Genomic DNA, 113828 nt, shown 5'->3' with positions numbered 1-113828 from the left:
CGAGGAGGAACTGGGCGACCTCGCCGAACGCGGCCTGGTCCTGCCGTCCACCAACGAGGGCAATGAGCACGTGTACTACGTCTACGTCGTTCGCCACCCCCGGCGCGAGGCGGTCATCGAGGCGATGAAGCGCTACGACATCCACCTCAACATCAGTTACCCCTGGCCGGTGCACACCATGACCGGATTCGCGCACCTCGGCTACCAGGAGGGGGCGCTGCCGGTGACCGAGCGGCTGGCCGACGAGATCTTCTCGCTGCCGATGTACCCGTCCTTGTCCGTCGGTCTCCAGGACAAGGTCATCTCCGCGCTGCGCGAGGTGCTGCGCACGCTCTGACGCACCAACGAAAAAGGCCGGAGCGAGGGCCGCCCGGGGGAATCGACGGCCCTCGCTCCGGGGTTCTGGGAGTTCAGACCAGCTTCTCCAGCCGCTCCACGACCCGTGCCGGCGACGGCATCGCGGCGATCTGCCGGGAGAGTTCACCGGCCCGCTCACGGTAGGACGGCTCGTTCAGCAGTGTCGTCATCGCCGCGGCGACCGCGTCTCCGGACTCGGTGGCCGAGTCCATCGTCAGGGATGCTCCGAACGCGTCGACCCGGCGCATCGGGATCGCCGAGGCTGGAATCTCCGGCAGCACCAGCTGCGGCACACCCGCGTTGAGCACCGTCATCACGGTCACGCCGCCGCCGTGGTGCACCACCAGGTCCGTCGTCGGCGCCAGCACGTCCAGCGGAACGTACCCGGCCCGGATGTCCGGCCATGTCTCCTTCAACTGCCCGGCGACCGAGGGCGAGGTGGCGACGACGATCTCGAAGTCGCCCTTGCGCAGCGCCGGGTTGTCCAGCAGCGGTCGGAAGAACTCCACGCCGAGGGTCGGTACGAACATGCTGCGCGAGCCCGAGGTGATCACTACGCGTGGCCGGTCGCCCCGCTCGCACATCCACGGCTCCAGCGGCATCTGCTGGTTGCCCGGTGTCCAGCGCATCGGTTCCGCCGGCACGGCCTCCTCCGGCCGCACGGAGGGCGGGGTGATGTCGAGGAACACCGTCGGTTCCGGGAGGGCGTCCAGACCCATCGCCGACAGCTCCGGCTCGAGTTCCGCGGTCGCGCCCTGCCAGTCGACGTCCGTACGGTCGTAGATCGCCCAGGTGTGACTGACCAGCGGGATCCCGAGTCGGTGCGCCACCAGGTGGGCGGCGTGGTTGTACTCGCCGCCGACGATCACGTCCGGCTGCCAGGACTCCGCCAGCCGCAGGGTGCCCTCCAGACAGCCGGCCGACAGCCGGGCGAAGCCGCGCCCGGCGAAGTCCATCTGCTCCTCCTCGCTGCCGGTCGGCAGTGGCAGCCAGTTGCCCTCGCGGTCCTTGAGGATGGCGTCGGCCATGCCCAGTTCCGTCACCGCGTAGGCGGGCAGGCCGAGGCCGGCGACCAGCTCGGTGTTCTCACGGGGGCATGCCACGAGCACGTCGTGCCCGGCGCTGCGCGCCGCCCACACCAGGGGGACCCCGGCATGTACGGGGGCCGAACCGCCGCCGGTGACGAACAGGAAACGCATGGTTCCTCCTCAGATGACCGAAGTGATGTGCGGATCGCCGGGCACGGAGCCGACCGTGCCCGGCGGTACGCGGATTTACTGGCTCACCGCGCGCTGGTAGCGGCGGATGGCCAACGGCACGAAGATCAGCAGGATGACCGCCACCCACAGGAAGGACGCGGCGACCGGGTGCTGGAGCGGCCAGGCGTCCGGCTCGGGCCAGCCGGGCGGGATGTTGCCGAACAACTCGCGGCACGCGCCGACCACGGTGGACACCGGGTTCCACTCGGCGATCACCCGCATCGGACCCGGCAGTTCGTCCGCCGGCACGAAGGCGTTGGACACGAACGTCAGCGGCAGCAGTGCCATCAGCAGGACGTTGCCCAGCACCTCGGGGGAGCGCACGCTCAGTCCGATGGTCGCCGCGATCCAGCTGGCCGCGTAGGCGAACAGGAACAGCAGCAGGTAGGCCAGCGCCGCGTCGGCGAAGGAGCCGCGGATCCGCCAGCCCATCAGCAGACCGGTGACCGACAGCAGCGCCATCACCACGACGTTGTTGAGCGCGTCGCCGTTGGTGCGGCCGAAGAGCACCGCGGACTGGGAGATGGGCAGCGACCGGAACCGGTCGACGAGCCCCTGCTTCATGTCGTACGCGATGCCCGTACCGGTGTTGGAGGCGGTCAGCAGCATCGTCTGGGTGAGGATGCCGACCACCATGAACTCGCGGTAGTTGGCGCCGCCGCCCAGATCGATCGCGCTGCCGAAGACGTAGCCGAACAACAGCGCGAAGGCGATGGGTGCGGCGCTGGAGAAGACGACGATGTCAGGGTTTCGCAGGTTCTTGATCAGGCTGCGCCGACTGAGGGTGAGGGCGTCGCTCACCGTGGTGGACAGGGGGTTCATCGCAGGCCCTCCTTGCCGGCCGTGCCGACGCGTTCGCCGGTGGTGTCCACGGGTTCCGGTGGGGCGGCGGTGCCGGATCCCTCGGTGAGGATGAGGAACGCCTCGTCCAGTGTCGGCCGGCGCAGGCCCGCGCCGACCGGTCCGACGTCCTCGGCGTCGAGCGCGCGGATCGCGGTGACGAGTGCCTCGGGGCCGTCCTCGACGGGGATGACGAGCTGCTTCTCCTCCTCGTCGGTCACCACCTCGCCCTGGGCCAGCCGGTCCAGCAGCCGGCGGGCGGCGTGCAGGTCCTCGACGCTCGCCAGGGTCAGTTCGAGTCGCTCGCTGCCCACGCGGGCCTTGAGCTGGTCCGGGGTGCCCTCGGCGATGATCCGGCCGTGGTCGACGACGGTGATCCGGTCGGAGAGCTTGTCGGCCTCCTCAAGGTACTGCGTGGTCAGCAGTAGTGTGCTGCCCTCGCCCACCAGCTCGACGATCACGTCCCACAGTGCCTGTCGGCTGCGGACGTCGAGACCGGTGGTGGGCTCGTCGAGGAACAGCACCTCGGGCCGGGCGATCACCGCGCACGCGAGGTCCACCCGGCGCCGCATGCCGCCGGAGTAGCCCTTGACCGGGCGGTCCGCCTCCGAGCCGAGCCCGAACCTCTCGAGCAGTTCGTCGGAGCGGCGGTTCGCCTCCGGGGTCCCCAAGTGGTACAGCTTTCCGACCATGCGCAGGTTCTCCCGCGCGGTGAGGTCCTCGTCCACGGCGGCGTACTGACCGGACAGGCCGATCTTGCGGCGCAGTTTCACCATGTCCTTGAGCACGTCCAGGCCGGCCACGAACGCGCGCCCGCTGTCGGGGCGCAGCAGGGTGGAGAGCACCCGCACGGTCGTGGTCTTGCCGGAGCCATTGGGCCCCAGGAGGCCCATCACCGACCCCTCGGGGACGGCCAGGTCCAGGCCGTCCAGCGCTTGCGTGGAGCCGAATCGCCGTGTGAGGCCCTCGGCGATGATTGCGTTTGTCATTACTCCTCCATCACCGGCGGAACAGGGGTTTCCGCAGGTGGACGGTTTGTGATCGCTTCGGTCCTGGCACCGTACGAGGGGTCGAGGTCAGCTTCGGTCCGCCGGAGGGCGAGGTGCGGCGACTGGTCGGCGAGTCGTTCCGAAACCGGTCTGTCGGAGCCTGGAGGAGGGTGCTGGACGCCCGGTCGAGATCGGGCAGAGCCCGGCGATCGTGGCAGGTTCAGAGGGCCGGGTCGTGGGTCGAGGGGAGTTCGAGCCTCCCCCGAGCGGGAAGGGCGACACTGTCGGGCGCCCGGACCGAGGTGGTGGCTCCGGGGATCGGCCGAAATGCGCCGGTAACACACGTATTGATGGGGGTGTCCCTATATGGGGAGAAATGCATGGCGGGGCGCGAGACCGGCCACGAGCGCGTCGGGCAGCCGGCGCCGCTGGTCACGCGCCCTGGGCGTCGCCTTGGGCGTCGTCCTGACGGTGGCCGTGCCCGGCACGGCCACCGCGGGTGCGGCGGGGGACCAGCAGACCCGCGGGGCCGCCCCTGTCGGGCTGTGGTCCGGCACCATCAACTTCACGGGCGCGGAGGTGGAGGCCACCATGTCGTTCCGAGCGGACGGCACGATGTGCGCCCTCCAGCCGCCGGGCCCGGACGGCGGGGCCGACGGCTCGGGGCGCTGGTGGCGGACCGGCCCGTCGGCCTTCGCCTTCCGGGGATTGGAACGTTTCTTCAACGCATCCGGCACCACCACCGGCTATCTGCGGTTCAGTCACCAGGCCGTGCTCGTCGGCCCCGCCGAGTTCACCTCCACCGGGCAGGGCACGTACTACGACGCCGACGGCATGGAACTGGGCACTACGCCGGCCACCGCCCACCTGCGGAAGGTGAGTGGGCAGTCGCAGCCCTGCTGAGCCGGCGCATGTACTCTGAGCCGGCGCGGTCCGGCCGCGGCGATCCGGTCACGCGGCGGCGGGCCGGTCGCGCACGATCGTCCGGGACCGGGTGAACAACCGGCCCTCCTGCCGCACCAACTCGTCCGTCACGGCGAAGGTCGACTCGAACCGGACGCGTCCTTCGGCGTCGGTCAGCGTCACCAGCGACGTGTATCCGACGTGGAGGACGCCGTCCGGCGCCACGTCCACCAGATAGTGGTCGTTCCAGTGCCGGGCGGTCACGTCCCGGTAGCGCGGGAGCGCCTTGCGGGCGTGCTCGAGCAGGGCCTCGCGGCCCTCCAGCTTGGTGCCGTGGTGCACGTGGTGCGTCACCCCGTCCGGTGTGAACGTATCGGCGTAGCCGTCGAGATCGAGGCGGTCGAGCTGGTTCATCTGCCGGGCGTAGAAGCGCAGGACCTCGACGTACTCCGCGGCGTTCGCTTCCCTCATGTGTTCCTCTCCTCGGGGATCTCTGGGGTCGTGCGGCGGACTGCGACAGGTGGTCAGGCGTGGCTGAACTGCGGGCGGTCGGAGGCGGGTTCGAGGAGCTCCTCAAGACGGGGGTCCGACCGCAGCACGGCCTGCTGCAACTTACGCAGTCTCAGGGAGGGCTCGACACCCAGCTCCTTGTTCAGCGTGTTGCGCAGTGTCTTGTACGCGTGCAGCGCCTGCCACTGCCGCCCGGAGCGGTAGAGGCTCACCATGTAATGCGCGCACAGGTTCTCGTGCATGGGCTGCTGGGCTGTGAGCACGGTCAGTTCGCTGAGGACGGCCTGGTGGCGTCCGAGCTTGATGTCCGCGCCGATCCGGTTCTCCAGCACGTTGAGCCGGCTCTCTTCCAGGCGGGCCACCTCGATCGACAGCAGCGTGCCGATGCGGACGTCGACCAGTGCCCTGCTCTGCCACTTGCTCAGCGCCATGCCGAACAGCTGCGACACCGACTCGTGGTCGCCTCTGGTCATGGCCTGCTGGCCGGCCTTCGCGAGCTCTTCGTAGCTGCACACGTCCACGTTCTCCGGGGGGATGTCCAGGAGATAGCCGTCGAATCGGGTCACGAGGATGTCCTTGGCCGTGCGCGTCGAGCCCTTCGGGAGTGCCGAGTCGATCAGTTTGCGGAGTTGGAGGATGTATGTCTGAAGCGTCGTGCGGACGCTGGGCGGCGGGTGGTGGCCCCACAGCTCCTCGACGAGGTTCTGCACGGACACGATTCGCCCCGAATTAAGCGCCATAAGCGCCAGTACTTGGCGGGGTTTAGCCGCTGTTGGTGTGATCGACGTATCGTTCAGAACCGTTTCTAGCTCTCCCAGAAGTCGTATGTGCATGTCTTCCCCCAGGTCGATACCTCATGTGGATGTACCCGTGGTTCGGGCATCCTGGGTGGTGCCTTGAGCCAGTTCTGGAGCAGAGTCCGCAGATGAGCGGTGTGATTTGGCGATTACTTTGCTCACGCCCCAAGTGAGCCTCAAGGACGGCGCTTGAGTCTGGCTCAATCCCGTCATCAGGACCGGTAATCAGCGCATTACCGTTTCGTTATCGGACGTGGTCTCCATCCGATGTGGATTGCCGGGCTGCGGCTGGTGAAAGTGCGGCTTTCCGGCTGCCCTGGCCCCGATCGGCCTCCTATTGTCCGGTCGTTTGAAACTCGATGTCGTACGACCCCGCCTTCGGCGCGGCGAACCGCAGCAGCGCCATGCCCTCCTCGCCGACGTCGCCGAGTGCCGTGCGGGGCAGCGGCTCGAAGGGCTTGATCACCAGTACCGCCCGCTCGTCCCGTTCATGCCGGATCCGCCAGAGGGCGTGCACGAAACCGTCCACCGTCAGGGCGGGTTCCACACTGACAGGGACCCGGCGCTCGTCGCTGAGCATCCGGCTGCGATCGGCCCAGGCCAGCACCACGTTGTCCAGCAGGGCGAGAAAGCGGACGGGCGCGGGGCGGTCCGGCTCGGGGCGCGGGGCGTCCGGCAGGTCGAACAGCTCCTGGCCCGACTCGCCCCGCAGCACCAGCAGTTCGGGACGCAGCCGGTCCATGACCTCCCGAAGCCGCGTCATACCGCTCCACGCCTGCACGTCCCGCACGGTGGCCGGACCGAAGGCCGCCAGGTAGCGCAGGACCAGCCGCTCCGGCGCCGGCGCGGCGTCCAGCGGCCGGCCGAGCCACTCCTCGGCCAGCATGAAGGGCGTGGTACCCCGCCGCCCCCAGGTGCCGTCCGGCGGCGGATGCACGATCGCCAACAGGGCCTGCGCCGAACGCGCCAGCCCGACAGGATCGCGATCGGGCCACCGTTCCCGGAGCTCCGCCGCCAGCTCCGGCCGCGACAACTGCCCCGTGCCGAGCAGTTTCGCGACCGTCCCGGCGAGTTCCGTCAGGTCCAGGCCGGCGGTCACCTTGCCCCAGGCTCCCCTCTGCCAGCGGTCCAGCATGGGTTGCAGGGCCGGCCGGAGCCAGAGGTAGTCCTCGGCGGTGACCAGGTGCTGCGTCCCCCGGTACAGCGTGGAACGCACCACACGCCGATTCCGGAGCAGGGTGGTCAAGTCGTCCTGGCGAAACCCGGTGATGCGGTTCCACAACCCGATGTACGGCGGCTCGGGGTCCTGGGCCTGCAGGCCGACCAGTAGTTCCATGACGTCGAGAGGTGTCCGGTCGACCCGGTCCAACAGCAACTGCCTGGACAGGACCGCACGGTTGAGGGCGCGGAGCGAAAGAGCAACCGTCATGAGGTAAAGACTATCCATATCGCGGTCAATTACTGACCGCGATGGTGGCAGGTTGCCTCCTCCTTCCCTCCTCCACTGGCCTCCACTGGCCGTCCACCCGGCTTCGAGCCCGCGCCCGGAGGCTGGTCGCCGTTGCCTGGCACCGGGTGGAAGGACGAGGGAGCGGCCATGCAGACGCGTTCACTGAAAGTGGCCGGGGCCGTGGAGTTCACGCCCCCCGTGTTCCGCGACCCCCGCGGTCTGTTCGTATCGCCGTTCCAGGAGAGCACCCTCGCGGCGGCGACCGGGCACGAGCTGTTCCCCGTCGCCCAGATGAGTTTCAGCAGCTCCCGGGAGGGCGTCGTACGCGGCATCCACTACACGACCGTGCCGCCGGGCACCGCCAAGTACGTGTACTGCCCACGCGGCCGGGCCCTGGACTTCGTCGTCGACCTGAGGGTCGGCTCACCCACCTTCGGGCAGTGGGACAGTGTGCTCCTCGACACCGAGGACTTCCGCGCGCTCTACCTTCCCGTCGGCGTGGGGCACGCCTTCACCGCGCTCAGCGACGACACCGTCATGGCCTACACCCTGTCCACCGAGTACGTGGCGGAGAACGAACTGGCCGTGTCCGTCCTTGACCCCGAACTGCGGCTCCCGCTGCCCGAAACCGCCGCGTCACTGCTGTCCGAGCGCGACCGGACCGCCCCGACGCTCGCCCGGGCGCAGGCCCGCGGCCTGCTGCCCGACTACCGCCGCTGCCTGGCGGCGGAAGCAGCCCTGGCGCCGGCCCTCGACCGGGAGGACTCCTGACGTGCGGTCCCCTCCCCGCGCGGCCTCCCTCCCGCACGCTCCGCGCGGCACTCCCGGTGCCGCGTCGTCCCGGCCGTCCCGGTGTCCGACTCCCACCGTCAAGCGAGGTACTGGCATGAAGATCCTGGTCAACACAGGCCCCGCCCACCCGTTGTTCTTCCCGGTCGTGCCCCTCGCCTGGGCGCTCCACGCGGCCGGCCACCAGGTGCTGGTCGCGGCCCCGGACAGCTTCGAACCGGTGATCCGGGGCGCCGGGCTGCGGATGGCCCCGGTTTCCGGTCCCCTCGACATGGGCGACGTCATGGGCCGCGACCGGAACGGCAACCCGCTCAAGGTTCCCGACACCGACGAGGAGATGGCCGACGGCGTCGGCTCCGGCTTCGCCCGCCTCGCCACCCGCACCCTGGAAGGAACCCGCGATCTCGTGGGCGCATGGCGGCCGGACCTCGTGGTCACCGAGTCGTACTCCTTCGGTGCCGCGGCCCTCGCCGCCGCCGCGCACGGCGTGCCCTGGGCCAAGCACACCGTCGGTCCCGGTGATCTGCCGATCGTGCCGGCCGTGGCCCGCGAACTCGCCCCCGAGATCAAGGAGTCCGGTCTGGACGAGCTGCCCGCCCCGGACCTCGTACTCGACAACTGCCCGCCCTTGATGGGCGGCCCGGCCGACGGCAACGTCCCCATCCGGTACGTCCCCTACGGCGAGCCCGGACTGGTGCCCGGCTGGAGCCTGCGCCCGCGCTCCACGCCGCGCGTGCTGGTGACCCTCGGCTCGGTCCAGCCGCAGATCGGCGGACTGCCCGCCCTCGGGGAGATGCTGCGAGCGGTCGCCGAACTCCCCGTCGAACTCGTCGTCGCCGTCGCCGACCATCTGCTGCCCCAGCTCGGCGGGCTGCCCACCAACGTCGTCGCGGCCGGCTGGCAGTCCCTCACCGCCGTTCTGCCCGGTTGTGACCTCGCCGTGCACCACGGCGGCCCCGGCACCATGATGGCCTGCTCCTCCCACGGGCTGCCCCAGGTCGTCGTACCCGGCCGGGGCAAGCCGCTCGCCGAGATCCGCCGGCTGACCGAGCACGGCGGCGCCGTCGAGGTGCCGCCCGCCGACCTCACACCGGAGGCGCTGCGCGAGGCGTGCCGCACGCTCCTCGACGACCCCGAGCGGCGCGAGCGCGCCCTCGCGGTACGCGACGACATCGCCGCGCAGCCCTCACCGCTGCGTGCCGTGTCCGTGCTCGAAGACCTCGTGACGGCGTGAGGCGCACGTGGCCGAGCAAGCCGAGATGACCGGGCACGGCCCGCGGGAGACCCCGCGCGTCGCCGTGCTCGGAGGCACCGGCTGGGTGGGCAGGCACGTGTGCGCGGAACTCGCCCGCGCCGGCGCAGAGGTGCTGGTCGTCGCTCGGCACCAGGTGCCCTGTCCCGCCCGGCACTCCTTCGTCCCGCTCGACCTGGCCACCGCCCCGACCGGCACGCTGCGCCGACTGCTGGCGGAATTCGGCGTCCACGCCATCGTCAACGCCACCGACGCCGCCAACGCCACCGACGGCTGGACCGTCGGCGAACCCGCACTGACCCGGCTCAACGTCGACCTCGTCGAACGCCTCGTCGCCGCCGCGGCCGACCTGCCCCGGCGGATCCGCATGGTGCACCTGGGCACCATCCTCGAATACGGCGAGACTCCCTGGGGCACCGTCGTCGCCGAGACGCACCCACCGCGCCCCGCCACCGACTACACCCGCAGCAAGCTCGCCGGGTCCACCGCGGTGCTGGAGGCGGCACGGGCCGACGCCATCGACGCGCTGGTGCTCCGCGTGACGAACGTGTGCGGCCCGCACCCCTCGCCGGTCAGCCTGTCGGGGAAACTCGTGCGGCAGCTCACCGAGGCGCTGCGGGCGGGGGAGCCCATGACGGTCGACGTGGCCGACGCCCGGCGGGACTTCGTCGACGTCCGCGACGTCGCCGAAGCCGTCGTGCTCGCCGTCACCTCCCCGGTGACGGGCCGGGCGCTGAACATCGGCAGCGGCACGGCCACCGACATCGCGTCCGTGGCCCGGCTGTTCGTCGAGGCCGCGGGGCTCCCGTCGCGGATGCTGCGCGAGCGGCGCCGGGCGACCACCAGTCTCGGGGGGTCCTGGACATGCGCCGACATCCGCCTCGCCGCTGACCTGCTGGACTGGCGGCCACGGCGCGACCTGCGGTCCTCGATGGGCGACATGTGGCGCCTGGCCGCCCCGGCATGACGGCGAAAAGGGGGCGCCGACCACCATGGCCGGCGCCCCCTTCCCGCCCGTCACGCCGGCGGGTCGTCCTTCCGGATCCCGACGAACAGCCCGCAGCGGAACGGTCCCCCCTCGACGTACTCCACCGAGCAGCCGGCCCGCTCGAACGCCGCACGGTACTGCTCCCTGGTGAACAGCGACATCCGGTGCACATCGGTGAAGTGCCGGATCCCGCGCCCCTTCAGAGCGTCGATGTAGTGCACCGTGATCGGTACCTGGTCGCCCTCCCGGACCGAGTACGACACCCGTACCGCGACCCGGTCCTCCGTGCGGACCAGGTCGTCCGCGATGTACTCCGGCGTGAACGCCTCCGGGAAGTACCAGGGCTCCAGCAGCACCACGCCCCCGGGATCCAGATGCCGGGCGACGCTGCGCAGCGTGGCGTCGAGGTTCTCCGCCGAGCCGACATACCCGACGGAGCTGAACATGCAGATCACCGCGTCATACGTGCGGCCGAGGCGGAAATCCCGTATGTCGCCGTGGTGGACGGTCGTCCCCGGCACCGCCGCCCGCGCCTTGGCGAGCATCGGCTCGGACAGTTCGAGCCCCTCCACCGTCTCGAACTCCTCCCGCAGCAGCGCGAGATGGGCGCCCGTCCCGCACGCGAGGTCCAGCAGCGAGGAGGCGTCCGGACGGCGCGCCCGAACCTGCCGGACCACTTCGGCGCACTCGGTGGCGTAGTCCTTGCCCCGCGCCGCGTAGACCAGGTCGTAGATCTCGGCGAACTCCGCTCCGTACACAGCCGTCACCGCCCCGTCCTCGCGCTCGCCACCTCGCGCGTGTCCCAGTCGATGTGGTGCCCGAGCATCCACACCGGTGTGTTGTCCGGGCCCTTGGCCGCGATGTCGCGGAAGGCGCGCCGGATGAAGAAGTCCCGCACCATCCGGCCCAACGGCCCCGAGAGATTGCCGTCCACATTGCGCTTGCCCTGCGCGACGATGCCCTCCACCCGTGTCCGCCGCACCTCCTCGTACCTCGCGAGCCCAGCGGCGATCGTCGGCGCGTCCCGCACGCACTTGGCGAGGATCACCGCGTCCTCGATGGCCACCGACCCGCCCTGCCCCGCCGTGGGGGAGATGGCGTGCGCGGCGTCCCCGACCAGGACCATGCCGGCGCGATGCCAGTGGGGCACCGTCGGCAGGTCGTAGTTGGCCGACGGCACCGAGAACTGTGTCGACGCCCGCACCACGTCCAGCGCGGGCATCCCGTCCCGGCGGAACAGCTCCACGATCTCGTCGCGCCAGTCCATGCCGGGACGGCGCATCTCTGCCGCGTCCGGCTCGGACGGCCGCGGCGGGTTCGCGAACCACCACACGTCGCCGTCCGGATGCTGCGCCGACATGAAGAAGCTCTTGCGCCCGAAGTACATCCGCAGCACCCCGGGCGTGCCTTCGACCCGCCGCTTCGGCGCCACCCCGAACGCGTTCACCGTGCCCAGGTACCGGGGCTCCGGCGCCGCCGGGTCGATGATCCTGCGCACCCGCGAGCGGATGCCGTCCGCACCGACCAGCAGGTCCCCGTCGGCGTGTGTGCCGTCCTCGAACCGGGCGCGGACCCGGCCGTCGGCGGATTCCACGTCCGTCAACCGCTTGCCGTACTGGATGGGTATGCCGCGCCGCTCCACCTCCTCACGCAGCGTGCGGTACAGGTCCGCACGACGCAGCGTCTGGATGACGGCACCGGGCCCGGCCTGCACCTCGGTGGAGATGTCGGGGGTGAGCCGGTGCCCGTCGGAGCGGTAGAACGCGATGGCCGGGGTGACGAAGCCGAGCCTGCGCACCGGCGCGGCCAGATCGACGCAGGCGAGCGCGTCCAGGCCGTTGGGCGCGATGTTCATGAAGTTGCCCGCTTGGTCGGCCGTGCGGTCGAACGCCTCGTGGACGACCGGGTCGAAGCCGGCCTTCTGGAGGGCGATCGCGGCCACCGGGCCCGCGATTCCCCCGCCGATGACGAGAACGCGTGTCATGCGTGCCTTCCTTCGCGATGAGAGTCGGAACCCGCGGGGGACGCCGCCCCGCCGGGGGACGCACTCCGCTCGCCGCGGTCGTCGGCCGGTACGTCCGGCCGGGACACGGTGTTCGGGCAGACCAGGTGGTGCTCCGGAAGGACGCCGTCGATCAGATAGGCCTCGACGACCGCGTCGACGTGCGGGTTGCGGGAGAAGGCGTAGATCTCATGCCCGCCGCAGTCCCTGACCGTCACCAGTCGGTGACCCAGCCGCTCGGCGAGCGCCGCGCCGCCCGGATAGTGGTCGATGGGGTCGCCGTCGGCGTGCACGACGAGTCCGGCCGGATAGCCGTCGCGCACCAACTCCGTGGGCGGCTCCGGCGGTGTGAACGTGCGGAACGCGCCGGGCAGCGGCTGCGCCCGGGTCACCCCGCAGCCGTACGGGTACTGCGCACGGAAGCGGCGCATGTCCGCGTAGTAGGTCTCGAGTTCGAGGGGCCAGTCCTTCTCCAGGATGACCGCGTCCAACACCCCGCAGCGCACCTCACCGGTCTCCTCCGGCGGCCAGATCCGCTCGTCGGCCAGCGCCTTCTCGGCCGCCGGCTCGTCCGCCGCGCGCAGTTCGCCCACCAGGCGGCCCAGGTTCTCCCAGCCGGCCCGGTCCGCCGAGCGTGAGCCGAGCGCCGAGTCCAGCAGGGTCCGCAGCCGCACCCCGTCGCCCAGCGCGCCGACGTGGGTGACGGCCTCCTCCACCGCCTCCAGTACCGCCACCCGCGAGGTGCCCAGTCCGAAGTGCCGGTCGCGCAGGGCCGTCCAGTCCGCCCACGCCTCCACGTTTTCCCGTTGCGCGGGGCCCTGCGCCATCAGCTGCTCTCGCCATGTCCAGTCCGGGTGCACGCACGAGTCCAGCACGCTGCGGTCCAGCCGCTCCGGGAACATCGCCCCGAACACCGCGCCCGCATAGGTGCCGTACGTGTAGCCCAGGTAATTGATGACGTCCTCGCCGAGCGCCGCCCGGATCACGTCCATGTCCCGGGCCACGTTGCGGGTGCTGAAGTGCGGTCGCCGCGTGCCTCCGCCGCGCCGGTTGCCCTCCTCGCGCTCCCGCGCCTCCTCGGCGATCTCGGGGAAGACCGAGTCCGGCGGACGGGAGTCCACCGGCATTCGGCGCGGGACGATGTGCGACTCCAGCGGCGTCGACCCGCCGGTGCCGCGCGGGTCGAAGCCGATCAGGTCGTACACCTCGGCGAGCGGAGTGGCCGCCAGGGCGGCCGGGAAGCGCCGGCCCAGCCCGAAGTAGCCGCCGGGCCCGCCGTTGAGGGCCAGCAGGACTCCGCGGCGTCGGCCCGGATCGCTCGCCGGGCGCCTGCTCAGCGCGATCGTCAGACGTTCGCCGGCGGGGACGGAGTAGTCGAGGGGCACCTCCACCACGGCGTGCTCCAGCCCGTCCGCCGACGAGGCGGACCAGTCCGGGCTCTGCTGGTGGAACAAGCTCAGCGCATGGGGCCGGTCGTCACGGGTCATGCCGCCGACCCTGCCCCCGCCTCCTCGAACAGGCGTGGAGCAGGACTCGACTCCCGGATGCCGAGAGCGCCGCTCCAACCGTCCTCATGCGCGGCTCGACACCGCTCCCGCAGGCTGCCTGCCGGTGGATCCCTCACGGGGGACGAGACACGCGAGGCAGTGAGAGGGAGGTGGAATCCGGCCATGGCCGTGCGATCCCCGAAGGATGTGGCCCTGCTCCTGCCGGGCCAGGGCGCCCAGCATCCGCGGATGGCCGCGGGACTCTACGGGCACGAGGAGGCGTTCACCCACTGGATGGACGAGGCGTTCCGGCTCCTCGGACCCGACGGCGGACGGTTGCGCCGCGAATGGCTCGCCGAGCAGCCGTCACCGGCGTACGACGACGTCACCGTCGCCCAGCCGCTGCTGTACGCCGTGGACCACGCGCTCGGCCGGATGCTGCTGGAGTGGGGCGTGCGGCCGGTCGCCCTGCTCGGGCACAGCGTCGGCGAGTTCGCCGCCGCCACCCTCGCCGGAGTGGTCGACCTCGCCGACGGGATGCGCGTGATGCGTGAGCGCGTCGACCTGTTCGCGCGGACTCCGCCCGGCGGGATGCTCGCCGTCTCCGCCTCCCTCGACGAGGTCGCCGGCCTCCTGCGCGCCGGTGTGTACCTCGCCGCGGTCAACGCCCCCCGCCAACTGCTGCTGGCCGGTGAGCGGGAGCCGCTGCGCGCGGCGGCCCGGACCCTGCACGAACGCGGTTCCGTCTGCCGCGAGGTGCCGGCCCGGCAGGCGTTCCACACCCCTGTCGTCGAGTACGCCGTCAAGGCGTCCCTGCCCGGCTGGCGCTCGGTCCGCTTCCACCTCCCGAGCATGCCCCTGTACTCCGCCTACACCCAGGGCGTGCTGACGGAGGAACAGGCTCTCGATCCGGAGTTCTGGGCCGGACAGGCCTCCGCCACCGTGTACTTCGCACCCACCCTGACAGCGCTGCTCGCCGCGCACGACTGCCTGTTGGTCGAGGCGGGCCCCGGCAACAGCCTCACCATGCTCGCCCGTCGCCGCACCGCCGTCACCGAGGGCCGCAGCGAGGCCCTTCCGCTGCTCCCCGACCGGCGCCGGGGCGACGACGCCGACCGGCACGCGGTCCGCGCCGCGCGCACCGCTCTGCTGCCCACCGCTCACCTGCCGCAAGAGGAGGCGTCGTGACCCTCACGAAGGTCACCCACCGCATCGGCGTGCCGTCGGACGTGGAGTCCGTCTACCGGATCGTCGCCGACGTCAGCCTGTGGCCGCTGTACTTCCCGCCCACCGTCCGGGCCGAACGCCAGTCCTGGGACGGGCGCGAGGAGCACATCCGCATCTGGGCACTGGCCGACGGGGAGCTGCGCACCTGGCAGTCGCGCCGGCTGCTCGACCCCGGTCGGCACCGCGTCGAGTTCCACCAGAGCCACCCGAGCCCACCGGTCGCCGAGATGGGCGGCGCCTGGACCGTCGAGGAGCACGACGACGGCTGCACTGTCGTCCTCGACCACCACTACCGCGCCGTCGACGACGACCCGGCCCACCTGGCCCGCATCGAGCGGGCCGTCGACCACAACAGCACCGCCGAACTGGAGAACCTGCGGCGTGCGGTCCTCCGCGCCGGCCAGGAGGCCGGACTACTGCTGGAGTTCACCGATACCGAGACCGTCAAGGGCCCGCTCGGCGAGGTGTACGCGTTCCTGTACGACGCCGCCAAATGGCCCGAGCGCCTGGACCACGTCGCCGCCCTCGACCTGCGCGAGGACACCGAGGGCCTGCAGTACATGCGGATGGACACCAAGGCGCCGGACGGCTCCGTGCACACCACCGTCTCCGGCCGCGTGTGCGAGCGGGACCGGCGGATCGTCTACAAGCAGGCCGTGCTGCCGCCCGTCCTCCAGGCCCACAACGGCGAGTGGCTGTTCGAGGAGACCGCGCCCGGCACCGTGACGGTGACCGCCCGCCACCAGGTCATCCTCAGCCCTGAGGGCATCGCCGCCCTGCCCGAACCGCCCTCCTCGCTCGACGCGGCCCGCGCCGCCGTACGACAGGCCCTCGGCGGCAACAGCCGCGCGACCATGGCCCGCGCCCGCGCGTTCGTCGAAGCCGGTTCCTCCGCGGCCCCCGCCCCGCCGGCGTCATGACCGCCCACCGACCCGAGCCCCACCGCCCCACCGCCCCACTCACGAAAGGGATCCCCGTCATGGCCCAACTGACCCTCGATGAACTGAAGGACTTCCTGCTGCGCGCGGCGGGCGAGGACGAGAGCGTCGACCTCACGGGCGACATCCTGGGCACCCGCCTGGTCGACCTCGGCTTCGACTCGCTCGCCGTCATCGACACGCTCAGCCGCCTCGAACGGCACTACGGCGTCAAACTTCCCGAGGAGGCGACCACGGACGTGGAGACGCCGGCCGATCTGCTGGCGATCGTCAACCGTCAGGTCGCCGAGGCCGCCTGATACCGCTCCGGCCGACCGGCACGCGAGGCCGGAGCACGGCGGCGGGGGCCCGGCGACCACTGGCGCCGTGCCCCCGCCGCGCCGTTACGGTCGGGTCAGCACCAGGGCCGACGCGAAACCGCCGTGTCCCCGCGCCAGTACCAGCGCGCAGTCCACCCGCTCCGCCCGCGGTTCTCCGACCACCAGCTCCACCCGGGGATCGACGTCCTCCCGGTCGACGCCCGGCACCGCCGGAATCAGGCCGTCGCGCAAGGTCAGCAGCGCTGCCGCCACATCGAGCGCGGACCCGCCCGACAACATCCGGCCCACCAGTGTCTTCGGCGCGCTCACCGGCACCCGCCTCGGCCCGAACAGCCGCGTCAGCACCGCCGCCTCCGCCCGGTCCAGTGGCGCGCTGCCCACCGCGTCCGCGAACACCACGCCGACGTCGTCCGGCGTCAGCCCCGCGTCCCTGAGCGCTGTGCGCGCCGCCCGGAGCAAGCCGCTGCGCGAGGAGCCCACCGAACCCGCCGGGTCCGGGTCGAACGCCGCCCCGTGCCCCGCGATCACCCCGTAGAGCTGCGGAGCGCCCCGCTCCATCGCGGCGTCGCGGGACTCCACGATCAGCACGGCCCCGCCCTCACCCGGCACGTAGCCGGTCGTCGACGGGCAAAACGCGAGCCCCGCCCGCGCCGGGTCGTCGTCACGGCACACCCCGTCGGCCACCGACAGCACGGACACTCCGTACGGGCACAGCAAGCTGTCGAAACCGCCCGCCGTCATCACCGGCGTACCCGTGCGCACCCGGCGACGCGCGTAGGACAGTGAGTCCACGCCGCCGGCCTGCTCGGAGACCACGACCCCGCCCGGCCCGCGCATCCCGTGCCGGATCGACACCTGGCCGGTGTGCACGGCGTAGTACCAGGCGAACGACATGTACGGGCTGACCGACTCCCAGCCCGTACCCCACTGGAGCTGGAGCTGCCGCTGGCCGAACTCCAGCCCGCCGGTGACCCCGGTGACGGCTGTACCCATCGCCTCGCCCGGCAGCTCGGCAGGGATGACGGCCGCGTCCGCGAGCGCCTCGTCGGAGGAGAGCAGCGCGAGTCGGGTCAGCCGGTCCGTCTGCGGATGCAGCCGCTTGGGCACGGCCTCCTCCGCATCGGACGGCGGCACCTCCGCGGACAGCCGCACCGGATAGCCCGAAGCGTCGAACCGTGCCGTCGGCCGGATCGCTGAGACTCCCTTGAGGGTGGCCGCCCAGTAGTTCTCCGTACTGATTCCGTTCGGCGCGGCCACACCGATGCCGGTGATCACCGCGTCACGTGTCGTCTCACTCATAGGGACCGCCCCGAGGTCGTGAGCACCATCGCGCTCTGGAATCCGCCGAATCCGCTGCCGACGGTCAGTACCGCGTCCAGTCGCCGCTCGCGCGCCGAGAGCGGGACGTAGTCCAGATCGCACTCCGGGTCCGGCTCGTGCAGGTTGGCCGTCGGCACCACCACGTCGTGGCGCAGCGACAGTGCGCACGCCGCGATCTCGATCGACCCGATCGCGCCCAGCGAGTGCCCCACGATCGCCTTGATGCCACTTATCGGCGTCCGGTAGGCGTGCTCGCCCAGGCTGCGCTTGACCGCGGCCGTCTCGTGCCGGTCGTTCTGCTTGGTACCCGAACCGTGCGCGTTGACGTAGTCGATGTCCGTCGGGTCCGTCCGGGCCTCGTCGAGCGCCGCGTCGATGGCCTCGGACATCTCCAGCCCGTCCGTCTTCAGCCCCGTCATGTGGTACGCGTTGCAGCGCGAGGCATACCCGGCGACCTCCCCGTAGATCGTCGCCCCGCGCCGCCGCGCGTGCTCGAACTCCTCCAGGATCAGCACGCTCGCCCCCTCGCCCAGTACCAACCCGTTCCTGGTGCGGTCGAAGGGCCTGCACGCGGACTCCGGATCGTCGTTGCGCGTCGACGTCGCCTTGATGACGTCGAAGCAGGTCAGCGTGATCGGGGAGATCGGCGCGTCGGAGGCGCCGGTGACCATGACGTCCGCCGTGCCCTCCCGGATCAGCTCGGCGGCGTAGCCGACCGCATCGATGCCGGAGGTACAGCCGGTGGAGATCACCGACGCCGGGCCCAGCGCCCCGCCGAGCAGCGCCACCTCGGCGGCGAGTGAGGTCGGCACGAAGTAGTCGTACAGATGCGGCCCGGCATAGCGGGAGTCGACCAACCACGTGCGGCCCTCGGCGGACTGCACCGCGTACTCCTGCTCCATCGTGGTCGTGCCACCGACCGCGCTGCCCATCGCCACCCCGGCGCGCTCCGCCAGGGCGCCGTCGAGGGTGAGGCCGCTGTCCAGCAGGGCTTCACGGGCCGAGGCCAGCGCGAGCTGCACCACGCGGTCGGTGCGCCGCACCTGCTGCCGGGACAGCCCGTGCTCCAGCGGATCGAAGTCGCACTCGGCGGCGACCTGGCACCGATGACCGCTCGCGTCGAACCGGCTGATCGTCCGGGTCGCGGGTTCGCCGCTGACCAGGCGCTGCCAGAACGCGTCGGTCCCGATTCCTCCCGGTGCCGTCACGCCGATGCCGGTGATCACGGCCCTTCGTGGCGTGTCTCGGACCATGGGACCTCCTTCAGAGTTCGTTGAGCGCAGGGTGCGCCCGCCCTCTCGACTCACGCTCCAGGCACGTCGGAGCCGGGCCGGGGACGTCGCACAGGGGGCGCGAACTGCCGCTCCAGAGATGGCGTCACCGCCGGTGTGGGGCATCGAGCGGTGCTCGACGGGAGGTCGAGCCGCTGCGACCACGGTGTGTGAAGGTGCCCGGCACGGGCCCGCGCGAAAGGAGTCCCGATGACCTCTCAAGCGATCCCCGACGTAAGGAAGTCGACCGTCGTCCAGGCGTCACCCGCCGAATGTTTCCGGGCGTTCACCGAGCGGCTGGCGGACTGGTGGCCGCCCTCTCACGTTCTGCTGACCACGCCGCGCACCGGTCTCGCCATGGAGCCCCGCACCGGCGGGCGCTACTACGAGTGGGACGCCGACGGCCAGGAGATCGACTGGGGCCGCGTACTGGCGTGGGAGCCGCCGCACCGGCTGCACCTGACCTGGCGGGTGGACGGTGCCTTCCGCCCGCTGCCCGACGACGAGGGCGCCAGCGAGATCGAGGTCCGCTTCAGTCCTGAGCCCGGCGGCGGCACCCGGGTGGAACTGGCGCACATCCGGCTGGACCGGCTCGGCGCCGACGCAGAGCGGATCTTCAAGGCGCTGGACGGACCGAGCCCCGGCGAGACCCTGGCACGCTTCGCCGAGGTCGTCTGATGGCCGTGCCGGACACTCGCCCCGCCCCGCCGGCCGGGCCCACCCCGGTGCCCGGCGACGGCGGACTGCTGGAGGTCGCCGACGGCGTCTTCGCGTACCAGCAGTTGCCCGGTGGGTGGTGCCTGAACAACGCCGGGCTGATCGCGGACGGCGGCCGGTCGGTACTGGTCGACACCGCGGCCACCCGCAGCCGTGCCCAAAAGCTGCGCGCGGCCGTCGAGCGGGTGGCGCCGGGGGGCCCCGACGCCGTCGTCAACACCCACTTCCACGGCGACCACGTCTTCGGCAACGTCGAGTTCACCCCGCGTGCCACGGTCGTCGCCCAGGAGCAGACCCGCGCGGACATCGCCGAATCCGGCCACGGCCTGTGCCAGTTGTGGCCCGCGGTCGACTGGGGTGACATCCCTCTGGTGCTGCCGGACGTGACCTTCCAGGACGAACTCACCATCAGGACGGGCGAGCTGACGGTGCGCCTGCTGCGCATCGGACCCGCACACACGCCGGGCGACGTGGTCGCCTGGGTTCCGGAGCGCAGGGTCCTCTTCGCCGGGGACGTGATCTGGTCCGGGGTCACCCCCTTCGTGCTGATGGGCTCGGTCGAGGGCTCCCTGCGCGCCCTGGAGGTGCTGCGCGGCCTCGGTCCCGAGGTGATCGTGTCCGGGCACGGTGCGGTCGCCGGGACCGAGGCGCTCGACGCCACGGCCGCCTACCTGGAACGGGTGCGCGACCTCGCCCACGACGGCCTGCGCACCGGCCGCAGCCCCATGGCCGCCGCGCGCGGCGCCGGCCTCGGGCCGTTCGCGGGGCTCCAGGACCCGGAGCGGCTGGTGGCCAACCTGCACCGCGCGTACGCCGAGGCCGAGGGACTCGAGCCCGGCGCCCGTATCGACGTGGCCACCGCCTTTCGGGAGATGGTCGCCTTTCACGGTGGTCTGCCGCCCTGCGCCGCGTGACCGGCCACCCGCCCCCCAACGAATCGACCGGAGGAACACCATGCCCTCTCGCAAGACCGCGTTCGTCACGGGCGCCAGCAGCGGCATCGGCCTCGCCGTCGCCCGCACCCTCGCCGAACAGGGCATCGCCGTCTACGGATGCGCCCGCGACGCCAAGAACATCGCCGCCGTCGTCGACGGGCTGCGGGCAGAGGGCCACGAGGCCGACGGCACCTCCTGCGACGTCACATCGGCCACCGACGTCACCGCCGCCGTGTCCGCCGCCGTCGACCGCTTCGGCTCCATCGACATCCTCGTGAACAGCGCCGGGCGCAACGGAGGCGGCGAGACGGCGAACATCGACGACGACCTGTGGGAGAACGTCCTCGCCACCAACCTGACCGGCGTCTTCCGGGTCACGCGCGAGGTGCTGCGCAGCGGCGGGATGCGGGAGGCGGGCTGGGGCCGCATCATCAACATCGCCTCCACCGGCGGCAAACAAGGAGTGATGTACGCCGCTCCTTACACCGCGTCCAAGCACGGGGTGGTCGGCTTCACCAAGTCCGTCGGCTTCGAACTCGCCAAGACCGGCATCACCGTCAACGCCGTGTGTCCCGGCTATGTCGAGACCCCCATGGCCGTCCGAGTCCGCGAGGGCTACGCCCGCCACTGGGACATCACCGAGCAGGACGTTCACGACCGCTTCAACGCGAAGATACCGTTGGGGCGTTACTCCACCCCGGAGGAAGTGGCGGGCCTGGTGAGCTACCTGTTGACGGACACGGCGTCGTCGATCACGGCACAGGCGCTGAACGTGTGCGGGGGGCTGGGGAACTACTGACCCCGGATCCGGACCCGCCGGTCCGGGCGCGATCCGATGTCGGGGGCGGGGCGGCGGGACGGCCGCCCCGGCGGTCCCTGACCATGCTCGAGGCGGGGGAGTCCGTGGTGTCGTCGGCGCGAGGGCTCGGGGACTCCTCCCCGGCCGTCACACTTGGTTACTATGCTCACTTCATGCCGGATGCCGAAGGTAAGGGCCGCACCGCGATTGACGAACGTGTTGGGGAGACAGGGAGACGAGCACGCCAGGCGAAACTCTCGAACTCTGCGCGAGGGAGCCGGCTGTGAAATGTGAGGCAAAAGGGCTGTGGGGCCTCGGAAAATGTTGAGAGAGGTCACTGCAACCCGCTACGTCGCACCCCTGCGCTCCGGCGGCTCCGTCCCCGGAGTCGTCGAGGCCGACGACCTCGGCACGTACGTCGTCAAGTTCACAGGCTCCGCCCAGGGCCGCAAGGCGCTGGTCGCCGAGGTGATCGTCGGCGAGCTGGCCCGGGCTCTCGGGCTGCGGTTCCCGGAGCTGGTCCTCGTGCACTTCGACCCGGCGGTCGCCGACGAGGAGCCCCACCAGGAGGTCCGGGAACTCCACGAGGCGAGCGCGGGTCTGAACCTCGGCATGGACTATCTGCCGGGTGCGAAGGACTTCACTCCGGAGGTCGCCAAGGCCTTTCGCGTGGACCCGCTGGAGGCGGGCAGGATCGTCTGGCTGGACGCCCTGACCGTGAACGTCGACCGCACGGTCCACAGCTCCAACCTGATGGTCTGGCCGACCCTCGGGATCGTGCCCCCGCGCCTGTGGCTCATCGACCACGGAGCCGCCCTCGTCTTCCACCACCGCTGGGACGCCTCCGACCCCGCGAAGGCGTACGACTTCCGCCACCACGCCCTCGGCCACTACGGCCCCGACGTGCGGGCCGCCGACGCGGAGCTGGCGCCCAGGGTGACCGAGGACCTGCTCAGGTCGATCGTGGCCGAGGTGCCGGACGCCTGGCTGGCCGACGAGCCCGGCTTCGCCACGCCGGAGGAGGCCCGCGCGGCGTATGTGGACTACCTCTCCGCGCGCGTGAAGGCGTCCGCGACCTGGCTGCCCACGGACTTCCCCAGCCGCGACGAACTGGCCGCCGAGCACTCCCGCCGCGCGGCGAGGACTCAGCGAGGCCGCCCGGACTGGCTCAAGCGGGTCCCCGACCTGCACGGGAAGCCGGCGGTGGAACAGGACGGGTCGGTGCACTTCGGATGACGGACGGCACGACGGCGCCTCAGCGCGTCCAGATCGAGTACTGCACCCAGTGCCGATGGCTCCCGCGCGCGGCCTGGCTGGCGCAGGAGCTGCTCACGACCTTCGAGGCGGAGCTGACCGAGCTGTCGCTGAAGCCCGGCACGGGCGGGGTCTTCGTCGTACGCGTCAACGACGAGGTGGTGTGGGACCGCCGTGAGCAGGGCTTCCCGGAGCCGACGGCCGTGAAGAAGGCCGTACGCGACCGAGTGGCCCCGGGGAAGTCCCTGGGCCACTCGGAGAAGCCGTCAGCGAGCTGAGTCAGCCCTTGAGCTGCTCGTACGCCGGCAGCGTCAGGAAGTCCGCGTAGTCCTCGTCGAGGGAGACCTTCAGGAGCAGGTCGTGGGCCTGCTGCCAGTTGCCGGCGGCGAAGGCCTCCTCGCCGAGCTCGGCCCTGAGGTTCTCCAGTTCCTCGGCGGCGACCTTCCGGGCCAGCTCCGGGGTCGCCTTCACCGAGGTCCCGTCGATCTCGAACTCGACGCCCGCGTTGATCCACTGCCAGATCTGGGAGCGGGAGATCTCGGCGGTGGCCGCGTCCTCCATGAGGTTGAAGATCGCGACCGCGCCCAGGCCGCGCAGCCAGGCCTCGATGTAGCGGATGCCGACCTGGACGGCGTTGACGAGGCCCGGGTACGTCGGCCGGGCGTCGAGGGAGTCGACGGCGATCAGGTCGGCCGCCTTGACGTCGACGTCCTCACGCAGGCGGTCCTTCTGGTTCGGCCGGTCGCCGAGGACCTTGTCGAAGCACTCCATGGCGATGGGGACGAGGTCGGGGTGGGCGACCCAGGAGCCGTCGAAGCCGTCGTTCGCCTCGCGGTCCTTGTCGGCGCGGACCTTCTCGAAGGCGACCTTGTTGACCTCGGCGTCCCGGCGGGACGGGATGAAGGCCGCCATGCCGCCGATGGCGTGGGCGCCGCGCTTGTGGCAGGTGCGGACGAGGAGTTCGGTGTACGCCCGCATGAACGGGGCCGTCATCGTCACCGCGTTGCGGTCCGGGAGGACGAACTTGGCCCCGCCGTCACGGAAGTTCTTGACGATGGAGAAGAGGTAGTCCCAGCGGCCCGCGTTCAACCCCGAGGCGTGGTCGCGGAGTTCGTAGAGGATCTCCTCCATCTCGTACGCGGCCGTGATCGTCTCGATGAGGACGGTGGCGCGGACGGTGCCCTGCGGGATGCCCACGTGGTCCTGCGCGAAGACGAAGACGTCGTTCCAGAGGCGGGCCTCCAGGTACGACTCCGTCTTGGGGAGGTAGAAGTACGGGCCCTTGCCGAGGTCCAGCAGACGCTGGGCGTTGTGGAAGAAGTACAGGCCGAAGTCGACGAGCGCGCCCGGGACGGGGGTGCCGTCGGCGTCGACGAGGTGGCGCTCGTCCAGGTGCCAGCCGCGCGGGCGCATGACGACCGTCGCCAGCTCCTCGTCGGGCCGCAGGGCGTACGACTTGCCGGTGCGCTCGTCGGTGAAGTCGATGTTCCGGGTGTAGGCGTCGGCCATGTTCACCTGGCCGAGGACCACGTTCTCCCACGTCGGGGCCGAGGCGTCCTCGAAGTCCGCGAGCCACACCTTGGCGCCCGAGTTCAGGGCGTTGATCGTCATCTTGCGGTCGGTGGGGCCGGTGATCTCGACGCGGCGGTCGTTCAGGGCGTCCGGTGAGGGGGCCACCTTCCAGGAGTCGTCCGCGCGGATCGCGGCGGTCTCCGGGAGGAAGTCGAGCGAGGAGGTGCGGGCGATCTCGGCGCGGCGCTCCGCGCGACGGGCGAGCAGCTCGTCACGCCGGGGCGTGAACCGCCGGTGCAGCTCGGCCACGAAGGCGAGGGCCGCGGGGTTGAGGACCTCGTCCTGCCGGGGCAGGGGCTCGGCGTCGACGATGGCCAGCGGGGACGGCGCTGGTGCGGACATGAGCTGTCACTTCCTTCAGCGAGCTGACGTGAGTACTCCGCGGCACCGGGTGCCAGGGGCATGGTGAGGCGGCTGACGGGTGCCTGTAGGGCGGTCGGCCGCTTCTGGGCTTCTGGTCAGTGGATACTAGTTTCCTCATGGTGGAAGTTCAATTATCTGTTGACGTCGAGATTCTCTGAACCGAGGGGTCGTGGCGCTCGGTGCCACCCCGTTCACTCAAGGTGGACCAGGTCGCCCTCCGTGTCGATGTCGTACGGCTCCGCCACGTCCCCGCACTCGACGAGCACCACCTCGTCCTCATGCGCCTTCAGATAGGCGCGTGCTCCCCGGTCCCCGGTCGCGGTCGCGGCGATGCCCTCCCAGTGCGCGGAGCCGAACAGCACCGGGTGCCCCCTCTGCCCGTCGTACGCGGCCGCCGCGAGCGACCTCTCCGACTCGTACGCGGCGAGCACGCGGGCCACCGCCGCCGGTCCGATCCCCGGCTGGTCGACCAGGGACACCAGTACGGCACGGGCACCCGTACCGGCCAGCGACTGAAGTCCCGCCCGCAGTGACGACCCCATGCCGTGCACCCACTCCGGGTTGTCCACGAGCGTGCAGCCGGGCAGCGCGGCCCGCTCGCGCACCGTCTCCGCCTCGGCGCCGAGCACCACATGGATCCGGGAACAGCCGGCCGCGCGCAGTACTCCGGCCGCGTGTTCGACGAGTAGATGTCCCCGATGGGGCAGGAGCGCCTTGGGGCGGCCTCCGAGGCGTCGTCCGCCGCCCGCGGCCAGCAACAGCCCGGCGACCTGGTCATTGGCGTCCGTCATGCACCCTGCATACCCGACCGGGCCCACGCGTGCCCCGGATCCCCTGCGGGCGCCTCCGTTTCCGGGGGCTGAATTTCCGTCCGCATGGTGGCGCCCACGGCATGCGGTGGCGTTTACTGACCCGCATCTCTGGGCGACCGACCAACGCCGGGGGGCGTTGGGTCGTACGAGGACGTAAGGGCGAACGACGGCGTGCGAGGGGGGAGAGCTGTGTTGCGGAGCTTGGGGCAGAGACCGGTGACCGGCAGCGACGAGGACCCGCGGGTGGCGGAACTGAAGTCCGCCGTGTCCCGGCTGCGCCGTGAACTCGCCGCGCATCCCGCCGAGTTCCCCGACCGGGGGATAGCCGAGGACGAGCTCGCGGCTCTTGCCGCCATGGCGCTGAGCGGGATGCCGGAGATTCCGCGCCTGCGGCGCTCGCTGCTGCTGATCGCGGGGTCCATCGGGTCGGTCAGTGCGCTGGCGAGAGGGCTGGCGGAAGTGCGCAGTGCGGTGGAGTTGTTCGGGGAGCCGCCGCGGAGGTGAGTGGGCGGAGGGTTTGTTTCGCCCCCGCCGCCCCTACCCGTCCCATCCCCAGGGGCGCTGCCCCTTCGGCCCCGCACGGGGCTCCGCCCCGGACCCCGCTCCTCAAACTCCCCCAGCTACCGCTGGGAGGTGCCCCCAGGGGGCTGGATTTGCACCAGCCCACCCACCCCGGACACCCCACCGCCCCGGAGGGTCAGGCGCTCGACCCCGAGCTGGCCAAGGCCTCCGACAGCTCCACCGCGACCTGCTGCAGCACCGGCACGATCCGCTCGGTCGCCGAGTCCGTCACCCGCCCCGCCGGGCCCGAGATGGAGATCGCCGCGGCGGTGGGCGAGTCGGGCACGGAGACCGCCAGGCAGCGAACCCCGATCTCCTGCTCGTTGTCGTCGACGGCGTATCCGAGACCCCGCACGTCCTCCAGCGCGGCCAGGAAACCGTCAGGCGTGGTGATCGTCTTCTCGGTGGCGGCCGGCATGCCCGTACGGGCGAGCAGCGCACGCACCTCCGCGTCCGGGAAACCCGCGAGCAGCGCCTTGCCCACGCCCGTGGAGTGCGGCAGCACCCGTCGGCCCACCTCGGTGAACATGCGCATCGAGTGCTTGGACGGCACCTGCGCCACGTACACGATCTCGTCGCCGTCCAGCAGCGCCATGTTCGCCGTCTCGCCGGTCTCGTCGACCAGCCGGGCGAGGTAGGGGCGCGCCCAGGTGCCCAGCAGTCGGGAGGCGGACTCGCCGAGGCGGATCAGGCGGGGGCCGAGGGCGTACCGCCGGTTGGGCTGCTGACGGACGTAACCGCAGGCCACCAGCGTGCGCATCAGCCGGTGGATGGTGGGAAGCGGCAGTCCGCTGCTCACCGAGAGCTCGCTGAGCCCGACCTCGCCGCCGGCATCCGCCATCCGTTCCAGCAGGTCGAAGGCGCGCTCCAGGGACTGGACGCCACCGGTCGCGGCGGACGGCTTGTCAGTGGTGCTGGCGCTCGACGACGGCACGGCGCGTTCCCTTCGGCTGGCAGGCAGGGCGACAGCCTACCTGTGCGTCGCTTCCCGCCTTGTTCGGTAAAAACTCCGTTCTGCCTACTGGAATCTTAATTCCATTGTGTGGAAACGTACAGGGTGCGGGAGATGGGTGAGATCGTTGAAGGCCCTGATGCGGTAGGGCGTGAGAGAGGGGTCCCGGGTGTCCGGCGACAGAGGGTACGAAGTCGAGCTGGTGCTGCGTTCGACGCGCGTGATCACCCCCGAAGGGAGCCGTGCGGCCTCGGTCGCGGTCGCCGGGGGCAGGATCACGGCCGTGCTGCCGTACGACACTTTCGACACGGAGGTGCCGGCCGGAGTCCGGCTGGAGGACTTCGGTGACGACGTCCTGCTGCCCGGGCTCGTCGACACCCACGTCCACGTCAACGATCCCGGCCGCACCGAGTGGGAGGGCTTCTGGACCGCGACGCGCGCGGCGGCGGCCGGCGGCATCACCACCCTCGTCGACATGCCCCTCAACTCCCTCCCGCCGACCACGACGGTCGACCACCTCCGCATCAAGCGGGAGGTCGCCGAGGCCAAGGCGCACATCGACGTGGGCTTCTGGGGCGGCGCGCTCCCGGACAACGTCAAGGACCTGCGGCCGCTGCACGACGCGGGCGTCTTCGGCTTCAAGGCGTTCCTGTCGCCGTCCGGCGTCGAGGAGTTCCCGGAGCTCGACACGGAGCAACTGGACCGGTCGATGGTGGAGATCGCCGGTTTCGGCGGACTGCTGATCGTCCACGCCGAGGACCCGCACCATCTGGCCTCCGCCCCGCAGCAGGGCGGTCCGAGGTACGCCGACTTCCTCGCCTCACGCCCGCGCGGCGCCGAGGACACGGCCATCACGACCCTGATCGAGCTGGCGGGACGGCGTGACGCCCGTGTGCACGTGCTCCACCTGTCCTCGAGCGACGCGCTGCCGCTGATCGCCGAGGCCAGACGCGAAGGCGTGCGCGTCACGGTGGAGACCTGCCCGCACTACCTGACGCTGACGGCCGAGGAGGTCCCCGACGGCGCCAGCGCGTTCAAGTGCTGCCCGCCCATCCGCGAGGCGGCCAATCAGGACCTGCTCTGGCAGGCGCTGGCCGACGGCACGATCGACTGTGTGGTCACCGACCACTCCCCGTCCACGGCCGACCTCAAGACCGACGACTTCGCCACGGCCTGGGGCGGCATCTCCGGCCTCCAGCTCAGCCTGTCGGCGGTGTGGACCGAGGCGCGGAAGCGGGGCCACGAGCTGGAGGACGTGGTCCGCTGGATGTCGACGGCCACGGCGCGGCTGGTGGGCCTCGACGACCGCAAGGGCGCCATCGCGGCGGGCCGGGACGCCGACTTCGCCGTCTTCGCCCCCGACGAGACGTTCACCGTCGACCCCGAGGTCCTCCACCACCGCAACCGCGTCAGCGCGTACACGGGCAGGACCCTGTGCGGCGTGGTCAGGTCCACCTGGCTGCGCGGCGAACGCATCGTCGCGGACGGCGAGTTCACCGACCCGAAGGGCCACCTCCTCACCCGACCCTCCTGATCCCGTTCCGCACCGGCGTCCGTACCCGCGGTGGCCGACTCCGAAAGGCAGACCTGATCACAGTGACGGCGCTCCCCAGCTTCACCGGCGACGCGAACCCCTACGGAGGCGGCGACCCCTACGCGGACTACCGCACCGCCGACTTCCCCTTCACCCACCACGCCGACCTCGCCGACCGCCGGCTCGGCGCCTCGGTCGTCGCCGCCAACGACGAGTTCTTCGCCCAGCGTGAGAACCTGCTCGTACCCGAGCGCCCCGAGTTCGACCCCGAGCACTTCGGGCACAAGGGCAAGATCATGGACGGCTGGGAGACGAGGCGGCGTCGCGGCGCCTCGGCGGACCACCCGTGGCCGACGGCCGAGGACCACGACTGGGCACTGATCCGTCTCGGCGCGCCGGGTGTGATCCGGGGCATCGTGGTCGACACGGCCCACTTCCGCGGCAACTACCCGCAGGCGGTGTCGGTGGAGGGTGTGTCCCTGCCCGGCACCCCGTCGCCGGAGGAACTGCTGGCGGACGACGTGAAGTGGACGACGCTCGTCCCGCGCACACCCGTCGGCGGCCACGCGGCCAACGGTTTCGCCGTCTCCGTCGAGCAGCGCTTCACGCACCTGCGCCTGAACCAGCACCCCGACGGAGGGATAGCGCGCCTGCGGGTCCACGGCGAGGTCGTCCCGGACCCCGCGTGGCTCGCGGCCCTCGGCACCTTCGACGTCGTGTCCCTGGAGAACGGCGGCCAGGCGGAGGACGCGTCCAACCTCTTCTACTCGCCCGCCACGAACTCCATCCAGCCGGGTCGGGCGCGGGTGATGCACGAGTGCTGGGAGACCCGGCGCCGCCGCGACCAGGGACACGACTGGATCCGCTACCGCCTGGCCGCCCAGTCCGAGATCCGCGCGATCGAGATCGACACGGCGTATCTGAAGGGGAACGCGGCGGGGTGGGCGTCGGTGTCGGTACGGGACGGCGAGGACGGTGAGTGGGTGGAGACCCTTCCGCGCACCCGCCTCCAGCCCGACACGAACCACCGCTTCGTCCTCGACACCCCGGTCGTCGCCACCCACGCCCGCATCGACATCTACCCCGACGGCGGCATCGCGCGCCTGCGGCTGCACGGCTCGCTCACCGACGAGGGGGCGGCGCGACTGTCCTCCCGTCACCAGGAGCTGGGCGGCTGAAGCACGGAGCGCAACGGCGTGCAACAGCGCGCACCGGCGCGTAACAGCGCGCACCGGACCGGCCGACTCTCCGGACCGGCGACTCTCCGGTGCGCGCCGCCGCGGTCGATCTCGGCGTGGGGGCGTGCCTCAGGCCGCGAACCCTCCGTCCACCGCCAGTTCCGCTCCGGTCACGTAGCCCGCCTCGGCTCCCGCCAGGTACGCGACCAGTGACGCCACCTCGTCGGCCGTGCCGTAGCGGCCGATGGCCGTCATGGCCGCCTGGGCGGGGGCCTGCGGACCGTCGCCGGGGTTCATGTCGGTGTCTATGGGACCGGGGTGGACGATGTTCGAGGTGATCCCGCGATCGCCGAGCTCTCGCGCGAGCGCCTTCGTCAGACCGATCAGGGCTGCCTTGCCGGTCGCGTAGAGCGTGCCGCCCGGCCCGGGTACCCGCTGGGTCATGCACGAGCCGATCGTGATGATCCGGCCGCCGCGAGGCATGTGCGCCACCGCTGCCCGGGAGGTCAGCAGGACGCCGCGGACGTTCACCGCGAGGACCCGGTCGATGTCGGCGAGGGCCAGCGACTCCATGGGGCCCAGCACACCCAGGCCGGCGTTGTTGACCAGGACGTCGAGCCGGCCGAGCGCCTCCACCGTGCGGTCCACCGCCCCGGGAGCCTCCGCCGCGTCCGCGGCGTCGGCACGCAGGGCGAGCCCGCGCCGCCCCAGCGCCTCGACGCGCCGTACGACGTCCTCGGCCGCGTCCTTGCCCTGGACGTACGTGATCGCCACGTCCGCCCCCTCCTGGGCGAGCCGCAGGGCCGTCGCCGCGCCGATGCCACGGCTCCCACCCGTCACGAGGGCCACTGTGCCGTTCATGTTGTTCGTCGAAGTCGCAGTCGAAGTCGCAGTCGATGTTGATGTCATGGCTCCATCTCAGCGACCTGGCACACCGCGCGCTGGCGGCAAACGGACGACGACCTCAGGCCGATGAGTTGCCGGTGCTGCTGAGGTCTGCACTCATGACAGCAGACCCCACGCGCACGACAGTGGAACCACTCGCGGAAGGCACCTCACCATGGGCAAGCTCACTCTCACCCAGTTCGTCACCCTCGACGGCGTCTACCAGGGCCCGGGCGGCCCCGAGGAGGACCGCAGGAACGGCTTCGAGCACGGCGGCTGGACCGTCCCCTACGCGGACGAGGACTTCGGCCGGTTCGTCACCGAGGTCTTCGACCGGGTGGACGCGTTCCTGCTCGGCAGGCGGACGTACGAGATCTTCGCCGGCTACTGGCCGAAGATCACCGACCCGGCCAACCCGATCGCCTCCAAGCTCAACTCGCTTCCGAAGTACGTCGCTTCGAGCACCGTCACCCAGCCCGAATGGTCCAACACGACCGTCCTCGCGGGTGACCTCGAGAAGGAGGTCGCCGACCTCAAGGAGCGCACCGAGGGCGAGGTGCAGATCCACGGCAGCGGGGCCCTCGCCCAGTCCCTCCTCGCCCTCGAACTGATCGACACGGTGCACCTGCTGACCTTCCCCGTCGTCCTCGGCTCCGGCTTCCGCCTGTTCGCGCGGGGCCTGGTCCCGACCGCGTTCCGGCACGCCGGGGGACGGATCACCAGCCGAGGCGTCTCCATCCAGTCGTACGAGCTGGAGGGGCGCCCCACGTACGGCTCGTTCGACCTGCCCGAGAACTTGGGTTAACTCCCGGAGAACTCAGGCGACGTGACCGGAAAATCATGGAGCTTGTCATTGACATGCCACTGTCTACGCGCGTCATCATGAGCCCATGAGATTCCCCCCACGCATCACCCGCATCGGCGCCTCCGCCGCCCTCCTGTCCGCCCTGCTCGTGGGCGGCACCGTCACCGCCAACGCCGCGGGCACGTCGGCGGCCGCCGTCGGCAGCATCTGCTACGGCGACCTCCCGTCCCAGGCGTACGACACGCTCGACCTGATCGAGTCGGGCGGCCCCTTCCCCTACACCCAGGACGGGAGCGTCTTCCAGAACCGGGAAGGCGTCCTGCCCAGCCAGTCCAGCGGCTACTACCACGAGTACACGGTGAAGACCCCCGGCTCCTCGACGCGCGGCGCCCGCCGCATCGTCACCGGTCAGGAGAACCAGGAGGACTACTACACCGCGGACCACTACGAGTCGTTCGACCTGATCGACTACGGCTGCTGAACCGCCCCTCCCAGGTTCGGCTCCGTCCCGGCGGTCGGCCGGCGGCGGCGGTCAGTTCGACTTGCGGCTGTCGGCCACCGCGAACAGCGCGAGCGCCAGGACGATCAACGCGACGCTCACATAGATCTCGTAGCCGTCGAGCGCGCTCCAGCGCTGCGTGATCCCCCACTTCAGCTTGCCCGTGAGCTCGTACACCAGGCCGCCCGTGCCCTGCATCAGGGCGATGAACCCGAGAAACTCCAACAACTGCTTCATGTTCAGGATCCTCGTCCCGCGGACCCCCCATGCCATCGGCCGCGGGGCGAGGTGTGTCCGACGGAAGTCCCCGCCGCACGAGCGAGCGGGAGCCGAAAGTCTGCGGGCGTACGACTTTGGTCGTGCATCACGCGCGAGGGGCGGTGCATTGCGCCGTCGGTGCGTAGATTTGCCGACCGTGAGAGGTGACGACGCGGCCCCCGTGCTGCCGCAGGCTCAGGCGCCGGGCGAGCGGGGGGAGCCGGGGGAGCAGGAAGCGCCGTACCCGGCCGAGTCCGAGGCGCCGCTCGTGCGGGAACTGTTTGGGCGGCGCTGGCTGCTGCCGTCGGCCGTGGCCGTCGCACTCGACCCGGACCGGCCGCACCGCGTCACCCGCTCCGGCCGGCCCCGGCGCACCGCCCGCGACTGGATCGTCGACTTCGTCGCCTTCCTGGCGGCCGTCCTCATCGGCATGATCGGCGCGGACGAGGTCTCCAAGGACCCCGGAATTTCTCGAGCATTGGCCGACGCCGACCAGCTGATCGGGGCCCTCGCCTGCGCGGCGGTCTGGCTGCGCCGCCGCTGGCCGGTGGGCCTCGCCGTGGCGATGCTGCCCATCAGCTGCGTTTCGAGCACGGCGGGCGGCGCGGGCCTGGTCGCCTTCTTCACGCTCGCCGTGCACCGCCCGTTCCGGTACATCGCCTGGGTCAACGGCATCTCCCTCGTGCTCAACCTGTTCTACTACCGGTGGCGCCCCGACCCCGAACTGCCCTACGTCGTCATGGTCGTGCTCTCGTCCCTGCTCGGTCTCGCGATCGTCGGCTGGGGCATGTTCGTCCGGTCCCAGCGCCGGCTCATGCTCACCCTGCGGGACCGGACGCGGCGTGCCGAGACGGAGGCCGCGCTGCGGGCCGAACAGGCACAGCGGCTCGCGCGGGAGGCGATCGCGCGCGAGATGCACGACGTGCTGGCCCATCGCCTCACCCTGCTGAGCGTGCACGCGGGAGCGCTGGAGTTCCGGCCCGACGCGCCCCGCGAGGAGGTCGCCCGGGCGGCGGGCGTCATCCGGGAGAGCGCCCACGAGGCGCTGCAGGACCTGCGGGAGATCATCGGAGTGCTGCGCGCGGGCGACCCCGACAACGCCGGCCGCCCCCAGCCGACCCTGGCCGCGCTGGGCACGCTGGTCACCGAGTCCCGGGAGGCCGGCATGAAGGTCCTGCTGGACCACCGCGTCACCGAACCCGCGGCCGTCCCGGCCTCCGTCGGCCGCACCGCGTACCGCATCGCCCAGGAGGGCCTGACCAACGCCCGCAAGCACGCCCCCGGAGCGGAGGTCACCGTGACCGTCGCGGGCGCCCCCGGCGACGGGCTCACCCTCTGCGTACGCAACCCCGCGCCTCCCGGCGACGTCCCGTCCGTCCCCGGCTCGGGCCAGGGCCTCATCGGCCTGACCGAACGCGCCACGCTGGCCGGCGGCCGCCTGGAGCACGGCGCGGAGGAGGACGGGGGTTTCCGGTTGCGGGCCTGGCTCCCATGGGGCTGACCGTCAGGCGGGGGAGGGGCCGCCGTCCGGCCGGGAGGTGAAGCGCCCGGACGGCGTCTCAGGGCGTACGGCGTCTTAGGGCTTACGGGGCACCACGCGCTGACCGGCCGTCCCGTACACCCACGCCGACGTGTCCTCGATGAACTCGTAAGGGAACCCGGGACGGAAGTCCGTGGCCGCCTCCAGCCTGGCCACCACCTCGTCGGGCAGGACGAGGCCGGCCGCGCCGAGGTTGTCCGTGAGCTGCTCGACCCGGCGTGCGCCCAGGATGGGGTGCACGGCGGGGAAGCGGGCCGTGGTCCAGGCGATGGCCACCTGCGCCGGGGTCGCCCCCAGTTCGTCGGCGGCCTCCCGCACGGCCTCCGCCACCGCGCGCTCGCGCTCACCGATCGCGTCCTCCGACAAACGGGTCGCCGTGCCCGGCTCGACGCCGCCCGGGCGGGTGTACTTGCCGGACAGGACGCCGTTCTGCAGCGGACTCCACGCCGCGACCGACATGCCGAACGCCTCGGCCATCGGCAGCAGTTCGCGCTCCGCGTCCCGGTTGAGCAGGCTGTACGGTACCTGGAGCGCCGACAGTGGGCTCCAACCCCGCCACTCGGCCAGGGTGTTGGCACGCGAGACCACCCAGGCCGGGGCGTCCGAGATGCCGACGTACAGCACCTTCCCGGACCGTACGGCGTCGTCGAGGGCGCGCATGGTCTCCTCGACGGGCGTGTTCCGGTCCCAGATGTGCACCCAGTAGACGTCGACGTAGTCGGTGTCCAGGCGGCGCAGGCTGGTCTCCAGCGACAGGGTGAGGTTCTTGCGGTGGTTGCCGGCCGCGTTCGGGTCCGAACCGTCGCGCGAGACCGTGTACTTGGTGGACAGCACGAAGCGGTCCCGCCGCCCCTTGAGCAGCTCGCCGACGATGCGCTCGCTCTCCCCGCCGCGGTAGTTGACGGCCGTGTCGATCACGTTGCCGCCGGCCGCCGCGTACGCGTCGAGGATCCGCGCGCACTCCTCCTTGGGTGCCCCCACCCCGCCCTGCTCGCCGAACGTCATGGCACCGAGGAACAACTCGGACACGCGGAGCCCGGTCCGCCCCAGAAGCCGGTAACGCACGGAACTCCTCGGGAAGTTGACGACGACGGAGACGACTGACGATAGCCGCTGACGCGGGCGCGGACGACGACAAGGGCGCCTCCGGCCGGCCTTGCCGACCATGTATGGCCGAACGGCCATGTATGGCCGAACCCGCGCGTCCCGGGCGTACGGCCTCGCGACCCGGGCTCACTACGGTAGGCCGCATGACTGCGATCCGACTGCTCCTCGTCGACGACGACCCCCTGGTGAGAGCCGGCCTGACCTTCATGATGGGCGGTGCCGACGACATCGAGATCGTCGGTGAGGGCGCTGACGGCGGCGAGGTCGAGGCGCTCGTCGACCGCACCCGGCCGGACGTCGTCCTCATGGACATCCGGATGCCGACGGTGGACGGGCTCGCTGCCACCGAGCGGCTGCGCGCCCGCGAGGACGCCCCTCAGGTCGTCGTCCTCACCACTTTCCACGCGGACGAGCAGGTGCTGCGGGCGCTGCGCGCGGGCGCGGCCGGGTTCGTCCTGAAGGACACCCCGCCCGCGGAGATCGTCGAAGCGGTGCGCCGGGTCGCGGCCGGCGACCCCGTGCTCTCGCCCGCCGTCACCCGCCGGCTGATGGAACAGGCGGCCGGACCCGGCCCCGACACACGCCGTACCCACGCCCGCACCCGCGTCGCCGCCCTCAACGACCGCGAGCGCGAGGTCGCCGTCGCGGTCGGCCGGGGCGCCTCGAACGCCGAGATCGCCGCCGAACTGTTCATGAGCGTCGCCACCGTCAAGACCCACGTCTCCCGCATCCTCGCCAAGCTCGACCTCAACAACCGGGTGCAGATCGCCCTGCTGACCTACGACGCGGGGCTCCTGGAGGGACTGGAGGAGGACGGGCACTAGCGGGGCACCCTGTGCGTTGAACGAGCTGAACGGGCCCGGGGGACGCAGGAGTTGAAGGGCTCGAAGGGGGAAGCTCATGGGACAAGTGATCGATCTGGGGGAGTACGGGCCGGGGTTCACCGAGGACCCGCATCCCGTCTACGCAGAACTGCGCGCTCGCGGGCCGGTGCACAGGGTGCGGCTGCCGGGGGCGGAGTCGCGCGAGGCGGTGTGGCTCGTCGTCGGGTACGAGGAGGCGCGCGCCGCGCTGGCCGACCCCCGGCTCGCCAAGGACGGCTCGAAGATCGGCGTGACGTTCCTCGACGAGGAGCTGATCGGCAAGTACCTGCTGGTCACCGACCCGCCCCAGCACACACGGCTGCGCAGGCTGATAGCGCGCGAGTTCACCGCCCGCCGCGTGGAGCGCCTGCGGCCCCGTGTCGAGGAGATCACCGACTCGCTGCTCGACGCCATGCTGCCGCGAGGGCGTGCCGACCTCGTGGAGTCGTTCGCGTACCCGCTGCCGCTCACCGTCATCTGCGAGCTGCTGGGCGTGCCCGACCTCGACCGGAAGGCGTTCCGTGCGCTGTCGACGGAGACGGTGGCGCCGACGAGCGCGGAGAGCGAGTACGACGCGATCGTGCGACTCGGCGAGTACCTGGCCGAGTTGATCGAGGACAAGCGCTGTTCCGCGCCCGCCGACGACCTGCTCAGCGCCCTGATACGGACGACGGACGAGGACGGCGACCGGCTGTCGGCGGACGAACTGCGCGGCATGGCCTTCGTGCTGCTCATCGCCGGTCACGAGACGACGGTCAACCTCATCACCAACGGGGTGCGGGCGCTGCTCTCACACCCCGGTCAACTCGCCGCGCTGCGAGGTGACATGAGTCTGCTCGACGGGGCGGTGGAGGAGATGCTGCGGTACGAGGGCCCGGTGGAGAACGCGACGTACCGGTTCGCCGTCGAGCCCCTCGACATCGCCGGCACGCCCATCGGGGCGGGGGAGGGCGTGATGATCGGCCTCACGGCGGCGGATCGCGACGCGGCGCGCTTCCCTGCCCCCGACCGCTTCGACATCCACCGCGCCCCGCAGGGGCACCTCGCCTTCGGTCACGGCATCCACTACTGCCTCGGCGCTCCGCTGGCCCGCCTGGAGGGCCGCGTCGCCCTCCGGGCCCTGCTGGACCGCTGCCCGGACCTGGCGCTGGACGGTCCGCCGGGAGGGTGGTTGCCGGGGATGCTGATACGGGGGGTGCGGAGCCTGCCGGTGCGTTGGTGAGGGGTGTCTCGCCCCCGCCGCCCCTACCCGTCCCATCCCGGGGCTCCGCCCCGGACCCCGCTCCTCAATTGCCGGAGGGGCTGAAATATCAGCTGCGGGGGCGAGGAAACCCACCCGGCCACGCACCCCCGCACTCAGTCCCGCGCCCCCGCGATCTCCCCCAACTGCACAGGTCGCCGCTCCAGGCGGGACAACTCGCACGCCTCCGCGATACGGAGCGACTGCAGCGCCTCACGCCCGTCACACGGATTGGCCCGCTCCCCCCGGACCACCTCCACGAACGCCGCGACCTCAGCCTCGTACGCGAGCGCGAACCGCTCCAGAAACCCGGTCCACGGCTTGTCGGCCGGCGGCGGCCCGGACGGCTCGGTGGACGCGATCGGCGTCCGGTCGTCCAGTCCGACCACAATCGTGTCCAGCTCTCCGGCGAGCTCCATCCGCACGTCGTAGCCCGCCCCGTTCTGCCGCGCGGCCGTCGCCGTCGCCAGGGTCCCGTCCTCGAGCGTGAGCACCGCCACGGCCGTGTCGAGGTCCCCCGCCTCACGGAACATCGCCGGCCCGGCATCGGACCCGGTCGCGTACACCTCGGCGACCTCCTGCCCGGTCACCCAGCGCAGCATGTCGAAGTCGTGCACCAGGCAGTCCCGGTAGATCCCCCCGGACAGCGGCAGGTACGCGGCGGGCGGCGGCTCCTGGTCCGCGGTCATCGCACGCACCGTGTGCAGCCGCCCGAGCCGACCGGACCGCAGGGCTTCCCGCGCGTGGGTGTACCCCTCGTCGAAGCGGCGCTGAAACCCCATCTGGAGCACGGTCCCCGCCGCGTCCACCTCGGCCAGCGCGCTCAACGTGCCCGGCAGATCTAACGCTATGGGTTTCTCGCAGAAGACGGGGAGTCCGGAGCGTGCTGCCCGACCGATCAGGTCGGCGTGGGCCGCGGTCGTCGCCGTGATGACCACGGCGTCCACCCCCCAGGTGAAGATCTCGTCGACGCCGGGCGCCGCCGTTTCCCCCAGGCGGTCCGCGAGCTCATGGGCCCGAGCGGTGTCGACGTCCGTGATGATGAGCGAGCCGACATCGCGGTGGCGGCTGAGCGTGGTCGCGTGGATCGTGCCGATGCGACCCGCACCTATGAGTCCGATGCGCATGGGAACAAATTGCGGTCGAACACAGCTTCGTGTCAATGGTTTGTCCGGACAATCGAACTACGCAACTTCCCGTCAACAAGAGCCGGGACTACGCTCGGGCCGTGCCGAAACCAGAAGTGGATCCGACCGTGTCGCTCCAGCTCAGCGTCGACCGCAGCAGCCCGGTCCCGCTGTACTTCCAGCTGTCCCAGCAGCTGGAGGCCGCCATCGAGCACGGAACCCTGACCCCGGGCAGCCTGCTGGGCAACGAGATCGAGCTCGCCGGCCGTCTCGGCCTGTCCCGGCCGACCGTCCGCCAGGCCATCCAGTCCCTCGTCGACAAGGGCCTCCTGGTGCGCCGCCGCGGAGTCGGCACCCAGGTCGTGCACAGCCAGGTCAAACGTCCGCTGGAGCTCAGCAGCCTCTACGACGACCTGGAGGCGGCCGGACAGCGCCCCGCGACCCAGGTGCTCACCAACACCTTCGTACCCGCCTCCGCCGAGGTCGCCGCCGCGCTCGGGGTGGGCGAGGGCAGCCAGGTGCACCGCGTCGAGCGGCTGCGACTGGCCCACGGCGAGCCGATGGCGTACCTCTGCAACTTCCTGCCCACCGGACTGCTCGACCTGGAGAGCGCCCAACTGGAGGCGACCGGCCTGTACCGGCTGATGCGCGCCGCCGGCATCACCCTCCACAGCGCCCGCCAGACGATCGGCGCCCGCGCGGCCACCGAGGTGGAGGGCGAACGCCTCGGCGAGCCCGAGGGATCCCCCCTCCTCACCATGCAACGCACCACGTTCGACGACACGGGCAGAGCGGTCGAGTACGGCACCCACACGTACCGCGCGTCACGCTACTCGTTCGAGTTCCAGCTGCTAGTACGCTCGTGACGTGGGGCGTCCTCCCGGGGCGCGGGACCGGCTTTCAAGGGGCGCGGGGCTGTGTCATTCAGCGGCTCCGCCGCGGGGCGCGACCAGCCACGACGAACCCGCACCCGAGAATCGAACCCCACCCCAACGGCGCCCCCCGCAGCACTCAGCGGCAGCGTTACGGCAGAATCGGCCCGATGAGCACCTACCGCGACTTCACCCACCGCGGCTCCGCGCGGGCCACCGTCCTGCGGACCGTGGGAACGCGCGAGCGCCGTTCCCACCTGACCGCCCCGCGCGTGCCCACGGTCGGCATCGACATCGGCGGTACGAAGGTGATGGCGGGGGTCGTCGACGCCGACGGCAACATCCTGGAGAGGCTCCGCACGGAGACCCCGGACAAGTCCAAGAGCCCGAAGGTCGTCGAGGACACCATCGTCGAGCTCGTGCTGGACCTCTCCGACCGGCACGACGTGCACGCGGTCGGCATCGGCGCGGCCGGCTGGGTCGACGCCGAACGCAACCGTGTGCTGTTCGCCCCTCACCTGTCCTGGCGCAACGAGCCTCTGCGCGACCGTCTCGCCGGACGCCTCGCCGTCCCCGTCCTGGTCGACAACGACGCCAACTCCGCCGCCTGGGCGGAGTGGCGCTTCGGTGCCGGCCGCGGCGAGGACCACCTCGTCATGATCACGCTCGGCACGGGCATCGGCGGCGCCATCCTGGAGGACGGTCAGGTCAAGCGCGGCAAGTACGGCGTCGCGGGCGAGTTCGGCCATATGCAGGTCGTGCCCGGCGGCCACCGCTGCCCGTGCGGCAACCGTGGCTGCTGGGAGCAGTACAGTTCGGGCAACGCGCTGGTCAGGGAGGCCAAGGAGCTGGCCGCCGCCGACTCCCCGGTGGCGTACGGGATCATCGAGCACGTCAAGGGCAACATCTCCGAGATCTCCGGCCCGATGATCACCGAGCTGGCCCGTGAGGGCGACGCGATGTGCATCGAGCTGCTCCAGGACATCGGCCAGTGGCTCGGCGTCGGCATCGCCAACCTCGCGGCGGCCCTCGACCCGTCCTGCTTCGTGATCGGCGGCGGTGTCTCGGCCGCCGACGACCTGCTCATCGTCCCCGCACGCGACGCCTTCCGGCGCCACCTCACCGGGCGCGGCTACCGGCCCGAGGCCCGTATCGCGCGCGCCCAGCTCGGCCCCGAGGCCGGCATGGTCGGCGCCGCGGACCTCGCCCGGCTCGTCGCCCGCCGCTTCCGCCGCGCCAACCGCCGCCGGGTGGAGCGGTACGAGCGTTACGCGCGGTACGCGGAGGCCCGTCGCACCACCCAGGACTCCGCATGACCGCTTCGGTGCCCCGCCAGGGGGCCTCTCCGGACGAGCCCGGGCCGCCGGAGGCCCGGCGCCATGTGATCCGCCGCCGTGCGCTGACCCTGCTCATCATCGTGCTGCTCATCGGTGTGCCCGCCGGCTACCTGGTGATCTCCGCCGCCCAGAGCCGCGACAGCGGCAAGGACAAGGAGAAGAAGTACTCGGCGACCGGCCTGACCGCCGGCTGGCCCTCCCGCGTCCAGCGCCGCCTCTACCAGATCCCCATCCCGCCGTACTCGGACCACGTGGCGTACTACGAGACGAACAACTGGAAGACCAGCCGCATGTACGCCCAGTTCCGCACCAGCAACCAGGGTCTGGGCCGGTTCCTCACCGAGGTCGGCGGCGAGACCGACGACCTCGAACGGGGCGAGATCGCCATCAGCGCCCGCGACCGGCGGATCGTCGGCTGGGAGTTCACCGGGAAGGGCCCGTGGCTCGGGTTCGTTCGCGACCGGAAGAACCCGACGCCGACGCTGGACATCGTCGTGAACCGCTCGAACCCCCGGCACCCCATGGTGTACGTCGTCTCCAGGACGACCCCGTGACGGTCGCCTGAGGCCCCTGCCAGGGCCCGTCGACAGCCGCCGGAGCCGATTGTCAGACCCCGCCCGTAGAGTCGGAGACGACTGATCCGACTGATGGGCGGGAGGTGACCGGGCGTATGCGGGACGGGCCTGTTGCGGCTGCCGTGGGTGCCGAGGGTGCCGCGAGTGCGGTCGCGCCCGGAGCCGACGGCGCGCCTGTCGCCTCCGTACGCGCGCCTGACGTCTCCGTACGCCTCGCGGCCGTGTTCCTGCCGGCGCCGCTGCCGCGCCAAGGGAGGATGGCCTTCTGGGACCCGGAGGGCGAGCCCGTGCCTGCCCCCGCCGGGGACCGGGACGGGGGTCCCCGAGAGGGAGGCCCTGGTTCCGGACCACCCGCATATGACGACCGGCTCACTGTCGTACGACCGCACGGCGCCGGAGTCCGCAGGGCCACCGTGTCCGCGGTGACCCTCCCGGTCGGCGAGGCCCTGCCCCTGCTCGCCAGGGCGCGCCGCGATCCCACGGCGCATCCCGCCACGGCCTGCTGGGGCGCCGCGGCGCTGCACGCCCTGAGGCTCGTCGCGCGGGGGCGGCTGCTGCCGGGGCTCACGGCCCAGGGGCACGACGCATGGCGGGCCGGACCGCTCGACCCGGACGACATCGCGCACCTGAGAGCGGTGGCGGCGGCCCTGCCGCACCAGGGCCATGCCGTCCCGCTCCCCGGAAAGGGCCCCCTGCGGCTGCCGGAGCCGGAGGCGCTGATGCGGTCCTTCCTGGACGCGGTCGCCGACACACTGCCCCGCACCCCGGCCGCGCCGTACACCTCGGGGAAGCCGTTCGCGGCGGCCGGTGCGCAGCGTCTGACCGGCGCGCGGGACTGGGCTGCGGAGGTCGCCGCGGGCATGGACGCGGGCGTACGGATCTCCCTGCGGCTCGACCTGTCGGCGTACGACCTCTTCGACGACGGCGAGGACGCGCGGCGGGCGGGTGCGGCCGTCGTCCAGGTGCACAGCCTCGCCGATCCCACCCTCGTCGCCGACGCGGCCGCGCTGTGGGCGGGAGCCACCGGGGACGCCGCCTTCGGCCCGCGCGCACGCGTGGACGCCGCCCTCGCCGTGCGCCGGGCGGCCCGCGTCTGGCCACCCCTGGAGCGGCTCGCCGAGCAGGACGTGCCGGACGTCCTCGCCCTCTCCGAGGAGGAGCTGTCCGACCTGCTGGGCGTGGCGGCCACCCGGCTCGGGGCGGCGGGCGTCGCCGTGCACTGGCCGCGGGACCTGGCGCAGGACCTGAGCGCGGCGGCCGTGGTCCGGCCCGCGCCGGGCTCGGCCACCGACGGCACGGGCTTCTTCGAGAGCGAGGAACTGCTGCAGTTCCGCTGGCAGTTGGCACTCGGCGGTGATCCGCTCAGCGAGGCCGAGATGGACGCCCTGGCCGAGGCCCACCGTCCGGTCGTCCGGCTGCGGGACCAGTGGGTTCTCGTCGACCCGGCCCTGGTCCGCAAGGCCCGCAAGCGCGAACTCGGCCTGCTGGACCCCGTAGACGCCCTCTCCGTCGCGCTCACCGGCAGCGCGGAGGTCGACGGGGAGACGGTGGAGGCGGTACCGGTGGGTGCGCTGGCGGCGCTGCGCGACCGGCTCACGGCAGGGGTGGAGGCCGTGGAGCCCCCGGCCGGACTGGCCGCCCGCCTGCGCGACTACCAACTCCGGGGCCTGGCCTGGCTCGACCTCATGACGACCCTCGGTCTGGGCGGTTGCCTCGCCGACGACATGGGCCTCGGCAAGACGATCACGGTCATCGCGCTGCATCTGCGCCGTGCCCGCAGCGAGCCGACCCTCGTCATCTGCCCGGCGTCCCTGCTGGGCAACTGGCAGCGGGAGATCACCCGTTTCGCGCCCGGCGTCCCGGTCCGCCGCTACCACGGCCCCGACCGCACGCTGGACGAGCTGGACGGCGGCTTCGTCCTCACCACCTACGGCACGATGCGGTCGGCGGCGGCCGCGCTGGCCGAGCAGCCGTGGGGCATGGTGGTGGCCGACGAGGCACAGCACGTCAAGAATCCGTACTCGGCGACCGCCAAGGCGCTGCGGACCATCCCGACCCCCGCACGCGTGGCCCTCACGGGCACGCCCGTCGAGAACAACCTCTCGGAGCTCTGGGCCCTGCTCGACTGGACGACACCGGGCCTGCTGGGCCCCCTGAAGTCGTTCCGCGCCCGCCACGCGCGCGCCGTGGAGAACGGCGAGGACGAGGAGGCGATCGGCCGCCTCGCCCGCCTGGTCCGCCCCTTCCTCCTGCGCCGCAAGAAGTCCGACCCGGGTATCGTCCCCGAGCTCCCGCCGAAGACGGAGACGGACCATCCTGTGCCGCTGACCCGCGAACAGGCCGCGCTGTACGAGGCGGTGGTGCGCGAGTCGATGCTCGCGATCGAGACGGCGGACGGTATCGCGCGCCGGGGTCTGGTCCTCAAACTCCTGGGCGCCCTCAAACAGATCTGCGACCACCCGGCGCTGTACCTGAAGGAGGAGACCCAGGGGCAGCCCCACGGGGCCGACCGCCTGTCGGCCCGTTCCGGCAAACTCGCCCTGCTGGACGAGCTTTTGGACACCCTCCTCTCGGAGGACGGCTCGGCGCTCGTCTTCACCCAGTACGTGGGGATGGCCCGCCTGATCACCGCGCATCTCGCCACGCGCGCGATCCCCGTGGAGCTCCTGCACGGAGGCACTCCGGTCAAGGACCGCGAGACGATGGTGGACCGCTTCCAGAGCGGGGCCACCCCGGTCCTGGTCCTCTCCCTCAAGGCGGCGGGCACGGGCCTGAACCTCACCCGCGCGGGCCATGTGATCCACTTCGACCGCTGGTGGAACCCGGCCGTCGAGGAGCAGGCCACCGACCGTGCCTACCGCATCGGCCAGACCCAGCCCGTCCAGGTCCACCGCCTCATCACCGAGGGCACGGTCGAGGACCGCATCGCCGAGATGCTGGAGTCCAAACGAGCCCTCGCCGACGCCGTCCTCGGCACCGGCGAGGCCGCCCTGACCGAGCTGACGGACCGCGAGCTGTCCGACCTGGTGTCACTGCGGAGGACGTCATGAACGGGGACGAGGAGCTGCGGGCGGGGCCGGGCCCTGATGCCCCGGCCCCCCGGGACTCCCAGGCCCCCGGGCCGGCCGACGCCGCTCGCCGGGCGCTGCGGGCCGCCCGCGAACGGGACGCCCGCGACCGCGACGAGCGCCCGGCCGAGCCGCCCGCGGAGCAGGAGGCACGTCCGGGCGACGTGGCGAGGGAGGCGCTGCGAAGGGCCGTACGGGGAGAGCGGGGGCGGAAGGGCGGGGAGGATCCCGGAGAGCGACGAGCCGAAGACGCCCCCGCCGAGCCGGACACCGCTGAGCCCGACGCCACCGGGCCGACCGGCGCAGAGCCCGCCCCCGCCGTGCCCGGCACCGCAGCGCCCGGCACCGCAGCGCCCGGCACCGCAGCGCCCGACACAGCAGCACCCGGCACCGCAGCACCCGGCACCGCGGCGCCCGGCACCGCCAAGTCGGGCACAGCTCCATCCGCTCCGTCCGCTCGCCCCGGCGACATCGCGCGCGAGGCGTTGCGCGCGGCCCGGCAGGTGCGCGCGGCCGCCCAGGAGGAGCAAGCCAGGCCCTCGCGCCGTGCCACCCGTCCCGCGTCGCCCCGTTCCGGCGGAGCGAGGCGGAACGCCGTGAGCGAGGAACGAGGCGGCCGTGTCCGGCAGTTGCGGGAACTGCTCGCGGACGCCTTCGAGCCGCCCACAGCCGGCGACGCGGACGAGGCGGCGCACAGGCACCACGACACACCTCCGCACCACGACGCACCTCCGCCGCACCACGACGCACCCCCAACGCACGACACGACACCCCCAACGCACCACAACGCACCGTCGCGGTCCCACACCCCTGCCCCCGCAGCGCCGCCCCCGGCGCCCGCCCCACACTCCGCACCCCACCTCCCCCGCTCCATGGCCGCCCCCGCCCGCGACAGCGAACTGCGCCGTACCTTCTCCGCCTTCCCGCCGCGCTCCGCGCCCCCGGAGGAGGCCGGACGGTTCGCCGGGACCTGGTGGGGCAACGCCTGGGTGACCGCGCTGGAGGAGGGCGCCCTCGACGCGGCCCGGCTGGCGAGGGGCCGGACGTACGCGCAGAGCGGGCACGTGGACGCGATCACCGTGACCCCCGGCCTCGTGCTCGGTTACGTCCAGGGGAGCCGACCCCGGCCGTACCGCGCGCAGGTGCGGCTGCGGACGCTCTCCGAGGCCGACTGGGACCGCTTCCTGGACGCGGTGGCCGAACGGCCGGGGCACATCGCGGCGTTGCTCGACAAGGAGATGCCCCACTCGCTCGCCGAGTGCGGAGTACCGCTGCTGCCCGGCCCGGGCGATCTCGAACCGCACTGCAGCTGCCCCGACTCGGGCCACCCCTGCAAGCACGCGGCCGCCCTCTGCTACCAGACGGCACGGCTGCTCGACGAGGACCCCTTCGTCCTGCTCCTCCTGCGCGGCCGCGGAGAGCGTGAGCTGCTCGACGCGCTGTCCCGGCTGAGCGCCGCGCGCGCGGCCCGAGCCGCCCAGGACCAGGAAGCCGCGCCCCTGCCCGGAGTCCGAGCCGGTGACGCCCTCACGCCCCGCACCCTTCCACCGCTCCCCGCGCCGCTGCCCCCGCCCCCGCACCCCGAGCAGCCCCCGGTCTACCCGGGCGGGCCGGGCGGCCCGGACCCCTTCGCGCTGGACCAGCTGGCCACCGACGCGGCCGCCCGCGCCCACGCCCTGCTCACCACCGGCCGCGACCCGGTCGCCGACCTCACGCTCTGGCAGGACGCGGTCCGGCTCGCCGTCGCCCGCCCCGGGTCCGGCCTCACCGCCGGCACCCGCGCCCTGTACTCCTCACTGGCCACCGCCACCGGCCGCACCCCGGCCGACCTGGCCCGCGCGGTCGCCGCCTGGCGCCAGGGCGGACCGGAGGGGCTCGCGGTCCTCGAAGAGCCCTGGGACCCGCCCGCGGGCCGCTTCGACCGCGCCCGGCCGCTCCTCCTCGCCGCCGACCTGCCCGCCTTCCGCCCCCGGCGCAACCACCTCACCCACCCGCACGGCCACGTCCAGCTCCGCCTGGGCCGCGACGGCCTCTGGTACGCGTACGAGTCGGAACCGGGCCGCGAGGACTGGTGGCCCAGGGGAACCCCCGACCTGGACCCGGTGGGCGCCCTGACGGGCCTGGGAGCGGCCGACGAGGTGTAAGGGCCGCGATCGTGCCCGACGCCCCCCGGCTCCCGTCGCTCCCAGGCCGACTGGTCCACCTGTCGACGGCCGGCCACTCCCATGAACGTACTTCCAGTAGGCCCCGCCACGTACACGAACCCCCCGCATCCGGTGAAGGCGGTGTGAGAGTCCGCCGGTGAAGTTCGGGATCCCCATGGGGAGACTGGGGGTCCCGGGACGGAGGAGTGCCGCGGGGACGTTAGCGTGGAGCGGTGAGTGAGACGCAGACGCCCGCCCTCCAGTACCGCTTGGACGGTCCGGAAGACGCCCCGGTCCTCATCCTCGGCCCCTCGCTCGGCACCACGTGGCACATGTGGGACCGACAGGTCCCGGAGCTGTCCAAGCAGTGGCGGATCTTCCGCTTCGACCTGCCGGGGCACGGCGGCGCGCCCGCGTACCCGGCCGGTTCCGTCGCCGAGCTGTCCAACCGCCTGCTGGCCACGCTCGACGGACTCGGTGTGCACCGCTTCGGCTACGCGGGCTGCGCGCTCGGCGGCGCCGTCGGCATCGAGCTCGCGCTGCGCCACCCCGAGCGCCTCGCGTCCCTCGGGCTGATCGCGGCCTCGCCGCGCTTCGGGACGGCCGACGAGTTCCGGCAGCGTGGAGTGATCGTCCGGACGAACGGCCTGGACCCCATCGCCCGTACGTCACCGGAGCGGTGGTTCACCGGGGGGTTCGCGGCCGCGCAGCCCGCGATCACCGAGTGGGCCGTGCAGATGGTGCGCACCACCGACCCCGGCTGCTACATCGCGGCCTGCGAGGCGCTCGCCGCGTTCGACGTGCGGGCCGAACTCGGCCGTGTCGGCGTCCCCACCCTCGTCCTCGTCGGCTCCGACGACCAGGTCACCGGGCCCGCCGAGGCCCGCACCCTGGTCGCCGGGATCCCGGACGCCCGCCTCGCCGTCGTTCCCGGCGCCTCGCACCTCGTTCCCGTCGAGCAGCCCGCCGCGGTCACCGACCTGCTCGTACGGCACTTCTCGTCCGCGTGGCAGCCCGCCTACGACTCGACCACCGGCCAGATGGCGATCTCTGCGGCCCCGGTCAAGCCGGCACTGACCGTGCCGTCGCAGGTCGGGCCCGTCGCGGAGATCGCCCCGGCCGTCGCCCAGCCGGAGGCGACGGGCAGGCCCGACCCGTTCGACACGGGCCTCAAGGTCCGCCGCGAGGTGCTCGGCGACGCGCACGTCGACCGGGCGCTCGCGTCGGCGGACGAGTTCTCCGGGGACTTCCAGGAACTCATCACCCGCTACGCGTGGGGCGAGGTCTGGAACAGACCGGGCCTCGACCGCCGTTCCCGAAGCTGCGTCACCCTGACCGCCCTGGTCGCGGGCGGCCATCTGGAGGAGCTCGCCTTCCACACCCGCGCCGCCCTGCGCAACGGCCTCACCCCGGTCGAGATCAAGGAGGTCCTCCTCCAGGCGGCGGTGTACTGCGGCGTACCGGCCGCCAACAGCGCGTTCAAGGTGGCCCAGCAGGTCATCCGCGAGGAGACGACACCCGAGGAATGAACCGGGAGTGAGCCGGGAGCGCCCCGGTTCCCCCGCAGGGGCAGGATGGTCCCATGAAGCTCACGAAGAAGTCGCACGCCTGCGTCCGTCTCGAGAAGGACGGACGCACCCTCGTCATCGATCCGGGCGGTTTCAGCGAGGAGGACGCCGCCGTCGGAGCGGACGCGATCCTGGTCACGCACGAGCACCCCGACCACTTCAACGAGGCGCGGCTCCGTGCGGCCCTGGAGGCCAACCCCTACGCCGAGATCTGGACCCTCAGGTCCGTCGCGGAGCAGATCTCCGCGGCCTTCCCGGGCCGGGTGCACACCGTCGGCCACGGCGACACGTTCACCTCCGCGGGCTTCGACGTCCAGGTCCACGGCGAACTCCACGCCGTCATCCATCCGGACATCCCGCGCATCACCAACGTCGGCTACCTCGTCGACGGCGGCCGTGTCTTCCACCCCGGCGACGCCCTCACCGTCCCCGACCACCCCGTCGAGACGCTGATGCTGCCGGTCATGGCCCCCTGGAACAAGATCTCCGAGGTCATCGACTACGTCAGGGAGGTCAAGCCGCAGCGCGCGTACGACATCCACGACGCCCTGCTCACCGACCTCGCCCGCCCGATCTACGACAACCAGATCGGCTCCCTGGGCGGCGCGGAGCACCTGCGGCTGGCACCGGGATCGTCGGCGGAGCTCTGAGCGAGCAGCCCCGGACCGTGTTGTCAGACCCTCCCGGTAGGTTGTGGGACATGCGCATCGCGACCTGGAACGTCAACTCGATCACCGCACGTCTGCCCAGGCTCCTGGCCTGGCTGGAGAGCAGCGGCACGGACGTGCTGTGCCTCCAGGAGGCCAAGATCGCCGAGGAGAGCTTCCCGTTCGACCAGCTGCGCGAGCTGGGCTACGAGGCGGCGGTCCACGCGACCGGCCGGTGGAACGGCGTGGCGGTGCTCTCCCGCGTCGGCCTCGAGGACGTCGTCAAGGGCCTGCCCGGCGACCCTGGTTACGACGGCGTCCAGGAACCCCGCGCCGTCTCCGCGACCTGCGGGCCGGTCCGCGTCTGGTCGGTGTACGTGCCCAACGGCCGCGAGGTGGACCACCCCCACTACGCGTACAAGCTCCAGTGGTTCGAGGCGCTGAAGGCGGCCGTCGCGGGCGACGCCGCGGGCAGCCGCCCCTTCGCGGTGCTGGGCGACTACAACGTGGCCCCGACGGACGACGACGTCCACGACGTGGCCGCCTTCGAGGGCCTCACCCACGTCACCCCCGCCGAGCGCGCCGCCCTGGCCTCCCTGCGCGAGGCCGGCCTGTCCGACGTGGTCCCGCGCCCCCTCAAGTACGACCACCCCTTCACGTACTGGGACTACCGCCAGCTCTGCTTCCCCAAGAACCGCGGCATGCGCATCGACCTGGTGTACGCCAACGAACCGTTCACGAAGGCCGTGAAGGACGCCTACGTGGACCGCGAGGAGCGCAAGGGCAAGGGCGCCTCCGACCACGCGCCGGTGGTGGTGGACGTGGAGGTGTAGGCGGCGCGGGCAGGCCGGTGCGGGTTGTTTCGCCGGCCGGGGACAGACCGGCCCAGTCCAGCACCAACCAGCCCGTCCGGCGTTTGAGGGCGAGGCCGTTCAGGCCGATACGGGGGTCTGGGGGCGGAGCCCCCAGGGCTCAGGGCACGAGCGCCCGCAGATCCACCGAGTCGGCCAGCGCGGCGAGCCCCGCGTCGCCGGGGTGCAGATGGTCCCCACTGTCGTACGCCGGCAGCATCCGGGCCGGATGCGCCGGATCCCGCAGCACCGCGTCGAAGTCGAGCACGCCGTCGAACTCCTCGGCACCCCGGATCCACGTGTTCACCGCGGAGCGCTCGGTGTCCACTGCAGCCGTGCACCGTGTCTCGCCCTCGCACGGCGCGATCGTCGCGGCCAGCACGCGCAGCCCCCGCGCGTGGCCCCGGGCCGCGATCTCGCGCAGCCCGGCGATGACCTGCTCCGCCGTGGCGCCCCAGCGGACGTCGTTGACGCCCTGGAAGACCACGACGGTCCGGGCGGAGGTCTGGGCGAGGACGTCGCGGTCGAGGCGGTTCAGCGAGCTGACCCCGCCCGTGCTGGTCGACACCCCGTCACCGGGGTAGACGTCGGTGACCACGCGGTTCGCGGAGATGCCGTGGTTGAGGACCCCGTAGCGCGGGACCGCCTTCTGTCGCTGCAGTCGCCCCGCGAGGACGTCGGGCCAGCGGCGGTTGGCGTCGGGCGTGGACTTGTCGCCGTCGGTGATCGAGTCGCCGAGCAGCACGACGGACCCCGGGCCACCACCCACGTCCACCCCGGTCAGCAGCGGCCAGGTGGTGATCGTCGAGGTGTACGCCGTCGCCGAGCCGTCGCCCGCGTGGTCGCCCGGTTCGCTGACGTACGAGGTCTGCATGGCCATCCGGTGCACCGGCGCCGCCGTGACCGTCCCCGGCAGGTGGAAGCTCACCAGGAGATTGGCGTTCGCGGGCACCTCGAATCCCAGCGGGTCGCTGAACGCCTGGGCCCCCGCCGGGATGTCGGTTCCCGCGCCACCGCCGAACGACAGCGGCACGGGTGCGCTCCGCGCGGCGGCCCCCTCCGCCTGCACGGCCACGGTCGCGCTCCCGATCCGCACCGGCGCGCCCGCGAAGGTGTTGTCGAGCCGGATGCGTACCCGGGGCCCGCCCGCCGAGGTGTGCACCACGAGCCGCAGCGTCCGGTCCGTCCACGGCCCCACGGCCGTGTAACCGGAGGAGGAGGCGGCCCAGCTCCCGGTCCAGCCACGGGTCATGGGCCGCACCGACAGGGAGAAGACGTGCAGGGCCGGGTCGCGCGGCAGCGACACCGACGACACCTCGCGCCCGCGCGCGACGGGAACCGTCACCACGTACAGCCGTGCCTTCTCGGCGAGCGGGCCGTCCGGCGTGTTGACGTGCGGCAGCGCCACCGCCTTGGTGGCGAGCGGGCCGGTGCGCCAGTCGGAGGCCGTCAGACGGTACGCGGAGCGGGTGCCGTCGGCGTACCGCACCGTGCCCGTGCCGCCCGTGGCGGAACCGCCCGTGCCCGCGACGAGGAACGCGAGCGCGTCACCGCGCCCCCGCACCCGTACGGACTGCCCGTCGGCGCGCACGTTGTCCGGCTGCCCCGCCGCCCGGCGCGGCCACGTCAGACGGGCGCCCTGCACCGTCAGCGGGCGTCCGGGCGTCCAGCCCGCCGCGGCCAGGTCCTGGGCGGACAGCGAGGCGCCGGAGCCGTCGAAGTCAGCCTCGCCCGGCTGGGCGTCATCGCTGACGGCCCTGTTGTCGAAGTGACGCTCCAGCGGAAGCGGACCGGGACCGCCACCGCTACCGCTACCGCCACCGGACGATCCCGCGCTGCCGGCGGCCTGAGCGGACGCCACCGGTGTGACCGCCGCCAACAGGCCGAGCACCACAGCCGTACCCCACACGCGTCGACGCACGCGCGACCCCTCTCCTGGACCACCGAGGTGACAGTTGCGCCCTGAAGCTAAAGAGGCGTCAGAAACCCGTCAATGAGGCGTGCGCGAACTCGCGGCGAACTCCACCGGAACGCCGGGGGACGCGGTCCACTGGAACAGGTGGTTCCGCGCGCCTGTGGTGCGCCGGGGGGCGTGAATGCGACGCTGGTGGTATGGGCATCCCTTTCCTGGGCAACTGGCGCAAGAAGCACGGTCCCGCCTCCGGGGTCGCGGTGTTCTCCGGCGACGACGGCGACCACGAGGGGCACGAGGAGATCGGGAGGCTTCTCGCCGAGTGCGAGGTGCTGCGCTCGCAGGCGGACGACGCGGGCGTCGAACTCGACGACACCGTCGCCTCGTTGGAGGCGCTCGACCAGCTCGTGCCGCGCTGGCGCGACGACGACGAGATGCTGCCGTGGCTGGGGAACGACGCGGGGCTCTACCTCGGCACCGTCATCGTGCGCACGCTCCCCGGAACGGGCTGGGCGATCCTGGCGAGTGGCCGGCCCGTCGTGCGGCTGGCCACCGGCCGCGAGATCGACGTGGTCGCCAACGGTCACGAGTGGGCGGCCAACGGTGCACCGCAGCTCTCGCAGCTCTACGCCGAGGTGGCCGAGGGGTGATGCCTGGAGTCGGAGCCGCCATCGGGCCGTTCTTCCGTAAATACGGCTAACTCCTGACCGATGCGTGTCGCATATCAAGTCCATTCCTGTCCAGTAATTGTCCGGTAGTTTGCGGCTCCGGCGACACCGGAGAGAGGGAGCGGGGCGGGACGTGCCACTGAGCGGGGGAGAGGACTTCATGACAGGACATCCGTCGGCCGACGGCGGTCACGGTCCCGGAACGGTTGAACACCCCACCGCCGCCCGCCAGTCGGTCGACTACGATGTGCCGTTCACCCCCGTTCGGGACCCGGGACCGTAGGGGGAGGGCAGCAGCTCACAAGGCCAGGCCCGCCCGGTGGCAGCCGGAGATCACTGCTCGCGCAGCGGCACCGACACATAGGAGGGATCGTGCCGCGGTGAGGAGAAGGTCAGCTGCGCGCCGGACGGGTTGTGCTCGATGTAGAGCGGGTCGACCGTGTCGACGACGAGGGCGAGACGGTGACCCGCGGGAACGTCGTACGCCGTGGAGAACAACTCCAGGTCGACGCCGAACGGCTTGCCGGGCGTCCGTCCGTGGAAGGTGTACGGCGCGTTGCTGACCAGCTTGCCGAGGCCGAGCGGCCCCACGTCGTAGAGATAGGCGACGAGGGTGCCGCTCTCCTTGGTGCTGGTGACCGTCGTGTGCAGCCTGGCGGTGCCCCGCACCTGTTGGGCGGCGCCGTACTTCTCCGACTGCCATACGGCGGCCCACCGGCGGGGCAGCAGCGGGATGGACGCCATCGGGGGCAGCTTGGCCACCTGGTCGAGGACGCTCGACAGGAAGATGGTGCCGCCGTCGGCGCCGGAGTTGACGTTCGTGTGGATCGTGGAGGTGCCCGAGAGGGCGATCTTCCGGCTCGTCGCGCTGACGGACTTCCAGTCGGGGTAGCCCTCGTAGCCGCCCGAGGAACGGGACATGAGCTGAACGGGCTGCTCCCGGTCTATGCCGTTGTCCGTGCCCTTGAGGTAGTGGTCGAACCAGCGCTCGGTGTCCGTCCACACGTCGTTGGGCAGGCCGAGCAGTCCGGTGATCTCGGTGGTGGCGTGGTCGCCGGGGCGCAGTTCCAGTCGCTTGGGGCCGGTCAGCTTCTCGTAGAAATCGGCGTACTGGTTGGGCGGGAAGATCGAGTCGCCCCAGGCGTTGGCCAGCATGACGGCCGCGCCGTTGGAGTTGATCTGGTCGACGTAGGTCGCGGGGGAACGTTTCTTCCCCCAGTCGATCATGTCCTGTTCCTTCGCCAGGTTCGAGGCGAAGAAGTTCTTGAAGATCTCGCGGAGTTCCGGGCTCGGGCGGCCCGTGATCTCCCCGGCGCCGTCCAGCAGGGCGGCCGCCTGGGCGTGCTGCGTGCGGCCCGAGTAGATGGAGTCGATCAGGTCGGCCCAGCCGCTGAGCGCGGCGACGGCCTTCACGCGCTTGTCGTGCGCGGCGGCGAGCAGGCTGATCCCGGCGCCGTACGACAGGCCCGCCATGCCGACCTTCCGCGCGTCGGCGGGGGTGTTGGCCAGCGCCCAGTCGATCACCTTGGAGGCGTCGGCGATGTCGGGCGGGCCCGCCACCTCGATCGAGCCGCCGGACTGCCAGAAGCCGCGCACGTTGTAACTGACCACGACATAGCCGGAGTCGGCGAGCTTCTGGGCCTGGGCCAGGTACTCGACCTGAGGCAGGCCCCAGCTCGTGGGCAGCACGAGCAACGGGTACTCGCGGGAGCCGTCGGCGTCCGCGGGCGTGACGACGTTGGCCTTGAGGGTGGTGCCGCCGTCGCCGGTGATGTCGACGAACCGGACGGACGGGGCGGCGGCCTGGGCGGCCGGAGCCAGGCCGACGAACGTCCCGGCGACCAGCGTCGCCGAGACGGCACCGACGGCGGACGTACGCAGCGCGTTGCGACCGAGCCCACCCGTCGCCCACCACCACCCTGTTCGAAGGCGCTTCGCGCCGCCTTGGACCATGGGTCACTCCTCACTCGTGTCAGTGCAAAGTGACCCGACGGTAACCTCGACCGTTTACCGGAGGTAACCCGTCGGTAAGTTACGTGCGAGTAACGATTGTTGAAAAGTGTTGAAACTTAGGAGGAGCGGTGTGAGTTGCGCGGAACCACCGCCGGTATCGGTGTCTGCGCGGCCTTCGTCACGTCGGCGACCAGCTCGACCACGTCGGGGCCGTACGCCTGCGAGTTCACGACCTTCAGCAGCAGGACGACGGTGCTGTTGCCGTGCTTGCGGGCCAGGCGCTCGTGGTTGCGCGACAGATAGCGGGTCGCGGCCTGGGTGGTGATCGCGCGCTGGCCGCAGAACAGGAAGACCGGGCGGGTCGCGTGCCCCTGGTCCGCGGTGAGCCGGGCGAGGAGCACGTACTCGCTGCGGCCCGGCTCCAGCCGGTACTGCTCCTTGCCGATCAGGAAGGCGCCCCGGTCCGGGCCGGGCTCGGGGTCGGAGTTCACCTGCACGCCGGGCAGCAGGGAGCTCAGGTGGGCCGCCATGCGGCGGTTCGGGGCCGGATGACCCACGCAGAACTCCGTGCGCTCCCCGAAGCCCTGCTGGGTGGCGTCGTGGGCCACGATCTGCGCGTTGGCGCCGCAGTCCTTGATGAGCGCGGCGAGTTCGAGCAGCGCGGACACGTCGTGACGCGTCACCGTCAGATCCGCGCCGCCCGCGGCCTCGCGGTTGACCACCAACAGCGACTCGGCGTTGTCGGGCAGCCCGAAGAAGGCCTGCTTGCGGCGGAGCTTCCGGTTCCACAGGTAGGACCGGGCGATCCAGCCCAGCGAGGCGGCGATGACCGCCACGATCACCGCGAGGACGAGGGTGCGCACGTCGTCATTCATGGGCGCGCATGGTAGCGGGCGCTCCCGGACACTGTCCGGCAGAGCCCTGACGCGCCCATGGCAACCGGGTTACGCTGCGCGGACGGTCGTCAACTGGAGGTAGCGGATGGCTCGCCCCGTCGCACGGAGACTGGCGGTTCTGGCGGTTTCGGGCATGGTGATGTCCGTAGGGGCGGCGGCGCCACCCTCCGCCGGGCAGGACGGCGTCAGGAAGGAGCCCGTGGCCGTCGGCTACGGCGGCGCCGTGTCGAGCGTCGACCCGGACGCCACCGAGGCCGGCATCGAGGTCCTGCGCGACGGCGGCAACGCGGTCGACGCGGCGGTCGCCACGGCCGCGGCCCTGGGCGTCACCGAGCCGTACTCGTCGGGCATCGGCGGGGGCGGCTACTTCGTCTACTACGACGCCAAGACGCGCAAGGTGCACACCATCGACGGCCGCGAGACCGCGCCGCTGACCGCTGACGAGAACCTGTTCGTCGAGGACGGCAAGGCGATCCCCTTCGCCGACGCCGTCAGCAGCGGCCTGAGCGTCGGCACGCCCGGCACCCCCGCCACCTGGCAGGCGGCGCTGGACAGCTGGGGCAGCGAGCGGCTCTCCGCCCTGCTGAAGCCCGCCGAGCGGCTCGCCCGCGACGGGTTCACCGTCGACGACACCTTCCGCTCGCAGACCGCGTCCAACGAGACCCGGTTCCGCTACTTCCCGGACACCGCCGAGCTGTTCCTGCCGGGCGGCGAGCTGCCGGTCGTCGGCTCCACGTTCAAGAACCCGGATCTGGCCCGTACGTACGAGGAGCTGGGCCGCAAGGGCGTCGGCGCCGTGTACCGCGGCAAACTGGCCGACGAGATCGTCGACACCGTCAACGAGCCGCCGGCGGACCCGGACTCGGACTGGAACGCCCGCCCCGGCGACCTGTCGCAGAAGGACCTCTCCGCGTACCGCACGAAGCGCCAGGCGCCCACGAAGACCTCGTACCGCGGCCTCGACGTCTACGCGATGGCGCCCTCCTCGTCGGGCGGCACGACCGTCGGCGAGGCGCTCAACATCCTGGAGAGGACCGACCTGTCCAAGGCGAGCGAGGTCCAGTACCTGCACCGCTACATCGAGGCGAGCCGGATCGCGTTCGCCGACCGCGGGCGCTGGGTGGGCGACCCCGCCTTCGAGGACGTACCGGCCAAGGAACTGGTCTCGCAGAAGTTCGCCGACTCGCGTGAGTGCCTGATCAAGGACGACGCGGTGCTCACCAGCCCGGTGGCGCCCGGCGACCCGCGCGACCCGAAGGCCTGCGACGCCAGTGGCACGGCGGCCCCGACGACGTACGAGGGCGACAGCACCACCCACCTCACCGTGGCCGACAAGTGGGGCAACGTCGTCTCGTACACCCTCACCATCGAGCAGACCGGCGGCAGCGCCATCACGGTGCCGGGCCGCGGCTTCATCCTCAACAACGAGCTGACCGACTTCTCCTTCACCCCGGCCAGCCCGGCAGTCCACGACCCGAACCTGCCGGGGCCGGGCAAGCGTCCGCGCTCGTCGATGTCGCCGACGATCGTGCTGGACAAGCACGGCAAGCCGGTGGTGGCGCTCGGTTCACCGGGCGGCGCGACCATCATCACGACCGTGCTGCAGACCCTGACGGGCTTCCTCGACCGCGGTCTGCCCCTGGTCGACGCGATCGCCGCGCCGCGCGCCAGCCAGCGCAACCAGAGCACCACCGAACTCGAACCGGGCCTGTGGAACAGCCCGTTGAAGGCGAAGCTCGAAGCCATCGGCCACGGCTTCCGGCAGAACCCCGAGATCGGTGCCGCGACCGGCGTCCAGCGGCTGGCGAACGGCAAGTGGCTGGCGGCGGCGGAGACGGTACGGCGTGGGGGTGGCTCGGCGATGGTGGTGCGGCCGGCGCCCCGATAAGGGCGCGGGGAACTGCGCGACCAGCCACAACGCACCCGCAGCCGCCCCAGCACCTCAACCCGGCAGACGAGACGGCTAACCGGTAGCGAGGTCCGGGCCGGAAGACGCGGCGGACGGTGGTGCTGGCGTTTCGAACGTCAGCCCGCCGTCCTCGGCGTCCACCAGCACGCGCCGGCCGGCAGAGAGACGGCCGTCCAGCAACAGCCGGGACAGATGGTTGTCGACCTCCCGCTGGATCGTGCGGCGCAGCGGCCGCGCGCCGTACTCGGGCTCGTGGCCGTGGCGGGCCAGCCAGTCCACGGCCCGCTCGGTGAACTCGATCGTGACGCCCTGCGTGTCCAGACGGCGCCGGGTCCCTTCCAGCAGCAGATCGGTGATGCGCCGCAGCTGTTCGGCGGTGAGCTGCCGGAAGACCACGATCTCGTCGACCCGGTTGAGGAACTCGGGCCGGAAGTGCTCCCGCAGCGGACGCAGGATCCGTTCGCGCCGAGCCTCCTCGTCGGCCTCCGCCCCGCCCGCGGCGAAGCCCAGGCCGGAACCGCGCCGGGAGATCGCCTCGGAGCCGAGGTTGCTCGTCATCACGATGACGGTGTGGGTGAAGTCCACGGTCCGGCCCTGGGCGTCGGTGAGCCGCCCGTCGTCGAGGACCTGCAGCAGGATGTTGAAGACGTCCGGGTGGGCCTTCTCCACCTCGTCCAGCAGGAGCAGCGAGTACGGGTGGCGGCGCACGGTCTCGGTGAGCTGGCCGGCCTCCTCGTGACCGACGTACCCGGGCGGCGCCCCGACCAGGCGGCTCACGGTGTGCCGCTCCTGGTACTCGCTCATGTCGAGCCGCACCATCCGCTCCTCGCTGCCGAACAACGCCTCCGCGAGCGCGCGGGCCAGCTCCGTCTTGCCCACGCCGGTCGGGCCGAGGAAGAGGAAGCTGCCGATGGGCCGCTCGGGGCTGGCGAGGCCCGCCCGTGAGCGCAGGATCGCCTCGGACACCGCGCTCACCGCCTCGTCCTGCCCGACGACACGCTGGTGCAGGTGGTCCTCCAGGCCGAGCAGCCGTTCCTTCTCCTCCTGGGTGAGGCTGCTGACGGGGATGCCGGTCTGGCGGGAGACCACCTCGGCGATGTCCTCGGCGGTGACCTCGAGATGCTGGCCGTCATCGGTCGACCGCACCTCGGTCCCGGCGTCGCCGACCTTCTCCTTCAGCTCCATGATGCGGTCGCGCAACTGCGTGGCCTGCTCGTACTGCTCACTCGCGACCGCCTGGTCCTTGTCCCGGGTCAGCTGCTCGATCTCGCGCTCCAGGGCCCGGACGTCGGTGCCCTTCGTGCCGGCGCGCAGCCGTACGCGGGCGCCCGCCTGGTCCATGAGGTCGATGGCCTTGTCCGGGAGCTGCCGGTCGGCGATGTAGCGGTCGGACAGCTCCACGGCCGCCACCAGCGCCTCATCGGTGTAGCGGACCTGGTGGTGGGCCTCGTAGCGGTCGCTGAGACCCCGCAGGATCTCCAGCGCGTCCGCGACGGTCGGCTCGGGCACCATGATCGGCTGGAAACGGCGGGCGAGGGCCGCGTCCTTCTCGATCCTGCGGAACTCCTCCAGCGTCGTGGCGCCCACGATGTGCAGTTCACCGCGTGCCAGGGCCGGTTTGAGGATGTTCCCGGCGTCCATCGAACCGCTCTCGCCGGCGCCCGTGCCCACGACCGTGTGCAGTTCGTCGATGAAGACGATCAGCTGGTCGGAGTGGGTGCGGATCTCGTCGACGATGTTCGTCAGCCGCTCCTCGAAGTCGCCCCGGTAGCGGGTCCCGGCGACCACGCCGGACAGGTCCAGGGCGACCACGCGGCGGTTCGCCAGGACGTCGGGCACGTCCGCGTCGGCGATGCGCTGGGCGAGGCCCTCCACGATGGCGGTCTTGCCCACGCCCGCCTCGCCGATCAGGACGGGGTTGTTCTTGCCGCGCCGGGACAGCACCTCCACGGTCTGCTCGATCTCCTCGTCACGGCCGATCACGGGATCGATACGGCCCTGCCGCGCGAGGTCGGTCAGATCACGGCCGTACTTGTCGAGCGTCGGCGTGGGGCCGCGCTGCTGACGGTCGGGGCGCGTCTGGACGCCCGGCGGGTAGCCCGCCGACGGCGACTCCGGTGCCTCGGGCGGCAGCGAGGGGGGTGAGAACCGGGCGGCGTTCAGGATGTGCCCGGCCGCCGAGTCCGGGTTGGCGGCCAGGGCGCTGAGGACGTGCTCGGGGCCGATGTAGCCGGAGCCCCTGATCCGGGCGAGCTCGTGGGCGTCCAGGAGCGCGCGTTTGACCGCGGGGGTCAGGGCGAGCGATGCGGGCGACGGGGCGCTGCCCTGTTGCTGTCCGGCCGGGCCGATGCGTTCGTCGATCTCGGTGGCCAGTGAGTCGGGGTCGGCGCCGGCGCCCGCCAGCAGACTTCGGGTGGGTTCGATGGCGACCGCGGCGCGCAGCAGGTGCTGGGTGTCTAGGTCGCTGCTGCCGTGATCGGCCGCGTATGTGGCCGCGTCGGCGACCAGCTGCCGGGCCTGCCTGCTCATCAGCCGTCCGATGTCGACGCGCTGGGGGTGCGGCCCGCCGAAGAAGCGCGCCAGGAACTCTCCGAAGGGGTCCGGGCCGTAGCCCTGCGGACCGGGAAACCCGCTGGTCATGGCCATCCGTTCCGGGGCCAGGACCCGGTCTCGCTCGGCCCCTGGCGCCCTCGCCGATCGAGGTGTTCGTTCGGCACGCGAGTGCCCGATCACCCCGGTGTTACACCTGACCCCCAAAGGGGCGCGAGGAACTGCGCGACCAGCCACGACGAACCCGCACTCAGAACCGACCGGACCCCCAACGGCGCTCACCGCTCAGTCAGCACCCGCGGCCCCGACTCCATGATCGCCACCGTGTGCTCCGCGTGCGCCGCCCGCGACCCGTCGTTCGTCCGCAGAGTCCACCCGTCCGAAGCCTCGTGGTATCCGTCTCCACCTCCACCGATCAGCATGGGCTCGATGGCGAGCGCCATCCCGTGCCGCAGCCGCATCCCACGGCCGGGACGGCCCTCGTTCGGCACCGAAGGGTCCTCGTGCATACGGCGGCCGATCCCGTGGCCGCCGAACCCGTCCGGGATGCCGTACCCGGCCGCGCGGCACACCGAGCCGATGGCGTGCGCGATGTCGCCGATGCGGTTGCCGACCACCGCGGCGGCGATGCCCGCCTCCAGCGCGCGCTCGGCCGTCTCGACCAGCCGCAGGTCGGCCGCGCGCGGTGTGCCGACGACGAAGCTGATGGCCGAGTCGCCGGCCCAGCCGCCGAGTTCGGCACCGCAGTCGATGGACACCAGGTCGCCGTCCCGCAGCCGGTACGTCGTCGGGATGCCGTGCACGATCGCGTCATTGACCGAGGCGCAGATCACGGCCGGGAAGGGCGTGGGCGCGAAGGAGGGGCGGTAGCCGAGGAAGGGGGACCCCGCGCCGGCCCGACGCAGCACCTCCCGCGCCACCTCGTCCAGCTCCAGGAGCGAGACTCCCACCTCCGCGGCCTTCCGCACCGCTGTGAGCGCCTGCCCGACGACCTGTCCCGTGTCGTACATCGCGTCGATCGACGCGTCGGTCTTCAGTTCCACCATGCCAATTACTATACCGCCTGCGCCCAATTACTATACCGCCACCCTGTCATCGCCAAGACGGTCCGGCCGGTGGCGATCGGTATTAGAATGGGCTCATGGTCCGCAACCCCCTGACCCCCGAAGAGCGTGAGCGCGGCGAGCGGCTCGGGAGGTTGCTGCGCGAAGCCCGTGGCGACCGGAGCATGGCGGAGATCGCCGCGTCCGCCGGGATCTCCGCCGAGACCCTCCGCAAGATCGAGACAGGCCGCGCCCCGACCCCGGCCTTCTTCACCGTGGCGGCGCTGGCCCAGGTGCTCGGTCTGTCGATGGACGCCCTCGTCGGCCGGTGCGTGCCGGCCCCGGCCTAGGTGTGCTGTCCCGGGTTCCACCCCCTCCTCGAACGGGTCACGCACAGGCGTCACCCGACCCCACAGAGCACACTGCGCCCCTTCTGAAAACTCCCCGTAGCAGTCCTGTAACACGGCTGGTGTTTTCTACGGGGCCGGAGCACTCCAGTCTGGCGGGAGTCGAGCGATGGCTGTGGACCAACTCCCCGTGCAGGCGAGGGAGTTCGCGAGCTACCTGAACAAGCTGCTGACCCGGATCGATCCGGCCGGTGGCTGGTGCGCGGTGTTCTGGCAGCGGGACCCCGAGGGCATGCGCGCCTGCCTCGACGGCCGGGAGGTCCCGCCGTGGGACGTGGTGGAGGCGCTCCTGCAGGACCTCGCCACCGCATACGGTCCCGCCGCCGCGGCTCAGGAGGCCGAGCGGGCCCGCGCCCTGCACGGAGCCGCGCTGCCAGCCCACGACTCCGGACCCGGAGCCCGCGACGCACTGGGCGACCGCCTCGGCGTCATGATCCGCGAGCAGCGCCACGCCGCCGAGCGCCACGCCGAACTCTCCCACCGGCTCCGGACGGCCACCACCCCGCAGGAAGCCGAGTCCCTCCGTCTCGACCTGGCCTGGGCCCAGGACGACCACGAACGGGCCACGGCCCGTTGCACCGAGCTCCGCGCCCGCCTCACCGACCTCGACCGCCGTGCCCCGCGCACACCAGGGCAGGCCGCGCCACGCTTCCGGGACGCGGACGCCGGAGCCGTCTTCCGGGTACGGGACAGGGGTGAACACCCCTCGGAAGCAGCGGCGGGCGCCCGACGCGCGGTTTCAGCCCCTCCGGCGTTCGAGGAGCGGGGTCCGGTGCGGAGCCCCGGGGAGGGGACGGGTAGGGGTGGGGGCGAGGAAACTCACGCCGCCGCCCTCCGGGCAGGAATCGGCACCCACGTCCCAGGGGCCTTCCACACCCCTGGCCCTCATACCCCGGATGCCTTCGCCGCCCCCGGAGTCCACGACGTGCCCGGAGCCCACGACGCCGACGAGCCCTTCGGCTTCCGGCAGCCGGGCCGGACCGCCACCGACCCGGGCCCCGCCTCCGGCGCGGCCGCCCTCACCACCGCCTCCACATCCGCATCCGTCCCCACGACCACCCCCGCACCCGAGCCGGAGAGCCGGCCCCCCGCCGACCCGGCCCCCAAGCAGCGGACCAAGGCCAAACGCCGCCCCCGTGGCAGCGCCCGTTTCGCCGGGATGATGGACGCCGAGGAGACGCCTCCCGCGGCCGTCGCCCCCTCGACGGCACCCGCCCCGGCCGCCGCCCCCCGGACCCGTACACCCCGAGGCGCCCGGTTCGCGGGCGCGGCCGACACGGCCGGGGCCGCGCGGCCCCAGCCCAGGCGCCGGCAGCCGCTCGACGACGCCGAGCGCCAGGAGGTCACCGGGACCGTCGAGACGCTGATCGCCCTGCGGCGCGACGGGCGCAGCGGCGAGGCGCACGCCCTGCTCGTCGAGGCGGCCCACTGGCCCGCGGCCCGCTATCCGCTGCTCGCCGCCGAACTGCACCGCGCCGGCCTCGGCGCCGACTGGGCCACCCTCCTGTGGGAGGCCGCCTCGCTGCCCGCGGAGAAGCTGGTCGCCGCCGCGGACGCGCTGGCCGCGGCGGGGCGCGCCACCGACGGGGAGCAGATGCTGCGGCAGGGCGTGGCCCGCCCGGCCGGCGAGATCGGCGGCGCCGTCCTCGCCCTCGCCCGTGAGGGGCGCGACCGGGAGGTACGCGCGCTCCTGGACGCGTACGTGCGCATCCGTACACCCGAAGAAGCCGCCCGGAGCGCCGAGGCCGACCCGCAGCGCGTGGGCCCCCTGCTCCTGGAGGCCGCGCGACGCGTGTCGGACGAGCGGTACTGGGACCTCGTCCACGCCCTGCGTGTCGCGGGCTTCGCCGCCTGACCAGCCGCCCGGCACGGCACGGGCGCGGTCACCCGGAGGGGTGCGAAACGGGGTCGACTCGTCCGGTTAACGGCGATGGTCTTGCCCAGGTGAGCGGGGAGGCTTACGTTCAAGCCTCTACGACCTGTTTCTACGGGCGTAGAGGCTCTCTGACGTCCCCGCCGAAGGAGCAGCTCATGGCCGACGTCGTACGCGCCGCTCTGGTCCAGGCGACCTGGACCGGGGACACCGAGTCCATGGTCGCCAAGCACATCGAGCACGCCCGCGAGGCGGCAAGGCGGGGCGCCAGAGTCATCGGCTTCCAGGAAGTCTTCAACGCCCCCTACTTCTGCCAGGTCCAGGAGCCCGAGCACTACTCCTGGGCCGAGCCCGTGCCCGACGGACCGACGGTCCGTCGTATGCGGGATCTGGCCCGCGAAACGGGCATGGTGATCGTCGTCCCGGTCTTCGAGGTCGAGCAGTCCGGCTTCTACTACAACACCGCGGCCGTGATCGACGCGGACGGCACCTACCTCGGCAAGTACCGCAAGCACCACATTCCGCAGGTCAAGGGTTTCTGGGAGAAGTACTACTTCAAGCCGGGGAACCTGGGCTGGCCCGTCTTCGACACGGCGGTCGGCAAGATCGGCGTGTACATCTGCTACGACCGCCACTTCCCGGAGGGCTGGCGGCAGCTCGGCCTGAACGGCGCCCAGCTCGTCTACAACCCGTCCGCCACCCACCGGGGCCTGTCCTCCCACCTGTGGCAGCTGGAGCAGCCGGCGGCGGCCGTCGCCAACGAGTACTTCGTCGCCGCGATCAACCGTGTGGGCAAGGAGGAGTACGGGGACAACGACTTCTACGGGACGAGCTACTTCGTCGACCCCCGAGGACAGTTCGTGGGAGGGACCGCGAGCGACAGGGACGAGGAACTCGTCGTACGGGATCTCGACTTCGACCTGATCGAGGACGTACGACAGCAGTGGGCGTTCTACCGTGATCGCCGACCCGACGCCTACGAAGGACTGGTACAGCCGTGACAAGTGAACTGCTCGGGCGCCACAGGGCCGTCATGCCCGACTGGCTCGCCCTCTACTACGCGAACCCTCTCGAGATCACCCACGGCGAGGGCCGCCACGTCTGGGACGCCGACGGGAACAGGTACCTCGACTTCTTCGACGGCATCCTCACCACGATGACCGCGCACGCGCTCCCCGAGGTCACCAAGGCGGTCAGCGAGCAGGCCGGGCGGATCATCCACTCGTCCACGCTGTACCTCAACCGGCCGATGGTCGAACTCGCCGAGCGCATCGCGAAGTTGTCCGGCATCCCGGACGCGCGGGTCTTCTTCACCACGTCCGGCACCGAGGCCAACGACACCGCGCTGCTGCTGGCCACGACGTACCGCCGCAGCAACCAGATCCTGGCGATGCGCAACAGCTACCACGGCCGCTCGTTCAGCGCGGTCGGCATCACCGGCAACAAGGGCTGGTCCCCGACCTCGCTCTCGCCGCTGCAGACGCTGTACGTCCACGGCGGCGTCCGCACCCGCGGCCCCTACGCCGACCTGAGCGACGCCGACTTCATCGCGGCCTGCGTCGAGGACCTGAGGGACCTCCTCGGCCACACCCGCGCGCCCGCCGCCCTCATCGCCGAACCCATCCAGGGCGTCGGCGGCTTCACCGCGCCGCCCGACGGCCTGTACGCCGCCTTCCGCGAGGTGCTCCAGGCCCAGGACATCCTGTGGATCGCCGACGAGGTGCAGACCGGCTGGGGCCGCACCGGCGAGCACTTCTGGGGCTGGCAGGCCCACGGCCAGAACGGGCCGCCGGACATCCTCACCTTCGCCAAGGGCATCGGCAACGGCATGTCCATCGGCGGTGTCGTCGCCCGCGCCGAGATCATGAACTGCCTCGACAGCAACTCGATCTCCACCTTCGGCGGCACCCAGATCACCATGGCCGCGGGCCTCGCCAACCTGACCTACCTGCTGGAGCACGACCTCCAGGGCAACGCACGGCGCGTCGGCGGGCTGCTCATCGAGCGGCTGCGGGCGATCGCCGCGCAGGTCCCCGCCGTCCGCGAGGTACGCGGCCGGGGGCTCATGATCGGCATCGAGCTGGCGAAGCCCGGCACGGACGAGGCCGACCCGGACGCGGCGGCGGCCGTGCTGGAGGCCGCCCGCGAGGGCGGGCTGCTGATCGGCAAGGGCGGCGGCCACAACACCAGCGTGCTGCGCGTCGCCCCGCCCCTGTCGCTCACCGTCGCCGAGGCGGAGGAGGGCGCGGAGATCCTGGAGAGCGCTCTGAGGACGCTCTTGTGACAGCCGGTCGTACCCGGCCATTTTCATAGCAAGGGGTAATCGCCCATGACCGCCGCCCTGGAACCCGCCCTGTCGGTCCGCCAGGTCCTCGCCCTGGACCGGGTGCTCGCCGGAGAACCCGAGGTGGTGGCCGGGGCGAGTCACCTCGACCGGCTCGTGCGCTGGGTGCACGTCGCCGAGGCCGCCGACGTCGGCGTGATGCTCAGCGGCGGCGAGATGGTGCTCACGACCGGGGTACTGCTCGCCGGCGACACCGAGGCGCAGGCCGAGTACATCCACTCCTTGCACCGCGCGGAGGCCGCGGCCGTCGTCCTGGGACTCGGCCGGGCCTTCCCGTCGCCGCCCGACGTGATGCGCCGGGCGGCGGAGCGGTGCGGGCTGCCCATGGTGGTGCTGCACCGGCCGTTCCCCTTCGCCGAGCTGACCGAGGAGGTCCAGTCGCGGCTGGTGCGCCGGAAGTTCGCGGCCGTCAGCCTGTCGGAGACCGTACGGACGGCACTGACCGGGCTCATCACCGCGGGCGCCCCGCTGCAACGCCTCCTCGACGAGATCGCGAAGCACGCGGGATGTCCCGTCGTCGTCACCAACCTCGCCCACCGTGTGCTCGCCACGGCCGGGGAGCGGTCCGCGGTCGACGACGTGCTGCGCGACTGGGAGCGCATCTCCCGGCAGGCCGGCGGCAGCGAGGGCGACGGCTGGGTGCGCGCCGAGCTCGGCGGGCGCGGGGAGCGCTGGGGACGGATCGTGCTGTGCGGCTACCGCGGTGACACGACCACCGGGCGGCTGCTCGCGGATCGCGCCGCCGAGGCCCTCGTCCTGCACCACATGCTCGGCGGCTCCGTGCACACCTGGGAGGAGGAGTCGGCGCAGAGCCTGCTGACCGACCTGATCTCCGGAGCCGTCCCCGCGAGAGCGCTGCTCCCGAGAGCCCGGGCGGCCGGACTCCCGGTCAACCGCCGCACGTTCGTCCCCCTCGTGGTGAGGGACGGTGACCCCTCCGGGCTCGACCGCGTCCTGCGCATGGTGGGGCTGTCGGGGCTCGTAGCCGAGCTCGCCGAGGGGGCGACGGCCGTCCTGCTGAGCCTTGCCCGGGATCAGGACGCGGAGGCGCTGGCCGCGCACTTCGCGACCCGGCTGCGTACGGAGTCGGGGGCGGGGAGCACGGTCGTGGCTGCCGCGGACCCGCGCACCTCCTGGGAGGACGTGCCCGCCGGACTGCGCGAGGCCCAGCACGTGGCCGACGCCGTGGCCCAGTCGGCGGCCGGCCTCGACCTGCCCGTCGTCGTACGCCTGAGGGACGTCCACCTGCGCGGGCTGGTCAGGCTGCTCCGGGACGACCCGCACGTACAGGCCTTCGCCGAGCGGGAACTGGACGGCCTGCTCTGCGGCGACCGCCACGCCGAACACGACCTCCTGCCCGTGCTGCGGACCTACCTCGCGACCGGCCGCAACAAGTCCCTCACCGCGCAGCTCCACCACGTCAGCCGGCCCGCGCTGTACCGCCGTCTGGAGGCGATAGAGACCCGCCTCGGCGTCGACCTCGACGACTTCGAGCAGGCGGCCTCCGTGCACATCGCGCTCCTCGCGCACGACGCGCAACAGGGCTGACCCGGCTCGCCACGAAGCCGCACCCGCGCCCCGCGCAACAGCTGTGAAACATGGAAAGACCTGGGAAAACGGCGGTGAAACATGGGCCAGGGCAAGGGTGACACCGTGGCACGCCACACGCCCTCAGACGTGACACCGTGCAACTCAAAGCCCGCTTCCGGGCTCCCTAAGCTCGCCGCACACCGAGCGACCGGAGGTCCCGATGAGCAGAGTGATCCGTGCCGCCGTCTTCCAGACCGCGTGGACCGGCGACAAGGAATCGATGATCCAGGTACACGAGCAGGCGGCCCGGGACGCGGCCGCGCAGGGTGCTCAGGTCCTGTGCTTCCAGGAGCTGTTCTACGGACCGTACTTCTGCCAGGTGCAGGACAAGGCGTTCTACGAGTACGCCGAGCAGATCCCCGAGGGGCCGATCGTCAAGCGCTTCCAGGCGCTCGCCAAGGAGCTGCGCCTCGTCCTCGTCCTGCCGATGTACGAGGAGGAGCAGCCCGGCGTCCTCTACAACACGGCCGCCGTGATCGACGCGGACGGCTCGTACCTCGGCAAGTACCGCAAGCACCACATCCCTCAAGTGCCGGGCTTCTGGGAGAAGTTCTACTTCCGCCCGGGCAACGCGGGCTGGCCCGTATTCGACACGGCCGCCGGCCGGATCGGCGTGTACATCTGCTACGACCGGCACTTCCCGGAGGGCTGGCGCGCGCTGGGGCTCGCGGGCGCCGAGATCGTGTTCAACCCGTCGGCCACCTCGCGCGGCCTCTCCCGCTACCTGTGGCAGCTGGAGCAGCCGGCGTCGGCCGTCGCCAACGAGTACTTCATCGGCGCGATCAACCGGGTCGGCGTCGAGGACCTCGGCGACAACGACTTCTACGGGACCTCGTACTTCGTGGACCCGGAGGCCCAGTTCGTCGGCGAGGTGGCGAGCGACAAGGAGACCGAACTCGTCGTCCGCGACCTCGACATGGCCAAACTGCGCGAGGTCCGCGACCGCTGGCAGTTCTTCCGCGACCGCCGCCCGGAGGCGTACGACCCGCTGACGGCGCCGTAACGAAGCGTGGCCGCGCCCCTGGTTGCTCAGGGGCGCGGGGCTGTGCCCGATATGCGGCTGCCGCCGCGTGGGCGCGAGCAACCACAAACAACCCGCACGTACCCACCTGCGACCAGCGGAGCGTCATGAGCAGCCGTAAAATCATCCGCGGCGGTCTCGTCATCACCGCGTCCGACGAGATCCACGCCGACGTCCTGATCGAGGACGGCCGCATCGCCGCCCTCGCCGCGAGCGGCACCCCGGCCGCCGAGGCCTGGACGGCCGAGCACACGATGGACGCCACAGGGAAGTACGTGATCCCCGGCGGCGTCGACGCGCACACGCACATGGAGCTGCCGTTCGGCGGCACCTTCGCCTCGGACACCTTCGAGACCGGCACCCGGGCCGCCGCCTGGGGCGGCACGACCACCATCATCGACTTCGCCGTGCAGAGCGTGGGCCACTCGCTCAGGGAGGGCCTGGACGCCTGGATGGCGAAGGCCGACGCCCAGTGCGCCATCGACTACGGCTTCCACATGATCGTCTCCGATGTGAACCAGGAGACGCTCAAGGAGATGGACCTGCTGGTGGAGGAGGGCGTCACCTCCTTCAAACAGTTCATGGCCTACCCCGGCGTCTTCTACAGCGACGACGGCCAGATCCTGCGCGCCATGCAGCGCTCCGCCGACAACGGCGGCCTGATCATGATGCACGCCGAGAACGGCATCGCCATCGACGTGCTCGTCGAGCAGGCGCTGGCGCGAGGGGAGACCGACCCCCGCTATCACGGCGAGGTCCGCAAGGCCCTGCTGGAGGCCGAGGCCACCCACCGCGCCATCAAACTCGCCCAGGTGGCCGGTGCGCCCCTGTACGTCGTGCACGTCTCGGCGATGGAGGCGGTCGCCGAGTTGGCGCGGGCACGCGACGAGGGACTCAACGTCTTCGGCGAGACCTGCCCCCAGTACCTGTTCCTGTCCACGGACAACCTCGCGGAGCCGGACTTCGAGGGCGCGAAGTACGTGTGCAGCACACCGCTCAGGCCGAAGGAGCACCAGGCCAGGCTGTGGCGGGGCCTGAGGACCAACGACCTCCAGGTGGTCTCCACCGACCACTGCCCCTTCTGCTTCACCGGTCAGAAGGAGCTCGGCCGCGGCGACTTCTCCAAGATCCCGAACGGTCTCCCCGGCGTCGAGAACCGTATGGACCTGCTCCACCAGGCGGTCGTCGACGGGCACATCTCGCGGCGGCGCTGGATCGAGATCGCCTGCGCCACCCCGGCCCGCATGTTCGGCCTGTACCCCAAGAAGGGCACCATCGCCCCGGGCGCCGACGCCGACATCGTCATCTACGACCCGGACGCCGAGCAGGTCATGTCCGCCGAGACCCACCACATGAACGTCGACTACTCGGCGTACGAGGGCAAGCGCACCACCGGCCGGGTCGAGACCGTCCTCTCGCGCGGCGAACTCGTCATCACCGAGCGGGAGTTCACCGGACGCGCGGGTCACGGCGTCTACACCCCCCGCTCCACCTGTCAGTACCTGACCTGAACCAGGAGTGGACGCCCATGGACTTCGGACTCGTCCTGCAGACCGATCCGCCGGCCTCGCGGGTCATCGACCTGATGAAGCGTGCCGAGGACAACGGCTTCACCCACGGCTGGACCTTCGACTCCGCCGTGCTGTGGCAGGAGCCGTTCGTCATCTACAGCCAGATCCTGTCCCACACCTCGAGACTGATCGTCGGCCCCATGGTCACCAACCCGGGCACCCGCACCTGGGAGGTCACCGCCTCCACCTTCGCCACCCTCAACGACATGTTCGGCCACCGCACCGTGTGCGGCATCGGCCGCGGTGACTCCGCGATGCGGGTCGCCGGCCGCAAGCCCAACACGCTGGCCCGCATCAGCGAGGCCATGAAGGTGATCCGGTCCCTGGGCGGCGGGGGAGAGGCCGACCTCGGCGGCGGCACCGTCGTCCGGTTCCCCTGGATCAGACCCGGCGCCGAACTCCCGGTCTGGATGGCCGCGTACGGACCGAAGGCCCTGAAGATGACCGGTGAGGAGGCCGACGGCTTCATCCTCCAGCTCGCGGACCTGTACCTGACCGAGTACATGGTCAAGGCGGTGAAGGACGCGGCCGTCGCCGCCGGGCGCGACCCGTCCGACGTCAGGATCTGCGTGGCCGCCCCCGCGTACGTCACCGAGGACGACTCTCCCGAGGCGCTCGCCCACGCACGCGAGCAGTGCCGCTGGTTCGGCGGCATGGTCGGGAACCACGTCGCGGACCTCGTCGCCAAGTACGGCGAGCACTCCGCGGCCGTACCCGACGAACTCACCGACTACATCAAGGCCCGTGAGGGGTACGACTACTCCCACCACGGGCGCGCCGACAACCCGGACACCCAGTTCGTACCCGACGAGATCGTCGACCGGTTCTGCGTCATCGGACCCGTCGAGAAGCACATCGAGAAGCTGAACGCACTGCGCGAGCTGGGCGTGGACCAGTTCGCCGTGTACGACATGCACGACGCCCAGGAAACCGTGATCGACAGGTACGGCACGCAGGTGATCCCCGCGGTCAACGCCTGACCCGCCGCTCCCACCACCGCACCACCCGACCCCCACACCTGGTCTCCCCTCCCTCCGTTCCGGGGAGGGGCCGGCACCGCCCAGGCCACCGCACGGCCTTTCCCGTCCCACCTCCCCTGATTGGCCTGCCCATGACCGAAACAGTCCCCACGGGGTCGTCGATAGCCCAGACCGCCGACAGCGACGGCCGGATCGAGCTCGCCCCCGAGGCCTTCCCCGCCGACAGCCCCTTCGCCAACGAGGACCTGCGTCCCGTCCCGGTCTCCGAGCGCAAGTGGACGACGTACAACTTCGCGGCCCTGTGGATCTCCATGGCCCACTGCATCCCCAGCTGGACCCTGGCCTCCGGCCTGGTCGCCCTCGGCATGGACTGGAAGCAGGCAGTCTTCACCATCGCCCTCGCCAACATCATCGTGCTGCTGCCGATGCTGGCCACCGGGCACGCCGGACCCAAGTACGGCATCCCCTTCCCGGTGCTCGCCCGCGCCTCCTTCGGTCTGCGCGGTGCCAACATCCCGGCGCTGATCCGTGCGGCCGTGGCCTGCGGCTGGTTCGGCATCCAGACCTGGATCGGCGGCAGCGGCGTCTTCGCCCTGGGCTCCAAGCTCACCGGCGGTCACTGGGAGAACGCGAGCCGGATCGCCGGCAACCCCTGGCCGCTGTGGCTCTGCTTCCTCCTCTTCTGGGCCGCGCAGATCGCCATCATCTACCGCGGCATGGACTTCCTGCGGCACTTCGAGAACTGGGCCGCGCCCTTCGTGATCGTGGGCGCGCTCGTGCTGCTGATCTGGATCGCGGTCAAGGCGGACGGATTCGGCGCGCTGCTCGACCAGCCCTCGAAGCTGGGCTGGGGCGCCGACTTCTGGCCGGTCTTCTTCCCGTCCCTCATGGGAATGATCGGTTTCTGGGCCACTCTGTCCCTCAACATCCCCGACTTCACCCGCTTCGGCGCCAGCCAGAAGGCCCAGACCTGGGGCCAGTCGCTGGGGCTGCCCACGACGATGACGCTGTTCGCGGTCCTCGCCGTGCTGGTCACCTCCGGCTCCGAGGTGGTCTACGGCGAGGCGATCTGGGACCCGGTCACGCTGGCCGCCAAGACGGACAGCGCCTTCGGCCTGCTCTTCGCCCTGATCATCGTGCTGGTGGCCACCATCTCCGTGAACATCGCGGCGAACGTGGTCTCCCCGGCGTACGACCTGGCCAACCTGGCCCCGAAGCTCATCAACTTCCGTACGGGCGCGCTGATCACCGGTGTCATCGGGGTGCTGATCTTCCCGTGGAAGCTGATCTCCACACCCGAGTTCTACATCTTCACGTGGCTCGGTGTGGTCGGCGGTCTGCTCGGCACGGTCGCGGGCATCCTCATCGCCGACTACTGGATCGTCCGCCGCACGGTCCTGCACCTCGCGGACCTGTACCGGCCGGGCGGTCGCTACTGGTACGCGAACGGCTGGAACTGGCGGGCCGTGGCCGCCTTCGTGATCGGCGGTGTGCTCGCCGTGGGCGGCTCGTACTCGGGCGTGGACGCCAAGGGGGTGAAGACGGGCCCGTTCCCGGCCGACGGACTGATCCCGTTCCTGAAGCCGCTCGCCGACTACGGCTGGGCCGTGGGCCTGGCCACGTCGCTGGTGCTGTACGTGGCGCTGATGGGCGGAAGGGAGCGACAGCCGGCCCACGCCTGACGCGGCTGAGATAACGGTCTTCTGACGGTGTGGCCGTGCTGGGACGTCCCGGTCTGTCCCGGTCTACTGGGCGTCGACCAGCGCGGCCACCGCCTCCTTCGCGGCCTTGATGGCGCCCTTGTTGATCTCGTCCGTGCCGGGCGCCTTCTTGGTCTCGAAGTTGCTGCCGTTGTACGTGATGACCACGAGAGCGTTGGAGGCGCGGGCGATCACCACGCCCTCCCGCGTCTGCTGCTTCTTGTCGGTGGTGAGGTTCACGACGGAGTACGCCGCGTCACCGAGGCCGGGCACCACCCCTCCGCCGCTCGCCTCCTTGGTGCGCTGCTCGTAGGCGGTCCGGGCCTTCTGGTCGGAGTCCTTGATCTCGTAGGAGACGTCGAGCCAGCGGTAGTCGTAGCCCTTGAGGGCGTTCCAGGAGCAGGTGCGTCGTATGGCCTTGTCGGTCGACGTTATCTCCTTCCCTGCCGCCTTGGCGCCAGGAACAAGGGATTTGACCGTTTTTTCCGAGATGCCCTTGCAGGGGGCGGGTGCCTGCGGATACGTCTTGGAGGCCGCGGATGTCGCGGGAGCGGACTTGTCGGACCCGGACGCGGCGGCGTTCTTCCCGGCCGGATCGTTCTCCCCGGCCGGAGTCGCGGCGAACGGACCGGACGTCAACGCCCAGCCCATCGCGGCGAGCACGACGACGGGTGACAGACGCGCGGTGAGGGCGAGCGGCAAGGGGAGAGAACGCACGACGCACTTCTTGTGGGGGACGGTGCGGAGGGAGTCCGCACTGCGGACGGGACGCCAGTGTCACATGACTCCCTGTGAGGCGGAAGGGCCAACTCGCTCCGTGCCGACGCCGTTACGGGAGGGCCGTGGTTACGTGGTGTCCTGGGTGAGTTACATGGCCTCCTGGATGATTTGAGCGGAAAGAGCGCTTTCGATACGGTCCACGGCCGTGAAGGCGCCGTACGCGACCAGGTGCACCAGACAGTGGTCGGTGTGCTCGGGCCGGCGCCAGGCCGCCACGTCCTCGTCCGTGATGCGGTACGGCGCGAGGGCGGCCAGCAGCGCGAGCCGAGCCCCCGGGCGCTCCCGGCGGTCCGGGAAACCGTCCAGGGCGAGCGGCGGATGGGTGCCGTCCCAGTCCTGCAGGACGGCCTCCACGAGGTCGTGGTCGTCGGCGTCGAGGAGGCCCGCGCCCGCCATGGCCGCCCTGAGCAGCGCCGCGTATGCGAGGCCGACCGGCGTGCCGCCCGCCCACGCCGGGGCCTCGCCGGGATCGATGTGGTCGAGCAGCACGAGGGACTCGCCGGGCCGGGCGGGACGGCGCACGGCCCTGGAGAGCGCCCGCCCCGCGAGGCTCCGTACCGCGCGGAAGCCCTGGGCGCCCGCCGGCAGCAGGTTCTCGGTCAGCAGGGCCGACGCGATCCTGTTGATGAAGTGGAAGGTGAGCGCGGTGCCGAGGTGGGCGGGGGCGTGCTCGCGCGGGAAGGGGTACGGCTCCAAAGCGGCGCCGGGCACACGCGTGCGCTGCCCCCAGGCGAGCAGGCGCGCGTGCTCCTCGCTCTCAGGGCGCTCCCCGCGGGCCACCCGTTCGGCGAGCGCATGGTCGCCGGTGGCGTGCAGGAGCACGGTGTGCGCGTTCACGCAGAACGGGCACCTGTTGGCGAGCGACACCCCGAGCGCCACCAGTTCCTTGCCGGTCCGGCTGCCGGCCCCCGCGATGAGCGACTCACGCAGTAACGCCCAGGCGGGCGCGAGGAGTTCGGGCGCGGAGGACAGGACCACGAAGGTGGAGGGCTCGGCGATGCCGAAGTCGAGGGCGATCTGCGCGTACACCTCGGCGACGGTGCCGGTGGCCGACCTGGGCGGGAGGGGCTCCGTGTGACGGAAGGGTGTGGACATGGGCAGTAGCGTGCGCCGCCGGGGCGGGGCGAATCGTCGTACCGCGGAAGGCAGTTGACGCTGCGACGACCGGGCCGGCCGACGGTCGGCACTACTACCCGGGGAGTAGTCCAGGAGCCGTCCGCAGGACTGACGTCCCTGTCGGCGGGGCGGTCTACTGTGCGGGCATGAGCGGGCATCGAATCACACGCGAGCGACTCGCCGACGCGGCCGGCGCGGTCGTGGCCGGCGCGATCACCGTGCTCGCCGCCGTGGCGGACGACCGTGCGGGGCCCCTCGACTGGGCGCTGATCGCGGCCGGTTCGCTGGCCATCGCCGCGCACCGCACCGCCCCGCGCGCGGTCCTCGCGGTCACCACCGGCTGCCTCCTCGCCGAAGTCCTCCACGCCGGGCCCGCGAGCACCCTGGCCATCCCCGTCGTGGGCGCGGTGCACACCGCGTCGCGGTCCGGACACCGGGGCACGGCCGCCGCGGCGGCCGCCGTCTTCCTCGGCGGCTACGCGGCGGCGGGTTCGGCCACCTCGGACATCACGCGCGAGACGCTGCTGCTCGCCGGCTGGTTCCTGTGCGCGGTGGTGACGGGCCTGGCCGACCGCAACTGGCAGGCGTATCTGCGCCAGACCGAACAGCGAGCACTGGAGGCCGAACGCACCCGGGAGGAGGCGGCGCTGCGCAGGGCCGGCGAGGAACGCCTGCGCATAGCGAGGGAGTTGCACGACTCCCTCACCCACAGCATCTCGATCGTCAAACTCCAGGCGGGCGTCGCCGTGCACCTGGCCCGCAAGCGCGGCGAGGAGGTGCCGCCCGCGCTGCTCGCGATCCAGGAGGCGAGCGGCGAGGCCATGCGCGAGCTGCGCGCCACGCTGGACGTGCTGCGCACCGACGAGCCGACCGGCACACCCGCACTGCTCGTGGAGCGGGCGCGGGCGGCGGGGCTCGCGGTCGATCTGACGGTGACGGGGGAGGAGCGGCGGCTGACGGAGACGGTCGGCCGGGCGATGTACCGCATCGTCCAGGAGGCACTCACGAACGCGGCACGGCACGCCGGCCCGGCCAAGGTCAGCGTCCAACTCGCGTACGGCGAGGGTGACGTGACGGTACGCGTCGAGGACGACGGCACCGCCGACCCGGCCTGTCCGCCCACCCCCGGCATCGGCCTCACCGGCATGCGCGAACGCGTCACCGCCCTCGGCGGCACACTGGACGCCTCCCCGCGCGAGGAGGGCGGATTCGCGGTGCTGGCGCGGCTGCCGCTGGGGGATTCGGGATGACGGACGACGTGATCCGGGTGGCGCTCGTCGACGACCAGGCGCTGATGCGGGCGGGCTTCCGGGCTCTGCTGGACGCCGAGGACGGCATCGAGGTGGTGGGCGAGGCCGCGGACGGCGAGCAGGGAGTGGCCCTGGTACGCGCCGAGGTCCCGGACATCGCGCTCGTCGACGTGCAGATGCCGGTGATGACGGGCATCGAGGCCACCCGCCGTATCGCGGCCGACCCGGCCCTGTCCGGCGTGCGCGTCGTGATCCTCACCAACTACGGCCTCGACAGTTACGTCTTCGAGGCGTTGCGCGCCGGTGCCAGCGGCTTCCTGCTCAAGGACACGGAGCCCGCCGACCTGCTCCAGGCCATCGAGGTCGTGGCGGGCGGCGAGGCACTGCTGTCACCGTCGGTGACGCGGACGCTGATCGGCGAGTTCGTGTCCCGGCCACCGGACCGTGCCACCGCACCCGGCCTGGAGTGCCTCACCCGCCGCGAACGCGAGGTCACGGCGCTGGCCGCGCGGGGGCTCACCAACGAGGAGATCGCCGAGCACATGGTCATCAGCCCGTTCACCGCCAAGACCCATGTGAGCCGCGCGATGACGAAGCTCGGCGCCCGCGACCGGGCCCAACTCGTCGTGTTCGCCTACGAGTCGGGACTGGTGACGGCACGCGGCCCGGCGGAGTGAGCCCTTCCGCGGAGGGCGCGTGCGAGGATCGGCGCGTGATCGCGATACGCCGCACCTCGTCCCGGTACGCCCTCCTATTCGGCGTGCTGGCGCTGTGCGCGAGCGGATGCGGGCTCTCCACCGAACTGGACCGTGAGCTCGACCCCGATCCCGAACGCCCGCCGGCCACGAGCCGGGCACCCGAGCCACCGCCCGCTCCACCGTCCGCTTCCGTGACTCCCGACGCCTCACCGTCGGTAAGGGTCCAGCCGCAGGAGGGCTGCCCGCCGTCCGGCGTGCGCTTCGGCACCGAACTCGTCAACGCCGCCATGGGACTGCGCGCGACGACCCTCACCCTGACCAACTGCTCGTCGAAGCCGTACGAGTTGAAGGGCTACCCCTCCGTCACGGTGCTCGACGAGTCGGGCGCGGCCATGAAGGGCGTGCGCACCGTCGAGGGCACGGACGAGGTGCCCATGGCCCCGGAGGACCCCGGCCCCCAGCCGCTGACCCTCGCTCCGGGCGAGACCGCCGGCGCGGCGCTGTACTGGCGGATGAACACCGGGAAGAGCACGTTCCTGCGCGTCGCACCCGGGAAGGGGGACGACGTCACGACTGTGCGCGCCGAGGACTACCTCGACATCGGCCCGGAGAACGTCCTGGGGACGACGGCGTGGAAGAAGATCCCCTGAAGGATTAACCGGTTGCGGGGTCCTGTCCGGGATCAGCAGCCTTGAGGCATGACTCAGTCACAGACCGCCACCGAGTCCCAACCACCCGCTCTGCGTTCGGAGATCCTTGCCTACTACGAGCGGGGAGAGGAGGATGCCCGCCTCAAACAGGGCGCCGGACGGCTGGAGTTCTGGCGCACCCAGGAGGTGCTGCGTCGGCTCCTTCCCGAGACGCCCGCGCGCGTGCTCGACGTCGGCGGCGGCAGCGGCGTGCACGCCGAGTGGCTTGCGGGCGACGGGTACGAGGTGGAGCTCGTGGACCCCGTACCGCTCCACCTCGAACAGTCCGCGCGGCTGCCAGGAGTCAGTGTCCGGCCCGGCGATGCCCGCGAGCTGCCTGCCGAGGACGCGGTGTACGACGTCGTGCTCCTGCTGGGACCCCTCTACCACCTGCCGGAGCGCGACGACCGGGTACGCGCACTCGGCGAGGCGCTCAGGGCGGTCAAGCCGGGTGGGCTGGTCGTCGCGGCCACGATCAACCGGTTCGCATGTCTCCACGACGGCCTTCAGCTGGGGCACTACTTCATGCCGGCGCGGCGCGCGCGGACCGACGCCGTCCTGGCCGACGGCCGTCACGTGCCCGTACCCGAGGACCCCCTCTTCACCACCGCGTACTTCGCGGACCCCGCCGAGGTCCCCGGCGAGTTCACCGACGCGGGCCTCGTGTGCGAGGGCCAGTACGGCGTCGAGGGCGTCGCCTGGCTGATGGGCGGCGTCGAGGAGTGGCTGGACGACCCCGAGCGGCGCGAGACCGTTCTCGCGGCGACCCGGCGGATCGAGTCCGAGCCGTCGCTGCTCGGTGTGAGCGGGCATCTGCTGACGGCGGGCAGGCGCCGGCCGTAGCCCGGGGGGCAGCCGACGGTCAGGGGCCGCCGATCGTCAGGGCAGCCGGCTTTCAGGGGGCGGACGGCCCGGTGCGCGCCCGGTGGCGGCGTACCGCGTCGCGGTTGGCGCAGCGTGGGGAGCAGTAGCGCTGTCTTCCGGTGCGGGAGGTGTCGGCGAAGATCGTGGCGCACTCGGACACGGCGCAGCGCCGCAGGCGGTGCATGCCCCGTCCCGACAGGTGCAGTGCGGTGCCCACGGAGATCAGTGAGAACAACAGGGAGCCGAGGGACAGCCGTTCGTCGCGGTAGTGCATGTGCCAGCCGGTTCCGGTGTGGTTGGTCATCCGCGGGTGGGCGGTGGACGCCGCCAGCATGTGGTTGAGCAGTCCGGCGCGCTCGTGCTCGTCCGTGGCGTCGACGACCTTCTCCCACGCGTCCAGTGCCTCCTGGGCGTGGTCGAGGTCGTGTGGTGTGACCGGGAGTTCCAGCACGAGCCCTGCTGCGCGACAGCGGTCCGCGAGTTCCTCGGCGTCGGCCGGGCGCCGGTTGGCCAGGTCCGCGGCCAGCTCCACGGCGTCCTGGCCGTAAGGGTTGAGATGCACAAGGTCATTACAGCAGCCTGGTCGGTATGCGACAACGCACCGGAGACCGGCCCGACGTACGGCAGGCCGTGGAGTACGACCTCGTGGAGCTCGTACGTCTGCAGGCCTCGCTGTTCGAGTTCACCCGCGCGTCGGCGGACGAGGAGTGGCTGGACGCCCTGGCCGTGGTGCTGAGGGAACAGCTGGCCATGGACAGCGTGCGCGTCCTCGTGGTGGGTGACGGTCACGACGGTCTCGCCGCCTGCGGCATCGGCGCCATCGAGCAACGGCTGCCCGGCCCGCACCTGCCCAACGGCCGGATCGGGCACGTGATCGGCGTGGTCACCGACCCGGCGCACCGGCGGCGTGGCCACGACCGCTCGATCAGGCGGGCACTGCTCGACTGGTTCCGGGAACGTGAGGTCGCCCGGGTGGACCTGCGCCCCTCCGTCGCTCCGCAGGCGCTGACGGAAACGTGACGCGGGCTTTACTGCGACGGGGTTGCAGCTGCCACAGCTGCGCACGAGGCTGAACGGGTCGCCGAGCAAGAAGCCGAACCGGTCGAACAAGCAGACACGCCGAGCACGAGAAGAAGGCACGCCCGTTCCCATGGCCACCCCTCCCCGTACCCTCGACCCGGCCATGGCAGCGAAGGGCCGTTCCTCATGGCGCCGCGTCCGCGCCTCGATGACACGACGGGAGTGGGCGAACCTCGGCGGTATGGCCGCGTTCATCCTGGCGCTGCACGTCATCGGCTGGTTCACGCTCGTGGTGATCGTCGCCCCCGAGCACTACCGCCTGGGTTCCGCGACCTTCGGCGTCGGGATGGGTGTCACCGCGTACACCCTCGGCATGCGGCACGCCTTCGACGCCGACCACATCGCCGCCATCGACAACACCACGCGCAAACTGATGAGCGAGGGACAGCGCCCGCTGTCGGTCGGCTTCTGGTTCTCGCTCGGCCACTCGAGCGTCGTCTTCGCCCTCACCTTCCTGCTCTCGCTCGGGGTCAAGGCGCTCACCGGACCGGTGCGGAACGACGAATCCCGGCTGCACGACCTCACCGGCTGGATCGGCACCACCGTCTCCGGGACCTTCCTGTACCTCATCGCGGTCATCAACCTGGTGATCCTGGCGGGGATCTGGAAGGTCTTCCGAGAGATGCGCTCCGGATCCTTCGACGAGGAGGCGCTGGAGCGGCAGTTGAACAACCGGGGCTTCATGAACCGGCTCCTCGGCCGGCTGATGAAGTCGATCACGAAGCCGTGGCAGATGTACCCGCTCGGCGTGCTCTTCGGCCTCGGCTTCGACACGGCGACGGAGGTCGCGCTGCTGGTGCTGGCGGGCTCGGGTGCGGTCTCCGGGCTGCCCTGGTACGCGATCCTCTGCCTGCCGGTCCTCTTCGCGGCCGGCATGTCGCTGCTGGACACGATCGACGGCTCGTTCATGAACTTCGCGTACGGGTGGGCGTTCTCCAAGCCGGTCCGCAAGGTCTACTACAACCTCATGATCACGGGCCTGTCGGTGGCCGTCGCGCTCATCATCGGCACGGTCGAACTGCTGGGCCTGATCGCCGAGAAGGCGGATCTGCACGGCCCGTTCTGGGACTGGGTCTCCGGGCTGGACCTCAACGTCATCGGCTACGTCGTCGTCGGGCTCTTCTTCGCCACGTGGGCGGTCGCCCTGCTGGTGTGGAAGGTCGCACGGATCGAGGAGAGGTGGACGGCGGACCTCGCCGGGCCCGCCGCCGAGCACGCGGCCGAGTGACCGGCCGGCGAGGGGGACACGGGGGACCGGTGTGACGCATGCCGACAGCCCGGCTGGGCAGGTCCTGAGCGCTGGTCGGACCGACCGACGCGCGCGAACAGCGAGGTGAGAGCTGTATGTTCACCACCCGGCCCACCCTCTCGGGCACCTTCGGCATGGTGTCCTCCACACACTGGCTCGCCTCGCAGTCGGCGATGGCAGTCCTGGAGGACGGCGGCAACGCGTACGACGCGGCCGTGGCCGCTGGTTTCGTGCTGCACGTCGTCGAACCCCACCTCAACGGCCCGGCGGGCGAGGTCCCGATCATCCTCGCCCCGGCAGGCGGCGAGGTCAGGGTGCTGTGCGGGCAGGGCGTCGCGCCCGCCGGGGCCACGATCGAGCACTACAGGGGACTCGGTCTGGACCTCGTACCCGGCACCGGACCGCTCGCGGCGGCCGTGCCGGGCGCCTTCGACGCCTGGATGCTGTTGCTGCGCGACCACGGGACGAAGTCCCTGGCCGACGTCCTGAAGTACGCCATCGGGTACGCGGAGGACGGGCACGCGCCCGTGGAACGTGTCGGTGAGACCGTCGAGACGGTCCGTGTCCTCTTCGAGGAGGAGTGGCACTCGTCGGCCGAGGTCTACCTGCCCGGCGGGAAGGCCCCGCGCGCGGGTGAGCTGCTGCGCAACCCGGCGCTGGCCGCCACCTGGAAGCGGCTGCTCGCCGAGGTGTCGGGCGCGGGGGACAGGGTGGCCGAGATCGAGGCGGCACGGCAGGTGTGGCGGTCAGGCTTCATCGCCGAGGCGCTGGTGCGGCAGGCCGCGCGGCCCACGACGGACACCAGCGGCGAGCGCCACGCCGGCACGCTCACGGCCGCCGACCTGGCGTCCTGGTCCGCGTCCTACGAGCCGCCGGTGACCTACGACTGGAACGGCTGGACCCTGTGCAAGGCGGGCCCCTGGAGCCAGGGCCCGGTACTGCTGCAGCAACTCGCGCTCCTGCCGGCCGAGCTGCCGCGCTACGGGTCGGCCGAGTACGTGCACCTGCTCGTCGAGGGATGCAAGCTCGCGATGGCCGACCGGGAGGCCTGGTACGGGGACGCGGCCGAGGCGCCCGTCGCCGACCTTCTGTCGGAGGAGTACAACGCCGGGCGGCGTGCGCTCGTCGGCGAGTCGGCGTCGTACGAGCTGCGACCCGGCAGCCCCGGAGGGCGCGCGCCGCGGCTGAGCGCCCACGCGCGCGTGGTGGCGAGGGACGAACCCGGCCCTGGTGTGCTGGGCGTCGGCGAGCCGACGGTCGCGAAGAGCCCGCTGTCGCCGGTCCCGGGTGAGCCGGACGTCGCTGAGGACGGTGGCACCCGCGGCGACACCTGCCACCTGGACGTCGTCGACCGCTGGGGCAACATGGTCGCGGCCACGCCCAGCGGAGGCTGGCTCCAGTCGAACCCGGTGGTGCCCGAGCTCGGCTTCCCGCTCGGCACCCGGCTGCAGATGACGTGGCTGGACGAGGGCCTGCCGAACTCCCTCACCCCCGGCCGCCGGCCGCGCACCACGCTCACGCCGTCGCTCGCGCTGCGCGACGGGGTGCCGGTCATGGCGTTCGGCACGCCCGGCGGCGACCAGCAGGACCAGTGGCAGCTGCACTTCTTCCTCGCGGTCGCCCTGCGCCCCCACGTCCGCGGCGGCCTCGACCTCCAGGGCGCGATCGACGCGCCGAACTGGCACAACGACTCCTTCCCCGGCTCCTTCTACCCCCGCGGCATGCGCCCCGGCAGCGTCACGGTCGAGTCCCGCATGCCGTCCGGGATCGTCGAGGAACTACGGCGGCGCGGACACGACGTACTGGTCGGTGACCCCTGGTCCGAGGGCCGCCTGTGCGCGGTCGCCCGCGACCCGGAGACCGGCGTGCTGTCCGCGGCGGCGAACCCACGGGGGATGCAGGGGTACGCGGTCGGCCGCTGAGCGCCAGTCCGTACGTCTCCGTCGCCCTCGCGCCCCTACGCCCTCGTGCCCCCACGCCCCCGGGCTCCCGGTATTCACGGTGATTCCACCCGGAGTGCACCGTACGGGCAGGGATTGTCAGTGACACGTGCTCTCATGGAGGCATGATCGAAGACAGTGAAACCATCGACGAGTTTCTCGCCCGGCACGTCACCGATGTCGAGGAGGCCGTCCGCAAGGCGGCCGCCGCCGAGATCATGCCGCGATTCCGTCAGCTCGCGGCGCACGAGGTGGACCAGAAGAGCGGCCCGCACGACCTGGTGACGGACGCCGACCGCAAGGCCGAGCTGTATCTGACGGAGGCGCTCACCGAGCTGCTGCCCGGTTCCGTCGTGGTCGGCGAGGAGGCGGTGCACGCCAACCCGGCGTCGTACGAGGCGATTCAGGGCGAGGCCCCGGTGTGGATCGTCGACCCCGTGGACGGCACCCGCCAGTTCGTCCGCGGCGAGCCCGGCTTCTGCACCATGGTCGCGCTCGCCCGGCACGGCGTCCTCCTGGCCTCCTGGATCTACGCTCCGGCCCTCGACCTCGTCGCCGTCGCGGTACGGGGCGGGGGCGCCACCCTCGACGGCGAGCCCCTGCGGGCCGGCTCACCCGTGCCGGGGGAGGACCTGCGGGTGGCCCACTCCCACCCGGACTACACGACCGACGAGCAGAAGCGGGCCCTCCTCGGCCTGCGCACCGACGGAGTCGCCGCGCGCCCGTGCGGCTCGGCCGGCCTGGAGTATCTCGCCATCGCACGCGGTGAGTTGGAGGCCACGGCCTTCTCCTGGGAAGCGGCGTGGGATCACGCCGCGGGCATCCTCCTGGTAGAGGAGGCGGGCGGTACGCACCTGACCCGCACGGGCGAACCGTTCCGTGTCACCGGGGACAACGCCCTGCCGTTCACCGCCGCCCGGGACGAGGACACGGCGCGCCGGGTGCTGGACCTGCTGTCGGACGGAGCCTGAGCAGCGGGGCAGGGCCTGTCGCCCGCCGCGCGCCCACCCGTGGCCCGGCCCTGTCGGTCCCCCGGCATATCCTGATCCCGAGTGGCCATCGGCTGACGAAGGAGTCCGAAGGTGCCGTCGATGCTCGATGCGGTCGTGGTGGGTGCGGGGCCGAACGGACTGACGGCTGCCGTGGAGCTGGCCCGCCGGGGCTTCTCCGTGGCCGTGTTCGAGGCGCGCGGCACCGTGGGCGGGGGAGCCCGTACCGAGGAGCTCACCCTGCCCGGCTTCCGGCACGACCCGTGCTCGGCCGCGCACCCTCTGGGTATCAGTTCGCCCGCGTTCGACGCGATGCCCCTAGGGCGGTACGGCCTGGAGTGGCTGCACGCCGAGCGGCCCATGGCCCACCCGTTCCCCGACGGCACGGCGGCGGTGCTGGCCCGGTCGGTGGCCGAGACGGCGGCCTCGTTCGGACCGCGTGACGCCGGGTCGTACCGCAGGCTGGTCGAGCCGTTCCTACCCAGGTGGGACACCCTGGTCCGCGACTTCATGTCGCTGCCGCTGACCTCCCTGCCACGCGACCCGGTCACCCTGGCCCGCTTCGGCCTGGTCGGGCTGCCGCCCTCCACCTGGCTGACGCGCCGCTTCCGCGACGAGCGTGCCAAGACCCTGTTCGCCGGCCTCGTCGCCCATGTCATGGCGCCACTCGACGGCCTCGCCACCGGCGCCGTCGGCCTGGTCTTCGCGCTGGCCGCCCACGCCCGCGGCTGGCCCGTGGCCCGCGGCGGCTCGCAGTCCATCTCGGACGCGCTGACCGCGTACCTGAAGGACCTCGGCGGCACCGTCCACACCGACTACGAGGTCAAGCGCCTCGACGACCTGCCGCCCGCGCGCGCGTACGTCTTCGACACCTCACCCGCCGCCCTGGCCCGGATCGCGGGCTTCGGCCGCTACTACGAGTCGTACCGGTACGGGGCGAGCGTCTTCAAGGTCGACTACGCGCTCGACGGCCCCGTGCCGTGGACCGCCCCGGAGGCGCGCGGCGCCGGCACCGTCCAGGTCGCGGCCGGGGAGTCCGAGATCGGCGCCGCCCTGTACGCGGCATCCCGCACGGACCGCGCACCGGACCCGCCCTTCCTGATCACCGTGCAGCCCAGCGTCGCCGACCCCACCCGCGCCCCCGAGGGCAAGCACGTCTTCTGGGCGTACGGCCATGTGCCGAACGGCTGGACCGGGGACCTCACGGACGCGATAGAGCGTCAACTGGAGCGTTTCGCACCGGGGTTCCGCGACCGCGTCCTGGCCCGCGCGACCGCCGGTCCGCCCGAACTGGCCGCGCGCAACGCCAACTACGTCGGTGGGGACATCGCGTGCGGCGCCGCCTCCGGTCTGCAGCTCCTGCTCCGGCCCAAACTCTCCCTGTTCCCGTACGGCACCCCGCATCCCTCGGTCTTCATCTGCTCCTCGGCGACCCCGCCGGGACCCGGTGTGCACGGCATGTCGGGGCACAACGCGGCCAAGGCGGTGTGGCGGCGGCTGCGGACGCAGCCCAAATGAGCCACTTTTACACGGAGTTGGCGGTACCCGAAAAGGGTAATCCCTGTCGCCTATGTCACTTCGTTTACACACTGGTAGTTAACTGAGAGTTCAAGGGGCCGCGAGTAAGGTGCGGTTATGAAAGATCGGAAAGCGGTTTCCCGCTTCGGATCCCGGTCTGCCGTGCGCCTCGCCGACCTCGCGCTCCTCGTCAGGGCGCCGGCCGCGCTGAGCGTCCCTGGCGACGTGATCGCGGGAGCGGCCGCCGCCGGACGCCCGCTGGGTGCCCGCACGTTCGGAATCATCGGTTCGTCCGTCTGCCTCTACTGGGCGGGCATGGCCCTCAACGACTACGCCGACGCCACCGTGGACGCCGTCGAACGCCCGGACCGCCCGGTCCCCTCGGGTCGTGTGCCCCGGCGTACCGCGCTCGCCGTGGCCGGCGGGCTGACCGCCGCGGGCCTCGGTCTCGCGGCCGCCGCCGGGGGCCGACGGAGCCTGGCGGCGGCGCTCCCGCTGACGGGGCTGGTCTGGGCGTACGACCTGAAGCTCAAGTCCACTCCGGCCGGCGCGGCGGCCATGGCCGGGGCCCGCACCCTGGACGTCCTGGCCGGGGCGCTCGCCGCCGGTACCGCCCACGGATCGAGCAGTAACGTTTCGGCGGCTGTCGCGCTGCGCAGGGGCGCCGTCCCCGCAGCCCTCGTCGGCGCCCACACCTACACGCTGACCGCCCTGAGCAGGCACGAGATCTCCGGCGCCCCCGCGCGCCTCCCGGCCACGACCCTCGCCGTCTCCACGGCGACGGCACTGGCCACCGCGCTCCCCGCCATCAGGGCGGGCGTCTCCGCCGGGCGCGGCGCGGCCACGCACCGCCGCACCGCCTTCCGCACCGGCCTCGTCGCCGCGGGCGCCCTCGCCTACCTGGGCACGTACGGAACGGCCCAGGCACGCGCCGCGCGCGAGCCCTCCGGCGAGAACGTACGGCGGGCCGTGGGCGCCGGAATCCTCGGGCTCATGCCCCTGCAGGCGGCCCTCACCGCACGCGGCGGCGCACCGGTGGTCGCCGCCGCGCTCGGTGCCGTCCACCCTCTCGCCCGCCGGCTGGCCCGGCGTATCTCCCCCACCTGACCCCGCGCGATCTCCCCACCTGACCGCGCCCGATCCCCCTCCCACGCCACCCCACTCCACTCCACTCCTCCCCCCACCGACACCTCCGTGTGAGGAACCGTCCGTATGACACCTCCCCCCACCCCTCTCACTCCTCTCAGGTTCGGCTACGGCACCAACGGCTTCACCAACCACCGCCTGACCGACGTCCTCGCCGTCCTCGCCGACCTCGGCTACGACGGAGTGGCCCTCACCCTCGACCACGGGCACCTCGACCCGTACGCCGACGACCTGCGCCGACGCGTGGCCGTGGTCGCCCGGCACCTGTCGCGGCACGGGCTCGACGTCACCGTCGAGACCGGTGCCCCCTACTTCCTGGACCCCTGGGGCAAGCACCTGCCCACACTGATGTCGGACGGGTCCGAGCTCAGGATCGACCTGCTGCGGCGCGCCGTGCGCATCGCCGCCGACCTCGGCTCGCCGACCGTCCACCTGTGCAGCGGCCCCGCGCCGGACCGGCTGCCGGAGGAGGACGCGTTCAAGCGCCTCGCGGCGGGCGTCGAGACGGTCCTCGACACCGCGCAGCGGTACGGCGTGGCGCTGGCCTTCGAGCCGGAGCCGTACATGTTCGTCGACACCGTGGAGCGCTGCCTGGAACTCTCCGAACGCGTCGGCGGGCACGAGCTGTTCGGGATCACCCTGGACGTGGGCCACGCGTACTGCGTGGAGGAGCGGTCCCTGCTCGACTGCGTGCGGCTGGCCGCCCCACGGCTGCGGAACGTGCAGATCGAGGACATGCGCCGCGGCGTCCACCAGCACCTGGAGTTCGGCGCCGGCGAGATCGACTTCCCTCCCGTGCTGGCCGCCCTGCGCGACCTCGGGCACCGCGGTCTGGTCTCCGTCGAGATCCAGGGCGGCTCGCTCGACGCCCCCGACGTCGCCCGCCGTTCGATCGAGTTCCTGCGCGCGGCGACGGCGTAGGCACCGAGTCCCCCGAAGTTCGTCCCACGATCCCCGGCCCACGCCTCTCCACGGGAGGTTCCTCCCCATGGCTGTCACACCCTCGGCCCTCGCCGTGCCCCCGGCCGACCCCCGTTCCGCCCTGCACTCCGTGCTGGACGACACGGCCCGTACCCGGCTCGACCGAGCCGCCGCCGAAACAGCCGCGGAACCCGCCGCGATCCGAAGGCTCTTCCCCGCCGTACGAAGACGCTGCGGGCACACCCGCCTCGATGGCCACTGGACCGTCGACGAAGCGGCTCGCGCGGTCCTGCTCACCGCACTGCCCCTGCGGGGCCCGGCACTCGCCGACGAGGTGACCCGCCTGCACCGGCACGGCGACCCGGCGGAACAACGGGCCGTCCTGCGCTCGCTGCCGCTCCTCGACGTGGGCGACCTCGCCCTCCCGATCGTCCGCGAGACCCTGCGCGGCAACGACACCACGCTGATCGAGGCCGCCCTCGGGCCGTACGCCGCCGATCGCCTCCCGGACGCCGAGTACCGCCAGGCCGTCCTGAAATGCGTGTTCTGCGAGATCCCGCTGAACCGCGTCGCCGGGCTCGACACCCGTGCGGACCGCGAACTGGCCCGGATGCTCGCCGACTTCATGCACGAACGGATCGTCGCCGGACGGGACGTCCCCCCGGATCTGTGGCCCCTGGTGCGTTCCTTCCCGGCCGTCATCGGGGACGAACTCGCCTCCGCACAGCAGCAACTCGAGGAAGAAGCCTGACCGTGCGCATCTTCGACCCGCACATCCACATGACCTCCCGGACCACCGACGACTACGAGGCGATGTACGCGGCCGGGGTCCGTGCCGTCGTCGAGCCCGCCTTCTGGCTGGGCCAGCCCCGAACCTCGCCCGAGAGCTTCTACGACTACTTCGACTCGCTGCTGGGCTGGGAGCCGTACCGTGCCGCCCAGTTCGGCATCCAGCACTTCTGCACGATCGCGCTCAACCCCAAGGAGGCCAACGACCCCCGCTGCACGCCGGTCCTCGACGAACTCGACCGTTACCTCGCCAAGGACGGAGTGGTCGCCGTCGGGGAGATCGGCTACGACTCGATGACACCCGAGGAGGACGAGGCGCTGGCCCGCCAGCTCCAGCTCGCCATCGCGCACGACCTGCCCGCCCTCGTGCACACCCCGCACCGCGACAAGGCCGCCGGCACCCGGCGCACCCTGGACGTCGTCCGCGAGTCGGGCATCGCCCCCGAACTCGTCGTCCTCGACCACCTCAACGAACTCACCGTCGGCATGGTCCTCGACAGCGGCTGCTGGGCCGGTTTCTCGATCTACCCGAAGACCAAGATGAGCGAGGACCGCATGGTCGAGATCCTCAAGGAGCACGGGACAGAGCGCGTACTTGTCAACTCGGCGGCCGACTGGGGCCGTTCGGACCCGCTCAAGACACGCAGGACGGCCGACGCGATGCTCGCCGCCGGGTTCGGCCAGGACACGGTCGACCAGGTGCTGTGGGACAACCCCGTCGCCTTCTACGGGCAGAGCGGACGCCTGGACCTGGACGGGACGCTCGACGAGCCCAAGCCGGACGAGCCGTCGTCCTTCGAGGGCAACTCGATCCGGCGCGGGGGAGCGTGAGCGGCCCATGCGCTTCCTGCACCCGGACGGAACCACCGTCCACCTCGGCTATCGAACACTTGCCCAGTGCACCACCCTTCAGGGTGGAGGTGTGGGGCATCCTGTCCGTAGCTGCCCGGAGGGGCGCAGTGGCATGGCTAAGATCGCCTTGTCCGACAACGGAGTTGTGGGGCCTACCGCCGGACGGGCGGGAAGTCAGGCCTGCGGAGGCCGTGTAAGACCGACCCTCACCGGTTGGCAGTGGCCTGTGAAACAGGAACCCGTGGTGGTACCGCGTAGCGGTACGGACCGGAATCTCCTGCCCTCGGGCAGGAGAGGGCGTCAATGCAGCAATGTGCACCAGGCGGAGGACCTTAACGGCGTCATCTCCCAGCTCGCCGACTATGCCGAGCCGCGAGCGGCTCGGCATAGGGCTGTGGCTGGACCGTTCCGTCGTCACCGAACTCGTTGCGAACCCAGGTGCGTTGAAGCGGCTGAGGGCCGAACTGCGGTCATGCGGCCTGGAGACCCTCACCCTCAACGCCGTGAGCTGGGCGGCCTCGACCCCGACCGGCTCGGCGTCTGTCTCGACGCCTGCCACCTCGCCGTCCAGTTCGAGCAGCCCGCCGCGGCCCTGCGCCGGCTCTCCGATGCCGGGCTGCCCGTGGTCAAACTCCAGGCGTCCTGCGCCGTCGAGGCCCACGACCCCGCGGACCCGGCCGCCCGGTCGGCGCTGGGACGGCTCGCCGAGCCCCGGTTCCTGCACCAGACCCGTACGACGACCGCCGACAGGGTCCTCGGAGTCGACGATCTGCCCGACGCCCTGGACGGCGGGCTGCCCGACGACACCGGCCCGTGGCGCGTCCACTTCCACGCCCCGCTGCACACCCTGCCCGAACCCCCGCTGCGCACAACGGCCGACCAGCTCGGACACGTCCTCGCCGGACTGCTCGGCGGGTCCTCCGCCGACTGCGACCACATCGAGGTCGAGACCTACACCTGGTCCGTCCTCCCCGAGCCGCCCGCCGACCTGGCCGGAGGCATCGCCGCCGAACTCGACTGGGCCCGCGACCGGTTGACGGAGCTCGGGCTGAAGGAGAACCCCTCATGACCGATTCCGCCACCCGTGTGGTCGTCCTCGACATCGTCGGCCTCACCCCGAAGCTGCTGAAGCACATGCCCGCCGTCGCCGCCCTCGGCGAACGCGGCTTCCGGGCCCGCCTCGACACCGTGCTCCCCGCCGTCACCTGCACCGTCCAGTCCACGCTCCTCACCGGCGAACCCCCGTCCGGGCACGGCGCCGTCGCCAACGGCTGGTACTTCCGCGACCTCGGCGAAGTCCTCCTGTGGCGCCAGCACAACGCGCTCGTCGGCGGCGAGAAGATCTGGGAGACCGCCCGCAGGTCCGCCCCCGGCTACACGGTCGCCAACGTCTGCTGGTGGTACGCCATGGGCGCCGACGTCGACTGGACCGTCACCCCACGGCCCGTCTACTACTCCGACGGCCGCAAGGAACCCGACTGCTACACCTGGCCGCCGTCCCTGCACGACGAACTCACCGACCGACTCGGCCCGTTCCCCCTCTTCACCTACTGGGGCCCGAACGCCGGGATGCCCTCCACCCAGTGGATCCTGGGCGCCGCCCGCCAGGTCTTCGACGAACACCAACCCGACCTCACCCTCGTCTACATCCCCCAGCTGGACGACGAACCCCAGCGCTCCGGCCCCGACTCGCCCGCCACCGCCCGGGCCGCCCGCCAACTCGACGACGCGCTGCGCCCGTTGATCGACCACTTCCTGCGCGAGGGCGCGACCGTCGTGGCGCTCAGCGAGTACGGCATCACCCCCGTCTCCCGCCCCGTCGACATCAACCGCGCCCTGAGGCGGGCCGGACTGCTCCAGGTGCACACCCAGGACGGCATGGAGTACCTCGACCCCTGGACGTCCCGCGCCTTCGCGGTCGCCGACCACCAGATCGCCCACGTCTACGTACGCGACCCGGCCGACGAGGAGACGGCCCGGAAGATCGTCGGCGAACTCGACGGCGTGGAGCGGGTGCTGGACGCCAAGGGCAAGGCCGCACACGGACTCGACCACGAGCGCTCCGGCGAACTCGTCGCCGTCGCCGACCACGACGCCTGGTTCACCTACTACTACTGGCTGGACGACGACCGCGCCCCGGACTTCGCCCGCCAGGTCGAGATCCACCGCAAGCCCGGCTACGACCCCGCCGAACTCCTCTACGACGAGACCGTCCCCGCCGTGAAGCTGCGCGCCGTCGGCCAGGTGGCCCGCAAGAAGCTCGGCATGCGGTACCGCATCCGTACGGTCCCCCTGGACCCGTCCGGTGTCCGCGGCAGCCACGGGCGCCTGCCGGAGGACCCGGACCACGGGCCCGTACTCCTCTGTTCGGAACCGGGCCCGGCACATGCGGAGTTCGCGGCGACAGAAGTCAAATCGCTGCTGCTGCGGCTCGCGGGACTGGCGGTGGAAGGAGACGCGCAATGACCACCCCCACCCCCAGGTACCCGGCCCTGCCCACCGTCCGTCCGCTTCTCGACCCGGCTCCCGAGTACGCCGAGTGGCGTGAGGGAGAGCCGATACGGCGGGTGACGGTCTGGGGCGAGAACAGCCCCTGGCTGATCACTCGGCACGAGGACGCCCGCGCCGTGCTCGCCGACCCCCGCCTCAGCGCCGACGCGACCCTGCCCGGCTTCCCCGGGCTGCGGCCGCAGGCGCAGGCGCACGCACCCGGCAAGTTCTCCATGATGGATCCGCCGGACCACACGCGGGTGCGCCGCATGCTGATCCCGGATTTCACGTTCCGCCGCATCGAGCGGCTGCGGCCCGCCATCCAGCGGATCTGCGAGAACCTGCTCGATGCCATGACCGCGGACGGCGCCACCGAGGCCGACCTGGTCGAGGCGTACGCGCTGCCGCTTCCCACGCTCGTCATCTGCGAACTTCTCGGCGTGCCGTACGAGGACCACGATTTCTTCCTGCGCCAGTCGAGGACCATGACCAGCCTCGTCGGTGACCCGGATGAGGCGATGGCGGCGCGAAAGGCCCTCCACGGCTACCTGGGGGAACTCGTGGCCGCCCGGATCCGGGAACCCGCCGACGACCTGATCTCCCGGTTGGCGAGAGACCGGGTCGCTACCGGCGAGGCCACGGCGGCGGAGGCGGTCGGGATGGCGTCGCTGCTGCTGGTGGGGGGACACGAGACGACGGCGAACATGTTCCCGCTGGCCGTGGTCGCCCTGCTGCGCCACCCCGAACAACTGGCCGCCCTTCGCACCGACGCGTCCCTGTGGCCCGGCGTCGTGGAGGAGCTGCTGCGGTATCTGAGCGTGGCCCACTCGGGGATGCGGCGGATCGCGACCGAAGACGTCGAGGTGGGCGGGGTCCGCATCCGGGCGGGTGAGGGCGTCGTCGTCGCCCTCCAGGCCGCCAACCGCGACCCCGACGTCTACACCGCCCCCGACACGCTCGACATCCGCCGCGACGCGAGCGGACACGTCGCCTTCGGCCACGGACCCCACCAGTGCATCGGCCAGTCCCTGGCCCGTGCCGAACTCCACCTCGGCCTGTCCACCCTCGTCCACCGCCTGCCCACCCTGCGCCTGACCGTCCCACTCGATGACCTGCCCGTCTCGACAAGCGCCGTCCACGGCGTCCCCACCCTCCCCGTCACCTGGTGAAGGAGAACTCCATGTCCACCGTCGCACTCAACGAGACCGTCCTGAAGAACACCCGTCCGGAAGTGGAGCAGTGGCTCTCCGAGTTCGTCGAACGCCACAGCGGCTTCGTCGGCTCCGTCCATCTGGCCGAGCCCGCCGAGGAGGGCGAGATCGTGCTCGTCGCCGCCCACAACCTGCCGCCTTCCGTGGTGAACGGCGCCGCCGTCGTCGTCATCGGCAAGGGCATGGCCGGGGTCACCGCCGAGCGCAAGGCCCCGATCGGCATTACCGACCTCCAGACCGACAACTCGGGCGTCGCACGGCCGCCGGCCCGCGTCTCCGGCTCGAAGGGCTCGGTCACCCTCCCCGTCTTCGCGCCGGACGATCCCACCAGGATCGTCGCCGTGGTCGGCCTGGGCTTCCCGGAGCCCCGTGAGTTCACGGAGGAGGAGATCGCGCGGTACAAGGAGGACGCGGCGACGGTCCTGACCGCCGCACAGGCCTAACCGACGGTGCAGTCCGACGAGGGCGAACCCGGGAGGCCGACCCCGGGTTCGCCCCCTCCCGGTGCCGAACTGGTATAGAGGCACCCATGACCGCCATCTCACTCATCCAGGGCGACATCACCCAGCAGTCCGTCGACGCCGTCGTCAACGCGGCGAACTCCTCCCTCCTCGGTGGCGGAGGCGTCGACGGCGCCATCCATCGCAAGGGCGGGCCCGCGATCCTCGACGCGTGCCGTGACCTTCGGGCCTCCCGGTACGGCAGGGGCCTGCCCACCGGCCAGGCGGTCGCCACCACGGCGGGCAACCTGGACGCGCGCTGGGTGATCCACACCGTGGGCCCGCGGTTCGCCCCGGGAGAGGACCGCTCGGAGCTGCTGGCTGCCTGCTATCGGGAGTCGCTGCGGGTCGCGGACGAACTGGGCGCCCGTACCGTCGCCTTCCCGGCCGTCTCCGCCGGAATCTACGGGTGGCCCATGGAGGACGCCGCCCGCATCGCGGTGGAGACGGTACGGGCGACCGGCACCGCGGTCGAGGAGGTCACGTTCGTCCTCTTCGACGAGCAGGCGTACGCGGCGTTCGCCCGGCAACTCGGATAGCCGTGCCCGCGCTCCAACTCATGGCGCGGCGCACGCGCGTTGGCATAGCGTTGACCAGGTGAGCGACAACTTCTCCGGGCTCGACGGGATCGAGCTGGCGGACGCAGTCCAGGCCGTACGGGACGAACTGCTCGCCGCCGCGGCGCGCGGGACGGGGCGTGACCTGCGCTTCGAGGTGGGGGACATCAACCTGGAGTTCACGGTCGAGCTGCGCCGTGACGTACGCGTGAAGTCCGGTGTGCGTGCCTGGGTGATCTCGGCCGACGCCGACGCCGGCCGGTCCACGGGGCGCACCCACCGGGTCAGCTTCACCCTCCGGCCCAAGGACGCGCGGACGAACGGCGGTTGGGAGGTCGGCAACGACGCGCCCGCCGACACCTCGGCCTTCGGCCGGACCGAGTAGGGCGGGTGACGCGCGGTGTCCTCCCCCAGCAAGGAGCGCATCGCCGCCGTCCTGGGTGACGCTCGCCAGGGCAGCGGATACCTCCTCACGCCCCGGGTGGTCCTGACCGCCGCCCATGTCGTCGTCGGCAGCGACAGCACGCACGTCACCGTCCCCGGGGGCCGGGGGCGGATCGTCTGCCGCCTGGTCTGGGACGGAACCCACGAGGACTGCGACGTGGCGCTGCTGCTCGCCGACGACGACCTGGTCGAGCCCGGCGTCTCCGCCGACTGGGAGCCGGTGCGCTGGGGCCAGACCAGCGACCTGCGACCGCGCCCCAACTGCCAGGCCATCGGGTACCCCGCCGTGCAGCGCGGGGGAGCGGGTCAGCTGGACAGCGAGCAGCTGGTCGGGACGCTCAAACCGGGGTCGAGCATGGTGCGCGGCGGATACGTGGTCGACCTCGACCACACGCCGCCGGCACCGCAGGGCGACGGCGGCTCACCGTGGGCGGGGATGTCGGGAGCGGCCCTCTTCGACGGAGAGCTGCTGGTGGGCGTCGTGACCACCGATCCCGACGGCTGGCAGCACGGTCGTCTCACGGCTGTCCCCGCGACCGCGATCCACATCGTCGCGGGGTTCTACGACGCCTACCTCGAACACCTCGGCAAACTGCCCACGATGGTGGACGCGGGACGCACACGCGCACCGCGCACCGGCTTCGAGTCCGACTACCGCTCGTACGTCGTGCAGAACTACGGCGAACTCCGTGTCTTCGGGCTCGACTTCAGCCGCGGCGACCATGGGCAGTGGCCCCTCGACACCGCCTATCTGAGCCTGGAACTGTCCCACCAGAGCGGCCAGGACCGCGCCGACTTCCTGGAGACGGCCCCCAGACACGAGGTGTCCAGTGGCCGTCAGCGCGTCGAGGCGGCTCTCTCCGGAAGAACCCGGGTGCTGCTGCGCGGCCAGGCCGGATCCGGGAAGAGCACCCTCGTGCAGTGGCTGGCGATCACCGCGGCCCGGGACGAGTTCAGCTACCGCCTCGGCCACCTCGACGACTGCGTGCCCTTCGTGCTGCCGCTGCGGACACTGATCAGACGGGGCGAACTGCCCGGGCCCGCCGACTTCCTGGCCGCCACCGGGACCCCGCTGAGCCCGCCGCCCGACTGGGTCGAGCAGGTGATGCGCTCCGGCCGCGCCCTGCTCCTCATCGACGGCGTGGACGAGATCCCGGAACGCGACCGCGAACGAACCCAGCAGTGGCTCACCGGACTGCTCGCCGCCTACCCGGACTGCAACTGCGTCATCACCACCCGCCCCGCCGCGGTGAGCGAGGGCTGGCTGGCACGCCGGGACTTCACCGAACTGAATCTGCTCCCGATGAACCAGCAGGACGTCGAGGCCTTCGTGGGGCGCTGGCATCTGGCCGCGTTCGGGGAGAGCGACGAGGCCGCCCCGGAGCGGGACCGGTACGCCGAGCGGCTGCTGGACACCCTGCGCCGCAAGCGGGATCTGGCCCGGCTGGCCACCAACCCGCTGATGTGCGCGATGATCTGCGCGCTGCACCGCGACCGCCGTACCTATCTGCCGGAGAGCCGGATGGAGTTGTACGGCGCGGCGCTCACCATGCTGCTGGTCCGCCGTGACAAGGAACGCGACGTGGGCGCCCCCGAGGGCTTCGACATCCCGGAGGACGCGCAGCGACAGCTCCTGCAGGAGTTCGCCTGGTGGCTCATCCGCAACGGCCAGACCGAGGCGGAGCAGGACAGGGTGGTCAGGCTGATCGAGCGGCTGCTGCCCGGGATGCCCAACGTGGCGCCGCCCGAACGGGCACCGCACGTCCTGCGGCACCTCGTGCGCCGGAGCGGGCTGCTGCGTGAACCCACCCCGCAGACCGTCGACTTCGTCCACCGCACCTTCCAGGACTACCTCGGGGCGAAGGCGGCGGTCGAGGCCCAGGACCTCCCGCAGGTCACGGAGCACGCCGCCGACCCCCAGTGGGAGGACGTGGTCCGGATGGCCGTGGGCCACGGCCGCCCCGACGAACGGGCCATGCTGATCGGCGGACTGCTCGACCGGGGAGACGCCGCACCGGACGACGAGATCCGTACCCGGCTCCATCTTCTCGCCGCCGCCAGCCTGGAACACGCCACGATGCTGGCGCCTCAGGTGCGGTCGCGGGCGGAGGCCCGGGCGGCCGCGCTGGTCCCTCCCCGGGACTCCGAAGCCGCGAAGAAGCTGGCGAGCGCGGGCCCCATCGTGCTGGATCTCCTTCCGGACCCGGACCAGCTCGACGACAGGGAGGCTGTGGCCTCCGCGGAGACCGCCGGGCTGATCGGGGGCGAGCACGCCTTCCAGATTCTGCGGCGGTTCCGGGACCACCCGAACGCCCTCGTACGGCAGAGGGTGGTTGATGCCTGGAGTTCGTTCGACGACCATCGGTTCGCCGACGAGATCCTTTCCGCGATGGACCTGGCCGATGCCCGCGTCACCGTGGGCACCGACTCCCAGCTGTCCGCGCTCGACCGGGTCGGCCGCGTGATGACGCTGGAGATCAACGGCTCCTTCCCGGGAGAACGCATGGCGCCCGGGCTCCTCGCCACGGAGCCCGCGGAGCTGCGACTGGTGAGCAACGACTCCTTCCGGGACCTCGGCTTCCTGGAGGGCTGCGCGCCGCGCCTTCGGTCACTGGGCCTCGTCGACTGCGGCAGCCTCAAGGACTACTCGCGCATCCGCGACGTGAGCATGGAACGGCTGCAGCTGGAGATGATGCCGATAGGGCCCGACATGAGCCCTCTCGCCGAGCTCGGGGATCTGACGTCGCTCTCCCTCAACAGCCGCCAGCCCTGGGGGACACTGACGACGATGCCGCTGCCTCCGGGGCTGCGGGCCCTCACCCTGGGGCCGTCGACTCTGCGCGCACCGTCGCTCGACGGCATCGAACGCTGGCCGCGCCTGACGAGGCTGCAGCTGGCCGCCGGCGCCGACTCGCTCTTCGATCCGGACGAGTTGCGGAAACTGGTGGCGCTGCCCGAGCTCACGGAGCTGGATATCGCTCTTGCCCATGTCTCCCGCCTCGCGGAACTCCGTCTGCCGCCGCTTGCGCACGTCCAGTCCCTGCGTCTGACGGCCGAAGTCCACGGCCGCCTGCATTTCGACGAGCTGTTGGAGGTGTTTCCCGGTCTGCGGACGCTGACCGCCCAGGTGTACCACCGCTCTCTCGCCACCCTGGACGCGGACGTGTCTGCCTTGCGGGCCGTCCCCTCCTCCGCCGTCACGATCGACGCGTCCGGGAAGGTCCGGCTGACCGGAGAGAAGGGACTGCCGAGCGGAAGTCACGTGAGGATCCACAGCGACCACGACGACCACGACGACCACGACGAAACGGGCCTTCCCCGCGAGAAGTACGCGGGGAAGGCCCGTTTCGGCCTTCGGTGGCCTCGCTCGTCCTAGCGGTCGCCCGGGCGACCACCGGAACGCATCAGGCGAGGCGTCGTGTCAGATGAGGTGCCGGCTCAGACGAGGTCGAACCGGTCGAGGTCCATGACCTTGGCCCACGCCACGACGAAGTCCTTCACGAACTTCGCCTTGGCGTCGTCGCTCGCGTAGACCTCGGCGACCGCGCGCAGCTCGGAGTTCGAGCCGAAGACGAGGTCGGCACGGGTGCCGGTCCACTTGACCTGGCCCGAGGCGTCGCGACCCTCGAAGGTCGTCTGGTCCTCGGACGTCGACTTCCACGTCGTACCCAGGTCGAGCAGGTTGACGAAGAAGTCGTTGGTCAGCTTGCCCGGGGTCTCGGTGAGGACACCGTGCGTCGAGCCGCCCTGGTTGGCACCGAGGACGCGCAGGCCGCCGACGAGGACGGTCAGCTCGGGGGCGCTCAGGGTGAGCAGGTTGGCGCGGTCGAGCAGCAGGAACTCGGCCGGCAGGCGGTTGCCCTTGCCGAGGTAGTTGCGGAAGCCGTCCGAGGTCGGCTCCAGCGCGGCGAAGGACTCCGCGTCGGTGTGCTCCTCGGTGGCGTCCACACGGCCCGCGGTGAAGGGGACCTCCACGGCGACGCCCGCGTCCTTGGCGGCCTTCTCGACCGCGGCGGAACCACCGAGGACGATGAGGTCGGCCAGGGAGACCTTCTTGGCGCCGGAGTTGAACTCGGCCTGGACGCCCTCGAGGACGCGCAGGACGTGGGTGAGCTCGTCAGGGTTGTTGACCTCCCAGTCGCGCTGCGGCTGCAGGCGGATGCGGGCGCCGTTGGCACCGCCGCGCTTGTCGCTGCCGCGGAACGTCGAGGCCGACGCCCACGCGGTGGACACGAGCTGAGAGACCGTCAGGCCCGAGTCGAGGAGCTTGGCCTTCAGGGCCGTGACGTCGGCGGCGTCGAGGGTCTCGCCCTCGGCCTGCGGCAGCGGGTCCTGCCACAGCAGCGTCTCCGCCGGGACCTCCGGGCCGAGGTACAGGGACTTCGGGCCCAGGTCACGGTGGGTCAGCTTGTACCAGGCGCGGGCGAAGGCGTCCGCGAACTCGGCCGGGTTCTCGTGGAAGCGCTTCGAGATCGGGCCGTAGATCGGGTCGAAGCGCAGCGAGAGGTCGGTGGTGAGCATCGTGGGCAGACGCTTCTTCGACGCGTCGTGCGCGTCGGGGATGATCGCCTGGGCGTCCTTGGCCACCCACTGGTTGGCGCCGGCGGGGCTCTGCGTGAGCTCCCACTCGTAGCCGAAGAGGATGTCGAAGAAGTCGTTGCTCCACTGGGTGGGCTTGGTGGTCCAGGTGACCTCCAGACCACTGGTGATGGCGTCACCGGCCTTGCCGGAGCCGTAGGTGGACCTCCAGCCCAGGCCCTGCTCCTCCATGGAGGCGGCCTCGGGGTCGTTGCCGACCGCGTCGGCCGGACCGGCGCCGTGGGTCTTGCCGAAGGTGTGACCACCGGCGATCAGGGCGACGGTCTCCTCGTCGTTCATCGCCATGCGGCGGAACGTCTCGCGGATGTCGCGGGCCGCGGCGATCGGGTCCGGGTTGCCGTTCGGGCCCTCGGGGTTGACGTAGATGAGGCCCATCTGGACGGCGCCGAGCGGGTTCTCCAGCTCGCGGTCGCCGGTGTAGCGCTCGTCGCCCAGCCAGGTGGTCTCGGGACCCCAGTAGACGTCCTCGTCGGCCTCCCAGACGTCGGCGCGGCCGCCGCCGAAGCCGAAGGTCTCGAAGCCCATCGTCTCCAGAGCGACGTTGCCCGTGAGGATCATGAGGTCGGCCCAGGAGATGGACTGGCCGTACTTCTTCTTCACCGGCCACAGCAGACGGCGGGCCTTGTCGAGGTTGCCGTTGTCCGGCCAGCTGTTCAGCGGCGCGAAGCGCTGCTGCCCGCGGCCGCCACCGCCGCGGCCGTCGCTGATGCGGTAGGTGCCGGCGCTGTGCCAGGCCATACGGACCATCAGCGGGCCGTAGTTGCCGAAGTCCGCGGGCCACCAGTCCTGCGAGGTGGTCAGTACCTCGGCGATGTCCCGTTTCACGGCGTCCAGGTCGAGGGCCTGGAAGGCCTCGGCGTAGTCGAACTCCTCACCGAGAGGGTTCGCGACGACCGGGTCCTTGGCGAGGATCTTCAGGTTCAGTCGCTCCGGCCACCACTGGCGGTTGCCGCCGCCCTGCGTCGGGTGCGGGGCGCGCCCGTGCGCGACCGGGCAGCCACCCGTGCCCTCGGCCTTGGGGTCGGTGACGATTGCATCAGGGTTCTCAGCCATGAAAAACCTTCCGGGCTAGGTGGATCACGGTGCTCAGTCACCGCGGGGGGTTGAACAGTCGGGGCACAGGCCCCAGTAGATGACCTCGGCCTCGTCGATCGAGAAGCCGCGGTTGTCCGACGCGGTCAGACAGGGGGTGTGGCCGACCGCGCAGTCGACGTCGGCGACGACACCGCACGACCGGCACACGAGGTGGTGGTGGTTGTCCCCGACACGTCCCTCGAAGAGGGCCGGGCTGCCGGGGGGCTCGATGCGGCGTACGAGTCCCGCCGTCGTGAGCGCGTGGAGCGCCTCGTAGACGGCTTGGAGGGAGATGTGGCCGACGCGCTCGCGTACCCCGGAGGCGACCGTCTCGACATCGAGGTGGTCACCGTCGCGGACGGTTTCGAGCAGCGCGACGCGGGCGGCCGTCACCCGCAGGCCGGCACCGCGCAGCTCCTCGGCGGTGGTCGGGGTCTGGGGCGCAGTCATGGCGCCAAACCTACCCGCACAAACACGAATGATTCAAGGGAATGAATCGTCCAAGCGAGTCGTGGCGTGTCGGGTGGTTTTGTCCAAGTATGTTACGGATCGTCATGTGAATGGTGGTCCAAAACGGGCCACGTCAGACCACCGCGCGTCAGGAGAGACATGTCTCACGGTGGAGCGACGGAACAGGGCCGTACGGTACGAGCGCTCTCTCTCCCGGCCCTGAGACAGGTCGTGGTGGGTGTGTGGCGCGGGTCAACTGCCTGGGACGGCGGCGAGGATGGCGCCCGGCGCACCGGTGAGCGCCTGGGCCGCCGCCGTGGTGTCGACCGCGTCGACCGGGAACGCGGCGAAGTGCCGGGTCCGCTTCCGGGTGAACCGCACGCCGCCGGCGGCTCCCGGCGCGAACACACGTGTCAACGCGGCGGCAGGCAGTTGTCGTCCGGTTCGACCGCCCGCCAGATGCGCCGCCCGATGTCGCGGAGCTGCCGCTGCTGGGCCTTGGTGACGGGGTCGAAGACGAAGCGCCGCACCGCCTCCGCGTGTCCCGGCGCGGTCGCCACGACCTTGTCCCAGCCGGCCTCGGTGAGAATGGCCAGGGTGTAGCGCCCGTCGTCCGGGTCAGGCGTGCGGCGCACCCAGTCGCTCCGCTCCAGTCGCTTGACCAGGTGCGAGAGGCGGGACAGCGACGAGCCGGTGTATCCGGCCAACTCGCTCATCCGCAGCGTGCGTTCCGCGGTCTGGGAGAGCATCGCCATCACCTGGTACTCGACGTGGCTGATGCCCGCGTCCCGCTGCAACTGCGCGTCGAGCGCGCCCGGCAGTCTGATCAGTACCCCGGCGACGGCGTGCCACGTCTCCATCTCGTCGTCGCTCAGCCAACACGGCTTCTGCGGTGTTTCCATACTCGGGCTAGTCCCCCTCAGGTGCGTCGCTGATCCCCAGGCGCAGGTGCTCCACGTGGTACACGGCCTGGTCGAGCAGTTCGGCGACATGGTGGTCGTGCAGGGCGTACACCACCGAACGGCCCCGCCGCTCGCCGACGACCAGTCCGAGGTTGCGCAGCAGGCGCAGCTGGTGCGAGCACGCGGACTGTTCCATGCCCACCTCGGCGGCCAACTCCGTCGCAGGCAGGGGTCCTTCGCGCAGCCGCGCGAGGATCAGCAGGCGGGACGGGGTGGAGAGGGCCTGGAGGGTCGTGGCCACCTTCGCCACGTTGGCCGCGTCCAGGCGCACGCGCGGTGTGGCGTCCTGCGCGGCGGTGACGGCTCCATGACCCATGGCCGCCATCTTACCCACCACACTTGAAGACATGAATGAGTCTTCATGTATTCCTGTATGGTGGCCGGGTGTCCACCGCTCTGGCCCCACCACCCGTCCGCCCGTCCGCGCCCTCGGCGCCCCGCCGCCGCACCCGCCTGCTCGCCCTCCCCGAGGCCCGCTGGGCCCTCGCCTCGACCCTCGCCTTCGTGCTCGCGCTCCCGCTGGACCTGTCCGGCACCCCCGCATGGCTGTACGGGCCGCTCTACGTGATCGCCTACGCGGCCGGCGGCTGGGAACCCGCCCTGGAAGGACTGCGCGCGCTGCGGGAGAGGACGCTCGACGTCGACCTGCTGATGATCGTCGCGGCACTCGGCGCGGCCGCGATCGGCCAGGTCCTGGACGGCGCACTGCTGATCGTCATCTTCGCCACCTCCGGCGCGCTGGAGGCCCTGGCCACCGCCCGCACCGCCGACTCCGTACGCGGCCTGCTCGACCTGGCCCCGGCGACGGCCACCCGGCTGTCGGCGGACGGCGCCACCGAGGAGACCGTCCCCACGGACCAACTGGCCGTGGGGGACGTCCTTCTGATTCGTCCCGGCGAACGCGTCGGCGCCGACGGACGCGTACTGGCAGGCGAGAGCGAGGCCGACCAGGCCACCATCACCGGCGAACCCCTGCCCGTCCCCAAGTCCCCGGGCGACGACGTCTTCGCGGGCACCCTCAACGGCACCGGCGCCCTCCGTGTCCGCGTGGAACGCGACCCGGCCGACTCCGCGATCTCCCGCATCGTGACACTCGTCGAGGAGGCGTCGCAGACCAAGGCGCCGACCCAGCTGTTCATCGAGAAGGTCGAACAGCGCTACGCCGTCGGCGTGGTGGCCGCCACGCTCGCCGTCTTCACCGTCCCGCTCGCCCTCGGCGGGGACCTCACCGGCGCCCTGCCCCGCGCGATGACCTTCATGATCGTCGCCTCGCCGTGCGCGGTGGTGCTGGCCACCATGCCGCCGCTCCTCTCCGCCATCGCCAACGCCGGCCGGCACGGTGTGCTGGTCAAGTCGGCCGTGGCGATGGAACGCCTCGGTGAGATCGACGCGACGGCCCTCGACAAGACCGGCACCCTCACCGAGGGCGCGCCGGAGGTCACCGCCGTACGGCCCCTGCCGGGCTCCGGACTCGACGAGGACGCCCTCCTCGCGCTGGCCGCGGCCGCGGAGCACCCCAGCGAACACCCCCTGGGGCGCGCCGTCGTGTCGGCGGCCCGCGCGCGTGGGCTCCGCCTCGCCCCCGTGGAGGACTTCACGGCCCTGCCCGGGCGGGGCGTGAGCGCCGCGATCGACGGGTGCGTGGTGACCGTCGGGCGTGCGGGGGAGCACGGCGAGGAGGCCGACGGGACCACGGTCCTCGTCGAACGGGACGGCGTCCCCGTCGGCACGCTCACCCTCACCGACCGGCTCCGTCACGACGCCCCCGCCGCAGTCGCCGCGCTGACCGCCGCCGCCGGCACGGCTCCCGTCCTGCTCACCGGCGACAACCGGGGCGCCGCCGCGCAGGTCGCCGCGGACACCGGCATCACCGACGTGCGTGCCGGTCTCCTGCCGGAGGGCAAGGTGGACGCCGTACGGGATCTGCAGGGCGGTGGGCGCAAGGTGCTGTTCGTCGGGGACGGTGTGAACGACGCGCCGGCGCTGGCCGCGGCGCACTCCGGTGTGGCGATGGGGCGGGCCGGGTCCGACCTGGCGCTGGAGACGGCGGACGCCGTCGTCGTGCGTGACGAGCTGACCACGATTCCTGCGGTCGTACGGTTGTCGCGTACGGCTCGGCGACTGGTGGCCCAGAACCTGGTGATCGCCGGGGTGTGCATCGCCGCGCTGGTCGTGTGGGACCTGGTGGGTCACCTGCCGTTGCCGCTCGGTGTGGCCGGGCATGAGGGGTCGACCGTGTTGGTGGGGTTGAACGGGTTGCGGCTGCTCCGTGAGAGTGCGTGGAGGGGCGCCACGGCGCCATAGGGGTTCATGAGGTTCGACGGGTGCGCGTTCGTCGTGGCCGGTCGCGCAGTTCCCGCGCCCCGGCGGTTACAGGTCGCCGTACCTCGATGTCGGATTCCTGCCAGCCAGGTCGCCCTCCCGTCCCCGATCCTTGGTTCATGGGGAACGGAATGCACACCGACACCGAGCGCTGCGTACGTGCCGTGCAGTCGAAGGACGCGCGGTTCGACGGGTGGTTCTACACGGCCGTCCTGACCACCCGGATCTACTGCCGGCCGAGCTGCCCGGTGGTGCCGCCCAAGCCGGAGAACATGACGTTCTACCCGAGCGCGGCGGCCTGCCAGCAGGCCGGGTTCCGGGCGTGCAAGCGGTGCCGCCCGGACACCAGCCCGGGCTCACCGGAGTGGAACCAGCGAGCCGACCTCGTGGCCCGCGCGATGCGGCTCGTCACGGACGGGATCGTGGACCGCGAAGGCGTCCCCGGGCTCGCCCGGCGGCTCGGCTACAGCACCCGGCAGATCGAGCGGCAGCTCCTCGCGGAACTGGGCGCCGGGCCCCTCGCGCTCGCCCGGGCCCAGCGGGCGCAGACCGCGCGGCTGCTCATCGAGACGACCGCGCTGCCGATGGCGGAGATCGCCTTCGCGGCCGGGTTCGCCTCGATCCGCACCTTCAACGACACCGTGCGGGAGGTCTTCGCGCTGGCGCCGAGCGACCTGCGCGAGCGGGCCGCCAGGAAGCCCGGCGCCCCGCGATCCGCTCCCGTGCCGGCCGCTGACGCCGCTGGAACCCCGGGAGTGCTGGCACTCCGCCTCCCCTTCCGAGCCCCGCTCAACCCCGACAACCTCTTCGGCCACCTCGCCGCCACCGCCGTACCCGGCGTCGAGGAGTGGCGCGACGGCGCCTACCGCCGCACCCTGCGCCTGCCGTACGGCCACGGCATCGTCGGCCTGACCCCCGCCCCGGACCACATCGCCTGCCGCCTGACCCTCAGCGATCTGCGCGACCTGCCCGTCGCCATCAGCCGCTGCCGTCGGATGCTCGACCTGGACGCGGATCCGGTGGCGGTGGACGAGCAGCTGCGCGAGGACCCGGTGCTGGCGCCGCTGGTCGACAAGGCCCCGGGCCGCCGGGTGCCGCGTACCGTCGACGAGGCCGAGTTCGCCGTACGGGCCGTACTCGGACAACAGGTCTCCACGGCCGCCGCCCGCACCCACGCCGCCCGCCTGGTCACCGCCCACGGCGAGCCCGTGGACGATCCCGAGGGCGGTCTCACCCACCTGTTCCCCGCACCGGAGGCGCTCGCGGGCCTCGACCCCGAGTCCCTCGCGATGCCCCGGACCCGCCGCACGACGTTCACCACGCTGGTCCGCCAACTCGCCGACGGCACCCTCCACCTGGGCGTCGACAGCGACTGGGAGGAGACGCGCGCCAGACTCCTCGCACTGCCCGGCTTCGGCCCCTGGACGGTCGACGTCATCGGAATGCGCGCCCTCGGCGACCCCGACGCGTTCCTCCCCACCGACCTCGGTATCCGGCGTGCCGCACAGGAGTTGGGGCTGCCGTCGACCCCGGCCGCGCTCACGGCCCGCGCGGCGGCCTGGCGGCCCTGGCGGGCGTACGCGGTCCAGTACCTGTGGGCCACCGACAGCCACCCCATCAACTTCCTTCCCGTCTGACCCGTTTGAGGACCCACGCCATGACTTCCGCGACCTCCGCGACATCCCTGAAGCAGCACACCGTGATCGACAGCCCCTACGGCCCCCTCACCCTCGTCGCCGACGACGGCGTCCTGTGCGGCCTCTACATGACCGATCAGCGGCACCGTCCGCAGGAGGAGACCTTCGGCCCCCGCGACGGCACCCCCTTCGGTGCGGCGGAGGATCAGCTGCAGGCCTATTTCGCGGGCGAGTTGAAGGAGTTCACCCTCGAACTGCGGCTGCACGGCACCCCGTTCCAGCGCAGCGTCTGGGAACAGCTCACGCGGATCCCGTACGGCGAGACCCGCTCGTACGGCGACCTCGCCGACGCCCTCGGCAACGCCAAAGCCTCCCGCGCCGTAGGCCTGGCCAACGGCAAGAATCCCGTCGGCATCATCGTCCCCTGCCACCGCGTGGTCGGCGCCGACGGCGGCCTCACCGGCTACGGCGGCGGCCTGGAGCGCAAGCAGCGCCTGCTGGACTTCGAACGCGGGGCGGCCCTCTTCTGACGGGACGGCCCGAGCCGCCGGTCCCTCACGGCAGCAGCCGACGCTCCTTCGCGACGGCCACCGCCCCCGCCCGTGTCTCCACGCCCAGCTTGGCGTAGATCCGGCCGAGGTGGGTCTTGACGGTCGCCTCGCTGATGAACAGCGCCCGGGCGATCTCCCGGTTGCCCAGGCCGCGGGCCAGCTGACCGAGGATCTCCCGCTCGCGCTCGGACAGGGCGGGGCGTGGGCTGCGCAGCTGGGCCAGCAGCCGGTCGGCCACCGGGGCCGACAGCGCGGTACGGCCGGACGCCGCGTCGCGGATCGCCGCGAACAGTTCGTCCGGCCGCTCGGCCTTGAGCAGATAGCCGGTGGCCCCGGCTTCGATGGCACGGCTGATGTCGGCGTCGGTGTCGAACATGGTGAGCACCAGCACACGGGGAAGGGGCGCGCCCGTGCCGTCGGCCGCACCCGACGTCAGCCGGCGGGTGGCCGTCACGCCGTCCATCCCGTCGCCGAGCTGAAGGTCCATCAGCACCACGTCCGGGTGGAGGCGGGACGCCATCGCGAGCGCCTCCTCGCCGGTGCCGGCCTCACCGACCACCTCTATGCCGTCGGCGCTGGACAGCAGCGCGCGCAGGCCGGCCCGTACCACGGCGTGGTCGTCGCACAGCAGGAGCCGGACCGGCGGCGAGGGGGTCGGCGGCGGGGGGACCGACTCACTCATGGGACGGGCTCCTTGGGGGTGTCGAGGGCGACGGAAGGGTGGTGAGGGCGACCCGAGGGGCGGTGAGCGGGATGGCCACCGACACGACGGTGCCCTCGCCCGGTGTGGACTCCACGGTGAGCGTGCCGCCGGACTGCCGGGCCCGGATGCGCATGGCGGGCAGTCCGTGCCCGCGCTCGCGGCTCGGTTCCCGGCCCGGTCCCGGGGCCGCGGGGTGCGTTTCCGCGGTGGCCCGGCCCGGTTCCGGACCCGCGGAGCCCGGCCCGGCGTCGGCCCGGCCGTCCGCGGAGGACGACGTCCCGTCGCCGTCGAACCCCCGTCCGTTGTCGGCGACGTCCAGCGAGACCTGGTCGTCCAGACAGGTCAGGGTCACCGCGGCCCGCGTCGCCGCGGCGTGTTCGCGCACATTGGCCAGCGCGCCCTGGGCGATGCGCAGCAGAGCCGCCTCGACACGCTCCGGGAGGTGGCGCGGGGTACCGTCGAGCCGGAACTCCACCACCAGGCCGGGCCCGCTCTCCCGCTCGGCGAGCGCGCCGAGCGCACCGGGAAGGGAACGTTCGGCGAGATCGGCCGGCGCCAGGTCGTGCACGAACCGGCGCGCCTCGGCGAGGCTGCGGGAGGTGATCTCGGCCGCCTTGCCGATGTGCCCACGGGCCGTGTCCGGGTCCGTGGACCAGACGCGCTCGGCGGCCTGCAGCAGCATCCGCTGGCTGGACAGCCCCTGGGCGAGGGTGTCGTGGATCTCCGTGGCGAGCCGCTGCCGCTCTGCCAGGACGCCCGCCCGCCGTTCGGTGGCAGCGAGGTCCCGGCGGGTGCGGACCAGATCGTCGATCAGGACGCGCTGCCGGGCCGCCTGCCGTTGCAGATGGACGAAGACGGCGGTGGCGACCGCGGCGATCGCCGGCGGAGCGGCGACCATGTTGGGGTTGAGCGAGCCGTCGGCCACCCGCACCTCGGAGACCACGACCAACGCGGTCAGCACGACGGCCAGCGGCACCGCGATCCTCGGGGGCAGTGTGTGCAGACCGGCGAACAGCAGCGGCATGGCACACCACGTGGCGCTCGGCGCGAGCGCGAGCAGGACGACCCACACCACCGTCACCGAGCCCAGCCAGGCCAGGTGCCGGGTGGACGGTGAACCGCCGGGACGCGGCGCGGGAGCCAGGAGGTGCCCGAGGGCGTAGAGCAGCCCGAACACCGCGAACAGCGCCACCACCCAGCCGGTCCGCGCCCCACCCTGATCACGCGTCAGGAAGCGCGCGAAGGAGGAGCACAGCAGCAGGAAGAACGCGGCGTGCACGATCCCGGCCAGCCAGCGCGCGTCAGGGTCCGTGTGCGCAGCCGGATCCCCGCGCCGGTGTTCCGGCCAAATCATTGCCTTACCGCCCCTCTCGTCGTGCTCCGCGCGGGACCTTCACAGGTCGCTCTTCCGTGTCTAACGTGGCGCATCCCCGATCGCATCAACCGATCGGCTGATACGAGGATCACCCGAACCGCCCCGGGACCGGAGCCGGTCGACCGAGCCGGACACCCCGCCGGTGCCCGGAAGCTGGCTTCAGTACCCAAGCCACCTCGGGAAGGAACAACCACGTGCCGCCGACCAGGAAGAACGTCACCGTCAACCGGGCCGCCCTCGGGCACCGCATCACCTACGCCCTGCGCCACCCGGACCGGGTCCCGCGCCACATGGTCCGCGTCGCCCGTGACATGTGGCTGCGCCACCGCCACCCGGACCACATCGCGTACTACCGCGCCGTGATGCGCTCCGACACCCGCGCCGACCCGGACGCGGCGGTCGGCAGCCACAGCCGGGAACGGTGGATGGCGCTGGGGGCGATGCAGTTCGACTACCTCCTCGGCCACGGTCTGCGTCCCGAGCACCGCATGCTGGAGATCGGCTGCGGCAACCTGCGCGGAGGCTGGCGGTTCATCCGACACCTGGAACCCGGGCACTACTACGGCATCGACATCTCGCCCGACATCCTGACCGCCGCCCAGGACACGATCGTGGAGATGGGGCTCCAGAAGCGGCTGCCCACCCTCACCCCCGTACACGACCTGACCCTCCGGTTCCTCCCCGACGCCCACTTCGACGTGGTCCACGCGCACAGCGTCTTCTCGCACTCGCCGCTCCACGTCATCGAGGAGTGCCTGGCCAACGTCGGCCGGGTGCTCGCACCGGGCGGCTGGTTCGACTTCACCTTCGACCGCACCGAGGGCCAGGAGCACCACGTGCTGAGGGAGGACTTCTACTACCGCACGGAGACCCTCGTGGCCCTGGCCGCGAAGCACGGCCTGGAGGCCCGCTTCATGGACGACTGGGAGAAACTCCCGCACGGCCAGTCCAAGATCCGGGTCACCCACCCTTCCCAGTCATAGCCTCCCCGGCTCCCGGCCCGCCCCGCCCCCCAGCCCGGCCGCTCAGTCGCTCTCGGCGCCGATCCTGCGCAGCACTTCCGGCAGGGCCGTCCCGATCGGCTCCCGTACGACCTCGTCCGCGCGGTCGTCGTACGGCGTCGGCTCGGCGTTGACGATGATCAGCCGTGCCCCGTGGTCGGCGGCGACGCCGGCGAGCCCGGCGGCGGGCTGGACCTGGAGGCTGCTGCCCACGGCGATGAACACCTCGCACGCCTTGGTGATCGCGACGGCCTCGCCCAGCACCACGGGGTCAAGGCTCTGGCCGAACATCACCGTCGCCGTCTTGAGGATCCCGCCGCACTCCAGGCACGGCGGGTCGGCCTCACCTGCCTCGACCCGGGCGAGCGCGTCCTCCGTGGGAACCTGGGTGTGGCACTTCGTGCACACGACGCTCCGTGCGGTGCCGTGCAGTTCGAGCACCTTGCGGGCCGGCATCCCGGCGAGCTGGTGCAGTCCGTCCACGTTCTGCGTGATCACCCGCACCGGCACCCCGGACCGCTCCAGCTCGGCCACGGCCCGGTGCGCGGCGTTCGGCTCGGCACGCAGCACCTGGTTCTTCCGCCGCATCTGCCACGAGCGCCGCCGGATCTCCGGATCGCCCATGTAGTACTCGTACGTCACCAGCTTCTCGGCCTCGGGGTCCCGTCGCCACAGCCCGTTGGGGCCGCGGTAGTCCGGGATGCCGGAATCGGTGGAGATGCCTGCGCCACTGAGAAGGGCGACGAGGGGCTTCTTCATGGGCCCGAGGGTAGGACGCGTGCCCGCGCGGGGCGAACGGATATCGGAGCGCATATCGGTGCGCCCCTCGCCGGAGCCTTCAGGCGGCCGGCAGGCCGTAGGCGCGGTCGAAGTGCTGGGCCACCAGCCGCCCGTCGTCGTCGCAGGCGAGTTGCCAGTCGTTGACGCCGGTGTCCCGGCCGTCGGTGAAGTTCCACAGCAGCCTGCCCCGGGCGGCGTCGATCGCGTAGAAGCCGTCCCTGTTCCGGAAGGCGTGGACGTAGACAGCGTCGCGAGCCACGGTGACCGGGGCGTCGAGGTGGAGGCGGGGTGTCGGGCAGAACCATCGTCTCGAGCCGTTAGAGGCGTTGTAGGCGTACACGCCGGACGGGTCCGTACCGGTGACGTACACGGTGCCGCCGAGGACGCCGAGAGAGGCGAACTGACCGTGCTCGGCCCGCATCCGCCAGCGGAGCCTGCCAGTGTCGAGGCTCAGCGCCAGGAGTTCGCGGCCGACGGCGAACACCCTGCGGCCGAGCACGGCGAGCCCCGGCCGGAGGTCGTAGCCGACGGCGTGCTTCCACCGGAGGGTGCCGCCGTCGTCGGTACCCCGGGCGGTCACGTTGCGGAAGCCGTCGGCGTAGATGAAATAGCCGGGGATGATCACCGGGGTCAGGGTGATGCCGACGTCCTCGGGGCTGATCGGTATGACGTCGGCGCGACGGCCCTCGAGGTCGACGCGGAAGACCGTGTTCGTGGACGTCGCCACGCCCTGCTCGTCGGACTGGCGCTCCAGCCGGAGACCGACGATGGACAGGAGGCTGTCGCCGTAGCTGCCGAGCAGTGTGTCGAAGCGGTAGTCCGCGCCGAAATCCAGCGTGAAACGCTCCCTGCCACTGGCCGGGTCGACACCGATCACCGTCGCGCCCTCACCCAGCGCGACCGCCGCGCCGGATACCAGGGCGGCCGGGGTGGGGGACTGGCTGATGCCCTGGTAGACCCACTTGGGCCGCGAGCCGTCCTTGAGGTCGAGGCAGACCAGATCGCCCTGGCGGCTCTTCACCAGGGCCGTCCCGCCGTTGAAGACGGCCGGTGCCTGAAGCAGCGGACCGCCGCGGTAGGTCCACAGCGGCTTCGGGGCAGGGCCGAGCGGCTCCACGGACTGCCCGTGCGTCTCCTCTCCGCGGGCGATCAGCAGGGCGGTCCCGGCGACGACCGCTGCCGTGACGCCCGCGGAGGCGGTGAGGACCCCACGCCGGGAGAGACGGGGGCCCGGCGGCTGGGTGACGACCCCCGTCTCGTCCGTACGGCCGGCGCCACCGGGGCCGTGCACCGGCTGCCGCGCGGTGGCGGGGTTCTCCCAGTCCTGGCCGTACACGGAGTTCTGGCCGTACACGGGGTCCTGGCCGTACACGGGGCCCTGGTCGTACACGGGGTCCTGGTCGTACACGGGAGGCGCCGAGGTGTCCGCGACGGCGGGTGCCGCGACCGGGGCGCGCGACGGGGCGCGCGATGGGGCGCGCGACGGGGCGGTGAGGGTCGTCACGGCGGCGGTACGGAGGGCGATCGAGGAGACCACAGCCGGGGGCAGCCAGCCGTCCCCCGTCACCTGCTCCACACCCCCGGGCGCACAGGCCGCGGACAGCCGGTCCGGAGTGATCCGAAGACGCGGGTCCCGGGCGAGACAGAGGCTGATGATCTTGTCGAGCGGCTCGGGCACCTCCGACAGGTCGGGCGTGCCGTGCACCACGTTGTAGAGGAGGGTGGCCGCCGCCGAGCCGCTGAACGGCGCGTGGCCGGACGCGGCGAACGCCAGCACAGAACCCAGGGAGAAGATGTCCCCCTCCGGCCCCATCGGATCCCCCGTGGCCTGCTCGGGGCACATGTACTCGAAGGACCCGAACAGGGCACCGGAACGGGTGAGGTCGTAGCCGTCGGCCGCCCGGACGATGCCGAAGTCGATGACGCGTGGACCGTCGTCGGCGAGCAGCACGTTGGACGGCTTGAGGTCGCGGTGCACCAGCCCGGCGGCCTGCACGGCGATCAGCGCCTCGGCGATGCCGGCGCCCAGCGCGAGCACCGATTCCACCGGAAGCGGCCCGTGCTCGGCGACCGCCTCGGCCAGCGTCGGGCCGGGTATGTACTCGGTGGCGAGCCACGGCGTGGCGGCGTCCGGATCGGCGTCCACCACGGGCGCGGTGTATCTGCCGCCGGCCGCCGTCGCAGCCGCCACCTCACGGCGGAAACGGAGGCGGAAGCCTCTGTCTCCCATCATCTCGGGGCGGATGGCCTTGACCGCGACGGTCCTCCCGTCCGGGGAGGTGGCCAGATAGACCCGTCCCATACCCCCCGCGCCGAGCCGTGCCAGAAGACGGTGGGGACCTAGCTCCCCGGGATCGTCTGAGCCCAGTGGTTCCATGACCTAAGCTGCCTGCTCTCGGTGGGTCTGGCAGCACCCTAGAGGCTCAAGTGGCGGAGGGTCAGTGATTCCCGACACTTGCTTGAACTTTCCTATACCTCAGTCGCTTTCCCCTCTCCCGCTTCGGCTCAAGGCAACTGACGGTGTGTCAACAAGGGTCTCAAGGGTCTCAGCGGACCCGGTGCCCGTTCTCCAGCTCGGCCGTTCCCGCGTTCTCGGCCAGTACCTCCAGCGCGGTGAGCACGCGGCGGCCCAGGGATCCGGGGAGGTAGGTGGCCAGCTCGTCCGGCTCCACCATGCGCCAGGACAGCAGTTCCTCCTCCTGGAGGCGGATCGCCTTGAAGTCGTCCTCGCCGAGCACCCCGCCGTCGTACAGGTACGCCACCAGCGGCGGCCTGGCCGTCCCGTGCACCCAGTCCACGGTGAGCAGGCGGCCCAGCTCGATGTCCAGCCCGATCTCCTCGGCGGTCTCGCGCCGCGCGCCCTGGCGCGGGGTCTCACCGGTGTCCGACTCGATCGTGCCCCCGGGGAGCGCCCACCCCTCCCGGTAGTTGGGCTCCACGAGGAGCACCCGCCCCTCGGCGTCCCGGAAGAGGGCGGCGGCCCCGGCGAGGACGCGGGGCAGGCTCGCGATGTACGTGGCGAAGTCCGGAGTGCTCATTCGGGAAGGGTAACGAGCCGTTCCGGTCCCACCGGGGCGCGAGAGGGGGCGAAGGGAATCAGTCCGGGGCGTGAGAGGGGGCGAAGGGAATCAGTCCGGGGCGTGAGAGGGGGGCGAAGGGAATCAGTCCGGGCGCGCAGCCACATTCCCCCCTCGCCCTCAGCCCTCAGCCCTCAGCCCGCCGCCTCCGCCAAGCTGAGCGTCCGCTCGGCCAGCTCACTGATCCGTGCCCCGTCGAACCCGAACACCGCGCTGCGGACCGTGTCCTCCAGAGGGGCCTTCCACTGCGGGGGAATCGCCTCCGCGCCGCACAGGACCCCGGCCACCGAGCCCGCGGTGGCACCGTTGGAGTCGGTGTCGAGGCCGCCGCGGACGGTGAGGGTGATCGTGCGGGTGAAGTCGCCGTCGCCGTACAGGAGGCCGGCGGTGAGGACGGCGGCGTTGGGGATGGTGTGGATCCAGCCGAGGCCGGAGGTCTCCTCGGTCAGGGTGGCAAGGGTGTCCTCCCAGCTCAGTCCCGTCTCGTGGAGCGAGAGGACCCTTCGCACCGTACGGGCCAGGCGGCTGCTCGCCGGGATCACGGTGAGGGCGGTGTCGAGGGCCGAGCGGGCGGTCGGCGCGGTGAACGCGGCGGCGATGAGCGCGGCCGCCCACATCGCGCCGTACACACCGTTGCCGGTGTGCGACAGGACCGCGTCACGGCGGGCCAGCGAGGCCGCGCGGCGCGGTACGCCGGGGCAGGTCCAGCCGTAGACGTCGGCGCGGATCAAGGCGCCGATCCACTCCTGGTAGGGGTTGTCGTACGTGGCGGTGAGCGGTGGTCTGAGCCCGTTCGCGAGATTGCGGTAGGCCGCCCGCTCCGCCGTGAACGTCTGCAGGTACGGCAGCCGCAGCAGCCACAGCTCGCCCACCTGCTCGGTGCTGAAGCCGAAGCCGTACGTCTCCAGCAGGTCCAGGCCGAGGATGGCGTAGTCCACGTCGTCGTCGCGGCAGCTGCCGTGGATGTGGCCGCGCACGCACTGGCGCCACTCCGGGCGGAGCTCGAGGCCGTCGCTCTCGCTGAGGGGCTCGGGGAGGTAGTCGGTGAGCGGCAGGGCGTCGGCCTGCCGCAGGTAGCGGTCGATACGGTCCCGCGTCCAGTGATCGCCCTGCTCGACCGGCTTGCCGAGCATGTTGCCCGCGATCCGGCCCAGCCAGCCCCCGAGGACGCGGTCGGCGAGGTCAGTGCCCACAGGGGTCATACGTCCGGTTTACCGAATCAGGCGCGGTTCCGCCCGGCCGGACTCCCGGTTCGGCGCGTCGATCTCGCTACTCGACCCCGTCGCCCCCTCCCGTCAGCCTCCGTCAACCTTCGTACTCGATCGCCGTCAACCTTCGTCCGCATCCACGGCAGCATGAGATGTTCGTCTGGTTTACTTCCGGTCGTCCGATTGGTTCCGGACGGTGACCGTCCGCTCTCAGCCCAGGAGTGTCATGACCCCGATGAGCCGTAGCCGTACGACCATGCTCGCGGCCTCGTCCCTCGCGGCCCTGTTCGCCGCCGCCCCGGTCCAGGCGGCAGCCGCCGAGCCCGTCGTCCGGTCCGGTGACGTCTACGTCCTCACGGGGGACGTCGACCTCCTGGAAGACGTGATGGAACACATCAGCATGCCCAGCGGCCACGGCAACACCATGACGCACCAGCTGTACGACCACAGCGGTGCCTCCGTCCCGGAGTGACGCCCACTCCCGGGCGCTCTGGGCAGCGGCCCTCGTCACCGGTTAGGGTCGCTGCGGCGCGACTGCCTTGACGTGCGCAAGGCCCGGAAGCGAGGGGAATGCAGGTGACGGGAACTGCGCGGGTGCTGATCGCCGCGGACAAGTTCAAGGGATCACTGACGGCCGTAGAGGTCGCGGAGCGGGTGACGGCGGGACTGCGCCGGGTCGTGCCCGAGGTCGAGGTCGAAGCGCTGCCCGTGGCCGACGGCGGCGACGGGACGGTGGCCGCGGCGGTCGCGGCCGGGTTCGAGCGCCGTGAGGTACGGGTGACCGGTCCCCTCGGCGAGCCCGTCACGGCGGCGTACGCGCTGCGCGGCGACACGGCCGTGGTCGAGATGGCCGAGGCCAGCGGGTTGCAGCGGCTGCCTGCCGGGGTCTTCGCACCGCTGACGGCGACGACGTACGGATCGGGTGAACTGCTGCGCGCCGCGCTGGACGCGGGGGCGCGGACGATCGTGTTCGGGGTGGGCGGGAGCGCCACCACGGACGGCGGCTCGGGCATGCTGGCCGCGCTCGGGGCGCGCTTCCTCGACGCCGACGGGGGTCCCGTGGGGCCGGGCGGCGGAGGACTGGGTGGCCTGGCCACCGCGGATCTCTCGGGCCTCGACCCCCGGCTCTCCGAGATCGAGTTCGTACTGGCCAGTGACGTGGACAATCCGCTCACCGGGCCCAAGGGCGCGCCCGCCGTGTACGGACCGCAGAAGGGGGCTACCGCGGACGACGTGGCGGTGCTGGACGCGGCGTTGGCTCACTTCGCGGAAGCCCTGGAGCAGGTGATCGGCGCGCGGGCGGCCGAATACGCCTCCGCGCCGGGGGCGGGGGCCGCGGGTGGGATCGGTTACGGGGCGCTGATTCTCGGTGCCGGGTTCCGTCCGGGTATCGAGGTCATGCTCGACGTTCTGGGTTTCGCGCCGGCGTTGGAGCGGGCCACGCTCGTGATCACCGGTGAGGGTTCGCTGGACGAGCAGACCCTCCATGGCAAGGCTCCCGCGGGTGTCGCGGCGGCGGCCCGCGCGGCGGGGAAGGAGGTCGTGGCGGTCTGCGGCCGCCTCGCGTTGTCCCCGGAGGCCCTCGGTCGGGCGGGCATCCGCCGTGCCTATCCGCTCACCGAGGTCGAGCCGGACGTCCAGCGCTGCATCTCGGAAGCGGGGTCGATCCTGGAGTCCGTGGCGGAGCGGATCGCGCGGGACCTGTTGCTCTGACGAGGGGGCGCCCAGGGGTTTGTTTCGCCCCCGCCGCCCGTACCCGTTCCGTCCTGTCCCTGGGGGCTCCCCCCCCAGACCCCCGGGTGGGAGGTGGTTGGGGTGGGTTGATTG

General features: G+C 71.8%; 102 protein-coding genes and 1 pseudogene (1 of these 103 running past the window's edge). 66 read left to right on the top strand and 37 right to left on the bottom strand.

The genetic code is table 11. The annotated features are described in order from the left end of the window. A protein-coding gene (locus AB0959_RS31940) for a DegT/DnrJ/EryC1/StrS family aminotransferase (RefSeq protein WP_366830156.1) crosses the window boundary here: on the top strand, positions 1 to 337 show its 3' portion. 782 nt of this gene lie to the left of the window's left edge; 337 of the gene's 1119 nt are visible here — the last part of the coding sequence; its start codon lies beyond the left edge, outside the window; the stop codon is at positions 335 to 337. 73 nt (positions 338 to 410) lie between these two features. On the opposite strand, the gene AB0959_RS31935 is transcribed toward AB0959_RS31940, so the two are convergent. From AB0959_RS31935 to AB0959_RS31925, 3 genes are all read right to left on the bottom strand, one after another. Further along, a complete protein-coding gene (locus AB0959_RS31935) occupies positions 411 to 1556 on the bottom strand; it encodes a glycosyltransferase (RefSeq protein ID WP_366830155.1) in 1146 nt (381 codons plus the stop codon). 75 nt (positions 1557 to 1631) lie between these two features. Beyond that, a complete protein-coding gene (locus AB0959_RS31930; RefSeq protein WP_366830154.1) occupies positions 1632 to 2438 on the bottom strand; it encodes an ABC transporter permease in 807 nt (268 codons plus the stop codon). After that, positions 2435 to 3445: an ATP-binding cassette domain-containing protein gene (locus tag AB0959_RS31925; RefSeq protein WP_366830153.1), complete on the bottom strand. Its 1011-nt coding sequence runs from the start codon at positions 3443 to 3445 to the stop codon at positions 2435 to 2437. The genes AB0959_RS31930 and AB0959_RS31925 overlap by 4 nt, the downstream gene beginning before the upstream one ends. Before the next feature lie 366 nt (positions 3446 to 3811). Here AB0959_RS31925 and AB0959_RS31920 point away from each other — a divergent pair, with 366 nt between their 5' ends. Beyond that, a complete protein-coding gene (locus AB0959_RS31920; RefSeq protein ID WP_366830152.1) occupies positions 3812 to 4348 on the top strand; it encodes a hypothetical protein in 537 nt (178 codons plus the stop codon). A 48-nt stretch (positions 4349 to 4396) separates the two neighbouring features. Here AB0959_RS31920 and AB0959_RS31915 read toward each other — a convergent pair whose 3' ends face one another. The 3 genes from AB0959_RS31915 to AB0959_RS31905 all read right to left on the bottom strand — a co-directional run bounded on the left by AB0959_RS31915 (position 4397) and on the right by AB0959_RS31905 (position 7084). After that, on the bottom strand, positions 4397 to 4819 hold the full coding sequence (locus tag AB0959_RS31915) for a nuclear transport factor 2 family protein (protein ID WP_366830151.1): 423 nt from the start codon (positions 4817 to 4819) through the stop codon (positions 4397 to 4399). A gap of 53 nt (positions 4820 to 4872) precedes the next feature. Then, complete coding sequence (locus AB0959_RS31910; RefSeq protein ID WP_366830150.1) at positions 4873 to 5691, bottom strand: AfsR/SARP family transcriptional regulator; 819 nt, start codon at positions 5689 to 5691, stop codon at positions 4873 to 4875. A 298-nt stretch (positions 5692 to 5989) separates the two neighbouring features. Continuing rightward, positions 5990 to 7084, bottom strand: coding sequence for a winged helix DNA-binding domain-containing protein (locus AB0959_RS31905; protein ID WP_366830149.1), 1095 nt, complete (start codon positions 7082 to 7084; stop codon positions 5990 to 5992). Between the two features lie 168 nt (positions 7085 to 7252). Between AB0959_RS31905 and rfbC the strand changes: the two genes are divergently transcribed. The 3 genes from rfbC (at position 7253) to AB0959_RS31890 (ending at position 10113) form a co-directional block, all read left to right on the top strand. Continuing rightward, entirely contained in the window at positions 7253 to 7876 is a 624-nt protein-coding gene (gene rfbC, locus AB0959_RS31900) for a dTDP-4-dehydrorhamnose 3,5-epimerase (RefSeq protein WP_366830148.1), read from the top strand. A gap of 115 nt (positions 7877 to 7991) precedes the next feature. Continuing rightward, complete coding sequence (locus AB0959_RS31895; protein WP_366830147.1) at positions 7992 to 9128, top strand: nucleotide disphospho-sugar-binding domain-containing protein; 1137 nt, start codon at positions 7992 to 7994, stop codon at positions 9126 to 9128. Positions 9129 to 9135: 7 nt separating this feature from the next. Beyond that, on the top strand, positions 9136 to 10113 hold the full coding sequence (locus AB0959_RS31890) for an NAD(P)-dependent oxidoreductase (RefSeq protein ID WP_366830146.1): 978 nt from the start codon (positions 9136 to 9138) through the stop codon (positions 10111 to 10113). Positions 10114 to 10163: 50 nt separating this feature from the next. On the opposite strand, the gene AB0959_RS31885 is transcribed toward AB0959_RS31890, so the two are convergent. The 3 genes from AB0959_RS31885 to AB0959_RS31875 are packed head-to-tail and all read right to left on the bottom strand — an operon-like array spanning position 10164 to position 13623. Further along, complete coding sequence (locus AB0959_RS31885) at positions 10164 to 10901, bottom strand: class I SAM-dependent methyltransferase (protein WP_366830145.1); 738 nt, start codon at positions 10899 to 10901, stop codon at positions 10164 to 10166. After that, on the bottom strand, positions 10898 to 12118 hold the full coding sequence (locus AB0959_RS31880) for an NAD(P)/FAD-dependent oxidoreductase (protein WP_366830144.1): 1221 nt from the start codon (positions 12116 to 12118) through the stop codon (positions 10898 to 10900). The genes AB0959_RS31885 and AB0959_RS31880 overlap by 4 nt, the downstream gene beginning before the upstream one ends. Further along, positions 12115 to 13623 (bottom strand): alpha/beta fold hydrolase, encoded by a 1509-nt coding sequence (locus AB0959_RS31875; RefSeq protein WP_366830143.1) that lies wholly within the window; start codon positions 13621 to 13623, stop codon positions 12115 to 12117. The genes AB0959_RS31880 and AB0959_RS31875 overlap by 4 nt, the downstream gene beginning before the upstream one ends. A gap of 183 nt (positions 13624 to 13806) precedes the next feature. Between AB0959_RS31875 and AB0959_RS31870 the strand changes: the two genes are divergently transcribed. From AB0959_RS31870 to AB0959_RS31860, 3 genes are read left to right on the top strand one after another with little or no spacing between them, the layout of a single operon-like run. Continuing rightward, positions 13807 to 14811, top strand: a complete 1005-nt coding sequence (locus tag AB0959_RS31870) for an acyltransferase domain-containing protein (RefSeq protein WP_366830142.1) — start codon at positions 13807 to 13809, stop codon at positions 14809 to 14811. Continuing rightward, positions 14808 to 15770, top strand: coding sequence for an aromatase/cyclase (locus AB0959_RS31865; RefSeq protein WP_366830141.1), 963 nt, complete (start codon positions 14808 to 14810; stop codon positions 15768 to 15770). The genes AB0959_RS31870 and AB0959_RS31865 overlap by 4 nt, the downstream gene beginning before the upstream one ends. A 59-nt stretch (positions 15771 to 15829) precedes the next feature. Beyond that, positions 15830 to 16087 carry an acyl carrier protein gene (locus AB0959_RS31860; protein WP_366830140.1) on the top strand — a complete coding sequence of 86 codons (258 nt, stop codon included), beginning with the start codon at positions 15830 to 15832 and terminating at the stop codon, positions 16085 to 16087. Between the two features lie 84 nt (positions 16088 to 16171). Here the strand turns inward: AB0959_RS31860 and AB0959_RS31855 are convergent, their stop codons facing one another. Then, positions 16172 to 17407, bottom strand: coding sequence for a beta-ketoacyl synthase N-terminal-like domain-containing protein (locus AB0959_RS31855; RefSeq protein ID WP_366830139.1), 1236 nt, complete (start codon positions 17405 to 17407; stop codon positions 16172 to 16174). Continuing rightward, positions 17404 to 18681, bottom strand: coding sequence for a beta-ketoacyl-[acyl-carrier-protein] synthase family protein (locus AB0959_RS31850; RefSeq protein WP_366830138.1), 1278 nt, complete (start codon positions 18679 to 18681; stop codon positions 17404 to 17406). Before AB0959_RS31850 ends, AB0959_RS31855 begins: the two co-directional genes overlap by 4 nt. A gap of 228 nt (positions 18682 to 18909) precedes the next feature. Here AB0959_RS31850 and AB0959_RS31845 point away from each other — a divergent pair, with 228 nt between their 5' ends. The 5 genes from AB0959_RS31845 (at position 18910) to AB0959_RS31825 (ending at position 22682) form a co-directional block, all read left to right on the top strand. Continuing rightward, a complete protein-coding gene (locus AB0959_RS31845) occupies positions 18910 to 19377 on the top strand; it encodes an SRPBCC family protein (RefSeq protein WP_366830137.1) in 468 nt (155 codons plus the stop codon). Continuing rightward, positions 19377 to 20330: an MBL fold metallo-hydrolase gene (locus AB0959_RS31840; protein ID WP_366830136.1), complete on the top strand. Its 954-nt coding sequence runs from the start codon at positions 19377 to 19379 to the stop codon at positions 20328 to 20330. The genes AB0959_RS31845 and AB0959_RS31840 overlap by 1 nt, the downstream gene beginning before the upstream one ends. 40 nt (positions 20331 to 20370) lie before the next feature. Then, complete coding sequence (locus AB0959_RS31835; RefSeq protein ID WP_366830135.1) at positions 20371 to 21150, top strand: SDR family NAD(P)-dependent oxidoreductase; 780 nt, start codon at positions 20371 to 20373, stop codon at positions 21148 to 21150. Between the two features lie 321 nt (positions 21151 to 21471). Continuing rightward, on the top strand, positions 21472 to 22386 hold the full coding sequence (locus tag AB0959_RS31830; protein WP_366830134.1) for a HipA family kinase: 915 nt from the start codon (positions 21472 to 21474) through the stop codon (positions 22384 to 22386). Continuing rightward, positions 22383 to 22682 carry a SelT/SelW/SelH family protein gene (locus AB0959_RS31825; protein ID WP_366830133.1) on the top strand — a complete coding sequence of 100 codons (300 nt, stop codon included), beginning with the start codon at positions 22383 to 22385 and terminating at the stop codon, positions 22680 to 22682. The genes AB0959_RS31830 and AB0959_RS31825 overlap by 4 nt, the downstream gene beginning before the upstream one ends. Position 22683: 1 nt before the next feature. On the opposite strand, the gene aceB is transcribed toward AB0959_RS31825, so the two are convergent. Continuing rightward, on the bottom strand, positions 22684 to 24318 hold the full coding sequence (aceB, locus tag AB0959_RS31820; RefSeq protein WP_366830132.1) for a malate synthase A: 1635 nt from the start codon (positions 24316 to 24318) through the stop codon (positions 22684 to 22686). A gap of 212 nt (positions 24319 to 24530) precedes the next feature. After that, the gene (locus tag AB0959_RS31815) at positions 24531 to 25130 is read right to left on the bottom strand and encodes a nucleotidyltransferase family protein (protein ID WP_366830131.1); all 600 of its coding nucleotides are present in this window, start codon (positions 25128 to 25130) and stop codon (positions 24531 to 24533) included. 210 nt (positions 25131 to 25340) lie between these two features. On the opposite strand from AB0959_RS31815, the gene AB0959_RS31810 reads away from it, so the two are divergent. Continuing rightward, positions 25341 to 25655: a DUF5955 family protein gene (locus tag AB0959_RS31810; protein WP_366830130.1), complete on the top strand. Its 315-nt coding sequence runs from the start codon at positions 25341 to 25343 to the stop codon at positions 25653 to 25655. A gap of 193 nt (positions 25656 to 25848) precedes the next feature. Here AB0959_RS31810 and AB0959_RS31805 read toward each other — a convergent pair whose 3' ends face one another. After that, positions 25849 to 26646 (bottom strand): IclR family transcriptional regulator, encoded by a 798-nt coding sequence (locus AB0959_RS31805; RefSeq protein WP_366830129.1) that lies wholly within the window; start codon positions 26644 to 26646, stop codon positions 25849 to 25851. A 187-nt stretch (positions 26647 to 26833) separates the two neighbouring features. On the opposite strand from AB0959_RS31805, the gene allB reads away from it, so the two are divergent. Continuing rightward, positions 26834 to 28198 carry an allantoinase AllB gene (allB, locus tag AB0959_RS31800; RefSeq protein WP_366830128.1) on the top strand — a complete coding sequence of 455 codons (1365 nt, stop codon included), beginning with the start codon at positions 26834 to 26836 and terminating at the stop codon, positions 28196 to 28198. 62 nt (positions 28199 to 28260) lie between these two features. Then, entirely contained in the window at positions 28261 to 29376 is a 1116-nt protein-coding gene (gene alc, locus AB0959_RS31795) for an allantoicase (RefSeq protein ID WP_366830127.1), read from the top strand. Positions 29377 to 29505: 129 nt separating this feature from the next. Here the strand turns inward: alc and AB0959_RS31790 are convergent, their stop codons facing one another. Next, complete coding sequence (locus AB0959_RS31790; protein ID WP_366830126.1) at positions 29506 to 30237, bottom strand: SDR family oxidoreductase; 732 nt, start codon at positions 30235 to 30237, stop codon at positions 29506 to 29508. Between the two features lie 199 nt (positions 30238 to 30436). Here AB0959_RS31790 and AB0959_RS31785 point away from each other — a divergent pair, with 199 nt between their 5' ends. Next, positions 30437 to 31066, top strand: a complete 630-nt coding sequence (locus AB0959_RS31785; RefSeq protein ID WP_366830125.1) for a dihydrofolate reductase family protein — start codon at positions 30437 to 30439, stop codon at positions 31064 to 31066. 85 nt (positions 31067 to 31151) lie between these two features. Next, positions 31152 to 31547 (top strand): ribonuclease domain-containing protein, encoded by a 396-nt coding sequence (locus AB0959_RS31780; RefSeq protein WP_366830124.1) that lies wholly within the window; start codon positions 31152 to 31154, stop codon positions 31545 to 31547. Positions 31548 to 31598: 51 nt separating this feature from the next. On the opposite strand, the gene AB0959_RS31775 is transcribed toward AB0959_RS31780, so the two are convergent. Next, entirely contained in the window at positions 31599 to 31802 is a 204-nt protein-coding gene (locus tag AB0959_RS31775; protein WP_366830123.1) for a hypothetical protein, read from the bottom strand. A gap of 298 nt (positions 31803 to 32100) precedes the next feature. Here AB0959_RS31775 and AB0959_RS31770 point away from each other — a divergent pair, with 298 nt between their 5' ends. Then, positions 32101 to 33324 carry a histidine kinase gene (locus AB0959_RS31770; protein WP_366830170.1) on the top strand — a complete coding sequence of 408 codons (1224 nt, stop codon included), beginning with the start codon at positions 32101 to 32103 and terminating at the stop codon, positions 33322 to 33324. A gap of 75 nt (positions 33325 to 33399) precedes the next feature. On the opposite strand, the gene AB0959_RS31765 is transcribed toward AB0959_RS31770, so the two are convergent. Continuing rightward, a complete protein-coding gene (locus AB0959_RS31765) occupies positions 33400 to 34428 on the bottom strand; it encodes an aldo/keto reductase (RefSeq protein ID WP_366830122.1) in 1029 nt (342 codons plus the stop codon). A gap of 185 nt (positions 34429 to 34613) precedes the next feature. Between AB0959_RS31765 and AB0959_RS31760 the strand changes: the two genes are divergently transcribed. Together AB0959_RS31760 and AB0959_RS31755 are read left to right on the top strand one after the other, a co-directional pair. Then, the gene (locus AB0959_RS31760; RefSeq protein WP_366830121.1) at positions 34614 to 35294 is read left to right on the top strand and encodes a response regulator transcription factor; all 681 of its coding nucleotides are present in this window, start codon (positions 34614 to 34616) and stop codon (positions 35292 to 35294) included. A gap of 76 nt (positions 35295 to 35370) precedes the next feature. After that, positions 35371 to 36555, top strand: a complete 1185-nt coding sequence (locus AB0959_RS31755) for a cytochrome P450 (protein WP_366830120.1) — start codon at positions 35371 to 35373, stop codon at positions 36553 to 36555. A 134-nt stretch (positions 36556 to 36689) separates the two neighbouring features. On the opposite strand, the gene AB0959_RS31750 is transcribed toward AB0959_RS31755, so the two are convergent. Further along, positions 36690 to 37700 (bottom strand): Gfo/Idh/MocA family oxidoreductase, encoded by a 1011-nt coding sequence (locus AB0959_RS31750; protein ID WP_366830119.1) that lies wholly within the window; start codon positions 37698 to 37700, stop codon positions 36690 to 36692. 128 nt (positions 37701 to 37828) lie between these two features. On the opposite strand from AB0959_RS31750, the gene AB0959_RS31745 reads away from it, so the two are divergent. The 8 genes from AB0959_RS31745 to AB0959_RS31710 all read left to right on the top strand — a co-directional run bounded on the left by AB0959_RS31745 (position 37829) and on the right by AB0959_RS31710 (position 48744). Then, on the top strand, positions 37829 to 38566 hold the full coding sequence (locus AB0959_RS31745; protein ID WP_366830169.1) for a GntR family transcriptional regulator: 738 nt from the start codon (positions 37829 to 37831) through the stop codon (positions 38564 to 38566). Positions 38567 to 38742: 176 nt separating this feature from the next. After that, positions 38743 to 39888, top strand: coding sequence for an ROK family glucokinase (locus AB0959_RS31740; RefSeq protein WP_366830118.1), 1146 nt, complete (start codon positions 38743 to 38745; stop codon positions 39886 to 39888). Continuing rightward, the gene (locus tag AB0959_RS31735; protein ID WP_366830117.1) at positions 39885 to 40463 is read left to right on the top strand and encodes a sugar kinase; all 579 of its coding nucleotides are present in this window, start codon (positions 39885 to 39887) and stop codon (positions 40461 to 40463) included. The genes AB0959_RS31740 and AB0959_RS31735 overlap by 4 nt, the downstream gene beginning before the upstream one ends. A 116-nt stretch (positions 40464 to 40579) precedes the next feature. After that, entirely contained in the window at positions 40580 to 43534 is a 2955-nt protein-coding gene (locus tag AB0959_RS31730) for an SNF2-related protein (RefSeq protein WP_366830116.1), read from the top strand. Further along, positions 43531 to 45696, top strand: a complete 2166-nt coding sequence (locus AB0959_RS31725) for an SWIM zinc finger family protein (RefSeq protein WP_366830115.1) — start codon at positions 43531 to 43533, stop codon at positions 45694 to 45696. The genes AB0959_RS31730 and AB0959_RS31725 overlap by 4 nt, the downstream gene beginning before the upstream one ends. 233 nt (positions 45697 to 45929) lie before the next feature. Next, positions 45930 to 47225 (top strand): 4-carboxymuconolactone decarboxylase, encoded by a 1296-nt coding sequence (gene pcaC / locus AB0959_RS31720; protein WP_366830114.1) that lies wholly within the window; start codon positions 45930 to 45932, stop codon positions 47223 to 47225. Between the two features lie 53 nt (positions 47226 to 47278). Next, complete coding sequence (locus AB0959_RS31715) at positions 47279 to 47914, top strand: MBL fold metallo-hydrolase (RefSeq protein ID WP_366830113.1); 636 nt, start codon at positions 47279 to 47281, stop codon at positions 47912 to 47914. A gap of 50 nt (positions 47915 to 47964) precedes the next feature. Next, a complete protein-coding gene (locus AB0959_RS31710; RefSeq protein WP_366830112.1) occupies positions 47965 to 48744 on the top strand; it encodes an exodeoxyribonuclease III in 780 nt (259 codons plus the stop codon). A gap of 139 nt (positions 48745 to 48883) precedes the next feature. Here the strand turns inward: AB0959_RS31710 and AB0959_RS31705 are convergent, their stop codons facing one another. Beyond that, positions 48884 to 50683: an SGNH/GDSL hydrolase family protein gene (locus AB0959_RS31705; protein ID WP_366830111.1), complete on the bottom strand. Its 1800-nt coding sequence runs from the start codon at positions 50681 to 50683 to the stop codon at positions 48884 to 48886. 191 nt (positions 50684 to 50874) lie between these two features. Here AB0959_RS31705 and AB0959_RS31700 point away from each other — a divergent pair, with 191 nt between their 5' ends. Beyond that, positions 50875 to 51324, top strand: a complete 450-nt coding sequence (locus tag AB0959_RS31700; RefSeq protein ID WP_366830110.1) for a DUF6278 family protein — start codon at positions 50875 to 50877, stop codon at positions 51322 to 51324. Between the two features lie 351 nt (positions 51325 to 51675). Here the strand turns inward: AB0959_RS31700 and AB0959_RS31695 are convergent, their stop codons facing one another. Both AB0959_RS31695 and AB0959_RS31690 read right to left on the bottom strand, forming a co-directional pair. After that, positions 51676 to 53295, bottom strand: coding sequence for an alpha/beta fold hydrolase (locus tag AB0959_RS31695; protein WP_366830109.1), 1620 nt, complete (start codon positions 53293 to 53295; stop codon positions 51676 to 51678). 116 nt (positions 53296 to 53411) lie between these two features. Further along, entirely contained in the window at positions 53412 to 54170 is a 759-nt protein-coding gene (locus AB0959_RS31690) for a hypothetical protein (protein ID WP_366830108.1), read from the bottom strand. A gap of 106 nt (positions 54171 to 54276) precedes the next feature. Between AB0959_RS31690 and ggt the strand changes: the two genes are divergently transcribed. Then, positions 54277 to 56079, top strand: coding sequence for a gamma-glutamyltransferase (gene ggt / locus AB0959_RS31685; protein WP_366830107.1), 1803 nt, complete (start codon positions 54277 to 54279; stop codon positions 56077 to 56079). A 75-nt stretch (positions 56080 to 56154) separates the two neighbouring features. Here ggt and AB0959_RS31680 read toward each other — a convergent pair whose 3' ends face one another. After that, entirely contained in the window at positions 56155 to 58740 is a 2586-nt protein-coding gene (locus tag AB0959_RS31680; protein ID WP_366830105.1) for an ATP-dependent Clp protease ATP-binding subunit, read from the bottom strand. Positions 58741 to 58928: 188 nt separating this feature from the next. Beyond that, the gene (gene map, locus AB0959_RS31675) at positions 58929 to 59696 is read right to left on the bottom strand and encodes a type I methionyl aminopeptidase (RefSeq protein WP_366830103.1); all 768 of its coding nucleotides are present in this window, start codon (positions 59694 to 59696) and stop codon (positions 58929 to 58931) included. Positions 59697 to 59791: 95 nt separating this feature from the next. Between map and AB0959_RS31670 the strand changes: the two genes are divergently transcribed. From AB0959_RS31670 to AB0959_RS31630, 9 genes are all read left to right on the top strand, one after another. Continuing rightward, a complete protein-coding gene (locus tag AB0959_RS31670) occupies positions 59792 to 60043 on the top strand; it encodes a helix-turn-helix transcriptional regulator (RefSeq protein ID WP_366830102.1) in 252 nt (83 codons plus the stop codon). Positions 60044 to 60209: 166 nt separating this feature from the next. Next, positions 60210 to 61955, top strand: coding sequence for a hypothetical protein (locus tag AB0959_RS31665; protein ID WP_366830101.1), 1746 nt, complete (start codon positions 60210 to 60212; stop codon positions 61953 to 61955). A 176-nt stretch (positions 61956 to 62131) separates the two neighbouring features. Next, positions 62132 to 62974 carry a nitrilase-related carbon-nitrogen hydrolase gene (locus AB0959_RS31660; RefSeq protein WP_366830100.1) on the top strand — a complete coding sequence of 281 codons (843 nt, stop codon included), beginning with the start codon at positions 62132 to 62134 and terminating at the stop codon, positions 62972 to 62974. Then, a complete protein-coding gene (locus tag AB0959_RS31655; protein WP_366830099.1) occupies positions 62971 to 64257 on the top strand; it encodes an aspartate aminotransferase family protein in 1287 nt (428 codons plus the stop codon). The genes AB0959_RS31660 and AB0959_RS31655 overlap by 4 nt, the downstream gene beginning before the upstream one ends. A gap of 45 nt (positions 64258 to 64302) precedes the next feature. After that, entirely contained in the window at positions 64303 to 65865 is a 1563-nt protein-coding gene (locus AB0959_RS31650) for a PucR family transcriptional regulator (RefSeq protein ID WP_366830098.1), read from the top strand. Between the two features lie 202 nt (positions 65866 to 66067). Beyond that, complete coding sequence (locus AB0959_RS31645; RefSeq protein WP_366830097.1) at positions 66068 to 66910, top strand: nitrilase-related carbon-nitrogen hydrolase; 843 nt, start codon at positions 66068 to 66070, stop codon at positions 66908 to 66910. 125 nt (positions 66911 to 67035) lie between these two features. Beyond that, complete coding sequence (hydA, locus tag AB0959_RS31640; protein WP_366830096.1) at positions 67036 to 68439, top strand: dihydropyrimidinase; 1404 nt, start codon at positions 67036 to 67038, stop codon at positions 68437 to 68439. Positions 68440 to 68456: 17 nt separating this feature from the next. Next, positions 68457 to 69479, top strand: coding sequence for a TIGR03842 family LLM class F420-dependent oxidoreductase (locus AB0959_RS31635; RefSeq protein WP_366830095.1), 1023 nt, complete (start codon positions 68457 to 68459; stop codon positions 69477 to 69479). A gap of 131 nt (positions 69480 to 69610) precedes the next feature. Next, positions 69611 to 71161 (top strand): NCS1 family nucleobase:cation symporter-1, encoded by a 1551-nt coding sequence (locus tag AB0959_RS31630; protein ID WP_366830094.1) that lies wholly within the window; start codon positions 69611 to 69613, stop codon positions 71159 to 71161. 63 nt (positions 71162 to 71224) lie between these two features. Here the strand turns inward: AB0959_RS31630 and AB0959_RS31625 are convergent, their stop codons facing one another. Then, complete coding sequence (locus AB0959_RS31625; RefSeq protein WP_366830093.1) at positions 71225 to 71896, bottom strand: hypothetical protein; 672 nt, start codon at positions 71894 to 71896, stop codon at positions 71225 to 71227. Between the two features lie 150 nt (positions 71897 to 72046). Then, positions 72047 to 73054 carry a carboxymuconolactone decarboxylase family protein gene (locus AB0959_RS31620; protein WP_366830092.1) on the bottom strand — a complete coding sequence of 336 codons (1008 nt, stop codon included), beginning with the start codon at positions 73052 to 73054 and terminating at the stop codon, positions 72047 to 72049. Positions 73055 to 73221: 167 nt separating this feature from the next. Between AB0959_RS31620 and AB0959_RS31615 the strand changes: the two genes are divergently transcribed. Genes AB0959_RS31615 through AB0959_RS31600 form a run of 4 tightly spaced genes read left to right on the top strand, consistent with a single transcriptional unit; the run spans position 73222 to position 76555 of the window. Then, the gene (locus AB0959_RS31615) at positions 73222 to 74325 is read left to right on the top strand and encodes a sensor histidine kinase (RefSeq protein ID WP_366830090.1); all 1104 of its coding nucleotides are present in this window, start codon (positions 73222 to 73224) and stop codon (positions 74323 to 74325) included. Further along, positions 74322 to 75002 carry a response regulator transcription factor gene (locus tag AB0959_RS31610; protein ID WP_366830089.1) on the top strand — a complete coding sequence of 227 codons (681 nt, stop codon included), beginning with the start codon at positions 74322 to 74324 and terminating at the stop codon, positions 75000 to 75002. Before AB0959_RS31615 ends, AB0959_RS31610 begins: the two co-directional genes overlap by 4 nt. Before the next feature lie 35 nt (positions 75003 to 75037). Then, positions 75038 to 75673 (top strand): DUF4232 domain-containing protein, encoded by a 636-nt coding sequence (locus AB0959_RS31605; RefSeq protein ID WP_366830088.1) that lies wholly within the window; start codon positions 75038 to 75040, stop codon positions 75671 to 75673. A gap of 48 nt (positions 75674 to 75721) precedes the next feature. Further along, positions 75722 to 76555: a methyltransferase domain-containing protein gene (locus AB0959_RS31600; protein ID WP_366830087.1), complete on the top strand. Its 834-nt coding sequence runs from the start codon at positions 75722 to 75724 to the stop codon at positions 76553 to 76555. A 52-nt stretch (positions 76556 to 76607) separates the two neighbouring features. On the opposite strand, the gene AB0959_RS31595 is transcribed toward AB0959_RS31600, so the two are convergent. After that, positions 76608 to 77138, bottom strand: a complete 531-nt coding sequence (locus AB0959_RS31595) for a CGNR zinc finger domain-containing protein (RefSeq protein ID WP_366830086.1) — start codon at positions 77136 to 77138, stop codon at positions 76608 to 76610. Positions 77139 to 77164: 26 nt separating this feature from the next. On the opposite strand from AB0959_RS31595, the gene AB0959_RS31590 reads away from it, so the two are divergent. From AB0959_RS31590 to AB0959_RS31515, 16 genes and pseudogenes are all read left to right on the top strand, one after another. Then, entirely contained in the window at positions 77165 to 77596 is a 432-nt protein-coding gene (locus AB0959_RS31590; protein ID WP_366830085.1) for a GNAT family N-acetyltransferase, read from the top strand. A gap of 130 nt (positions 77597 to 77726) precedes the next feature. Further along, complete coding sequence (locus AB0959_RS31585) at positions 77727 to 78884, top strand: HoxN/HupN/NixA family nickel/cobalt transporter (RefSeq protein ID WP_366830084.1); 1158 nt, start codon at positions 77727 to 77729, stop codon at positions 78882 to 78884. Between the two features lie 116 nt (positions 78885 to 79000). Continuing rightward, positions 79001 to 80827: a gamma-glutamyltransferase gene (locus AB0959_RS31580; protein ID WP_366830083.1), complete on the top strand. Its 1827-nt coding sequence runs from the start codon at positions 79001 to 79003 to the stop codon at positions 80825 to 80827. A gap of 143 nt (positions 80828 to 80970) precedes the next feature. Further along, a complete protein-coding gene (locus tag AB0959_RS31575) occupies positions 80971 to 81816 on the top strand; it encodes an inositol monophosphatase family protein (RefSeq protein WP_366830082.1) in 846 nt (281 codons plus the stop codon). 120 nt (positions 81817 to 81936) lie between these two features. Next, positions 81937 to 83352, top strand: a complete 1416-nt coding sequence (locus tag AB0959_RS31570) for an NAD(P)/FAD-dependent oxidoreductase (RefSeq protein ID WP_366830081.1) — start codon at positions 81937 to 81939, stop codon at positions 83350 to 83352. A 117-nt stretch (positions 83353 to 83469) separates the two neighbouring features. After that, complete coding sequence (locus tag AB0959_RS31565; RefSeq protein ID WP_366830080.1) at positions 83470 to 84459, top strand: SCO3242 family prenyltransferase; 990 nt, start codon at positions 83470 to 83472, stop codon at positions 84457 to 84459. 105 nt (positions 84460 to 84564) lie between these two features. Beyond that, the gene (locus tag AB0959_RS31560; RefSeq protein WP_366830079.1) at positions 84565 to 85419 is read left to right on the top strand and encodes a sugar phosphate isomerase/epimerase family protein; all 855 of its coding nucleotides are present in this window, start codon (positions 84565 to 84567) and stop codon (positions 85417 to 85419) included. A 67-nt stretch (positions 85420 to 85486) separates the two neighbouring features. After that, positions 85487 to 86170 carry an EboA domain-containing protein gene (locus tag AB0959_RS31555; RefSeq protein ID WP_366830078.1) on the top strand — a complete coding sequence of 228 codons (684 nt, stop codon included), beginning with the start codon at positions 85487 to 85489 and terminating at the stop codon, positions 86168 to 86170. A gap of 2 nt (positions 86171 to 86172) precedes the next feature. Then, positions 86173 to 87039 (top strand): TatD family hydrolase, encoded by an 867-nt coding sequence (locus AB0959_RS31550; protein WP_366830077.1) that lies wholly within the window; start codon positions 86173 to 86175, stop codon positions 87037 to 87039. Between the two features lie 298 nt (positions 87040 to 87337). After that, positions 87338 to 88129 (top strand): annotated as a pseudogene (locus AB0959_RS31545) (hypothetical protein). Continuing rightward, on the top strand, positions 88126 to 89526 hold the full coding sequence (locus AB0959_RS31540) for a nucleotide pyrophosphatase/phosphodiesterase family protein (protein WP_366830076.1): 1401 nt from the start codon (positions 88126 to 88128) through the stop codon (positions 89524 to 89526). The pseudogene AB0959_RS31545 and the gene AB0959_RS31540 overlap by 4 nt, the downstream one beginning before the upstream one ends. Next, positions 89523 to 90719, top strand: a complete 1197-nt coding sequence (locus tag AB0959_RS31535) for a cytochrome P450 (RefSeq protein ID WP_366830075.1) — start codon at positions 89523 to 89525, stop codon at positions 90717 to 90719. The genes AB0959_RS31540 and AB0959_RS31535 overlap by 4 nt, the downstream gene beginning before the upstream one ends. An 11-nt stretch (positions 90720 to 90730) precedes the next feature. After that, complete coding sequence (locus AB0959_RS31530) at positions 90731 to 91204, top strand: GAF domain-containing protein (protein WP_366830074.1); 474 nt, start codon at positions 90731 to 90733, stop codon at positions 91202 to 91204. Positions 91205 to 91290: 86 nt separating this feature from the next. Continuing rightward, positions 91291 to 91800, top strand: coding sequence for an O-acetyl-ADP-ribose deacetylase (locus AB0959_RS31525; protein WP_366830073.1), 510 nt, complete (start codon positions 91291 to 91293; stop codon positions 91798 to 91800). 58 nt (positions 91801 to 91858) lie between these two features. Next, complete coding sequence (locus AB0959_RS31520; RefSeq protein WP_366830072.1) at positions 91859 to 92203, top strand: trypco2 family protein; 345 nt, start codon at positions 91859 to 91861, stop codon at positions 92201 to 92203. Between the two features lie 15 nt (positions 92204 to 92218). Next, positions 92219 to 95638, top strand: coding sequence for an NACHT domain-containing protein (locus AB0959_RS31515; RefSeq protein WP_366830071.1), 3420 nt, complete (start codon positions 92219 to 92221; stop codon positions 95636 to 95638). A 62-nt stretch (positions 95639 to 95700) separates the two neighbouring features. On the opposite strand, the gene katG is transcribed toward AB0959_RS31515, so the two are convergent. The 5 genes from katG to AB0959_RS31490 form a co-directional block, all read right to left on the bottom strand. Continuing rightward, positions 95701 to 97914: a catalase/peroxidase HPI gene (katG, locus tag AB0959_RS31510; protein WP_366830070.1), complete on the bottom strand. Its 2214-nt coding sequence runs from the start codon at positions 97912 to 97914 to the stop codon at positions 95701 to 95703. A 33-nt stretch (positions 97915 to 97947) separates the two neighbouring features. After that, positions 97948 to 98385 (bottom strand): Fur family transcriptional regulator, encoded by a 438-nt coding sequence (locus tag AB0959_RS31505; RefSeq protein WP_366830069.1) that lies wholly within the window; start codon positions 98383 to 98385, stop codon positions 97948 to 97950. A 252-nt stretch (positions 98386 to 98637) separates the two neighbouring features. Beyond that, a complete protein-coding gene (locus AB0959_RS31500) occupies positions 98638 to 98766 on the bottom strand; it encodes a hypothetical protein (RefSeq protein ID WP_366830068.1) in 129 nt (42 codons plus the stop codon). Positions 98767 to 98798: 32 nt separating this feature from the next. Further along, entirely contained in the window at positions 98799 to 99287 is a 489-nt protein-coding gene (locus AB0959_RS31495) for a MarR family transcriptional regulator (protein WP_366830067.1), read from the bottom strand. A gap of 7 nt (positions 99288 to 99294) precedes the next feature. After that, entirely contained in the window at positions 99295 to 99663 is a 369-nt protein-coding gene (locus AB0959_RS31490; RefSeq protein ID WP_366830066.1) for a metalloregulator ArsR/SmtB family transcription factor, read from the bottom strand. A 35-nt stretch (positions 99664 to 99698) separates the two neighbouring features. Between AB0959_RS31490 and AB0959_RS31485 the strand changes: the two genes are divergently transcribed. The 3 genes from AB0959_RS31485 (at position 99699) to AB0959_RS31475 (ending at position 103836) form a co-directional block, all read left to right on the top strand. Continuing rightward, positions 99699 to 101651 carry a heavy metal translocating P-type ATPase gene (locus tag AB0959_RS31485; RefSeq protein WP_366830065.1) on the top strand — a complete coding sequence of 651 codons (1953 nt, stop codon included), beginning with the start codon at positions 99699 to 99701 and terminating at the stop codon, positions 101649 to 101651. A gap of 137 nt (positions 101652 to 101788) precedes the next feature. Next, entirely contained in the window at positions 101789 to 103306 is a 1518-nt protein-coding gene (locus AB0959_RS31480) for an AlkA N-terminal domain-containing protein (protein ID WP_366830064.1), read from the top strand. A 47-nt stretch (positions 103307 to 103353) separates the two neighbouring features. Continuing rightward, positions 103354 to 103836, top strand: a complete 483-nt coding sequence (locus AB0959_RS31475; protein ID WP_366830168.1) for a methylated-DNA--[protein]-cysteine S-methyltransferase — start codon at positions 103354 to 103356, stop codon at positions 103834 to 103836. Between the two features lie 25 nt (positions 103837 to 103861). Here the strand turns inward: AB0959_RS31475 and AB0959_RS31470 are convergent, their stop codons facing one another. Both AB0959_RS31470 and AB0959_RS31465 read right to left on the bottom strand, forming a co-directional pair. Further along, entirely contained in the window at positions 103862 to 104539 is a 678-nt protein-coding gene (locus AB0959_RS31470) for a response regulator transcription factor (protein WP_366830063.1), read from the bottom strand. Next, positions 104532 to 105914: a sensor histidine kinase gene (locus AB0959_RS31465; protein ID WP_366830062.1), complete on the bottom strand. Its 1383-nt coding sequence runs from the start codon at positions 105912 to 105914 to the stop codon at positions 104532 to 104534. Before AB0959_RS31465 ends, AB0959_RS31470 begins: the two co-directional genes overlap by 8 nt. A gap of 215 nt (positions 105915 to 106129) precedes the next feature. On the opposite strand from AB0959_RS31465, the gene AB0959_RS31460 reads away from it, so the two are divergent. Continuing rightward, entirely contained in the window at positions 106130 to 106918 is a 789-nt protein-coding gene (locus AB0959_RS31460) for a class I SAM-dependent methyltransferase (RefSeq protein ID WP_366830061.1), read from the top strand. A 42-nt stretch (positions 106919 to 106960) separates the two neighbouring features. On the opposite strand, the gene AB0959_RS31455 is transcribed toward AB0959_RS31460, so the two are convergent. The 4 genes from AB0959_RS31455 to AB0959_RS31440 form a co-directional block, all read right to left on the bottom strand. Further along, complete coding sequence (locus AB0959_RS31455) at positions 106961 to 107695, bottom strand: Sir2 family NAD-dependent protein deacetylase (RefSeq protein ID WP_366830060.1); 735 nt, start codon at positions 107693 to 107695, stop codon at positions 106961 to 106963. Positions 107696 to 107774: 79 nt separating this feature from the next. Next, the gene (locus AB0959_RS31450; RefSeq protein WP_366830059.1) at positions 107775 to 110093 is read right to left on the bottom strand and encodes a PQQ-binding-like beta-propeller repeat protein; all 2319 of its coding nucleotides are present in this window, start codon (positions 110091 to 110093) and stop codon (positions 107775 to 107777) included. 169 nt (positions 110094 to 110262) lie between these two features. After that, positions 110263 to 110754, bottom strand: coding sequence for an NUDIX hydrolase (locus tag AB0959_RS31445; RefSeq protein ID WP_366830058.1), 492 nt, complete (start codon positions 110752 to 110754; stop codon positions 110263 to 110265). A gap of 173 nt (positions 110755 to 110927) precedes the next feature. Further along, positions 110928 to 111995, bottom strand: coding sequence for an ADP-ribosylglycohydrolase family protein (locus AB0959_RS31440; RefSeq protein WP_366830057.1), 1068 nt, complete (start codon positions 111993 to 111995; stop codon positions 110928 to 110930). A gap of 232 nt (positions 111996 to 112227) precedes the next feature. Here AB0959_RS31440 and AB0959_RS31435 point away from each other — a divergent pair, with 232 nt between their 5' ends. After that, positions 112228 to 112473 carry a hypothetical protein gene (locus AB0959_RS31435; RefSeq protein WP_366830056.1) on the top strand — a complete coding sequence of 82 codons (246 nt, stop codon included), beginning with the start codon at positions 112228 to 112230 and terminating at the stop codon, positions 112471 to 112473. A gap of 98 nt (positions 112474 to 112571) precedes the next feature. Beyond that, complete coding sequence (locus AB0959_RS31430) at positions 112572 to 113714, top strand: glycerate kinase (RefSeq protein WP_366830055.1); 1143 nt, start codon at positions 112572 to 112574, stop codon at positions 113712 to 113714. Positions 113715 to 113828: the final 114 nt, after the last annotated feature.

Origin of the sequence: Streptomyces sp. NPDC046862, from assembly GCF_040704615.1 — a bacterium.
Classification (GTDB): domain Bacteria; phylum Actinomycetota; class Actinomycetes; order Streptomycetales; family Streptomycetaceae; genus Streptomyces.
This window is presented reverse-complemented; position numbering and strand designations above follow the sequence as displayed.

Excerpts from the sequence above, each read along its gene's own strand:
- AB0959_RS31935 (WP_366830155.1), bottom strand. The coding sequence starts at position 1,556 with ATGCGTTTCCTGTTCGTCACCGGCGGCGGTTCGGCCCCCGTACATGCC.
- AB0959_RS31930 (WP_366830154.1), bottom strand. The coding sequence starts at position 2,438 with ATGAACCCCCTGTCCACCACGGTGAGCGACGCCCTCACCCTCAGTCGG.
- AB0959_RS31925 (WP_366830153.1), bottom strand. The coding sequence starts at position 3,445 with ATGACAAACGCAATCATCGCCGAGGGCCTCACACGGCGATTCGGCTCC.
- AB0959_RS31920 (WP_366830152.1), top strand. The coding sequence starts at position 3,812 with ATGGGGAGAAATGCATGGCGGGGCGCGAGACCGGCCACGAGCGCGTCG.
- AB0959_RS31915 (WP_366830151.1), bottom strand. The coding sequence starts at position 4,819 with ATGAGGGAAGCGAACGCCGCGGAGTACGTCGAGGTCCTGCGCTTCTAC.
- AB0959_RS31910 (WP_366830150.1), bottom strand. The coding sequence starts at position 5,691 with ATGCACATACGACTTCTGGGAGAGCTAGAAACGGTTCTGAACGATACG.
- AB0959_RS31905 (WP_366830149.1), bottom strand. The coding sequence starts at position 7,084 with ATGACGGTTGCTCTTTCGCTCCGCGCCCTCAACCGTGCGGTCCTGTCC.
- rfbC (WP_366830148.1), top strand. The coding sequence starts at position 7,253 with ATGCAGACGCGTTCACTGAAAGTGGCCGGGGCCGTGGAGTTCACGCCC.
- AB0959_RS31895 (WP_366830147.1), top strand. The coding sequence starts at position 7,992 with ATGAAGATCCTGGTCAACACAGGCCCCGCCCACCCGTTGTTCTTCCCG.
- AB0959_RS31880 (WP_366830144.1), bottom strand. The coding sequence starts at position 12,118 with ATGACACGCGTTCTCGTCATCGGCGGGGGAATCGCGGGCCCGGTGGCC.
- AB0959_RS31875 (WP_366830143.1), bottom strand. The coding sequence starts at position 13,623 with ATGACCCGTGACGACCGGCCCCATGCGCTGAGCTTGTTCCACCAGCAG.
- AB0959_RS31870 (WP_366830142.1), top strand. The coding sequence starts at position 13,807 with ATGGCCGTGCGATCCCCGAAGGATGTGGCCCTGCTCCTGCCGGGCCAG.
- AB0959_RS31860 (WP_366830140.1), top strand. The coding sequence starts at position 15,830 with ATGGCCCAACTGACCCTCGATGAACTGAAGGACTTCCTGCTGCGCGCG.
- AB0959_RS31855 (WP_366830139.1), bottom strand. The coding sequence starts at position 17,407 with ATGAGTGAGACGACACGTGACGCGGTGATCACCGGCATCGGTGTGGCC.
- AB0959_RS31850 (WP_366830138.1), bottom strand. The coding sequence starts at position 18,681 with ATGGTCCGAGACACGCCACGAAGGGCCGTGATCACCGGCATCGGCGTG.
- AB0959_RS31845 (WP_366830137.1), top strand. The coding sequence starts at position 18,910 with ATGACCTCTCAAGCGATCCCCGACGTAAGGAAGTCGACCGTCGTCCAG.
- AB0959_RS31840 (WP_366830136.1), top strand. The coding sequence starts at position 19,377 with ATGGCCGTGCCGGACACTCGCCCCGCCCCGCCGGCCGGGCCCACCCCG.
- AB0959_RS31835 (WP_366830135.1), top strand. The coding sequence starts at position 20,371 with ATGCCCTCTCGCAAGACCGCGTTCGTCACGGGCGCCAGCAGCGGCATC.
- AB0959_RS31830 (WP_366830134.1), top strand. The coding sequence starts at position 21,472 with ATGTTGAGAGAGGTCACTGCAACCCGCTACGTCGCACCCCTGCGCTCC.
- AB0959_RS31825 (WP_366830133.1), top strand. The coding sequence starts at position 22,383 with ATGACGGACGGCACGACGGCGCCTCAGCGCGTCCAGATCGAGTACTGC.
- aceB (WP_366830132.1), bottom strand. The coding sequence starts at position 24,318 with ATGTCCGCACCAGCGCCGTCCCCGCTGGCCATCGTCGACGCCGAGCCC.
- AB0959_RS31815 (WP_366830131.1), bottom strand. The coding sequence starts at position 25,130 with ATGACGGACGCCAATGACCAGGTCGCCGGGCTGTTGCTGGCCGCGGGC.
- AB0959_RS31790 (WP_366830126.1), bottom strand. The coding sequence starts at position 30,237 with ATGAACGGCACAGTGGCCCTCGTGACGGGTGGGAGCCGTGGCATCGGC.
- AB0959_RS31785 (WP_366830125.1), top strand. The coding sequence starts at position 30,437 with ATGGGCAAGCTCACTCTCACCCAGTTCGTCACCCTCGACGGCGTCTAC.
- AB0959_RS31780 (WP_366830124.1), top strand. The coding sequence starts at position 31,152 with ATGAGATTCCCCCCACGCATCACCCGCATCGGCGCCTCCGCCGCCCTC.
- AB0959_RS31775 (WP_366830123.1), bottom strand. The coding sequence starts at position 31,802 with ATGAAGCAGTTGTTGGAGTTTCTCGGGTTCATCGCCCTGATGCAGGGC.
- AB0959_RS31760 (WP_366830121.1), top strand. The coding sequence starts at position 34,614 with ATGACTGCGATCCGACTGCTCCTCGTCGACGACGACCCCCTGGTGAGA.
- AB0959_RS31755 (WP_366830120.1), top strand. The coding sequence starts at position 35,371 with ATGGGACAAGTGATCGATCTGGGGGAGTACGGGCCGGGGTTCACCGAG.
- AB0959_RS31750 (WP_366830119.1), bottom strand. The coding sequence starts at position 37,700 with ATGCGCATCGGACTCATAGGTGCGGGTCGCATCGGCACGATCCACGCG.
- AB0959_RS31740 (WP_366830118.1), top strand. The coding sequence starts at position 38,743 with ATGAGCACCTACCGCGACTTCACCCACCGCGGCTCCGCGCGGGCCACC.
- AB0959_RS31735 (WP_366830117.1), top strand. The coding sequence starts at position 39,885 with ATGACCGCTTCGGTGCCCCGCCAGGGGGCCTCTCCGGACGAGCCCGGG.
- AB0959_RS31730 (WP_366830116.1), top strand. The coding sequence starts at position 40,580 with ATGCGGGACGGGCCTGTTGCGGCTGCCGTGGGTGCCGAGGGTGCCGCG.
- AB0959_RS31725 (WP_366830115.1), top strand. The coding sequence starts at position 43,531 with ATGAACGGGGACGAGGAGCTGCGGGCGGGGCCGGGCCCTGATGCCCCG.
- AB0959_RS31715 (WP_366830113.1), top strand. The coding sequence starts at position 47,279 with ATGAAGCTCACGAAGAAGTCGCACGCCTGCGTCCGTCTCGAGAAGGAC.
- AB0959_RS31710 (WP_366830112.1), top strand. The coding sequence starts at position 47,965 with ATGCGCATCGCGACCTGGAACGTCAACTCGATCACCGCACGTCTGCCC.
- AB0959_RS31700 (WP_366830110.1), top strand. The coding sequence starts at position 50,875 with ATGGGCATCCCTTTCCTGGGCAACTGGCGCAAGAAGCACGGTCCCGCC.
- AB0959_RS31695 (WP_366830109.1), bottom strand. The coding sequence starts at position 53,295 with ATGGTCCAAGGCGGCGCGAAGCGCCTTCGAACAGGGTGGTGGTGGGCG.
- AB0959_RS31690 (WP_366830108.1), bottom strand. The coding sequence starts at position 54,170 with ATGAATGACGACGTGCGCACCCTCGTCCTCGCGGTGATCGTGGCGGTC.
- ggt (WP_366830107.1), top strand. The coding sequence starts at position 54,277 with ATGGCTCGCCCCGTCGCACGGAGACTGGCGGTTCTGGCGGTTTCGGGC.
- AB0959_RS31680 (WP_366830105.1), bottom strand. The coding sequence starts at position 58,740 with ATGACCAGCGGGTTTCCCGGTCCGCAGGGCTACGGCCCGGACCCCTTC.
- map (WP_366830103.1), bottom strand. The coding sequence starts at position 59,696 with ATGGTGGAACTGAAGACCGACGCGTCGATCGACGCGATGTACGACACG.
- AB0959_RS31670 (WP_366830102.1), top strand. The coding sequence starts at position 59,792 with ATGGTCCGCAACCCCCTGACCCCCGAAGAGCGTGAGCGCGGCGAGCGG.
- AB0959_RS31665 (WP_366830101.1), top strand. The coding sequence starts at position 60,210 with ATGGCTGTGGACCAACTCCCCGTGCAGGCGAGGGAGTTCGCGAGCTAC.
- AB0959_RS31660 (WP_366830100.1), top strand. The coding sequence starts at position 62,132 with ATGGCCGACGTCGTACGCGCCGCTCTGGTCCAGGCGACCTGGACCGGG.
- AB0959_RS31650 (WP_366830098.1), top strand. The coding sequence starts at position 64,303 with ATGACCGCCGCCCTGGAACCCGCCCTGTCGGTCCGCCAGGTCCTCGCC.
- AB0959_RS31645 (WP_366830097.1), top strand. The coding sequence starts at position 66,068 with ATGAGCAGAGTGATCCGTGCCGCCGTCTTCCAGACCGCGTGGACCGGC.
- hydA (WP_366830096.1), top strand. The coding sequence starts at position 67,036 with ATGAGCAGCCGTAAAATCATCCGCGGCGGTCTCGTCATCACCGCGTCC.
- AB0959_RS31635 (WP_366830095.1), top strand. The coding sequence starts at position 68,457 with ATGGACTTCGGACTCGTCCTGCAGACCGATCCGCCGGCCTCGCGGGTC.
- AB0959_RS31630 (WP_366830094.1), top strand. The coding sequence starts at position 69,611 with ATGACCGAAACAGTCCCCACGGGGTCGTCGATAGCCCAGACCGCCGAC.
- AB0959_RS31620 (WP_366830092.1), bottom strand. The coding sequence starts at position 73,054 with ATGTCCACACCCTTCCGTCACACGGAGCCCCTCCCGCCCAGGTCGGCC.
- AB0959_RS31615 (WP_366830090.1), top strand. The coding sequence starts at position 73,222 with ATGAGCGGGCATCGAATCACACGCGAGCGACTCGCCGACGCGGCCGGC.
- AB0959_RS31610 (WP_366830089.1), top strand. The coding sequence starts at position 74,322 with ATGACGGACGACGTGATCCGGGTGGCGCTCGTCGACGACCAGGCGCTG.
- AB0959_RS31600 (WP_366830087.1), top strand. The coding sequence starts at position 75,722 with ATGACTCAGTCACAGACCGCCACCGAGTCCCAACCACCCGCTCTGCGT.
- AB0959_RS31590 (WP_366830085.1), top strand. The coding sequence starts at position 77,165 with ATGCGACAACGCACCGGAGACCGGCCCGACGTACGGCAGGCCGTGGAG.
- AB0959_RS31585 (WP_366830084.1), top strand. The coding sequence starts at position 77,727 with ATGGCCACCCCTCCCCGTACCCTCGACCCGGCCATGGCAGCGAAGGGC.
- AB0959_RS31580 (WP_366830083.1), top strand. The coding sequence starts at position 79,001 with ATGTTCACCACCCGGCCCACCCTCTCGGGCACCTTCGGCATGGTGTCC.
- AB0959_RS31575 (WP_366830082.1), top strand. The coding sequence starts at position 80,971 with ATGATCGAAGACAGTGAAACCATCGACGAGTTTCTCGCCCGGCACGTC.
- AB0959_RS31570 (WP_366830081.1), top strand. The coding sequence starts at position 81,937 with ATGCTCGATGCGGTCGTGGTGGGTGCGGGGCCGAACGGACTGACGGCT.
- AB0959_RS31565 (WP_366830080.1), top strand. The coding sequence starts at position 83,470 with ATGAAAGATCGGAAAGCGGTTTCCCGCTTCGGATCCCGGTCTGCCGTG.
- AB0959_RS31560 (WP_366830079.1), top strand. The coding sequence starts at position 84,565 with ATGACACCTCCCCCCACCCCTCTCACTCCTCTCAGGTTCGGCTACGGC.
- AB0959_RS31555 (WP_366830078.1), top strand. The coding sequence starts at position 85,487 with ATGGCTGTCACACCCTCGGCCCTCGCCGTGCCCCCGGCCGACCCCCGT.
- AB0959_RS31540 (WP_366830076.1), top strand. The coding sequence starts at position 88,126 with ATGACCGATTCCGCCACCCGTGTGGTCGTCCTCGACATCGTCGGCCTC.
- AB0959_RS31535 (WP_366830075.1), top strand. The coding sequence starts at position 89,523 with ATGACCACCCCCACCCCCAGGTACCCGGCCCTGCCCACCGTCCGTCCG.
- AB0959_RS31530 (WP_366830074.1), top strand. The coding sequence starts at position 90,731 with ATGTCCACCGTCGCACTCAACGAGACCGTCCTGAAGAACACCCGTCCG.
- AB0959_RS31525 (WP_366830073.1), top strand. The coding sequence starts at position 91,291 with ATGACCGCCATCTCACTCATCCAGGGCGACATCACCCAGCAGTCCGTC.
- katG (WP_366830070.1), bottom strand. The coding sequence starts at position 97,914 with ATGGCTGAGAACCCTGATGCAATCGTCACCGACCCCAAGGCCGAGGGC.
- AB0959_RS31505 (WP_366830069.1), bottom strand. The coding sequence starts at position 98,385 with ATGACTGCGCCCCAGACCCCGACCACCGCCGAGGAGCTGCGCGGTGCC.
- AB0959_RS31495 (WP_366830067.1), bottom strand. The coding sequence starts at position 99,287 with ATGGAAACACCGCAGAAGCCGTGTTGGCTGAGCGACGACGAGATGGAG.
- AB0959_RS31490 (WP_366830066.1), bottom strand. The coding sequence starts at position 99,663 with ATGGGTCATGGAGCCGTCACCGCCGCGCAGGACGCCACACCGCGCGTG.
- AB0959_RS31485 (WP_366830065.1), top strand. The coding sequence starts at position 99,699 with ATGAGTCTTCATGTATTCCTGTATGGTGGCCGGGTGTCCACCGCTCTG.
- AB0959_RS31480 (WP_366830064.1), top strand. The coding sequence starts at position 101,789 with ATGGGGAACGGAATGCACACCGACACCGAGCGCTGCGTACGTGCCGTG.
- AB0959_RS31470 (WP_366830063.1), bottom strand. The coding sequence starts at position 104,539 with ATGAGTGAGTCGGTCCCCCCGCCGCCGACCCCCTCGCCGCCGGTCCGG.
- AB0959_RS31465 (WP_366830062.1), bottom strand. The coding sequence starts at position 105,914 with ATGATTTGGCCGGAACACCGGCGCGGGGATCCGGCTGCGCACACGGAC.
- AB0959_RS31455 (WP_366830060.1), bottom strand. The coding sequence starts at position 107,695 with ATGAAGAAGCCCCTCGTCGCCCTTCTCAGTGGCGCAGGCATCTCCACC.
- AB0959_RS31450 (WP_366830059.1), bottom strand. The coding sequence starts at position 110,093 with ATGGAACCACTGGGCTCAGACGATCCCGGGGAGCTAGGTCCCCACCGT.
- AB0959_RS31445 (WP_366830058.1), bottom strand. The coding sequence starts at position 110,754 with ATGAGCACTCCGGACTTCGCCACGTACATCGCGAGCCTGCCCCGCGTC.
- AB0959_RS31440 (WP_366830057.1), bottom strand. The coding sequence starts at position 111,995 with ATGACCCCTGTGGGCACTGACCTCGCCGACCGCGTCCTCGGGGGCTGG.
- AB0959_RS31435 (WP_366830056.1), top strand. The coding sequence starts at position 112,228 with ATGACCCCGATGAGCCGTAGCCGTACGACCATGCTCGCGGCCTCGTCC.
- AB0959_RS31430 (WP_366830055.1), top strand. The coding sequence starts at position 112,572 with ATGCAGGTGACGGGAACTGCGCGGGTGCTGATCGCCGCGGACAAGTTC.